The sequence below is a fragment of the Fictibacillus barbaricus genome, assembly GCF_031457135.1.
Classification (GTDB): domain Bacteria; phylum Bacillota; class Bacilli; order Bacillales; family Fictibacillaceae; genus Fictibacillus; species Fictibacillus barbaricus_A.
This window is the reverse complement of record NZ_JAVDWA010000001.1, coordinates 57,672-173,014: the sequence shown is the minus strand read 5'-3', so window position 1 is coordinate 173,014 and position 115,343 is coordinate 57,672. Positions and strand designations below refer to the sequence as shown.

The window sequence follows — 115,343 nt, the reverse complement described above, 5'->3', positions numbered from 1 at the left end:
TTTTCTTTTTTGCGGGCTGGAGGAACATGAATCGCTTTACCGCTCATGCTTTCAACCGCTTCCAGCCATGCTTCGTTTATAGCTGGATGTGCATATACCGGGTAAGCAAGATCCTCTTCCCTTGCGACCATCTCTAAAGCAATAGTGCCCGCTTGAATCATTTCAACTGCACCTGCACCCATCATGTGGATTCCGAGTACAACTTCTGTTTTCGCATCCACAACCATTTTTGCAAGACCTTCTTTTTGTCCAAGGATGGATGCAAAGCCGTTACCATTCATGGAAAACTGACCAGTTTTCACTTCATATCCTTCACTGATAGCTTGTTCTTCTGTCAATCCAACTGCAGTGATCGGCGGATTCGTATGAACAACGAAAGGAATTAAGCTTAAAGAATAAGCAGAGGGCTGTCCTGCCATGTGCTCTGCAGCCGTCTTTCCTTGTTTGATCGCTTTTGATGCAAGCTTCATACCAATTGCGCAGTCACCTGCTGCATAAATGTTGGAGGTACTCGTCTGGCTATGTTCATTAACCATGATAAAGCCATTTTCATCACGTTCGAGTTCAATCGCTTCAAGACCAAGTCCATCCACATTCGGTGCATAGCCATCAATAAACAGAACATGGCTGGCATCAACAGAGATTTTTTCTTCTGTCCCTTTTGCTAACGTAACAGTAACGGTTTCTCCAGATTCTTCCGCACTTATCCATTGATGGTTTTTAAAGACTTTCACCTTATTTTTCTTTAAAACCCGCTGCAGCTCCTTTTCGATGCCCGCGTCCAGTCCAAATCCTTCGCCAGGAATCACAAGGGTTACTTCGCTGCCAAGCTGTCTGTACGCCATCGCCGCTTCAAGCGCAAAGTAATCCGATCCATAAACAACCAAGCTTTCTGGACATTCTTTAAGCGACCATAATGTATGAGGTGTCATTAAACGGTTTGATAGACTTGCCTGATCCGGAAGCTTTGGCGTTGAGCCCGTTGCGATCAGTGCATATTCAAATTCATACATCTCAAAATGGTGACCTGAGTCAATCCCGATTCTCTCACCTGACATGAAAGAGGCAGAACCCGTTAAATGCTCGATTTTATTCGCTTTAATTAACGCCTCCACTCCCTTTTGGAGACCTTCAACTACATTTGTATAGTAGTTTGAGAACGTTTCATAATCAAAGCTGGCATCAGGAACTGTGATTCCCATTTGCTTAAACTGAGACAATCCTGAAAAATTTGCCGCCGTTTGCGTTAAGCTCTTAGAGGGGATGCATCCTTTATGAAGGCATACCCCGCCAAGTTTCTCTTTTTCAATCAATGTCACTTCCAGTCCAAGCTGTGCTGCACGTATTGCCGCATGATAGCCGCCTGGTCCGCCGCCGATAATCACCAGCTGGCGTTTTGTTGCAAAATCACCTACAACCATTTATATCAACTCCAGTGTCATGAAGTAAGGGTTCTCGATGAGTTCTTTTACCCGGTTTGTGAACATTACGGCGGTAGCCCCATCTGCCACACGATGGTCAAACGACATCGAAACGTTCATCATCGAACGGATCACGATTTCATTGCCAATCACGACAGGTGTTTTCTTTGTTTTATGAAAAGCCATAAGTGCCACTTCAGGATGATTGATGATCGGTGTTGCGGCAATCGATCCAAGCGGTCCAACATTTGAAATCGTAAATGTTCCGCCTGTCATATCTGAACCTTTTAACTTGTTTGTTTTGGCACGTGTGATCTTATCCTTCATATCAACTGCGATATCTCTTACATTCCGCTGTTCCACATGTGAGATAACCGGTACAATCAATCCTTCATCAGAATCTGTTGCGATCCCAATATTTACGTTTTTCTCAAGCTTGATCACTTCTTTTTCCTCATCTAGCTTCGCATTGAAAATCGGGAAGTCTTTTAGTGCGATCTGAATCGCTTTTACAAAGAATGCTGCTACAGACACATTCATGCCGCGCTTGTTATCAGGATCCATCGCCTTCAGCTCTTTCTTCAAATCCATCACAGCCGTCACATCGATTTCTTCAAAATGGGTAACGTGAGGAATCGTTGCAAGTGATTGAACCATCTTCTTCGCGATCTGCTTTCTGCGTCCTTTAAATGGGATCTCTTCCGCATCTTTGGAAGCAGTGGCTGTGGCTGCTGCACTTGTTGTAATCTGCGGTTCAACAGTCTCAGGCGTTTCTTCCCTTTTAGGCGCAGAGCCATTTTCAATAAAACGATAAACATCTTGATCCGTTACTCTTCCGCCAGGACCGGTGCCTTCGATTTTTTCAATATCCACACCATTCTCACGTGCAATCTTTCTTGTAAAAGGTGCAGCAAGTATGCGTTTATTGAGCGTCGAAATTCCGCCTGTAAAAACGGTGTTTTTCGGTGTTGCTATTATTCTATCAACTACGGGCTGTTCCTGTGCTGGCTCCGGTTCAGACTTGCTTTTAGAAGGTGGTGCGGAAACAGCTTCAATGGTCAGGATAACGGATCCTACTGTTACCACGTCGCCTTCTTTTACTTTAATGTCTTTGATCGTTCCGGCAGCAGGGGAAGGCAGTTCAGCTGTCACTTTATCTGTTTGGACTTCTACAAGCGGCTGATCAATTTTTACTGTATCTCCCGTTTTCACAAAAAAGTGAATCACTTCTCCTTCATGCATACCTTCTCCGATATCATGCAGTTTTACTTCAACCATGTTTCCACCTCCTAAAATTGGGCTGCTTTTTCGATCGCTTTTACAACACGCTCTGCACTTGGCAAATAGTGATCTTCTAAAGCGAACATTGGAACAGGTGTATCAAAACCAGTTACACGTTCAACGGGTGCTTTCATATATAAAAACGAAGTATCATTGATGAGTGAAACGATCGTTTCTCCAAGTCCGCCTGTTCCTGGAGCTTCGTGAACGATAACAGCACGGCCCGTTTTTTGAACGCTTTCTGCAATCATGTCCCGATCAAGCGGATAAAGTGTACGAAGGTCGATCACATCACATTTGATGCCTTTTTCTTCTGCCACTTTTGCCGCTTTCGTTACAACATCAATCATTGCCCCATAAGCAAAAATACTGACATCATTCCCTTCTTGCAAACGAGCCGCTTTTCCGAGTGGAACATTGTATTTTCCATCAGGCACATCCATCTTTGTACTTCTATAGCAGCGCATCGGCTCTAAGAAAAGGACCGGATCTGGATCTTCAATTGCTGAGATCAGCAACCCTTTTGCGTCATAGGGGTTTGACGGTACTACGACTTTCATACCTGGCATTTGCGTAAAAAGAGCTTCAACAGAATCAGAATGAATTTCAGGAGCACGTACACCTGCTCCGAATGGTGCCCGTATGACCATTGGTACGGTAAAAGCTCCTAGTGTTCTTGCACGAATACGGGAAGCATGTGTCATGATTTGATTGAACGCCGGGTAGATGAAACCGAGAAACTGCATCTCAGCGATTGGTTTAAAACCGTTCATCGCAAGACCAATTGAAGTTCCAATAATTCCAGATTCAGCTAGCGGGGTATCAATTACTCGTTTGTCCCCAAATTCTGCAACCAATCCGTCTGTCGCACGGAAAACACCGCCGTTTTGCCCAACGTCCTCACCAAGAACGATGACATTCTCTTGTTCCTGCATCATGACGCGCATTCCGTCCGTTACAGCTTGAACCATCGTTAATTTTTTCGTATCAACTGCCGTTGTCATTAGCGATCACCTCTCGACTGAGCATATGCTTCTTTTTGGCTATCAATCGGCCAAGGATTTTCAGCAAATACATGATCAAACATATCGTTCACGTGGGCTGCAGGCATTTCTTCCATTTCTTTTACCGCTTCTTCAATTTCAGCTGTAATGGATTCTGCTAAATCAGCTGCCCACTTTTCATCCCACATGTTTTCATTTTTCATAAAACGTTCTAAACGTAAAATCGGATCAGTTGTTTCACGGCGTGAAGCTGACTCATTTTGATCTCTGTACTTCGACGGATCATCTGCCGTTGTATGTGCACCATAGCGCCATGTTACTGCTTCAATCAATGTTGGTCCTTCGCCTTTTCTCGCACGTTCAACTGCTGTACGCGTATGAAAATAAACGGCAAACACATCATTTCCGTCTAAACGGACACCTTCCATCTCATAAGCTACAGCCTTTTGCGCAATCGTTTTACTCTTCATCTGTTTTTCAATGGGTACCGAAATCGCGAAACCGTTATTTTGATTAAAAAACACAACCGGCGCATTAAACACACTCGCAAAGTTCAATCCTTCATGAAAGTCTCCTTCAGAAGTTGCACCGTCTCCAAAATAAACAATTGATGCCCGGTCTGTTCCTTTTAACTTTTCTGCCCACGCTGCTCCTGTAGCATGCAAAAGCTGTGAAGCAATTGGCACTGCAGGAGGAAAAATATTCTTACCTTCTGGGGGAATACAGCCTTCTTGGCGCCCCTTCCAATAAAGAAAAAGCGTCTTTAAAGAATGACCAAAAGTCATCGTAGCAGCATGATCTCGATAAGTCGGGAACATCCAGTCGCCCTCGCCCATTGCCTTGGAGCTCCCGATTTGAGAAGCTTCCTGGCCTTCAAATGGCACATACGTGCCGATTCTTCCTTGGCGCTGCAAGTTAACACCTTTGCGGTCAAACAGACGGGCACGCAGCATCTTCGTATACAATTCTTTTGTCAGCTCTTCGGTTATCTCACTGCGATACGTTTCATCCGTCCATTCACCATTCTCATTAATGATTTGCATTTTCGGAAATAGCTTCTCCATGAATGAATCCCTCCTTAGTTTCGAACCTGCCATTTTGGCCGTTTATTATGAGCAAAAAAGCTGTTGCGTTTTGTACGTGAAGCCATCTTTTCTTCACAAAAACGGTTTGCTGCTTCCATCGTGGAAATATTGTTTAGCGTGCTCTCACGATAAATTTGCATCAAGCTGTCATAAATTGCGCGTGTTTTTGTCAGGACCCGTGCTTTGTTCGGGCTATAAAGCTCATCAGCAACCTGAATTAATCCGCCCGCGTTTACGATATAATCTGGTCCATACAAAATCCCTTTTTGCTGCAGATACAAACCATGTTTATCTTCCAGCAGCTGGTTGTTCGCACTTCCAACGATCGCTTTAACTTTTAGCTGATCAATCGTTTCGTCATGAATGATTCCACCCAATGCACAAGGAATAAAAACGTCAGCATCCACACCATAAATTTCACTGCCATCCACGACTTCCACATTTCCAGGAAGCAATTCAGCACGCTCTTGAATCTGTTTCAGCGCTTTTTCATTAATATCCGTCACATAAATATGTGCTCCTGCCGCCAATAGCTGTTCAGCAACCTTAAAGCCTACTTTTCCTAATCCTTGAATGGTATAAGATTTACCGCCTAGCTCATCAGTTCCCTCTAGTGTTTGAATCGTTGCTTGAAGTCCGTAGATGACACCTTGAGCAGTCGGTATTGATGAATCGCCGCTGCCGCCGTATTCTTCTGGTACACCTACGATGCAGTTTGTTTCTTTTAACGCGTGAACAAAATCATCTGGCGTTGTTCCCATATCAGTCCCCGTATAAAAACGCCCATTCAATGAATCTACGAATTGTCCGAAAGCCCTGAATAACTCGGGTGACTTATCAGTTGTCGGATCTCCGATAATTACCGATTTTCCGCCGCCGAAATCAACGTCTGCTCCTGCACATTTATAGGTCATTCCTTTTGATAAACGCAATACATCCTCCAACGCCTCATCAACAGATGCATATGGTCTCATTCGGCATCCGCCTAATGCTGGGCCAAGCGTTGTGTTATGTATCGCAATAATGGCCTGTAAACCAGTGGATGGGTCATTGCAAAATACGACTTGCTCATGCTGTGATATTTTTTCAAACATGTTGAATCCCCCTAGTATTTCTCTAGTACTCTTTGATTCTGCTTTACTTTGCTGCTTTAAAGTGAAAGCGCTTACATTTTTACTCAAAAAAATCACACTTTCATCTCTTCTATTTTTTGAGCAATGGCTGCTCGAGGTAAAATATACTGCGTTACTTCCCCTTCACCTACAACGGCTTTTCCGTTATGAACGACTACATCACAAATAACAGCTTTGCCTTTTAGCTCACGCAATGTTGCAGTGATTGTAAGGTTAGCGCCTTCTGGTGTTGGTGCCACATGCTTCGCGGCTACTCCTCCACCGATTCCTTCTTCATGATCTTCAAGATACGGAAGAATAATCTGACGGGCTGCCCATTCCATATGGTATACCATACTTACAGTGGAATACGCGGGATGAACGAGGTTCCCTTCAAATTGTGCAAACATATCGGGTGTTACTGTAGCTGATATAGTAGCGATCTGACCTACTTCCATACCTGGTTTCATGCATACACCTCATATCTTTCAAGAAATTTATATAACGTTTTCTTAACGTAATCATATCATTTTGTGTGATAAGCGGTCAATGAATCGCCCGAATTGTTCCATTTGTTTGAAAACATTTACAATATAAAAAAAGGAGGGTACGAGATGAAAGAATGCTTGTTTTGCAACCCGATGAGTTTTCCTGAACAAAAAATAGTATTAGAGAATGACAGCTGTTATTATCTTCAAAGTCCTCAGGCACAAGATATTTTGGAAGGTGCGGGATTGATCATCCCAAAAGCACATAAGGAAACGGTATTTGATCTCAGTGAAAAAGAATGGATGGATACATATGAATTGATGCAGCAGGCAAAAACTCTGCTAGAAAATGAGTATGCACCAGATGGCTTCAGCACCGGCTGGAATGTAAAACCTGTGGGCGGCCAAAGTATTCCTCATGCTCATTTTCATATCATCCCCCGCTTTGCGGATGAACCCTTTTCCGGCAAAGGCATTCGTGCGTGGATCAAGTCTGAGGCTAACCGGAGACCTGGCAAGGTGACTGGGACTGGTGTAAAGTAACATTTTTGATTGAGGGAGAAAGAGTGTGCTTGCGCTAAATTTATCGTTTGATGACAGTTCGTGGTTATATCAAAATGAATGTGGAATTATTGAAATGAACGTGGATATATTTCGATATATCGTGAAATGAATTAGATCACAGCACCTTATATTAATTGAAATACCCTTATTTCAGTGTGTTTCTCTCCTTTAAAAATGTTTTAAAACGATTTAAAAAAATCCCGCTCATTTGAACGGGATTTCACTTTTTGTCAGCTTGAAAGTCTCTTTTTATACGTTTGGATATTCCTGCGAAAGCGGGTGAAGCATGATTTCGTCCACGACCATATGCTTAGGTGCACTTGCCATGTAAGCAACTGCTTCTGCTATGTCATTCACCTTCAGCCAGTCTTCTTTAAAATCCAGTCCTGGTTCGCTGTCAGCAAAATACGTGTCGATTGCACCAGGATTTATTGTACCCACTCGTACGCCAAACTCACGAAGTTCTTGCGCTAATGATCCTGAGAAACCTTGTACTGCATATTTTGTAGCCGTGTAAACTGATCCGTTCGCAATTGTTCGGCGTCCTACATCAGATGAAATCGTAATGATTGTTCCTTCTTTTCTCTCTTTCATATGAGGAACAACCGCTGTACTGCACAAGAAAACACCTTGCACGTTTACTTCAAACATTCGTCTGAAATCTTCCAAAGAATGTTCTTCAGCTAGCTTAAATTGGCCAACACCAGCATTGTTCACTAAAAGATCTACTTGTCCGAATTGATCAAACGTTTGATTAAAAAGTTCAGCAACATCTTCTTCAATTGAAACATCAGCTTTAACAGCTAAAACTTCGTATCCCTTTTCTTTTAGTTCTTCAGCTGTTTTAAAAATACGATCAGACGAACCAACTACCGTTAATTTCGCCCCTAATGCACCTAATTTTTCAGCAATGGCTTTTCCGCATCCACGTGAAGCGCCAGTAATTACAGCTACTTTATTTTGAAGCATTACTAATCATCCTTTCAGATTACACATTCTGCATCATTATAATGCAAAAAAGACGCAGAACCAAATGGAACTGCGTCACTCTCAATTAACCTGTTATTATTTTAAATAAACCTAGAGTGTTCAGAAACACGATAAAAATGATGACAGGCACAACATATCTAATCAGCATAAGCCATAAAGCAAAACCTTTAACCGTCACAGTTGATCCAGCTCTAAACTCTTGGAGCAGCATGTCTTTTGGATATCGATAACCTACAAATATCGATATCAGCAATGCTCCTAAAGGCAGCAGAATATTACTTACTAAGTAATCCAACTGATCAAAGATGATTTTATCGAACAATGTGACATGTGACAGCACACCATAAGAAAGTGTTGAAGGAACACCGAATGCAAAAATCAGCAGCCCAATGATCCATGACCATTTTGTACGGTTTGTTAATTCACCTTTTGTTATGGATGCAACGATAATCTCAAGCATCGAAAACGCTGACGTTAATGTTGCAAACAAGAACAACGCTAGGAAGACGATAAAGAATACTTGTCCGAATACGATTTGATCAAACACGGCTGGAAGAACGACAAACAATAGCCCAGGACCTTCTGTCGGCTTAAGACCTAGCGAGAATACGCCTGGGAAAATTGCCAATCCAGCCAATAGTGAAATCAAAACGTTCAGCAGCACAATAGTCGTTGCCGATTTCGTCAAACTCTCATTTTTTCCTAAATAAGAACTATACGTAACCATAACGGAAATACCGACACTTAGTGAAAAGAACGATTGACCGAGTGCGAAGAGCACATCGTCTCCCCCGATTTTTGAAAAATCAGGGTACAAAAAGAACTTCACACCTTCCATCGCACCATCTAGTGTTAATGAGCGAACAATGAGGACTGCAAAAAGTACAAATAATGCAGGCATCATAATTTGGTTCGCTTTTTCAATACCATTCTTAATTCCGCGGCTCACAACAAAAATCGTTATGACCATAAAAAGAAATTGCGAAATGACAGCCGGCCACGTACTCGAGATGGATTGACCAAACAGTTGATTAAAATCATGATTAAAAAAGCCAGAAGAAAAGCTTTTACCAAGATATAGAACGATCCAGCCGCCGATTACACTGTAAAAAGATAAAAGAATAAAAGCAGTAACAACACCCATTCTGCCTAGCCATGGCCATGCTGACCCAGGTGCGAGTGTACGGTAAGCTGAAATCGCTTCTTTCTGGGCACCCCGCCCAATTACAAATTCAGCCATTAAAAGCGGAAAACCTACTAAAAATGTAAACAACAAAAAGATAAGAAAAAACGCACCGCCGCCGCTTGTTCCAACTACATAAGGAAATTTCCATATGGCTCCGAGCCCGATTGCAGACCCTGCTGCTGCTAAAATGAACGCGAGCTTCGACGTCCATTGATCTTGCTGATTCATACTTATGTTTCCTCCTCAAATTCATTCACAACTCGCTTACATTAAACGTTTGTTTAATAAACTAACCGTTTCTTTTGCTTCTTTCATCATTCCTTCGAGCAATTCCTTAACTGAAGGAACATCATTTATTGCTCCAGCAATCTGTCCGCTGTTAATAAATCCATTCTCCAAATCACCTTTTACAGCACCTAAAATATGGTGATCCTCTGTTGTAAGCTGATGAAATTCTTCTGAAGTGACGCCGTTTTTCTCACGTTGAATCAAATGCTGAGCATAAGGTGTATCATACACTCTTCTGATCTTTCCGATCGAGCGGCCGACAATCAAGGTTTTCGTATCATCTGCTTGTACGAGGGACGTTTTGTACGATTCATGAAAAGGCGCTTCCTTTGTGGCAATAAAACGAGTACCCATCTGTACACCTTGTGCTCCAAGTGCAAATGCAGCAGCTAACCCGCTTCCATCTGCTATTCCACCGGCCGCAATAACCGGAACGGAAACACTGCGGCAAACTTGCGGGAGCAGCGTCATCGTTGTTGTTTCGTACGGAGAGTTTAACCCTGCAGCTTCATAGCCTTCTGCAACAATTAAATCTGTTCCAGCTGCTTCTGCTTTTTTCGCATGATATACCGTAGCAATAACAGTGATCACTTTTATTCCATGTTCCTTTAGCTTCGGAATAAAAGGAGCGGGATTTCCTGCAGATAATGACACAACTTCAACTTCATGCTTAATAACTAGCTTCAAAATTTCCTTCACATTTGATGAAACGGATAAAGGTACATTAACAGCAAATGGCCGCTCTGTCATCCCCTTAGTTGCAATTATCAACTTTTCCACTTCTTGGGGTGACATCGTTCCGGCACCTATCGTACCTAATCCGCCGGCATTGGAGATTGCCGCTGCCAATTCTGCATTACTAACATTCCCCATTCCACCTTGAATAATTGGATAGGTAATGTTTAATTTTTCACAAATCGAATTCAATAACTCCACCTCCTAATTTTTTCTTTGTTATACTGAATTTAATTACATAGTCGAGGAGGCATACACTTATGAAATACCCATTTAACGGAAAGAAGCCGAACGTTCATGAAAGCGCTTTTATCGCTCCTGGAGCACATATTATTGGTGATGTGGAGATTGGTGAAGGCTCAAGCATCTGGTTTAACAGTGTTCTGCGAGGCGATGAAGGTCCTATCACAATCGGTAAAAAAACAAACGTTCAAGACAATTGTACACTTCACCTTTACGAAGGATTTCCGCTCGTGCTGGAAGACGAGGTCTCGATTGGACATAACGTTATTCTGCACGGTTGCACGATAAAAAAAGGAGCTCTTGTCGGCATGGGTTCCACGATTCTCGATGGCGCTGAAATTGGTGAGCAGTCCTTTATCGGTGCCAATACACTCATTCCTCCGGGAAAAAAAATACCTCCCCGCGTAATGGTTATGGGTTCACCAGGAAAAGTCGTGCGTGAACTGAATGATGAAGATCTGAAACTCATTCAACTCACAATTGATACGTATTATGAAAAAGGAAAACAATTTGCCGCTGAATTAAAAAAGTAGGCTGTTTGTGTAAACTTTGTTGCTTTTGAATGCGTTAATTTCCGCTGCTGGACTCGCTTTCCTTAGTGTGTGCGGTGAGCCCATTCGTCGCCTTGCGACATTGATTGGTCTCACCTGTCCCACTCATCCTGCAGGAGTCTCGCCCATCCGCTCCAATTAACTTTTCAATGAAGAATTTTCCAAAGACACCTCTCTAGCAACAATCTTTTAGAAAAGAGGCTGCCTAAAATTAAATTCAGATAAACAGAAAGCACTTTCGTCAATATCGAGCGAAAGTGCTTTTTCATGTTACCGGTTTTCTTGGATTAAAGGATGATTCAGCACATCGTATTTTGAGTTTTTAGTGAGTTCGTTTCCGTCAGAATAGATGCTCTCAAAAAAGCGGCTTGCCGGCCCTGCCAAGGCTCGGTAGTAATCACTGAACAAGGACGCAGCATGGTCCCCTAGCCACTCTGATGGCAGTAATTCTTGCGGAAGACCTGGATCAATGAATAGAAACTTGCGATACTCGTGAACAAGCTTCGTACGTTCAACAAAGCATTCCCCATCAGTCATTTCGCCTTTTTCTATCTTATTCTTATCAATGACATATTTTTGCGAATACGCTACGATGAACGAATTGTATTTTTCATTGATGTCATTTAAATCCCAGCACTCTGAAACTAGCTTTTCATTTTCGTTCGGTCCGTTGTAAACCGCTGTAAACGAATGAACATAATCTTCAATCGCATATTTATCGATCATTAATTTAATCTGTTCATCTGCTTGATTAGGAGAAATCCAAAAGCTGTTCGCTAAAAGACCAAACCCGCTCCACACCAGTTCTTTTCTTAGTTCGTCCCGAATGCTTCTTTTATCTTCTGGAATGGTATAAGTGAACATGAGCCATTCACCGTTCCATGGTTCCTGCTGCACTTTAAAAATTCTTTTAGCAGCTTCTTCAATCCGCTTTTTTCCGCGATCAGTCAAATAATAATAGCTTTTGTTTCCTTGCTTTCTGGCGGCAATCCACCCTTGTTTGTTCATTCTTGATATGGCGGCTCTAACGGCTTGTTCATTATGACCAAACTCTTCTAATAGACGAATTAAACTGCCGATCCATATTTCACTTCCATAATGCCGTATATAATCCCCATAAAGGGTAAAAATCATGGAGCGTGTGTTCAAACTGTTTTGCATGTTCATAACCTCATTTGTACCTGTATTGTCTGTACAATCCTATCAGAATCATATTAAGAAGAACAAGCTACTCTCCCTTAAATACAGGTGCTCTTTTTTCCCCGAACGCTACAAGCGCTTCTACTCGGTCTTTTGTCGGTATTGTAACTTCATACGCTTTTGCTTCGATCGCGAGACCTGTCTGAAGATCCACTTCAGTGCCGTGCTTGATCGCATACTTTGCTTGCTGCACTGCAACGGGTCCATTCTTCATGATTGCCGCAGCATAATTCTCGCATACTGCCATCAATTCTTCTCTTGAAGTCACTTGGTTCAAGATGCCGTAAGAAAAGGCTTCTTCAGCCATTAATTTTTTCGCCGTTAAAATGAGCTCCATCGCTTTCGCTTGACCGATGATTCTAGGCAGGCGCTGCGTTCCTCCAGCACCTGGGATAATCGCCCAGCTTACTTCAGTTAATCCCATTGATGCTTCTCTAACAGAAACACGAAGGTCGCAGGCGAGAGCAAGCTCAAATCCGCCGCCAAACGCGTGACCATTGATTGCACAGATCGTCGGCTGCGGCAATGCTTCAACAGCCGAAAACACGTCTCTGATTTTACGAACGTTCCGTCTTACTTCTGCTTCAGAAAGATTACGCCGTTCTTTTAAATCAGCACCTGCACTAAATGCTTTTTCTCCTGCTCCAGTAAATATAACAACACGCACATCTGCGTTGTGATGTATGTCTTCGATGACTTCTTCCAGTTCCTTTAACGTAGCAAAGTTAAAACAGTTTAATACTTCAGGACGATTCAGTGTTACGTATGCAACATGGTCTTTAACTTCATATAAAATAGCAGCCATCTCTATAACTTCCCCCTTATTAATCTTGGATTGATTCAACAACAGAAGCAATTCCTTGCCCAACACCGATGCACATCGTTGCAAGTCCGTATCGCAAGCCTTGTTTTTTCATTTCATGTACAAGCGTTGTTAATATTCTGGCACCGCTCGCACCAAGAGGATGACCAAAGGCAATGGCTCCACCGTTCACGTTTACTTTTTCAGCATCTAATCCTAATTCATTTATACATGCTAGTGACTGAGAAGCAAATGCCTCGTTTAATTCAATGAGATCCAACTCTTCAACAGAAAGTCCCGCTCGTTTTAATGCCTTTCGTGATGCTTCGATAGGTCCTACTCCCATAATGGACGGCTCAAGACCGGCAACACCAGATGACACATAACGAGCTAGCGGTTTTAACCCGAGTTCATCCGCTTTTTCCCGGCTCATCAATAATAATGCAGATGCCCCGTCATTTACTCCAGAAGCATTCCCGGCCGTAACGGTTCCATCCTTAAACAAAGGTTTAAGTGCACCTAGCTTTTCAAATGTTGTATCAGGACGTGGATGCTCATCTTCTGTCACCCACGTTTCGTTTCCTTTTCTATCTACTAATCTTACAGGAACGATTTCTTCTTTAAAACGGTTTTCACTCATCGCTTTTTTCGCTCTTTGCTGGCTGTTGAAAGCGAATTGATCTTGCTCTTCACGTGAAACCCCAAATTTCTTCGCTACATTTTCCGCCGTTTCAGGCATTGAATCCGTACCGAACTTTTCGTGCATAAGCGGGTTAATAAATCGCCAGCCGATTGTCGTATCAAACATCTTCATATCGCCACGCGGATATTCCACTTCAGGTTTTCCCATAACGAGCGGTGCACGTGTCATACTTTCCGTTCCGCCAGCGATAAACACATCGCCTTCTCCTGCCATAATCGCACGTGCGGCGTATATAACAGCATCCATTCCTGATCCGCATAGGCGATTAATCGTTGTACCGCCTACTTCTACAGGCAGACCTGCTAAAAGTGCAGACATTCTGGCTACGTTCCGGTTATCTTCTCCTGCACCGTTTGCATTTCCAAAAATGACTTCTTCAATATCATGAGCAGGCAGCGCACTGTTTCTTTCTAATAGTGCTGAGATGACAACCGCTCCAAGATCATCAGGACGTACCGTTTTTAATGCTCCTTTATAGCGGCCGATCGGTGTTCTGACCGCATCAACGATTACTACTTCTTTCATTTACTTCTTCACCTCGCTTTTATCCTTCGTGTAGTCGTAAACTCCTTTACCTGATTTGCGGCCAAGGCGTCCTGCTTTCACATACTTCACCAAAAGAGGAGCTGGGCGATATTTTTCACCTAACGTTTTATGAAGATAATTCAAATTGTTTAAACGAGTATCAAGTCCGACTAAATCTCCCAATTCAAATGGTCCCATTGGAAAGTTTAGCCCAAGCTTGATTGCTTTATCGATGTCTTCAGGCGTTCCGACCCCCTCTTGCAGCATGTAAAACGCTTCGTTTCCAATCATTGCTGAAATCCGGCTTGTTACGAAACCAGGAAACTCGTTAACGGTTACCGTTTCTTTCCCCATTTTCTCAGCCGCTTGTTTTGCAAGTTCAACAGTTTCGTCATCTGTTTCGTGTCCGCGAACAATCTCAACTAGCGGCATACGGTGGACAGGGTTAAAGAAATGCATCGCGATCACTTTTTCAGGACGGCTTGTAAATGAACCTATTTCCGTAGGGCTCATCGTTGACGTGTTTGTCGCTAGCACACAATGACTTGGTGCTGACCGGTCTAATTCTTCAAAAACAGCACGCTTAATCTCTATGTTTTCAGGAACAGCTTCAATCACAAGATCAGCTGCACTAACCGCCGCTGATAGGTTCGCTGAGTAGTTTAGTCTTCCTTGTGCATTTTGTGCGATTTCTGGAGAAAGCTTTCCGCGCGATACGGCTTTTGAAAAAATAGAATCGATTTCCTTTTTAGCATTATTCAACTGTTCTTCCTTCACATCAACGAGCTGAACATCAAAACCGCCTACTGCGCAGACGTATGCGATCCCTCTTCCCATTACACCAGATCCGATGACTACTGCATTTTGTAACATGGTTTCTCCTGCCTTTCTTTTAAACAAGTGTTTAAATTATCTTAGTAAAAAGCGAGCGCACTGGCTCGCTTTTTTGAATGCTATTTAGGGTAGTTGATTTCCGCTGCAGGATGCTCGCTTTCCGCGGGGCGGGCGGTGAGCCCCTTTATCGCATTGCGATATTAAATGGTCTCACCTGTCCCACTCGTCCCGCAGGAGTCTCGCATCTTCCGCTCCTATCAACTTAGCAAGATAGTCTCATTCAAGCATTACCCAAAAGCAGCACACTTATTGAAAAACATACCCTATAGATTAAAAGGATTTAGCGGTCGGGATCCTGTGTAGGAAACGACGCTCTTTGTTTCTGTATAAAGATCAAGTGTTTCGATACAAAGCTCCCGGCCGAATCCGGATTGCTTATACCCGCCGAACGGGGTTCCTGGGAAAGCAGAGAACGGTGAGTTGATCATGATTGTACCCGCTTGAATCATACCTGCAACGCGTGTAGCTTTCGCATGATCCTTCGTCCAGATCGCTGCAGCCAGACCGAAATCGGTGTTGTTTGCTAATTTAACCGCTTCTTTTTCATCCTTAAATGTAGACACAACTACAACCGGTCCGAAGATCTCTTCTTTAACCACTTTCATATCTTCGTTTACGTCTGTAATGATCGTCGGCAAGTACCAGTGACCATTTTCAAAGCCATCCACCTTCGCACGTCCGCCGCCTAAAGCTATCGTTGCGCCTTCAGCTTCAGCAGACTTCACGTAGCTATCGATCACTTCAAGCTGACGTTCTGAGATAATGGCTCCAACATGTGTACCTGAATCAAGCGGATTGCCCAGAACAAGTCTCTTCGCTTTCTCAACGAATTTTTCCATGAATGCTTCATATACGCTTTCTTGAACGTACAAACGAGAGCGCGCTTCACAAGACTGGCCTGTGTTATAAAAGATTCCGAATAGAGATCCATCAACAGCAGCATCGATATCACTGTCATCAAATACAAGGTTAGGAGATTTACCGCCTAGTTCAAGCGTAACACGCTTAAGCGTTTGTGAAGCTTTAGCCATGATGTCTTTACCAGTTCCTGTTTCACCTGTAAACGCGACTTTATCCACCCCTTCATGTTCAGCAAGGTATGAACCAACAGTAGCGCCGTCACCTGTAATGATATTTACAACACCTTCAGGAACACCCGCCTCATGACAGATCTCCGTCATTACGATTGCTGTTAAAGGAGTTAAACTCGCTGGTTTCAAAATTACAGAACACCCAACAGCGATAGCTGGAGCAATCTTCCAAGCAGCCATCATCATCGGATAATTCCAAGGAATGATTTGCGCACATACTCCAAGCGGCTCTTTCAGCGTGTAGTTCATGAAAGGTCCTGGCATCGGGTTCACTGCACCCCGATGGCTTACAATCGCACCTGCATAGAACTCAAAGTCTTCGATCGCCTGCATCACTTGTCCTTGTGCAGCGCTTAATGATTTACCGCTGTTTAAAATTTCAAGCTCAACAAGCTCGTTGAAACGAGAACGCATGATGCTCGCAATCTTGTTCATCGTACGGGAGCGCTTATTTACAGGAGAACGCTTCCATTTTCCCGTTTCAAAAGCGATTCTTGCCGCTTCAACTGCACGATCAGCATCGGCTTTTGTCGCTTTTGCTACTTTTGCTAAAGGTTCACCAGTTGCAGGGTTGTACGCTACGAAGTACTCACCCTCTGAACCTCCAACGCTTTGTCCGCCAATAATCATGTCATATAAATCGCGTTTTACTGCTTTTATCTCTGTCTTAGATGTACTCATTGAACGCCACTCCCCTTTTTCTTAGCTGTCTATTTGCCTGTGAATGCAGGTTTTCTCTTTTCTAAAAAGGCATGTAATCCTTCTTGATGATCATCTGATTCTCCAGCGATCTTTTGAGCTTGTGCTTCATATTCAAGCACTTCATTTAAATCGCTTTCCCAGCTTTTATTCATATAGCGTTTTATTAGCCCGATTGCTTTTGTCGGCATGTTAGATAGCTTTTCAGCAAACGTTTCCACTTCCAGCAAGAAATCCTCTTCGCTCACTGTCTTTGTAACAAGTCCAAATTCTTTCGCTTGAGCGGCTGTAATTTTCTCTCCTAATACAGCCAGTTCCATCGCTTTTGCGTGTCCTACAAGTCTTGGCAAGAAATAAAGGTTGCCTGAATCTGGTACTAATCCAACATGAATGAACGCTTCTATAAAACTCGCTTTTTCGCTTGCGATACGGAAATCACACGCAAGAGCTAAACTCATGCCGGCACCTGCCGCAACACCATTAACTGCAGCGATAACTGGTTTTTCCATGGCTACAAGTGCTTGCACCATCGGGTTGTATCCTTTACGAAGCACTTCACCGTAATCTGTATCTGTTGAGCCTGATAGATCTTGCCCAGAACAGAATGCACGTCCTGCACCTGTAATGACTACCGCTCTTACATTGCTGTCTTTGTTCGCTTCTTTAATCGCCGACACCATTTCTTTATGCATAAGGGATGTAAAAGCATTTAGCTTATCTGGACGGTTTAATGTAATCCAAGCTGTTTTCCCTCTTGTTTCATAGCTTATCGTTTCAAACATCGTTATCCCCCTACTTCCCTTTAAACTCTGCAGGACGTTTTTCAACAAAAGCTTTCATGCCTTCTTTTTGATCCTGTGAAGAGAATAAGAGATAAAAGTTTTTTCGTTCAAACTGCATGCCTTCGTACGTTGAATAGTCGATCGATTTATATACGGTTTCTTTAATTAAACGAACGGATAACGGTGCTCTGGATGCCACTTGCTTTGCATATTTTTTCGCCTCTTCCAGCACGAGTTCTGGAGCAATCACACGGTTAATCACACCGTATTGAAGAGCCTCACCAGCTGTCATAGGATCACCCAGCCATAGCCATTCCAGTGCTTTTTTCTGACCCATCAATTTTGTAAGCTTGACCGTTCCTCCTGCACCAGGCATAACACCCAGCTTGATTTCAGGAAATCCGAACTGTGCGTTTTCAGCAGCAAACAAAATGTCAGCACACAGCGCTAATTCAAAACCCCCGCCAAAACAGTAGCCATTAACAGCACCGATAATGGGCTTCTTGATTGTTGCAAGACGATCCCACTCTTTAAACTGGTTTAATAGTTCAAGAGATACACTGTCATCTTCTTTCATTTCATCAATATCGGCTCCAGCAGCAAATGCACGCTCGTTGCCTGTTAAAACAATCGCTTTTACCTCGTCATTACGGTCAAATCCTTCAAAAGCATCTAAAAGTTCCGTAACCATCGGCCTGTTAATCGCATTGAGTACACGAGGCCGGTTTAATTGAATTAAGGCAATCCCATCTTCAACTGAGGTTATGATTGTCTCGTAATTACTCATTGACTTCCTCACCGATCATGAGCGTTACAAGTTCAGCTGCAAAGCTCATCAAGTCTTTTCCAGAAGCTTTTCCTTCATCAGACTTCATAGCCGCTTTTAACGCATCATGGTCGTCATAGTACATTTCACAAAGAATGTGGTAATCACTTTTCCCCATCGGAGAACCTACGATTTTTGTTACTTCCATTTTACGAAGTCCAGGAATCTGTTTCGTGATTTCTGTATGATGTCCATAATAGTGCTCGTCGAATTTTTCGATATCCTCAGGTGTTTTGTAAAGTGCGATCAGTTTTACCATGTTTGTTTCCTCCCTATTTTTACATTCATTTTTTTATCCCATATTGGCAACAGGTTTCATTGCCTCAAATGGGTTCTTGCACGATTTGCAGTAAAGGATGCTTCTGCATGCTGTCGGCCCAAAGATGTTTTCCATTGTTACGTATGTTGAACCGCAGTATGGACAGTCGATTTCCCAAGGCTCACCCATCACATGGTTTGCCGGCGGCGGTGAGATGCCAAACTCTTTTAATCTCTCGCGTCCTTCTGTTGTAATCCGATCCGTTGTCCATGGCGGCGTATATACAAATTTCACTTCTACTGATGTAATTCCTTCTACTTTTTCGACAGCATTTTTAATATCTCTTTCAATGATGTGCAGAGCAGGACACCCCGAAAAAGTAGGAAGTACAGATACTTTCACGGTTCCATCTGTTACTTCCACTTCATGAACCATTCCGAGGTCAAGAATATTGACGGAAGCAATTTCAGGATCTTTAACATGCCCAAGCACATCCATAACGGTCAGTTTCATGCTGTTTATTGATTCGGACACGTGGTTCATCTCCTTTCTTCTCGTCTTAATTACCAGCCTGTTGCAGGATTTGTGGCATAAACTTCTGATAAAGTTGCAAGCGCATCTTTCAAGTCATCCGTATGAACACCGTTACGGCCGTTCCCTCTTTCCATGCGAGGTTCGCCAGTAACAGCCGCTCCTGTCTCATTTAAAACAGCTTCAATCTTATTCATAAAACGCTTCTTCATGACCGCTTCATCATCGACCAGGTTCGCTTTTACGATTTCAGCGTACGATGGTCCGAGCGTAAGCACACCTCCAAAGTCTTTCCAGACCTTTTCAACAGCTGCTGTCATTCGTTTCTTCGCTTCATCTGTACTCGTCATAAGCTGCTTAAACCAGATTTCCCAGTGCATCAAATGATAGTACTGTTCGATCATAATCTTGCGTGCAGCTTCAGCCAATGGTTCATAATCTGAGTGTCTGAGGGATTCTAGACGAATTTGCTTGTGCACGGCATAAAAGTAATTTCTTACAACTGCAAAAGCCCAATCATAATCAGGCTCTTTCAAATATGTCCCAGGTCCGTTCACTTCTTCTAAAAGAATGGCATTTCTGAATTTATCTGCAGGACGGAGATGAGCGATTTTGTCCGCTTCCCCTTCCCCTAAATCTTCAAGAAGGCGATAGTAAAGGTTCGCGTGCCCCATCATGTCCTGGCTGATTGATGAAAAAGCAACGTCCTCTTCAATATGCGGTGCAAGTCCGAGCCATTCTGACCCGCGGAAGGCTAATATGAAATCATCATCTGCTAGTTGATAGAGGAGCTCGATTAACGCTGCTTTCTCTTGTGGCTTCAATGTTTCCTGTGTCATTAATTGTCTCCCCTTCCGCCAAGAATGTGCTTCTCGGTAAATTGCTCTTGATTGTAGTCACGCCATTTTTTCTTCAAATAACCGTACCCTTTCGTTTCTCGATACTCCTTATCCAATCGTTTGAGCATTTCTTTTTCATCTTGGCTCAAACCTCGGATGCTCTCTCTTTTCACGACCCAGATATCTGCGACTGTCTCTCTTCTGAAAAAGTTCTCTTTTGCCATGATGAGCGCCATATCCGCATTAGGAGCCAGCAGACTGAAGCTGTGCTGAAACGGAGATTTGTCTGTTTTTTTGCTGAATACTTCATAAACGTTATAAAACTCATTATTCTGCGCGTTCACGTAGATTTTCCCTCCCCTGTTAGATCGCTTTTTTAGCAGCGAGTGCTTCGCGCACCCATTCATTGTTTTGATACGAACGGCGTCGGAGATCCAATCGGTTTTGTGATTGTGGTCCGTGACCCGTAACGATTTGCTTAAACTTGCTCCAATCAGCATCCTTATAGATCCACATTTGTGATTCTTCATCAAAACGGATCGTATCATCCGGAATTGTCAGTCCAAGAGACTGGATTCGAGGAATGTATTTTGTGAAAAATTCCTGACGAAGATCTTCGTTCGTTTTTGCACGGATTTTATACATGATGTTTTTATCTGCATTTGTATTTCCTGTTTCTTGTGCTGACTTTGGTCCAAAGAACATAATCAATGCTTCCCACCAGCGGTTTAATGCATCTTGAAGCATCTCTCGCTGTTCAGGAGAACCTTCAGCCATCGCTAAAATAATACTTTCACCGTGCTGGGCATGGAACACTTCTTCTGCACAAATACGTTTCAATGCACGGGCGTATGGTCCATAAGAAGAATCCAGCATCATACTTTGCGAAATAATCGCTGCTCCATCAACGAGCCATGCAATGATACCTGCATCTCCCCAAGTGGGTGCGTCCATATGGAATACGTTATGAAACTTCAGCTTTCCGGAAAAAAGATCTTCCATAATGTCATGACGGGTTTTACCGAGCGGCGCCATCAAATCTTCTGCTACGCGAAGCAATAGTTGTCCGTGGCCCATCTCATCCTGTACCTTTGCCATGATCGCTAGCTTTCTGTGAAGTGAAGGGGCTTTCGGTACCCATTCCTTTTCTGGAAGCGCCCCCATAATTTCAGAAATGCCGTGCATGGAAATCAAACGAATGAGCTGCAATCGATAGTCATCCGGCATCCAATCATCTGGTTCAATTTTTTCTCCTGCATTAATCCGATCAAGAAAATGCTGCATTTTTTCTTCTTCACTAAGTTGATTGAAGCTTATGCCAACTGTCATGTTATTTCCCTCCTGTAATATTACGTTTTAATTCCGTAATTAAAAAATCTCGTTATATATTAAACTTCTAATTTGTCATGTTCATGCCTTACAACCCGAATTGCTTTTCCTTCTGAACGTGGAATACTTTTCGGTGCATGTACTTTAATATCCATCGAAACGAGACAAGTATCTTTTATTTTTTTCTTAATCGTCTGCTTCAGCAGATTAGCATCAGCTTGCGATTCATCCACAATGGTTAATGCATAAAGCTTTTCGCTCATCTCCACATGAAGCTCTATTCTCTCTTTCAATCCGTCTTTGAAAATATGAACCTGATAATGCGGCACAATATCTTCTACAGAAAGAAGACAGTTTTCAATCTCAGACGGGAATACATTCACTCCCTTGACGATAAGCATATCATCAATTCTTCCTTTAACACGGCTCATTCTTACAGATGTTCTTCCGCAGCTGCATGGTGTCCGGTCAATAGATGCAATGTCTCCCGTTCGATAGCGGATGATCGGAAAAGCTTCCTTCGTAAGACTTGTAAAAACCAGCTCACCATATTCACCATCCGGAACAGGATCCAGTGTTTCAGGGTCAATAATTTCTGCGATAAAGTGATCATCCATGATATGCAGTCCGCTCTGAGCTTCATGACATTCCATAGCAACACCGGGACCCATCACTTCACTCAGTCCATAAATGTCCATTGCTTTAATGTTGAACTTTTCTTCTAATGTGGACCTCATCTCCTCCGACCATGGTTCAGCACCGAAGATTCCATATTTTAAAGAAGTGGCACGCGGATCTTTTCCGAGCTGCTCCATCTTTTCAGCAATCGTCAATATATAGGAAGGTGTTCCGCAAATGACTTGCGGTTCAAAATCTTCTATTAGTAAAATCTGACGTTCAGTATTTCCGCCAGACACAGGAACAGTGATCATTCCAAGCCGCTCTGATCCGAAATGAAGTCCTAAACCGCCTGTAAATAAACCATATCCATAAGCATTGTGAAGAACATTTCCAGGTTCACCGCCAGCGATCGCGATTGACCTTGCTACCATATCACTCCAGCCTTCGATGTCACCTTGTGTATATCCAACTACTGTAGGTTTCCCGCTCGTTCCAGAAGATGCATGCAGGCGAACAAGTTCTTTTTGCGGAACTGCAAACAAGCCAAACGGGTAATGGCTGCGTAAATCTTTTTTTACGGTAAACGGAAGCTTTTGAAGATCATCCAGTGACTTTATATCATCAGGGTGAACTCCCTTTTCATTAAACGCTTGTTTAAAAAAAGGTACTTTTTCATATACCGTTTCTGCCGTTTTCTTTAAACGCTGAAGCTGAAGCTCCCTTTTTTCACTATCATTCAAGCACTCTACATTAGGATGAAGAATCATTCTTTCTCATCTCCCTATACAATATGTAAGCGGTTTCATTAATGACTAAAAAAATATGACGTTTTTATACCGTTAATAAATAATAGTGTAATGTGATTTGAATTTAGCTTACCATTTTGGCAGATTTTCTGTCAAATGAAAATAGGCTCATGAGAATAGAAATGCAAAAACGAAATATCAGAAAAACGGTTTGATCGATTAGACAGCTCCTTCCTTTTTCATTATGAATGTTAGCAGAGTTCTTTTTACGGTACGTGTTATTTTAGCTGTTACACATTTGCTCATAAAAATTTGGTTTTTGCTCTTAGATTTTCATTTTTGCTCTTAGAATTCAGTTTTTGCTCATAGAATTCGTTATTTGCTCATAGAAACCCACTTTACGCTCACAACTGGTCTAAAAAAATAAACGAGCAGGTTTCCAATCAAGGAAAACCTGCTCTTTAAGCAATATTTTTTAAAATTATCTTATGTGTTGTCATTTTGAATAATAAAATGACCAAAATTAGTTAGCAAGCACCTTTTTCAGCTCTGTTGTTGGATATGACGTATTGCTTCTAAGAGACTTTCAAGAATTTCTTCAATGTAAAGTTAATTGGAGTGGATGGGTGAGACCCCTGTCGGTGCAAAGCTCCAGGAGGGCTCATCGCACGCCACGCGGAAAGCGAGCCACTGCAACATAAATTAACCTCATTCAAAAGCAACAAAGTTTGTGAAAACAGCCTAAAAAAAACCGCCTAAAAAATAGGCGGTTTCACAATTTATATTAATATAGCAGGTCCAAAAATTCCTGACGTGATACATTGCCAAAATAATGGTTCATATCAACATCTTCCAGCGCTTTTTCGATCTCTTCACGGTCATAGCGTATTCCGGTTAATTTTTTCTCGATATCCGATACATCACCTACTCCAAAGAAATCTCCGAAAATTTTATTTTCTTGAATGACTCCTTTTACAATATGAAGCCGAATATCAACAGAACCCGCTGCAAAACGGTTAGATAGCTCAACATTAAATTTAGGAGATTTCCCGTAGTTCCAATCCCAGTTCGCATAGCGCTCTCTTGAAATTTTACGGATGACTTCCCAATCCTTTGCTGTTAATTCGTATTTTGGAACAGCATCAAACTCTTCAAAAAGATAAGTAAGAAGTGTTTGTTTAAATTCTTCCATCGTTGTTTTTTCCGGCAGGTGTTCAGAAATATTCGTTACACGGCTTCGGATGGATTTAATCCCTTTTGATTCGATTTTATCCATGCGGACATTCAATGCAGAAACAACATTCTCGATTTCTGAATCAAACAACAGCGTTCCGTGGCTAAACATTCTTCCTTTAGTAGAGAACTGTGCGTTTCCGGAAATCTTTCTGCCATCTACTAAAATATCATTTCTTCCGCTTAATTCTGCGTTTACTCCGAGTTTTTTAAGTGCTTTTACTACAGGATCGGTAAACTTCTTAAAATCATGAAAAGAATTTCCGTCATCTTTTGTAATAAAACTAAAATTCAGATTGCCTAGATCGTGATAGACTGCCCCGCCGCCAGATAATCGGCGAACTACATGAATCCCTTCTTCACGAACATATTCTGAGTTGATCTCTTCTATCGTATTCTGGTTCTTTCCAATGATAATAGAAGGTTCATTTATATAAAATAGCAAATACGTTTCATTGATGTCTAAATGTTTTAAAGCAAACTCTTCTATTGCCAGATTCACTCGTGGATCTGTAATGTTCTCATTATCAATAAAAAGCATACTCTTCCCTCTTTCAACCCCTATACTTTAAGCTCCCCATGTCCATCCAGACGATGCAAGCTCCACTTTATTGTTATACACCTCTTTTGCCTCTGTGACAAGCTGTGATAACTCTCCAAAATGAGGAAGGTGGGTCAATAGAAGATGATTCACTTCAGCTTGTGCAGCAAGTTTTCCGCAGTCCTCAGATGTCATGTGTCCCGGACCGCTTCCGTCCATTCCTTTATAAAAATTACACTCTGCTATTAACAAATCCGCATTGCGGCTAAATGGAATCAATTCAGGTATCAATGCCGTGTCAGCCGTATAAACAATTGTTTCCTTTCCATCTGTTATCCGCATCGCGTAACAAACAGCTGCATGCTTTGTCAGCTGAAACGTAATTGTAAATGGTCCAATCTTTAGTTCTCGGGAAGGATCATAAGACATACCTTTCGTATGATGAAGATGTGTGAGAGATAGAAGTCCTGCTTCATCCTCGTTATGACCATAAATTGGCAATGTTTGCATCCCTTCCTGCAAAAAAGATTGAATAAGTCTGCTGTATTGCAGAACACCGATATCCGCTACATGATCTGCGTGATAATGAGAAACTACGACTGCATCGAGTTCTTCTGGTTTTATGTATTTTTGAAGCTGCGCAAGAACCCCGCTTCCGCAATCAATAAGCAAATTAAATCCTTCACTTTGCAAAAGATAGCCTGATGTCGCTTCTCCCGCACCAGGGTAGCCTCCCCAAAAACCTAAGACTGTTAATTTCATTTGTTCTTCCTCCTTTTCCAATTAAACGGTTTGTCTTTCAATCAGCTTCACTTCAACTTCCTCATGAAATATGCTGTCATGCTTCATCGCTTGATTAAACAATTTCCTGCCGACCTCGAACAGTGGTATATCCAGAGTTGTGATGTTCATTACCTTTGCGATCGGTTCATTGTCAAAACCCAATATCGCAAGCTCGTCTGGAATCTTAATCTGTTTTTCCTTGCAGCACGCCAAAATACCAGCAGCCACTTGATCGCTTGTTACAAGTAATGCAGATGGAGGTTGCTTCATATTCAATAGTTTGTTTACTACCCTTTCACCATCTTCAAGCTGATAACAATCATAAAATATGTAATCTTTATGAAACGGTTGTTTCACTTTTTCTATAAAATCCAAATATGCTTGATGTCTTTGATGACTGTTCGTCCCAGTTTTTCTTCCAATGCAATATCCGATGTTTCTGTAGCCTTTTTGATATAAGTAATCTAAAGCAGCATTAAAGCTTTTGTAATGATCGATAAATGTTGAAGATACCTGCTTCTTCCTCGCATCTTCACATAAAACAATCGGTCCAAAGGAAATATAATCTTTGATCGTTTCCCATGAACAATTCCTGGAACAAATGATCAATGCATCAATTTGTTTTAATTTTAACATCGTTAAAGCTTCTAGTTCTCTCTCTTCATTATAATTCGTCTGAAACAGAACAAGCTTGTAGTTATGCTTCAACGCTTCTGCAGCAATCCCCTCTATTAAGTACCCAAAGTACGGATGGTTGGAGAACGGAACAACAACACCTACTAAAAAGGTTTTTCCTTTACTTAAATGGATGGCATTGATGTTAGGCTTATAGTTGCTTTGTTTGATTGCGTTCAAAACAGCATCCTTTTTGGCCTCACTCACATATGGATGATGATTGAGTACCCTTGACACCGTTGTGACGGAGACACCTGCCATTTTAGCGATATCTTTTATGTTGGCCATTTGCTCACCTTTTTTCACGAAAACTTTTTCTTGCTCTGAAACGCGTTCCATACTTTACTCTGAGTTTACGAAAGGGAGGAATGCGATATGGATATTATAATAGGTTTCATTTATTTACTTCTTTTATGCTTAACGATATTACTTTCATTCTCACTTACTTTATCATTACCCTATAAAAAAAGAAGGAACACGAACAAAAACCAAGACCCTTTCAACTACTTATTTGATGTGTATGGTGAATAAATATGGAATCTTTCCCTTCTATTTTCCCACTTAAAAAAACCGATCACAATGGCTGATCGGTTTTTTCGTGTTTCTGCAAAATTCAATACACCACTCCATAAAAAAACTCTGCAGTTAATAAAATACACAGTTTTGTTTAAGAAATTGGTTCTTTTGTGTTTTTTAAAGCATTAAGAACTTGTTCTATAATCGGGCTGTTTTTTTGTTCAGCTTTATAAGCAGCATAGATGGTATTCTCTGCGTATCGTTCTGGGAAAAGAACTTTAACTCGTTGCAAATTTAGTGATTCCTCAATTAAGTACGTGGGCAGTACACTTATTCCCATCCCCATTTCGATCCCCTCTAAAATGGATTTCAGATCAGGAATAATATGATAGGCTTGAAAATCAGGTCTTTTTCTAAAGTGCTGCTGCCAATATCTCCTTATAATAGGAAGCTCCAAGCCGTAGCTAAGCCACTTTTGACTGGCAAGCCACTTCTCATTTTCCATCGTTTCTTCAACCTGAAACTTATAATCAAATGGTGTAACGACTACAAATTTTTCATCTTCAATTTTCGTATATTCTATACCCGAAAAATTCGTCTTTTGAGTGGTGAGAATAAGATCAACTTCATCTTTTTCCAGTTTTTCTAATAACGTGTTAGCAATACCGAACTGCGTTAAAAAACGAATATTTAATGAGCTGATGTTTGGCAGCGCGCGTTTGGTAAAATATTCGGCAGGAGAACCTAACCTCACTAATGGGTCTAACGTAGATGCAGAAGAATCATGAATCATCTGCAGTGTGGTGTTTTCTAAGTTTTCAATGAGAGGCACGATTTTTGTATAAAGATCTTTCCCTTTATCTGTCGGAATCATTTTTCTTGGTGCTCGTATAAATAATGGTTCGCCGATCTCTGCCTCTAATGCTGCCAGATGCTGGCTCATCGCAGGCTGAGTCATAATTCGCGCTTTTGCTGCAGCTGAAACAGAACGATTTTTATAGATACTTATAAAACTGCGATACCACTCAAAATCAATCACAATATAGAGCCCCCTCCATACATGCTTTACTTCATCATAAACTTAAATGAAAGCACTGCTCAAAAAGATGAACAGTGCGTAAGAAATAGTTTATGAATCAATCATTTTTAAGCGATATACTTCTCGTTGTTCGATTAGTGTTTCTGTGTTTTGACGATATTGCTTGTAATGTTTTGTTTCTATATGGCGCTTAACTGATTCTTCATCTTTCCAAGTTTCGTAAAACACAAAAGTGTTATTATTTTCTGTCGATTCATGCAATGAATAGTTTAAACATCCTTCTTCTGCACGGGACGGACCGATTACCTTTAACAACTCCGAACGAAGCAACTCTTCTTTACCCGGTTTAGCTTTCAGTATGGCATTGATAGTGATCGACATTACTATGCACCTCATTTTTATTTTAGGCTTCTTTCACATACATTGTTGCTCTTGTAGTGGTTGATTTCCGCTACAGGAAGCTCACTTTCCGCCGGGCATGCGGAGAGCCCACTCGTCGCCTTGCGACATTGAGTGGTCTCTCCTGTCACACTGATCCCGCAGGACAAGGAATGCTGCGGCAGCGTACATCGCACGAAGAAAATGTGATTTTCATTTTCGAGGAGTCTCGCACCCTGCACTCCTATCAACTTGTCATGATAAGAAAGAACATTACGAGCCAACAGCAACAATCTTTTAAAATAGAGCCTTATGTTAAAAACCTGCAAACTTTTTCTCTTATAAAAGGTCTGCAGATTTTAATCTTTTTATGCTAATTGCTTAATGACTTCTTTTGCAACACTAATAGTTGATTGAGGATTTTGCCCAGTGATTAAGTGACCATCTACTTGAAGGTGGTCTGCCCAGTTTGCAGCAGCTTCAAAATGTGCACCAAGCTCACGCATACGCGTTTCTAATAAGAAAGGCATGTATTGATCAAGTGTTGTTGCAGCTTCTTCTGCATCAGTAAATGCGGTAACGGCTTTTCTAGCAACTAAAGGTGTACCATCTGATAATGTAACCCCTACTAAACCTGCTGGGCCATGACATACAGCAGCCACTATTTTGTTTTCTTCATACAAATCACGGATTATTGCTTGAAGTTTTGCATTGTCTGGCAGATCAAACATTGTTCCGTGGCCGCCTGGTAAGAAGATAGCATCGTATTTTGACGTGTCAATTATTGTATCAAGCTTCACAGTGTTCTCCAAATATTTTGCTGTATCTAGTATGTCTTGAGGCACTTCTCCTTCAAGACTTCGGTCGTCAACTGGCGCTTTTCCTCCAAGTGGACTTGCAACCGAAATTTCATAACCTGCTGCGGCAAATTCAACATAAGCTTCACCAAACTCAGATAACCATAACCCTGTGGCATGATCATTGTTCATTTTGTCAGCCGTTGTTACGACCATTAATATATGTTTAGACATTCTTATTTCCTCCTTGAAATTAAATATAATTATTAATCTGACAATACCTATTGTAAAACCCTCTTTTGTATAAAACAAATTAGAAAATAATACTTTATCTATAAAAAAAATTATAGTTAAAAAACTAAAAAACCTTGCTGAAAACGGCAAGGTTTTTTAACAATTATTCTTTTACAGCACCAGATGTTAATCCGGATACGATTCTGCGCTGGAATGCCAGTACCATAATAACAAGCGGTACCGTAACGATGATTGTTGCAGCCGTTATCTCACCCCAAGGGATAGTAAACTGACCTTCAAACATCGCAATCCCAACTGGAACCGTTTTATAAGCATCATCTGTATTGATGGTTAATGCAAACAAGAACTCGTTCCATGCTGAGATGAACACGAGGATTGCCGTTGTAAAAATCCCTGGAACTGCAAGCGGCAAAATAACACGCCAGTATGTTTGCATCATAGAAGCACCATCGATTTTTGCTGCTTCCTCTAAATCAAATGGTATCTTTCTAAAAAATGTTACAAGCAGCCAAATGGACAAAGGCAAAGTAAATGTCGTATAAGGTATGATCAAACCTAAATAACTGTTTGTCAGTCCGATGTTCTTTAAAAAGATATAGATTGGAGAAATCGTCGCGATTTGCGGAAACATGGAAACCGACAGTACCAAACCTAAGATAAAGGTTTTTCCTTTAAACTTTAACCGTGCAATCGCGTATGCTGCGAAACTTGCAACAAATACCACGTATAGAGTTGTAATAGTAGAAACGACTAAGCTGTTCCATAAATATTTTACAAAAGGATAATTTACAAAAACAGACTTATAATTAGCTAAAGTCATATTATCCGTAAATGGTTTAAATGCCCGTTCACCAAACAGCTCTGCAACTGGTTTAACCGAACTTGTCAGTACCCATAAAAACGGAAACATGACAAGGAAGACAAACAACGCTAAAAAGACATAAAATAACGGACCTGCTTTTTTGTTCATTTCCTATTCACTCCTTTATTTCCGTTTTTATTTATCATTTAAGAGATCACGGCCTAAAACTTTAATAAAGATCATTGAAATGATAGCTACACACACAAACACAATGACGGACAACGCCGAGCCTTCACCGAAATTGGTCTGGTTAAACATCACTTTGTAAGCTAATATCGAGATGGTTTCTGTTGAATTCGCAGGGCCACCACCTGTTAATACGTAAACTAAGTCAAACACTCGGAACGCATCCAGTGTTCTGAACAGCAGTGCAACGAGTATGCTGGATTTTAATAATGGCAATGTAATCGTTATAAATTGCTTCCACTTTCCTGCTCCATCGATTGAAGCAGCTTCATACAATGATGTAGGAATCGTTTGTAAACCTGCTAAAAGCAAGAGAGCCATATAAGGTGTCGTTTTCCAAACATCGGCGAAAATTACAGAAAACATTGCGCCATTGCTGTTTGTTAAAAGGGTTGTCATATGATCAACAATCCCTATTTTTTCAAACACTTTGGCTACAATTCCGTTCTGACCGTCGTATAGGTACTTCCACATAAATGCAGAGACAGCCGTTGGAATCGCCCATGGAATAAGAATTGTTGCACGAACAAGGCCACGTCCAATAAATGCTTTATTAATTAATATAGCAATCGCTAAACCAATTACAAGCTCTGCAAAAACAGAGATTATTGTAAAAACCGTTGTATTTTGAAGTGCTTTCCACATACGGTTGTCGCTTAAGTTTTCTTTATAATGCTGAAAACCAATAAAGTTCGGTGTAATAACTGCATCCTCTAATGATTCAGATAATCCGATCACACTATTGGAATCTTTTAATTCATCCTTCATTTCTTTTAAACGCTCGGTTGAATCATTTGTTACTTTTTCAAGCTCCAGAACAATATCTTTGTCTGCTTTCGTTTTCGCAAGATCTTCACTGACAGGCTTCATTACCATCAGTTTCTCGTCCACTTGATCATAGCGGTCTTTCACTTTACTATCTGCTTTTAACTCTGAATCTACTTTTTCTAGGTGAGCTTTAATTTCCTCAAGCTCCTGTTTTGTTTTTCCCGTCGTTTTTTCTGTTTCATCTTCTAATGAACTTATCAAAAAGGGATAGTTATCCAAGTAAGTGTGCAAATCCACTTTATAGGATGTAAAAGCTTCTGACTTAGATGGTTTGCTCAATCTAAGATCAAACATACTGAAATAAAACGATTGAATAACCGGCCAGATAGCAATGACAAGTATCAAGATCAGTGCTGGTGCAACAAGTAAGTAGCCCAGTTTACTCTCAGACATTTTCTTCTTCGTCTTGCGTTTCGTATCCATCTTAATGGTTTTCGGATCATTCGGCATTAAATTTGGTTTCAACAGATTCAGCTCCTTGCTATTCGAATGCAATCGACGGACGGGCGTTGAGACGTCCATCCATTTCACTCTATGAAATCGATACCAGTTATAGTAAAAGAGGGAGCCTCCAATAGTGAAGGCCTGCCCCTATTCACATTTGTAAAATTATTTTTCTAGCTTTGCAGAAATTTCTTTTTGCATATTTTTTGCTGCTTCTTCAGGAGTGATTTCCTTAGCGATCGCTTTAGACATCTGAACTTGGATGATGTCAGAGATCTCAGGATAGTTCGGTGCTACCGGACGAGATACTGCTGCTTTAAGTGCATTTACAAATCCTTCTTCTTTGAAGTATGGGTTAGCATCTAAAATTTCTTTGTCTTCATATAGAGAAAGAATTGTTGGTGCATGTCCGCCTTTGATTGCGTCAATCTTTTGTCCTTCTTTACCAGCCATGAAGCTTAAGAACTTCCAAGCTTCTTCAGGATGTTTCGTATTTTTGTTAATACCAGCCATCCAGCCGCCTAATGCTGCTGCAGATCCTGCATCACCAGCTGGAAGTGGAGCTACCCCAACTTTACCTGCGATTTTAGATTGAGACTTATCGTTTGCTAGAGCGAATTGGTATGGCCAGTTACGGATTAGAGCAGCTTGACCGTTAATGAATGCTGTATGAGACTCTGGCTCAGAGAATGTTGTAACGTTTTGTGGTACAACATCAGAGTTTACGATCTCAACCATTTTGCTGATCCCTTTGATTGCTTCAGGAGAGTCAACTTTAACTTCACCATTCTCATCGATGATCTTACCGCCGTAAGATGCAATAAATTCAACTGCGTTACACACAAGTCCTTCGTATTGCTTCGCTTGCATTAAGTAGCCGAATTGTGTTCCGCCTTTGCCCTTTGTTTCTTTTGCTTTAGCCAATAGTTCATCCCATGTTTTAGGAACAGAGCCTTGGTCAACTAAATCAGTACGGTAGAAAAGCATACCTGCATCAATGAACTTTGGAAGCGCCCATTGCTTACCTTTAAACTTTGAAGCACTGATTGCACCTTGGTTGTAGTCTTCTGCTTTAACACCATCTTTTTCCATGAAACGATCAAGTGACATTAAGTATCCTGCTTGAGCAAACTCTGCCGGCCAAATAACATCTAGATCGATTACATCAATCTCATCTGAGTTAGCATTGAATGCAGTTACATAAGCATCATGCTGTTTACCCGTATCAGCTGGCATCTCTTTGAATTCTACTTCAATGTTAGGGTATTTCTTTTCAAAAGCTTCCACCATTGATTTTGTCCCTTGTGTATCATCCTTACCACGTGCGTAAACGAGTTTAACTTTTTCGTCTTTGCTGCCTCCGGAATTTTTGCTGCTGCTGTCATCTTTGTCTGAACAAGCTGCAAGCACAAGTGAAAGTGCTAGTGAAGTCGAAATCACTTTGGAAATCTTTTTAAGCTTTTTCATTTGTTTTCCCCCTACTCTCCTGTTTTGTAAACGGTTTCATTTTTTCGAGTAATTTAAGTGGATGACCTTTTGATTAATTGAAACGGCAAAATGATTTCTTTCCTATTGAGAGGCTTCTTCACTTTAATCGCTTCAACCATTAACTCCATCGCATGACGGGCAATACGTTCAATCGGCTGTTCCACTGTTGTTAAATCCATAAGTTCAGCTAGAGGCTGATTATCAAATCCAATGATGGCAATGTCTTCAGGAACTTTCCATCCTGCGTCTTTTGCAGCTTTTGCAATTCCAGCAGCGACTTCATCACTTCCTGTAAAAATGGCTTCTGGCGGGTTGTCCATTTTAATTACTGCTTCAAACACTTCAAATCCATCTTGTACACTATACGCCTTATTGAAAAACCACTCGTTTTTCATCTCGATCCCAGCATCTTCAAGTGCTTTTAAAAAGCCGATTTTCCGGTCTTTCGAGATTCTGGAGCTCTTATGATTCCCCGCACAATATCCAAGCTTCGTATACCCTCGATCAATTAGATGCTTTGTTCCTAAGTAGCTTCCTTCGATCTGGTTTAAGAAGACGGAAGGCACTTGAGCTTCATCCGAATATTCATTACAAACAACAATCGGACCAAAGGTTAAGTAAGGTTCGAACTGACTCCAGTCATTTTCGATGGAAGTTAGGATTAAACCGTCTACTTGCTTTGTTTTTAATAGCTCTAAAAAGTTACGCTCCTGCTCTTTTTTGTACTGAGTTTGACACAAGATAAGCTGATACCCTTTTTTTGCTGCTTCTTTTTCCATCACCTCAACCAAATGGCTGAAAAATGGATTCGTAATGCGCGGAACATAAACAGCTATGGTTTCAGTCTGTTGTCTTCGCAGCCTGCGTGCTGATGAATTTGGTACATAATTCAATTCTTGCATCGCTTTTGTAACGAGCTTTTTTTTCTCTTCTGTTACATAAGGATGACGATTGATTACCCTTGAAACAGTCGTACGGGACAAGCCTGCCAGTTTTGCCACATCTTGAATAGTTGCCATCAAATTCTCCTCTTGAAACCTTCTGGAATCGAATTCATGAAATCGTTTTCATAAATCGAGTATATTTCAACTTTTTATCACGGTCAATGACTTTTCAGAAAGTTTTTATATTTAAACAAAAGTTTGTCCGCAAAAGCAGGATATAGTAAGGAACAGCCGAAAATATGATAAAATACTTAAACAATTGTTTAATCGAACCACGAAAGGAGCCAGACAATGATTAAAGTAAAAAATCTAAAAAAGTCCTTCGGTGATCTAGAGGTTCTTAAGGATATAAATGCAGAAATAAAACCACAGGAAGTTGTCTGTGTGATTGGTCCATCTGGCTCAGGGAAAAGCACTTTTCTCCGCTGCATTAATAAGCTTGAAGAGATTACTGGCGGTCAAGTGATCGTCAATGGAACAGATATTACGGATCCAAAAACAAATATCAATAAAATTCGTGAAGATGTGGGAATGGTGTTTCAGCAATTTAACCTCTTCCCTCATAAAACCGTTTTAGAAAACGTAACGCTTGCACCGCTCAAAGTAAAAAATACAAACAAACAGCAAGCTGAGCAAAAAGCAATGGCACTTTTGGAGAAGGTCGGCCTGAAAGAAAAAGCCAACGCTTATCCATCACAGCTAAGCGGCGGACAAAAACAGCGTGTCGCAATCGCACGTGCATTAGCGATGGACCCGAAGATCATGCTGTTTGACGAACCAACCTCTGCCCTGGATCCAGAAATGGTCGGCGAAGTTTTGGAAGTTATGAAAGATCTTGCTCGGGAAGGAATGACAATGGTCGTCGTTACACACGAAATGGGCTTTGCCCGTGAAGTTGGCGATCGTGTTATTTTTATGGACGGCGGATATATCGTTGAAGAGAACGTACCTTCAGAACTATTTGGAAACACCCAGCACGAGCGAACAAAATCGTTTTTAAGCAAAGTATTATAATTGTTTTGTACGGAAGCTGGCTCACGATTGTGGGCTAGCTTTTTTTATTTTTCGGTGCCCGACCCATCCACTCAGCTACTACCCTCTAAATTACCCGTAACCAAAAGAAAAAAGTGTGGTTTCCCACACTTTTCTCAACTTACTGTATTATTTTTTGATCAAGCCTTTACTTTTTAAAAATTGTTGAGCCACTTCACGCGGATCTTTCTTATCCAAGTCGACTTTTGCGTTCATTTCTGCCATATCTTTTTCTGAAATTTTTCCTGCTAGCTCATTTACGGTTTTCTCAAGCTTCGGATATTTTTTCAGCGTGTCTTCCCTTATAACTGGTGCGGCAAAATAAGGCGGGAAGAACTTCTTGTTGTCTTTTAGCGTTTTTAAGTTGAAACGAACGATTCTTCCATCTGTCGTGTAAGCTGGAATTGCGTCCACTTTTCCTTCTTTAACAGCTGAATACATCAAGTTCGGATCTAAGCTCTTCTTGTCTTTAAAATTTAAGTTATATGTTTTCACAAATGGCGTGTAGCCATCCTCACGCTCAAAAAATTCTGTAGGACCACCAAATGTAAGCTGATTTGATTTTGGTGCGAGCTGTGAAATGGTGTCCACGTTCACTCGCTTTGCAACTGCCGGGTTCAATGCCAGTGCGTACGTGTTCTCAAATCCCAGGGGCTTCGTCCACTTTAAATTGTATTTATCTGAATAACCCTTTTTAACGCTATTATAAATTTCTTCAGGAGTCATACTTGGATCATACTTTTCTTTTAGTATCGTTAAATATCCTGTTCCGGTGTATTCAACGTACATATCGATGTCACCTTTTTTAATCGCTTGGGTTAAGATCGGAGTTTCACCGATAGCATCTTTTACAATTACAGGATAGTCGGTCTTGTCTTTGATATATTCAGAAATAATGTATGGAAGGATATATTGCTCCGTCCATTTCTTCCCTGTAATCACGATTGCATCCTCATCTGTCCCGCCTCGAAGTGCTAAGAATAGAATCAGAGCTGCTACAGGCACAGCAATTAGAACAGGCAGTTTCCATGAACCTCTGCGTTTGTTTGCTCTAGGCTCTGATGCGATTTCAATTCGGCGCAAAATAAAATCAAAAATAATCGCCAATAATGCTGCTGGAATTGCTCCAGCTAAAACAAGTTCATTTCGTGTAGTAGATAAACCGCGATAAATCAGATCACCAAGCCCTCCAGCACCGATAAAAGCAGCGAGGGTCGCTACACCAATCGTTAAAACAGTCGCTGTTCGGAGTCCTGCCATAATAATAGGCAGGGCAAGCGGAAGTTCGATCATTCTCAGTATTTGGGAATTGGTCATCCCCATCCCTTTTCCAGCTTCAACAGCTGATTTGTCTACACCCGTAATCCCAGTATACGTGTTTCGTAAAATCGGTAATAAGGCATAGACAGTCAGGGCGATGATCGCTGTCGTGCTCCCGATTCCGAATACGGGAAGCAAGAAACCAAACAAAGCTAAACTTGGAATCGTTTGAAAAATAGCCGTGATTCCGATTACAGGTTCTGCAACACGTTTTCTTCTCGAAATAAAGATTCCAAGAGGTACGGCAATAATGGCAGCGATTAAAATCGAGACAAATGATAAAAATAAATGCTGCTGCAGTCCAGTTAAGATTTCTGGCCAGCGATTAACAAAAGTATCCTTCATCGTAACAAAGAAATTATTCAATGCCCGCACCTCCTTCTAGAGGCTTTTGGGAAGCAATGTTCAATCCAGCTAGTCCTCTCATCATCGTCGCTCTCGTAATCAGCCCGACAAGCTTCTCGTCTTCAAGAACAGGAATCATGCTGACTTGATTTGTAGCGAAGATTTCAGCAACATCTGTATAGGTCGTATTCTTATCGACCGTTAGGATGTTGGTATTCATAAGATCGCCAACCGTTTTATCTTCTTCTGAGAAGTGTTTTTCTATTGATTCAAGCGTTGTTATACCAAGCAATTTATTTTGCTGATCCGTTACGAGAAGACTGTCTACCCCATAACGTTTCATCATCTTCAAGGCTTCGGCTAATCCTCTTGTATATCTTGAAGTAACCGGGTTCGGTCTCATAAGATCAATCGCTTCAGGCATATCAGTTTCTCCAGAAGCAAGTCTGTTCTCACCAAGAAAGCCTTTAACAAAGTCATTTGCAGGATGACGCAGAATTCTTTCAGGTGTATCAAATTGTACAATTTCACCTTTGTTCAAGATGGCAATACGGTCTGCAATCTTGATCGCTTCGTCCATGTCATGTGTTACAAATACAATCGTTTTCTTGATCGTTTCCTGAAGTTTAACAAGCTCGTCCTGAAGCTGCTCACGGCTGATAGGATCCAGTGCCGAGAATGGTTCATCCATTAGGATGATTGGAGGTTCTGCAGCAAGAGCTCGGATAACTCCAATCCGCTGCTGCTGACCGCCGCTTAGCTCAGAAGGATATCTTTTTCTGAAAGTAGCAGGATCCAATCCTACTAAATCAAGCAATTCGTCTACTTTGCCTTCGTACTCTTCCTTTTTCCACCCTTTTAAGCGTGGGACAAGAGAAATGTTGTCTTCAATCGTCATGTGCGGCAGTAAACCAATCTGCTGAATAACGTATCCAATATTCCTTCTCAGCTCAACGGGGTTTTTTGTTGAAATATCCTCTCCATCAATTAAAATGCTTCCTCTTGTTGGTTCTATCAAACGGTTTATCATCCTCATGGTCGTTGTTTTCCCACAACCACTAGGCCCGATCAACGCGACTAACTCCCCTTGTTTAATATGAAAGTCAATGTTTTTTAAGGCCTCAAAACCGTCAGGAAACTTTTTTCCTACGTTTTTGAAAGTAATCAAGTATGGTTCTCTCCTTTACGTAAATTAAGCTACATCCATTAGAATGTCCAAATAATATATTTCCCTTGCTCGCTAACTTGCAAACATATTTTTGTTTTTTGCTGTTTCTGCAAGCCTTATTGCTCTAAGAAGTTTTTGATTTCCGTTTCGGATTCTCGCTTTCCGGGTGGCGTGCAGTGAGCCACCTCGTGCTTTGCACCTGAAGTGTCTCACCTGTCTAGCTGCATCGGTTAACCCCTCGAGGTCAAAAGTTTAATGGTCCTGAAGGCAAAAAGCGCCTTCTTAGCCCATTCCCCTTTTGCTTGTCGGGGCTGACCAAACCGCCTCCGCCTTTCGTCTGTCCCACTATTCCCCCAGGAGTCTCGCAAATTACACTCCAATCAACTTGTCAGGGATTTCTTTGAATCAGGCTCAAAAGCAACAATATATTAGAAAAGAGCCATAAAAAAACACCCGGAGTTAACGTATCCGGATGCTTTGATTTCCTTATTATTCTGCTGTTTTCTTCATTTTGCTGAACAGTTGTACAAAGAAAATGATCGATCCAATCATAAATACAACCATGAATCCGATCAGTGCCCACACATTTGAAGTAAAGGCATCCGTGTTTCCGCTTGAAATTACAGTCCGGAAGCCAGACACTGAATAGGTCATTGGAAGCCATGAGTTAAACACTTGCAGTTTGTGCGGAATCATTTCTAACGGGAATGTACCCGCACTTGTTGTGAGCTGAAGGACTAAAATGATAACCGCAATAAATCGTCCTGGATCTCCCAGCATCGTTACGAGAAGCTGAACAAGTGCCATAAAGGTTAGACTTGTTAATATAGTAAAACCGAAGAACGCTGGTGTACTGCTAACCTTAATATCTAATCCGTATAACAGGATAGAGTCAGCAATGGCTGCCTGTAAAATACCTACTGCCGCAAGAAAAGAAAACTTGCTTGCAAACCAGCTGAATCCAGATCTTGGTCTTACAGCCCAATCACGCAATGGAAATACGATTGTTGTGAATAGTGCTCCTACAAATAATCCCAGTGATAAAAAGTAAGGAGCAATTCCTGTCCCATAATTCGGAACTTCGGTGTAGCTTTTCGTTTTTAAACTTACTGGATTGGCTATTCGTTCAAATGTTTTATCATCCGGATCGAGTTTATCTGTCTTTTTAGCTGCATCACTAAGCTTTGTTGTAAGTTCACTGCTTCCAGACAAAATTTTCTCTTCCCCGTTATGAATCTCCTGAACATGTCCTGAGACTTCATTCCATCCATTTGCCACTGTCGCTGTTCCGTCCGCGATCTGCTTTGTACCGCTTTGTAATTTTTGAGAGCCCGCAGCGGCTTCATTCAATTTGGACTGAAACGTTTGCGTACCGCTATTCAGTTCAGCTTGGCCTTTAGCCAGCTGATCCGCACCATTGACTAATTTCAACTGGCCATCATGCACTTGCTGTGCGCCGTTTGCTACAGCAGTTTGCGACTCACTGAGTTTTTTAGAACCCGCTGAAAGCTGATCAGCTCCGTCAGCTATTTTTCCACTGGCAGCTGTTAGCCCGTCCATCCCAGTATTCACTTGACTGCTTATTGCAGCAATTTGTTTTAATGAATATGCAATCTCATCATCCGTCATATTCTTCTGATTTTGAATCAAGTTATTCAGTTGCTGTTCTACTTGCTTCGATCCTGCACTTGTTTTTTGTGCTCCTGCATTCCATTGTGAAGCTGAGCTTGAAAGGGTACTTGCTCCGCTTGATAATTTTTGGGCTGCGGACTGCAGTGCCAGACTGCCGTTTTTTAATTTCTCAGTTCCAGCCGTCGCTTCCCCTAATCCTTGCTTAAGAGCAGACGCCCCATCGCTAAGCTTCTGTTGGCCAGCGGAAAGCTGCTTATGACCTGCAGCTAATTGATTTAAACCACTGTTTAACTGACCCATTTTTTCATTTAATTGTACAGCACCGCTGTTTAGCTGTTGAATCTGCGGCTGTTTATCAGCCATTCCTTTTGCAAGGTCACCGCTTCCAGAGGCTGCTTTGTCTAAACCATCCGTAATTTTTTGCGAGCCATCGGCGGCTTTTTTAAGCCCTCCGCCTAGCTCCTCTACTTGTTCAAACATCACCTTTGCGTATGTTTTCGTTAGTTCATGTGAAAGACTTTCCTTCATTTTATTAACAGCCGAGCCGCCAATTTGAGAAGCAAGAAAGTTAAACCCCTGATTTTGTGTGAAAATCAGCTCAGGTTTTTTCACCTTCTCGTCTGACACTTCTGATGCATCTCTTGAAAAATCCTTAGGAATCTCGATCATCATGTAATAATCGTTATTTTTCAATCCGCGCTGGGCTTTTTCTTCATTTACGAATTTCCACTTAAACGCAGGGTTATCTTTCAGTTCTTTTACAAAATCATCACCGGCATGAAGGTTTTCACCATCATGTTTATAGCCCTCATCTTGGTTGACTACCGCAACCGGCAACTCTTCCATCTTGCCGTAAGGATTCCAAAACGCCCATAAATAAGTTCCGCTATACATAACCGGAATAAAAAGAACCGCAAAAACAGGTATAGCAATTTTTTTATTAGTAAATACTGCTTTAAACTGAGCAGCGATACTTTTAAACAATGTATTCACTCCTTACCCTTATAAAGGGACAAAATACTGTATGACTATTTTAGTCAAATAGTCAATCCACTCCAAAAAAAAGAGACTTCATAACGTCCGCTTTTTTAAAACTGACCGGATTTAATTTTTGGTCACAACTAAACTTATCACGTTTTAACCAAGGGTGCAACATTAAGATTTTTTTCTTAAACCATCCATTACAAACATTTCAAGAACTTCCAGCATTTTTTCCTTTTGAATAGCCGGATTGTCCTTTTCCCAATCAAAAATGAGTGCCACATAAAGCTTTACCATCATAAAAGCTACGATATCAGTGGGACAATCCTTAAGTTCTCCTTTTTCAACCGCTTTATCCAATTCATTTTTCACAAAACCTAGAACGGCTTTTTCAATTCTTTGCACCGCATCTTTCACAGGAGAGGTGTTAAGTTCTTTTACTTCTTGTGAAAGCTTCACCGCTAATTGATGTGTTTTTCGAAGTTCAATGACTCGATAAAGTGCATCATGAAGATTTTCATAAAAAGGTCTGTCATCTTTAATCGCTTCAGAAGCAGCATGCTTTGTCTCTATTACGAGACTTGTAACAATTTCTGAGAAAAGTTCTTCTTTATTAGCAAAAAACGTATAAATTGTACCTTTACCTACATTCGCTATTTTTGCAATCTGATCAACCGTACTTGCTTTGTATCCGAACATCGAAAAGGATTTTTCAGCTGCTTCTAAAATGCTCTTTCTGCGATCCATCAAGTCTCCACCTCCTTATTCTGGCTGTAATGTTTTCGAACATAAAGGCAATGTTAAAAGCACTCTTGTACCTATGTTGACTTCGCTTTCGTATCTGATCTTACCGCCCATGTCTTGGATTAGCTTATACGTCACCATCATTCCAAGGCCTGTTCCTTTTGCTTTTGTTGTATAGAACGGAAGTCCGATCTGTTCAAGCTGTTCTTTGGTCATGCCGGCACCATTGTCTTCAATAGCAATCGTGATGCTTTTCTTCGTTGCTTTGTATGTGTATAGATGAATGTTTCCAGATTCATCGATTGCTTCGATGCCATTTTTAATGATATTGATTAAACCTTGCTTCAGCTTTTGTTCGTCAACATTGACCACGTACGGCCCAATTCTGCTTCCCTCAACGTCCACATTATAAATATGGCCATAAGGTGCTGTTAACGAAACGACATCTGACAGCACTTTTTCAAGCTTAATACTTTCCAATTTTGGTTCTTCCGGTTTTACCATAGACAAATAATCGGTAATGATTTTGTTCGTACGATCCAGCTCTTCAATTAACAACGGTGAGTATTCTTTTAGCTTCATATCCGTTGTCGTACTTCCAAGGAATTGGATCATCCCTCTGATCGTCGTCATAGGATTTCTTACTTCATGTGCGATGGCAGCTGCCATTTGGCCTGCCACTGCTAGTTTATCCAAATATACAGCTTCTTTTAACTGCATATTTATTTTCACTAATCTTTCTATTAAAAAAATACATGAAAAAAAGGCAACCAAGAAGCATGAAAAATATACGAGATAAAAATTGAGCGTTAAAAACTTCAAATACGTATGAATAAATAGGATATAAAACAAAGTATAGACAATCGAAATATAAAGAGCCGAAATCCATCTCCGTTTATCCTCATCAAAGAATTTTTGATAAGTCAACGCAACGATAAATGCCAATAATGTAAGAACGATGCCGAGCCAAACAAATTCTCCCCCCATTATCGTGCGAGCAGCGATAACAAATAAGGAACAAATTGCTCCAGGGAGCCATCCAGAATATAACGTAACAATCATGATCGGGACATTACGAAGATCAAAAAACGAATCTCTTAGTGTTTCTATCGGATATAACATACAAACAAGAGCTGCAATTCCGCTAATTACTCCAAATAGAACTTTGTTTCTTATACCAGGAATAACACCAGGGTGAAGAGGATAAATCATATTAATGAGATGCGTAAAAGAGAAAACGATTGCAATATTAACGAATAATGGTTGTATAAATGCTTCCAAAATGCCCTCTCCTTCCCCTTTTTTCCTCCCTACAGTATAGCAGAATGTCACTACAATAAAATATAAAAAACGACAAACTTATCCATTTGTCGTCAATTATTTCAATACCTTATTTATTTTCTCGAGAAAACAATGTGTCGACCGCCATTTTTGCGGAGTTCACACAATCAGGAAGCCCTACTCCGTCATAATAAGCTCCTGCTAATCTTACACCCGGAAGCTTTTCATGAATCGCCGCCTGCAATTTCTCCACATATCCCTTGTGACCGACTTCATATTGAGGCATCGCTTCGACCATACGTGAAACATAATAGTTTTCCGGACGAACGTTCACACCCATCGTAGATTTCAAGTCTTGCAAAACTTTTTCTAAAATCACTTCGTCTGATTCTGAAACGATTTGCTGGTCCTCAGCCCTTCCCACATAGCACCGAAGCAGCACTTTTCCTGCGGGTGTTGTATGCGGCCATTTCCGCGTCGTCCACGTGCATGCAGTGATTACAGTGTCTTCACTTTTTGCTACAACAAAACCAGTACCCTCAAGTACAAAATCAACTTCATCTGCATTGAATTCCATCGCAACCGTTGCAACAGATGTAGGTTTCGTCTCATGAAAGCCTTCTGGGAACAAGTCTTCATCAAATAATTTTTTTGTAATGGAATAAGGTGTCGTCACGATAACCTGGTTCCCCGCAAGAGATGAACCATTCTCTAATTTCACCTCATACGTTCCATCATCAAGCCGATTCACATGTTCTGCTTTTGTACCTTTTATTAAGCACTCTGCCGGAATAGACTTTGCAAGTGCATCCACGAGTGAAGACAGCCCATTTTTCAATGTTAAAAATGCACCTTTTTTCTTTTCAGCCTGTGGCGTCTTTACAGGTTTTGGCTGCGATTTTTTCATCCCAACAATTAAACTTCTATGTTTCTTTTCCGTTTGTACGAACTGCGGAAACGTGGATTCGAGACTTAATCGGTCAATTTTACCAGCATAGATTCCTGATAATAGCGGCTCAATCAGACGATCTACTACTTCGTCTCCAAGGCGTCGTCTAAAAAAATGCCCGACCGAAATATCTTGATCAGTATTTGAGCGCTTAGGAAGAACTAAATCGAAGGACGCTCTTGCTTTTCCAAAAATCGAAAATAGCGGAGTGAACGCAAACGGCATCATCTTTGTCGGAACACCCATCACAGCTCCTTCTGGAATAGGATGCAGCCTCTTATTATGCAAAATATATGCTTGACCCGTTTTATTTGAAACAAGATCTTCCCCGAGCCCTACCTCTTTAATAAGATCGGTCATAATCGTTTTTCGGGCAAGATAAGAATCCGGTCCCCGCTCGATCACAAAGCCATCTTGCACAATCGTTTCTATTTTCCCACCGAGTCTCTCACTGCCTTCAACCAGCGTAAATGTGACTGGGTCTCCCGATTCATTGGTATATTTTTGAACATAAAAGGCAGCGGCTAATCCGGTAATGCCGCCGCCTAAAATGATCACGTGCTTTCGCTCGTTCATAGGATTCACATTCTTTCTTTCTTTAAAGCTTTTTCGACTACTGCTGCCAGACAATCGATAAATTCCTGACTCGCATTCGGCATTTCAGGACGATAATAATTCACGCCAAGTTCATCCGTAACTACTTTACATTCATAATCATTGTCATATAAAACTTCCAAATGATCCGCAACAAAGCCTACAGGACAATACACAAAATGTTTATAGCCATGCTCGTTGTAAAGATCGCGGGTAAGATCTTGAACATCCGGTCCAATCCATGGTTCAGGCGTATTGCCCGCACTTTGCCATCCGATTGTATAATGAGGAACTTCTGCACTTTTTGCGATTAAGTCTGCCGTTTCCTGCAATTGGTTCGGGTAAGGATCGCCCATCTGCAAGATCTTTTCCGGAAGACTATGTGCTGAGAAAATGACAACCGTTTTATCGTGTTCATCAGCAGGTATGTTTTTAAACGTTTGTTTAATTTTATCAGACCAAAATTGAATGTATTTTGGCTCATCATACCAGCTGTCGATTGTCGTAAATGAAGGTCCGCCGATTTTAGCCGACTCTTCCACTGCACGTCCATTATAGGATTTTACACTAAACGTTGAATAGTGAGGTGCCAGCACAAGTGTTACCGCTTCTTCAATTCCTTCATCTTTCATCTGCCCGACAGCATCTTCAATATACGGATCAATATGTTTCAAGCCTAGGAAACTTTTGAATTCCCGGTCAGGATAGCGTCGGTTCATCTCTTCTTCCAGTTTTTGAGCTTGATCTTCTGTAATCTTAGCTAGCGGAGAGATACCACCAATGAGTTCATATCGTTCAGTCAGATCCTTCAGCTGTTCTGGAGAAGGTTTACGTCCGCGTCTAATATGTGTGTAGTACCCTTCTACTTCATCCAAGCTTCTTGGCGTTCCGTAAGCCATAACCAATAAACCTGTTCTTTTTTTACTCATTTATTTATCTCACCCTAGTTTTTTAGACGTATATTCATGAACAAAGGTCGTTAATTTTTTCAGCGTTGCAATGTTAACCTCAGGGAAAATACCTTTACCTACATTGAAAATGAAACCGGGCTCTTCCATTCCTTCATCCAAAATTTCTTTCGTTCTCGCTTCGATAACTTCCCAAGGAGCTAGCAAAATAGAAGGATCTAAGTTTCCTTGAAGTGCTTTCGTTACCCCCATTTGTCTCGCTTCACGCGGTGAAAGTCTCCAATCCAGACCAATTACATCAATCGGAAGTTCATTCCACTCCATCATTAAGTGACGAGCTCCTGTTCCGTAGAGAATCAATGGAATATTCTCTTCACGCAATGCTGAGAAAATGCGAAACATGACTGGTTTAATGTATTTTCTATAGTCAGCAGCATTCAATGCCCCAACCCACGAATCAAAAATTTGAAATGCTTGTGCACCTGCAGCAATTTGAGCTTTTGCATAAGCAATCGTCATGTCTCCAAGCTTATCCATCAGCATGAACCAGCTTTCTGGATCAGAGTACATGAGCTGTTTTGTTTTATGGTAATCTCTTGACGGACCGCCTTCAACCATATAGCTTGCTAGTGTAAAGGGAGCTCCGGCAAACGTGATAAGAGGTACTTCTAATTGCTGGCGCAAAATTTTAATTGTATCTAGAACGTATGGAACATCCTTCTCGGGATTAATCGTCCCAAGGCGCTCTACATCTTCACGCGTCCTAATCGGTGCATCGATTACAGGGCCGATTCCCGATTTAATTTCCACGTTTACGCCAATTGCTGGAACTGGCGACATTATATCTTTGTACAGAATTGCTGCATCAACACCGTGCTGATCAACTGGCAGCTTCGTAACGCCTGCGCAAATCTCCGGTCGATGAGTAATTTCAAACAGCGAATACTTCTCCTTCAATTTACGGTACTCAGGCTGAGAACGGCCCGCCTGTCTCATGTACCATACAGGAATATGTGAATTTTTCTCCTTACGACACGCTTTTAAGAACTCTTCATTCATTGTCAAAACGTACACACCTTTCTATACAAGACCAAAAGCTGCAGCACTTCTATTATTCATCCCTACCGGCTGTAACTGATAACCTTTAACGTCAATATCCATACACATTGTAAGGGAATTCATAATAAAAGTATAGGCATGAAGCTCAAATGTCATCATTTTGGCAAAATGCCGCCGTCACCGGACTGTTATACCCGTATTAATGAGATCTAAATTTATGGATTAAGTCTGTTCTGGTGTTGATTAAGTCTTTTGACAAATCAAACAATTACTAGCAGAAATATTTAACATTAAATAAAAAAAAGACAATCAAAAGCTATCTTATCATCCGGCAGATCAATTATGCTTCTTCTATTTGCTGGCTAGTTACTCCCTCTACTTTCTTACCATATTTGTCAACATCCTATTTCTTTTGTTGTATACACTGCCTATTACTTGAGTCTAATTTTTATCTAAAAAAGACCTATTTTTGATACAATCCATTGACTCTTTTCTAATCAAAATATTTAATAACTGTAATAAAAGTCAGAAAATTCCGTTAAGGAGTGTGTCTAATGTCCCTGAACAAAAAAACAATATCTGGTACAGCCGTCGGTACTGCTTTAATAGTTTCGCAGTTCTTTTCTTGTGCTGGTCTCCCCGTAAATGCTATGTCATCAAATGATCTTACAAAATTACCAGTCGAACATCTGCAAGAAAGCATAGATATACGTAAAAATCTCTCCCCTGTACTTCCCACTGATTCACAAGTAAAAGCTGCAAATCGTTTTATTCAAGAAGCTGGAACAGGCACTAAACTGTCATGGAATACTGCTTTCGGCACTCCTTCTTTTATTTCTAAAAATAAAGGCTATTTAACTCCGCCTTCCAGTTATAACAATGAAACTATTGCTCGAAATTGGATTAAGCAGCACGCTGCGATGTATGGACTTAGTTCCAACCAGGCAGAATCACTCTCAGTGATAAAGAATCATTCTATCCCTGGAAGTGGTTTACAGCCTGTTGTATTTCAGCAAACGTTCTCGGGTATAGAATCGGCTAACGGGGGGCGCATCATTGTTTCTGTTAATAAAGACGGACGTATTCTTTCTGTTGCTTCAAATGTTTCTAGAGCAGCAGCACTCGATGAACCACATAAATTATCAAGCATGGATGCTCTTTTATCAGTCATAAAAAATCAACTTCCTGATTTAAATTACTCTCCTGTACTAAAAAGTACAAAACAAGGGTGGGAAGAATATTCAGGTGGCGATTCACTTCCGACCTTACAGCGTGTAAAAAAATCAGCATTCGTTACTGCTAATGGTGTAAGGCCTGCCTACCGCGTTCTTTTTATTGAAAAGCTAAACGAAGGAAAAGAAATTGTCGTAGACGGAGTAACCGGTAAAACTTTATTTGAACGTTCACTCGTTCAAAATCTTGATCCTAAGGGCTTAATCTTTGAAAACTATCCTGATTCATCAACTGGAGGTACACAGGTTGTGAAATCATTCAAAGGAGACCCCGCTGCATCACCTGAAGGGTGGATTTTACCTGCCAGTGAGGCAGGAGTAACTACACTTGGAAATAATGCCGATACTTACGCCAATTGGAGTAACTTCCTCGTCCCTGAAGGTACCGGGTTAATTAGACCAGTGGATCCGCTTGGTCAGTTTAAATATCCGTTCAAAAATGCATGGAACAAAACGGAAGGACAAACAACACCGCCTTCTTATGCAGAAGATGTTAACAGTGCTGCAACAAATTTGTTCTACCATCATAACCTGTTCCACGATTATTTTTATAACCTTGGCTGGACAGAAGGCGCCGGAAACCTTCAAGCGGTTAACTTCGGAAAAGGCGGTATGGAGGGTGATCCTGCTTTAGGTCTTGTTCAGGCAGGAGCAGCATCCGGAGGGGAACCCACATATACCGGACGAGACAATGCTTATATGCTTACTCTACCCGACGGAATACCAGCATGGAGCGGAATGTTTTTATGGGAGCCAATTAAAGGTGCATTCGAAGGTCAATATACCGATGGTGATTTTGATGCCGGAATCATTTATCACGAATACACACATGCTTTGTCAAACCGCTATGTAGCAGGCGGTGAATCTCTGAACAGCCATCAATCAGGATCCATGGGAGAAGCATGGGGTGACTGGTTCGGCATGCACTACCTTGTTAAGAATGGTCTGCAAAAAGACCCTATAGTAGGAGCTTATGTTACAGGAAATTCGGAACGCGGAATCCGTAGCTGGGCACTTAATAAATCACCTCTTCAATTCGGTGATATCGGATTCGATATTGGCGGTCCAGAAGTACATGCCGACGGTGAGATATGGGCTGCTATTCTTTGGCACGTCAGAGAAAGTTTAATAGAAGTGCTAGGCAAAGAAGAAGGTGAATCTGTCGCAGAACACCTAGTAATGGATGCAATGCCGATTTCAGCTCCAGATCCTTCTATGGATGATATGCGCACAGCTATACTCGCTGCTGACCAAGACCGCTATGACGGGGCACATTATGATTTATTGTGGAAAGCTTTTGCACAGAGAGGTCTCGGTGCTTCTGCTAAATCATTATCAGGTGACGATACAGATCCAAAGCCCGGTTATGACCATCCTGTTTCTGGACAAAATGGCATGCTGGCTGGAAAAATAATTAATTCATCCACAAGAAAGCCTGTAAAAGACGCAAAGATTATTATCGGACAATATGAAGCCCGGACAAGTCCTGTAGCTCTATCCAGTGACAAAGGAGGATTTAGCTTACCGATGGTATCAGGAATGTATGATGTTACCATCCAAGCCCGAGGTTTTGGTTCTGTAACATTTAAGAATGTAGAAATAAACGCCGGTGAAATTGAATCATTAGATATAAATCTGTCACCTAATCTAGCTTCAACTGCAAACGGGGCAGAAATTGTATACAAATCTGATGAAACAGAAACACATCCTGTCAAAAATGCTCTTGATGATACTGAAGCAACAGTGTATGCTTCACAAACAAAAGAAGAGGGCTTTACCGGATCAGAATTTATCGTAGATTTAGCAGGTGACAAACCAGCAACAGTTTCCAGTGTTCAGGTGAGTGCATTTAAGGATATTGCAAAAGCCCGATTCACCGCTTTAAAAGACTTTACAGTGCAAACTTCGCTTGATGGCGAGAATTGGACAACGGTAAAAGACGGCACATTTACAGCAGGCAAACCACGTCCTGCAACTCCTGATCTGCATTATCAAACTTTTGATTTGGCAGAACCCGTAAAAGCAAGTTTTGTGAAATTCATTGCCAATCATGCTCAAGATGATTCTCTTGGCTCTGTCCAAGTTGCTGAAGTTCAGGTGTTTGCAGAACGTTCGTCCAAAGTGAAAACTTTGCCGCCTGTTGTAACAGACCCCTTTTCAATTGAAGGCGTTATTCAATCTGGTAATCCAGCTACAGGTATTGGAAGCCTAGCAGACTTAGAGGCAACAGGAAGTGTGACACAAAACGAATTCGTCACCACTCAGAATCCACAGCCTGCGTCACAAGGGGAAGATGGATATGTAGTGACTCTGCCAGAACAATACCGGGACGGCATGCATCAAATTACAGTTACTGGTCCTGAAGGCGGTTCCTATGATTTTGATGTTTATTTTTATGATTCTTCTTTTAAATTGATCAGCAGCATCGCAACAGCAGGCGCCAACGAGTCAGGTGTTGTTCCTGGAGGCACTTCTTATATCTATGTTGGGCTTTATTCAGGATTAAATGTTCCATTTAAGGTTGAAGTTAAGAGTCCTTTTGCAAATTGATTTTATTTTTAAAAGCTGCATATATGAATTTAGTTTTTTAATTAGTTAAAGATGGGCGATTGCCCATCTTTTTTTGTTCAAATTGAGATAATTAAGATTACTTTGAAGTTAATTAAATCTGTTTGGATGATAATTAAGTTTCATTAAATATCAATTATTTCTCATTGGAACTTAATTAAGTCTTTTGGCAAAATCCGACACGATTTTTGAACAAATTACTTAGCCTCACATACAAAAAAGAAGACAGCCCGAAAGCCATCTTCTCTCATATCATTTAATCATGCTTTTTCTTTTTCTTCTTTCCTTTTTTCTTTCCTTTACCGTGTTCTACTTTCTTTCCGTGCTTGTCTTCATCACCAAAACCGGGGAAGAATGAGATGGAAACGGTATTTGACGGTCTTCCTGCTTCTTTCGTCAGTGGATTATATGGCACCACATAAAAATCAGGCAAGGTAAACAGATTTTTACCTGAAGCTGTATATTCTCCTTTACCTTTTACTGTATCAACAGGTGTTGTTTTTCCTTCATCAACAGAGTAAATTTTGTACTGCAGTCTCTTATCTTTAGAAGGCGTCCAATTGAGTTTGACCGATGGCATACCGAAATCGCCTACTCCGAACGATGCTCTTAAGTCATCGATCGCAACCAATTCAATCGGTGGCTCTAAGTCTTTGACACCATCAGGCTTTTTGAAGGTTAATCCTTGCTGAGAAGGGATTTGGTTAACCACTTGTTTAAATAAAAGAGTGGGCAGAGCACTTCCGCTGTTTAAATAGGATTTCTTTGTTGTCTTATCATAGCCCGTCCAAACTGCACCGACTATTTGTGGTGTGTATCCGACAAACCAAGTATCTTTGTTGCCGTGTTCGACATCAGGATAATTCGTCGTTCCCGTTTTACCCGCAATCTCCATATTTTCAGGGCCATCAGAACCTGTACCGTTCTTCACTACCTGCTGAAGCATACGTGTCATGTACCAGGCGTTCTGTTTCGCCCACACTTTCTTTTCCTCTTTTTTCGCTTTTCCTATCAAGTCGCCATCATGATTATAGATCTTGGTGATTACGTATGGCTTTATGGTCTTGCCTTCATTTAAAAAGCTGGCATATCCTTGAACCATCTGCAGCGGAGTGACACCATCATCGATCCCGCCCAGTGCAATTCCAAGTCCTTTATCCTTAATCGGCATCCCGAGTTTTTCTAAATATGACTTTGAATTTGATACACCTATTTCATTAAGCAGCCATACTGCAGAAGCATTAATAGAATGGGTTATAGCATCCACCATGGAAACTTCGCCTAAATATTTGCCGTTATAGTTTTTCGGTTCATAGCCTTTATAACTTAATTCTTCATCTTTTATCATTGAGTACGGTTTGTACTTTTCGGACTCTAAAGCAGGACCATAAACGGCTACAGGTTTAAAAGTAGAACCTGGCTGCCGGTTTACAACTGCACGGTTGAGACCACCCGTAATAAAATTCCTTCCTCCTTGAACCGCTAGCAGGCCGCCACTTTTGCTGTCCATTAAGACGAGTGCACCTTCAGGCTTTTCCGTCCCCGTTCCGACAAAGTATCTTCCATCTTGAAAGGCTTTATAGGCATTCGTTTGGGTGCTAGGATCCATCGGAACGACGATTTTGTAACCGCCCTGTCTTAGTTCTTCTCTTGAAATGTGATATTTCTCTCTCGCTTCTCTAATTACCATATCGATATACGAAGTGTAAGCAGGGTTGCGTTGTTCTTCATAAACGTTTAAAGCAATCGTTTTTCCTTGTGCCCGTACTGTTTCAGTAGGTGTTAAATAATTTTGTTTTTCCATAAGTGACAGCACGAGATCTCTGCGCTTTTTTGACGCTTCCGGATGCTGAATCGGAGAATAATAGCTAGGAGCCTTTGGCAGCCCCGCCAGTAATGCTCCTTCTTCAACGGTTAATTCACTTACATCTTTGTTGAAGTACGTTTTCGCTGCTGCTTGAATACCATATGCTCCATGGCCAAAATAGATTTGGTTCAAATACATCTCGAGTATTTTATCTTTTGAATATCGTCTTTCCAGATTAATAGCGATAATGGCTTCTTTCGTTTTTCGCAGCCACGACTTTTCATGAGACAAAAAAACATTTTTAGTGAGCTGCTGAGTGAGTGTACTCCCGCCTTCCACTTTGCTGCCGGCTAAAATATCTTTGTAAATTGCACGGGATATGGCTCTCGGATCGATTCCATGATGCTCATAAAATCGTGTATCTTCAGTTGCAACAAAAGCTTCCTGAACATATTTGGGAATTTCATTTATACTTACAAGCTCTCTGTTTTTATCATAAATCTTTGTGATTTTTTCGCCTTTTTCATTGACTAATATTGTTGCCGAATCCATTACAAGATCTTTTTCATCAATGACATAGTCACCTGCCATAATGATAAATAGATAGGCAAAAAAGCCGATGATTAAAGAACCCACTAAGATTCCTAATGCGATAAGACTTTTCTTTACCATAAATTAACCTCATTTCATTCTAGGTCGAAAAGTACATTTTATATAATTTTCCCTCAGATGGAAAGTCTTATTACCGCTATCCATCTTCTGCCTCGGTTTAATTGCGGATAGGGTTGGGTAAAACAAAGATAAATCAATATAAAGGCAGGGATAAACCTATGAACATTTATATCACATACGGCACTTCAGATTATTTATCACCTTATCATGAAAAATATGAACCATCTCTCCTGCTTGAAGGTAATTCGAATTCATCTTTAGTATACGAAACAGAGGGAGATAACCCTTTTTCAGAAAAACACGAATACGAAATTATCAATCAGCGCGGCACACTTTCTGGGGCCGGTTACGTTGTTATGAATCATATTCCTGTAACCGACGAAGGAAGAAGTTTATTTGAAGAACGCTTTCAAAATCGAGCAGGACTCGTCGAACAAGAACCAGGATTCGTAGGTATACGTGTATTACGTCCATTGCATCAAGACCCTTATATCGTGATGACGCTGTGGGAATCCCAAGGCGACTTCGCAAATTGGCAGCAATCAAAAGCATATGAGGAAGCGCACAAGACCCGCGGTACGTCAAAAGGGCTTCCGGAAAATCTTTTCTCAGGAAAATCATTTGTTAAAGAATATATGGTAGTAAAATGAGTATGCCATCCTTCTTAAACAAAGCAGCCATCATTTTAAATCCAAACGCTGGCCAGGGGCGACTTCAAAAGCAGTGGGATCAAGTCCTAGAAGGGCTTAACAACGGATTTACAGATGTTAAAGTTTATGAAACCAATGAACCTGGTGACGGAGCTGTTTTTGTAAAAAAACTGCAGCATGAGGCAGATGTTATCATCGCAGCCGGCGGTGACGGCACTGTGCATGAAGTCGCTGAAGCCATAGCAGCCATGGAAGGTCAAATACCGGCGTTCGGAATTCTGCCTGGCGGGACATGCAACGACTTTTCACGTGCCCTCGGTATGAATCAGGATCCTGTACTCGCCGCTCAGCAGCTGAGCCAAAAGCAAATGAGACAGATTGATATTGGTGAATTCGGTGGCGAATATTTTACAAACTTCTGGGGGATCGGTCTCATCACTCACGTTTCAGAATCCATTGACCCTACTACAAAAGATAAATTCGGAAGGCTCTCGTACTATCTATCAGCCGCAAAATCACTTCAGACTTGGGAGCCATTCGATTTGAAGGTGCAATCGGAGGAATTCTCATTCGAGGGTGAAGCGGCGATGTTTTTAGCAGTTAACGGACCTTTTACAGGAGGTATTAAACCTTTTTTCCCAAACACAGACCTGCAGGATGGAAAACTGGATTGCCTGGTAATTGAAAAACCTTCCGTTTCATTTGTATGGGATGTGCTTCAAAACCGATTAACCGATACTTCCGTGGAAGGTGAGGGCTATCATTACTTTCAAAGCTCGGAAATCGAAATACAAACCACTCCCCCTCAGCTAATTGATTGCGATGGAGAGCGGAAAGACCGGACACCTTCTATTATAAAATGCATGAAACAAAAACTTCATACGCTCACTGGGGATGTTTCCTTTTAAAAAAGGGGAGCGTCCTCTTTTTATAAGCCAATATCGATTCACGTGCTCCAATACAGAGCAAGAGCCAAACGGTACCAGCTGAAAATCCGGCTAAAACATCTGAAGGATAATGGACACCTAAATAAATCCGGCTAAATCCGATCAGGAGAATGAGAAGAATAAATGCAGCACTAAGGAATATCTTGCTGCCTCTGCCCCTTTGGCTTCGAACAACAAGATAGCCTAAAAATCCATAATAAATTAAACTTCCCATTGAATGACCACTTGGATAACTGAAACTTTTCTCCACAATGAGGCCGTCTTCTGGACGCACTCTACCAAACCAATGCTTCAATCCATTATTTATTAAGCCTCCTCCGGCTACAGCAATAACATAAATAAATGCTCCCCAATGATCTTTCCTTTTAATAAAGAGCCATAATAGACTAGTGATCAAAAGAAGTGTAAGGAAAGTTATAGAACCCAAAAAGGTAATCATTTTCATTACCTTCGTTAAGGTATCGGTTCTTAAATTCGTAACATAATGAATAATGACTTGATCAAATTTGATTCTTTCTTCCTCTAATACTTCTTCTGACAACTCAAAAAAAACTTTCAAGGAGACAAAAGAAAGCAATAATCCACTAAGTATGTAAATAACGGGGAGGATCGGAAAAGGTATTTTTTTAGCAAGTTCGCGCAGCATGGAATCTCCTCAACTTTGTGAAATGGTATTGAATATAAGTTTCACGTTTTCTTAAATGATTAAACGGATTATACATAAATTGATAAAAAAAGAAAAGGCTGCTGAAACATGCAGCAGCCTTTCGTTAATTTATTTTACAAGTCTCACTAGCATATGTGCCAGCTTGTGGCGCTCTTCTTGCTCTCCTACTTTCCATAACTCTTTTAATAGGTTTTCTTCAGCGTTCCGAGGATCTTCGTGGGCAGCTAGATAATCAGCTACTTTTTCAGCTGTTTTTGCAAGCGTTTCTTCACTCATACCCATTTTTTCTCCAATTTGAACCTTGCTGTGAAGGTAGCTTTTAAACTCTTCGAAGCTAGCTAAGATTTCATCCTTTTTGCCTTCATCCATTCTGCTTACTGTGTCTTCCACCTTATTCATATCTACATCTCTTTCTTTGTCCACCATGTGTTTACTTTCCATTTTTGTATTCCTCCTCGTTTTTTGTGTATACCTTTTGTTTAACGAATGTGTTATACATGTTATCTTTTTACCGTTATTGGCAATCTCTAAACACATTTTTACAGTTTTAAATTACCCTCTTTTAAACGGATTGATACGGTTTATGTTTTTTATAAAAAGGGAAGGATACAACAGAGAACAAGATCAGGAGGTAATACAATGGACAAAGATTTACAAGCACTAATTGACGGACTAAACGAGGATCTTGCGAATGAATATTCGGCAGTCATCATGTACAACCATAATGCAGCAACAGTTTCCGGATTGTATCGTCAAATTTTAAAACCTTTCTTTCAAAGTGAAATTACGGATGAACAAGGACATGCCCTTTATTTAGCTGAAAAAATCAAAACACTCGGCGGAACTCCAACAACTCAGCCTAAACCTGTAAAACAAGTTGAAAGCGTAAGAGAAATGCTGGAAGAAGCACGCAATGCTGAAGAAGCTACAATTCAGCGTTACGAAGAACGTAAAGAGCAAGCTTCCAAGCTAAAATTAACTGAATTAGTTGTACAGCTTGAAGATATGATTGCTGATGAAACAAAACATAAAGAAGAAATGGATCGCTTGCTTAGTGATAACCGCTTCTAAATAAATTGAGAAAGCCCCGTCATCGACGGGGCTTTCTTTGATAACTATTCATGGTTTTGTTCCATAAGAACCCGCCATCTAAAGCAATTTTGCGCCACTTCTCCCAAGTCTTCTAAGAAATGGTAATTCGCATATACCCCAATTAGCGCTCCAAGCCCTGGCACCATCTGCAGCATCTTAATTAAATCGATATGATCTCTGTAATCTTGCTGGAGTTCCTGCCAATTGATTTGATTAATCGCCCCCGGATGTGCTGGAAATTCATCTATTGTTTCTTTCCAAAATACAACCTTTTCAAAAGCTTCTTTTCTTTTATGTGGGTCTGAGAAAGCAAGACGAAACACATGCAAAATAAAAATCCGCTCTCTGTAGTCTTTTACATCCAGCCCGTATATACTGGCTGCTTCAAATAGAAACTTCATTTTTATTCCTAAAAGCAGCGGAAAATCTGCCAGACCTAAAAGAAATCCGCCTGCTCCAGTTCCTGCACCCTCAAAAGCTGCTGTTTTTTTATAAAAGGCAAGACGTTCCTTTAATTTTTCATCTTGTTCCTGGAGACTTCCTTGAAACTGTGATGTTTTACGTGTCGTATACTCAGAGCCCAGCAATGTAGCTTTAATCATTTGTTTAATACTAGCCGTCACTACATCATGTACTTTTTGCGGTATCTTTTCATTTATCTTCGTCTGAACGGTTTTAGTCGCTTTATTCCATAGCGTCGGACGTTTTGTCATTTCTATTTCCCATTTTTTTAATTCATCAAATACGTGCTGATCATATGTGCTCATCTTACTCCTCCTCCCCTTTCACTACGACATGCAAAGCTCTAAAGTTTCACCACTCAAAAATTCCTTGAACAGGTATACCTAATGGAAAGCAAAATAAATTTTCAGGATCATATTTTGTTTTTACCCTGATTAATCTGCTCAAATTGCTTCCATAGCATTGTTCTAGCCAATTTGGAATACAGTTATCATGAAAATTTACATAAGCACCATCTGCAAAGGGAAGAAGGGCATCTCTCATATTTTCTACCCACTTTGTATTGGTTTTCGCTTCGCGGTCTTGACCCTCTTCCCACTTCGTTATATAAAGCAAACTAAACAACGCCTTTCTATGAACAAATGCCGTCTCATTCGGCTGAATTTCACGGACTCTTCCTGCCAGTGCTTGAAGCTGGACTTTGTTTTCAGAACTCGGAGCATTCGCCAAATAATGTTTCAAAATTTTTATCCCTTCAGATGGTAAAAGATTTTTCGCAAAAGCTCCTGTGTTTTTGAAAGGATGTGCATCAGGATCGCCATGACTTACAGCGTATTCCTCCATACCCGGCATTCTTCCCCCAAAAATCTCAACAGCATGGATGTAAGAAACCTTTTTCACTTCTACTATTTTAGGTGGATAGGCTTCAATTAACGGAGTAAGGAGTCTCCTTAATTCAGATGGAGAACCAATAAATTCTCCAAGCGCCCGCAATTCTCCTTTTTCTTTCGTTAGCAGATCTATGATTGCTGTTAATCTTATGTCCGTAAATGGCGCCCATTTTTGCCAGGCTTTAACGACGGGTTCGAACCCTTTCCAATCCCAGGTGATATTGAAAACAGCAACATTTTTAATCGGTACTAAATTAAATACAAAAGAAGTAACAACACCAAAGTTGCCCCCGCCTCCACCCTGTGATGCCCAAAATAAATCTGAGTTCTTTTTCTTATTTGCGACGTCTATATTGCCTTTTGCATCTACCATTTCCAGCTCCAGCAGCTGATCGCTCAACAATCCAAATGGTCTAGTCAGCATACCCCAGCCCCCTCCAAGGGTCAGCCCTGAAAGTCCGACTGATGGACAAGTACCGCCTGGAATTGTATAGCCTTTTTCATATAATTCTTGATAAAGAGGAAAAAGCAAAGATCCCGCGCCAAGCCGTGCCGTATTTTTCTTATGGTCTACTTTCACATAATTGATTTCACTGATATCAATTACTAACCCGTTGTCTAATGAAGAATAAGCTTCATAGCTATGCCTGCCAGTGCGGATTCTAAATTTAATCTTCCGTTTTCTTGCCCAGCAAATTGCATTTGAAACATCTTTTGCATTTTGACAAAAATTAATGATGCACGGAAAAAGATTATAACGTGTATTGAACTCTTCCCTTGCCAGTTCATATTCAGGGTTGCCCGGTGTAACGATTCTTCCGGTTAATCTGCATTCAGCCATGTATGATGGACTCCTCTCTTATACCACTTAACGTAATAGAGTATGAGGAACGCCCTCGGCAGGTTCAGCAGCGAGAATAGGTTGCTCGGAAGCCTCGAGCTACGACAAGGTTGCTTTTGAAAGTATTGATTTCCGTTACAGGTTGCTCGCTTTCCGAGGGGCAGGCGGTGAGCCACATTCGTACGTTTCACGTATAAGTGTCTCACCTGCCCGCCTGTCCCGCAGGAGTCTCGCACCTTGCACTCCAATCAACTTGCCACTGATGAGAATGAACAATACGAGCCAAAAGCAACAATCTTTAAGAAAAGAGCTTTTCAAGTTAATTAAGTCTTATTAAAATAATTTAGTCTTTCTGCAAATTCCGATATCATCGCCACATAAAGAAAACTTGGCTGATGCCAAGCCCGCTGCCTTGAACATCTGCCTTTTAACAAGTTATAGCATCTGTTCGTGCAAAAAAAACTCCTTGATCAAAAGATCAAGAAGTTTTTAATAAATCCGTTTTTTATTGTTTAAAAGAGTCGCCGATATCAATCAACAGTGCTTTTTCGCCAATGCTGGCAAACGAACCAAACTAAATAGAACTGCAGCAGCGGGCATCAGCACCGCAATGAGCCAATCACTTGTCAGTATTCCGTAAAAAATGCCATAGACTGCTCCTTGTACAATTAAAATTTGTCTCAGCCAATTCGTAAAAGCATTCATTTTCACACTCGGTTTTATCGGATAAATGGTAAAACTCACATTCCACTTATACTGAGTAAAGAGTGTAAAGAGCTGAAGTGCAAGCAATTGAAAAAATAATAGAACAACAGCTAATTGCCACCAGCCTTTAGGTATGAGATACAGAAACAAAAATCCAATCAAGGTCAGTCTCACAAACAGCCCTAAATAATCGCCAAGTCTAATAAAGGTTTTCATGTATAAGGCAGACATCGCATTCCCTTTTTTGAACGAAAAAGTCCCGATGCTGTTCAGCCAAGGTCTCTTATTAACCATTTGTTTAAGAGCAGGAACATCTGTAAAAAGGTTTACAAGACGGTAGCTCTTCATTTTTAACGTCTGTTCCTCAGCAAGCAGCAGCTCCCACTGATAACCATGCATTTTCTTAAAGATACCAAACACAAAATTCTTCAGAACGTACATAATGGCAAACATGGCAATTAAGAATAGATACGCTTCTTCAAACAACAGGAATACATACACAAAATTAACGATAAACCGTATGATTCGGTAGTTTAATTGGTGACTTTTATATGGCAGTCTTCTTTCTTCCCAAGAAACGTATAAATTAAATACCTTCGAAACGATTAAAAAGAAGCCGAAAACCACATACATCATCCAGCCATCCGTAATAAAAACCTGAACGATCGGCCACATTAGCGTGAACAAGAAGAGGGTTGAGAAACTGCCGCTTGCCATAGCTGATGATAAACTTTTGGAAAAATAGTATTTCATGCCCGACTCAACAGGCAGCAAAAAAACCAAGTCCCCTTCTTTTAATAACGTCCGGATTGGACTTCTTGTCAGCCAAAAAGAGAACACAATCGTTAAAATCAATACCGCCGGAAAGTGTTCCGGAAGTACCTTTAACAGTTTTGCATAATAGACGCTTCCAATAATAATTAGCAAAAAGGATGAAACGATGAGTCCGCTGTTTGCCATCAAGCTGAAGTACTTTAATTTTTCGGTCATGTGAGCACTCTGGCGTTTACTCCATAGTTTCTTTACATCAATCATGTTACATTTCCTCGTGCAACATAAAGATAGATTTCATCAAGCGTGGCATCTGCTAGACCGCTCTTTGTTCTAAGCTCCTGCAATGTCCCCCCGAGAACCAATCTGCCTTCATGCATGATTAAGAACCGATCACAATATCTTTCTGCCGTAGAAAGAATATGAGTGGACATCAGCACACCTGCACCGCTGTTTTTAAATGTGACCATATATTCTAAAAAAGATTGAATGCCAAGGGGATCGAGTCCAACAAATGGCTCATCTACAATGTACAGCTTAGGTTCAACAAGCAGTGCGCATAAAATCATGACCTTTTGTTTCATACCTTTTGAGAATTGACTAGGGAACCACTTGATTTTATTATCCATCCGAAACTCTTCTAAAAGCGGTCTTACTCTCGTTAAAAATGTTTGTTCTTCCATTCCATAAGCCATGGCTGTCAGCTCCAGATGCTCCCACAATGTGAGTTCATCATAGAGGATAGGCATTTCTGGTATGTATGTAAATTGAGACCGATATTCCTCTGGTTCTTCTCTAAATGTTTGTCCATTTATTTTTGAACTGCCTGACATCGGTTCCATCAGTCCAAGAACGTGTTTAATCGTCGTACTCTTACCTGCCCCGTTCAAACCGATCAAACCTACAATCTCGCTTTCATTCACAGTAAAATTGAGTTCATGAATAACAGGCTGATTAGGCATATAACCGCCTGTAAGTTCAGTAACTTCAAGGATAGGCTTCATTTTGTTCCCTTCCTTTTCTCATAATATCTCCATTAACCTATTATTTGCCAAATTTCTAATTTTAGCCTTAAGAAGCCGGCAATGGTGTTGGAGTTGGCTTTGCATAGCCTTCTTTATATTTCTCATCAATCGTTTTCCGAATTTCTAGTGTGCTTTTGCCTTCCTCCGCTTGCTGCATGCTATAAGCTGCAATTTCAAGGCAAGTTCCGCATTTCGTTCCATGGTCATCCCAGACAATCTTGCCGTCCTCTTTGTTATCTGCAATAAAGCAGTCGTAATTATTTTTATGCCCTGCTGATTCGCCGCAACCGCAATAGCATGGCATAGACTCGAGAACATTTTTATAATGAGGAACTGCAGCATAAACCGATGCAATTTCTTTTGGCTGCTTTTCCAAAAAGGCAGGTAAATGATCCATAGAGGACGTTAATTCTTGAATATCTCCATTCGCTGTATGCTGTGTATGTTTATTATGGCTGCTTTTTTCTTGTGATTGCTGAGTGTGTTCTTCATGTTTTTGGTGTTCATTATCATTCTGGTTACCACATCCAGAGATAAGGAAACCAGCCGTAAGGGTCATCGTTAAAATTATTTTTTTCTTTTTCACGAAGATACCTCCTTCTGATGTTCTTTTCTAATCATAGCTCAAACTTTCATCGTTTTTCCAATTTTAAATGTATAACTTCTAACACATTATGGACAAAATATAGACGAAGAAGGTATCCCCCCTTCTTCAAGGAGAAAGATACAACGGTATAGATTTTGTTATGTCACTTTTAAGGAGATGGTTCTCTTGGACTATTCAGTGCTTGAGCAATTTCAAATTCTTAATAATGAGGTGCATGGCTAAAAAATCTCATTGTTTTGTTTTCATGTTCTCCTTTCTTCTCTAACCTCTATAAGAAGGAGAGTTCTATTAGATAATAGGACTCTTCTTCTTTATTTTTAACTGTTTTAGCATCCCATGTTGTTTTTTGAAGTGGTTGTTTTCCGTTCCAGGTGCTCGCTTTCCGCGGGGCAGGCGGTGAGCCACATTCGTACGTTTCACTTTTAAGTGTCTCACCTGCCCACCAGTCCCGCAGGAGTCTCGCACCCTCCCCTTCAATCAACTCTTCGATGAGGATTACTAACTCACAAATTCAAAAACAAAAAGCATTTAGAAACAATATTTGTTCAGATGTCATTGTGTGATATGATAAGAAAAAAAATTGAGGTGAGCCACTTGTCCCACGATTCAAATTGCATTTTCTGTAAAATTGTTGCAGGTGATATTCCTGCCTACAAAGTGTATGAAGACGAGAATGTTCTAGCTTTTCTCGACATCAGTCAAGTGACAAAAGGACATACTCTTATCGTTCCAAAAGATCACGCTAAAGATATTTATGAACTGCCCGAAGAAACAGCAGCTAAACTTTTCTCGGTTGTTCCAAAAATCGCATCAGGTATTAAACAAACGTTTAACCCAATCGGTTTAAATTTGCTGAACAACAACGGCGAAGCAGCCGGTCAATCAGTCTTTCACTACCACATGCACTTCATTCCGCGCTATGGAACTGGGGATGGTTTTGGAGCTGTTTGGAAAACACAAGATTTGCCTGCAGAACAAATGAAAGAAATCGCTCAAAACATCAAAGAAAAAATCGCTGAATAAGCGTACATAGTGAAACTGCCTCAATAATCAGGCAGTTTTTTTCATAGGTTGTTTTCTAATAAATAATTGTTTGGTAAGAAGGCTACTTACTCGAAGAAAGCTGATTGGATCGAAAGGTGCGAGACTCCTGCGGGAGAAGCGGGACAGGTGAGACCCCACAGGCGCAAGGCGCCGAGGAGGCTCACCGCACGCCCCGCGGAAAGCGAGCACCTGGAGAGGAAATCAACATTCCTTTTTTGGGGGAGTAAAGTTACGATAACAGCCTTTTAATATCAATTACTTTTCTAGGAGGAGAAGAATGGAACGCATCTTTTTTCAACCAGGACCAACCACATTGCCAAAAGAGGTACTTAGCCGTGCAAAGGCAGAATGGGATGACTTTGAAGAAACAGGTTTGAACATCATGGAACACAGCCATAGAGGAAAGTCTTATGAAACGGTTCATGACCAAGCAAAAGAACGTTTAAAACGGTTAATGGATATACCAGAAACCCACGATGTCCTATTCCTTCAAGGCGGTGCAAGTCTTCAATTTGCTATGGTACCGATGAATCTGCTCGAATCAGGTAAAAAGGCAAAATATGCACTAACCGGATCTTGGTCAGAAAAAGCTTACAAAGAAGCCTCTAAAATCGGGCAATGTGAAATCGCAATCTCAGGAAAAGACACACAATACCGCACGATGCCTAGTATGGATTATCAAGCAAGTGATGAAGATGCTTACTTGCATATCACATCTAACAATACGATTTATGGAACACAATGGCCTGATCTGAATATTTTCTCCCACCCTAATCTAGTTGCAGATATGTCGAGTGACATTTTAAGCAGAGCTATAAATGTATCGGATTATGCCCTTATCTATGCCGGTGCCCAAAAAAATCTAGGCCCTTCTGGTGTAACGGCAGTAATTATCCGCAAAGATCTTTTACATGAAAATGAAAAACTCCCGAATATATTGTCCTATCACATCCATGCCAAAAACAATTCTCTTTATAACACACCGCCCGTTTATTCGATTTATCTGCTAAATTTAGTTCTTCAATGGGTTGAAGAACAAGGCGGAGTTGCTGAAATGGAAGAACGCAGCACGAAAAAAGCAAAAACAATCTATGATGTCATCGATGCGAGCTCAGGCTTTTATAAAGGCTACGCTTCACTAGAATCCCGCTCTCTTATGAACATTACATTCACATTAGAAAACAGTGAATTAGAACAACAGTTTATAAATGAATGTGAAATCAGCGGTATTTTCGGATTAAAAGGACACCGTTCTGTCGGTGGGTTTAGAGCATCCATTTACAACAGTGTTCCTCTAGAATCTTGTGAAAAACTCGCTAAATTCATGGTCCAGTTTCAGGAAAAATACGGGAAATAAGTAATTTGTCTTTTCATAACAGCTAATTTTTGTTAAGATAAAGGGGCTTTCGCAATAGGCCAACAGGGCACTATTGGAAAGAAAATTAGGCTTTAGAACAGCTGAGGAGAGATGAGAAATGAATACAAAAACATTAGCTTTAACATCAGTGCTTATCGCATTAGGATATGTTCTTCATACGGTGGTTCCGCCGTTATTTTTCGGGATGAAACCTGACTTGCTGCTCGTAATGATGTTTTTAGCAATTATCATAACACCAACAAAGAAAAACGTTCTAGTTGCTAGTATGGCAGCAGGAGTGATCTCCGCATTAACAACAGGAATGCCAGGCGGACAGATCGCAAACATAGTTGAAAAACCGATTACAGCCTTTATTTTTCTAGGGATGTTCCTGCTCGTAAAAAAAGTAAAAGTCAATGCTTTGAGCACAGTATTATTAACGGTTGTTGGAACAATCATCAGTGGAACAGTATTCCTGATCGTAGCCATGCTCGTTGCTGGCCTGCCAGGATCACTTTTAAGTTTCATCGGAATGATCGTACTTCCTACAAGTGCTGTCAGCGGATTGATCATGTTCTTTATTTATCCGGTAGCAACCCGGTTCTCAAAGCGTACAAGTGCAGCAGCATAATAAAAGACAAAAGCCAGTTCCATTTAAGGAGCTGGCTTTATATATGAATCTTCTTCTGTTTTCTCCCACGTTTGGAATGCTGCAATCTCACTCGATAGGGTCTTGAAAAGAAATGCAAGAACCGTAGCATCATCTAATAAACCCACACCGATTAGAAAATCGGGAACAGCATCAATCGGACTTACAAAATACAAAAGACTTGCCACAATAAGCACCATCGACTTTTTTGAGATATTTCGATAGTCTCCTCTCTTATAAGATTTCACCAATCTTACAAGAGCTTTAACTTGTTCACCTAATTCCCTTAAACCTTGTTTATCTGTTTGAGACGTTTTATTTTCTGCATTCGTCACAAGTTCGCCAGTCTTTGAAGAACTTTCTAATACATCATTGGCTTTTTCTTTCATCTTATTAAAGTAATTGCCGATCGTATTCTTTTTCATAATTAGAATTTCCTCCAGTCGGGTTTTAATTATGTATACCCTCTTTTTATATTCTTCGTCAAATCATAAAACTCTTTTTTCCTTCTTTTTATTTAACCACAAATACAGTCATAACTATTTAAATTACAACAAATTTAGACATGTGTGGAAGGATATGAATTTAGCTTTCTTCGTATTTTCCATCTTCTTAAGCGCATGTAATATCAAGAAATTTATCGAAATATAACAAATGGACGTGTTTTTTGCTTTTGTCCGAACATGCCGAAATCTATCGGGAAATATTTTTATATTCGTCATTTTTCTTCATAGGATTATAAGGGATATTCACGAATTTATTAGATATTAAAAGAATGAGGAGGAATTTTAAGATGTCAAAATCAAAATCTATTGCTGTAGGTTTCGCCCTCGGATCTGTTGTGACTGCTGCGGCCACTCTGCTTTCAACACCAAAGGCTGGAAAAGAAGTTCGAAAAGATCTAAAAGTAAACATGGATAAGGTGAAGTCTACCTTTACTACAATTAAGCGTGACGGCATTCAGCTTAAAGAAAAGATGAAAATTGCTAAAAAACAAAAAAGAGAAGCATTACAGGAAACTGCAGCTTCTACGCTTGATACGATAGAAGAAGATGGATCATTAGAAACGAAATAACCATCAAAAAATTCTCCTTTTAGGAGAATTTTTTTCTTTAACTATAAAATTATGCAGGCCCTGACTTTCATACTACGGGAATTTATTTGGGTATATCTATTTTCCTAAAAAATAAGCAAAAATTGAAAAATTTTACTTTCTTATTATAGGGAATACTGGCATAATGAGGAATAGGATGTGTTTTATAAGATGGAGGGGCAATATAAAGATGAACAAAGATCAGTTATATAGTTTTAAAGAAGCTATGATCTATAGCCACAAACTTGCACAAATCAGTAAAGCATTATGGAAAAGCGTTGAAAAAGACTGGCAAAACTGGGTCAAAGATTATGGTTTGAACATCAATGAACATCACATTCTTTGGATCGCTCATCATTTGGAAGGTGCTTCTATTTCCGATATAGCGAAATTCGGTGTGATGCATGTTTCTACTGCGTTTAACTTTTCAAAGAAACTTGAGGAGCAAGGTTACCTTACTTTTTCGAAAAAAGAAAACGATAAGAGAAATACATATATATGTTTAACACAAAAAGGTGAAGAGTTATTGCTTCAAACATTAAGCACTTACGATCCGGCAAAGTTCGGAGTATTCAGTGCTTCTATGCCAATTAAAGATCTTTTCGGTAATTTCCCTGAGTTTCCAGAATTGATGTCGATCATCCGTAATCTATACGGCGATGATTTTATGTCTATTTTCAGCAAACTTGAAGATAAAATCGAAACAACCATGAATGAACAGCAAAAGTCTGCCCCTATAATGGCAGTAGAAGAAATCGCATCTTCTCATTCGTAACGCATAGATAACTCGTACAATTTATTCATTAATGTATTGTATTTATCTTGCTGCAATAAAGCTGAAATTGTCTCCCTGGGATTAAGTTTTGGTGTTAACATGCCGGCAAAATGGATTAAGAGCGGTGTGTAATGAACAAAACCCTCTTCTGACTGCATAAAAAAAATCTTCTCCAGCTCATCGCAAAGAAGGATGATATCATCTACTTCTTTTTCGATGAGCTTTTTCTCCATTACAAGCCTAAAAAATGGATACAGAGAAAGATCGACACTCTCAATGGTTAATTTATTATAAAATTCAAGCCGTTCCAGCCGTTCTTCAACCGTCTCCATACTTACCCTGCTTTCTAGTCATTCAATGTCTATATTATAATTCAATTCCACATATTTGGATATGGCTATTTGATGAATACCTGGTGTCACTCCTCAATGAAGACCCTGTTTATTGAATTGTCGAATTCATTTGTTGAATCCCCACTTTCGTTTGTTGGATTAAGTTGTTTGTTTGTTGGATCACTGCCTTCATTTGTTGAATTACACTTTGCCATTGTTTGATTATGCCCCCCTGCATCAACATAGCTCACTATTTCCTATTTCAAACAAAAAAATGGGACAAGCTGTGTAGTTTCTACACAGCTTGTCCCAGCTTTGTTATTTATCAGTCGTATATACGCCAAATTGAATGGAGTTCTTCTTCAGATCGAATTCTTCGGTTTTTACTGCATATCCTTTTTTCGCTTTCATATCCGTTACCCTCATAAGTATACTTTCATCTGCAGGATACACGTCGACCCATTCTGGAAAATCAATCGTTTTTTGCAGCAATGCAAAGACTTCATCACCCGGAAGCGGGAATCGTCCTACCTGCAAATCTTTTTCCTTCAGAAGCAAATCACCATTATCCATTACTTCTGGTTCAAAATTAATTTGATAAGGGAGTTCTTGTTTGAAAACAACGAAAGATCCTTTCAACACAATATCATCCCGAAAGTTGACATAAGCATTTACGTTCGGTGCTTTTTTCCTCAGCTCTTTATTAATCAGATCCTCTACTTGTTCCTTTTCGGTATGTACACTTAATAGTTTCTTATTCTTTAAGTCGTCAGCATTCAATTGATCCCGATCAAGACGTCCTCCTGCTGGATCTGCAAAAAGTAAATAAAGTATTGTTGCAGGTATCGCAAGTGTTATGAGTAACAGTATAAAAAAGGCTGCTTTCCATTTCCTCATATTCTCTCCCCTTTGAAAAGTTATTTTTCTATTCATATTCCACATATTTTGGTAAAGTTAAACAAGTAGTTACTGTTGGAGGTTATAATATGGCTGGCCCTATATTTGTATTTTTAGCACCTGTCTTTTTATTCGTATTTAACACCTTAACACACAAACTTTTGACTGACAAAAATCTGTCCAAAACCCAGCAAGATTCGGTTTACCGCACCATTAATGTATGTATTACCATTCTTCTCATTTCTTCCTATCTTTCAAACGTTCTTTAATTAAAAATTTACATAGTAAAAGGGGGAATTCGACTTCATTCCCCCTTGTGTTTCCTTAACCAACATACGCTGCACCTATCATAATGAGAAATAAAAAGAACACTACGATTAGCGCGAAACCGCCGACTTAAGCCTTGGCTATCATTCTCTTCCCAGCTTTAAGAGCAGGATGCTGCAAGACTTGCTAACTTATATTAGCAGCACCAAGCAGCTCCTACGATAATCAAAAGAATAAACAACACTACAATCAACGCGAAACCTCTACCATGTCCGCCCACTTAAGCCACCTCCTTATCTTTCTGTACACTATCCTATGCACCTCGAGTTAGACACGCATAGGCCGTTGCCCTGTTTCTGCTGATTTTTTCATACTTTCATCATTTAGCAATACAGAATAGCGCCTATAATGATGAGAAGGATAAATAAAACTACAATTAATGCAAAGCCTCCCCCATAACCGTAACCCATCATCATACCCTCCTTTTTTCTTTCTCCATATCATATAGTGATGCGCCCTGTTTTGATTAGACGAATGCCCGGTTTTTTAAAAATTTTATTTAATCTTTTTTTAAAAAGTCTGTTTTCGCATACTTTGTTGCTCTTGAAAGTGGTTGATTTGCGTGTCCAAAAGCAAAAAACTTTTAGTAAAGAGCTTCTAAAATAAGCATATTTACACGATTACTCATATGTTAATGTGTAAATTTTCTCATATTTCGTGACATGAATAGGAATACATACAAAGTTTATGCTATAGTAAAAGATGTTAAATTATTACTTCACAGTAGGAGTGTTTGCCAAATGAAAAAATGGATGTTAGCAGCAGGGTTAACAGCAGGATTAATCTCTTTATCTGCTTGTAATAATTCAGGAGCTGATTCAGAAAAAATCGTTGAATCAAAAGCTGGGGATATTACTAAGGAAGAGTTCTACAATAAAATGAAAGAACAATACGGAGATCAGGTGCTTAACTCAATGATCGACGAGAAAGTACTTGAAGATAAATACAAAGTTACGGACAAAGAAATCGATAAAGAAATCGACAAAATCAAGAAAGAGCTTGGCGGAGAAGATGCGTTCAAACAAGCACTTCAGCAAAATGGATTAACGGATGAAAAGCAGTTGAAAGAACGCGTTAAATCTATGATTCTTAATGAAAAAGCGTCAACTGCCGGTGTTAAAGTTTCTGATAGTGAAATGAAGAAAGCATTCAATGAGAAGTACAAAACAGAAGTAAGAGCTAGCCACATCCTTGTTGATGATGAGAAAACTGCTAAAGAAGTTCAAAAGAAATTGAACGAAGGCGGAGATTTCGCTAAGCTTGCAAAAGAATACTCTAAAGATCCTGGCTCTAAATCTAAAGGCGGAGATCTTGGTTACTTCGGCAAAGGTGCAATGGTACCTGAATTCGAGAAAGTAGCATTTACTCTTGATAAAGGCGAAGTAAGTGATTTAGTTAAATCTGATTACGGTGTTCACATCATTAAAGTAACGGACAAGCGTGAAAACAAGTTTGAAGATAAAAAAGCTCAAATCGAAAAAGAATTAAAACAACAAAAAGCGAAACCGATCACTGAAATTCTTGAAAAACTTCGTAAAAATGCAGATGTTAAGATCAAAGATAAAGATCTAAAGAAAAAGATTGAAGAAAAAGCAAAACAACCACAACAACAGCCACAAATGCCTCAACAATAATGATTGATAGGAAACCAGCCCACTTCATAGGGCTGGTTTTTTAAAACTGTTCTTGTACATTTCCCTCCATGTCTTGTTTCGATGAATCCGGAAAAATATATGCTAATCGCGGAAAAATGTGTGGTAATCCTGGAAAACCTGTTGATAATCCTGGAAAAATCCCTATAAATCCTGGAAAAGTGTTTAATCAGTCAAAACCTGTCTATCTTCACCTATGTTCGTTCTATATGGAGGCGCTTTTTATATCAAAAAAGACCTGCTAAACTTTAAGCAGGTCTCTCTTTATTTCTATTTTATTCACCAGAAGCTCTTGGTCCGGCATCACGATCTTCATCTATTGCAAGTTCCAGCTGCTGTTCTACTTCCTTTGCTCTTTCAATTCGCTTCATGTATACTTTACCTTCTTCTTCAATCAATCTTAATTCTCTTTCTCGATCTTCTTGAAAGGAAATAACAGATCGATAACCGCTATAAATAATGCCGCAAAGTACAAAATACATCCACCACGGAGTCGTTACAAATACCGCCCCTACCCCTGTTGCATATTCTTTTAAAACAAATGCAGCAATGAGTATGGCACCAAAAAACAAAGCAGCGTATCCTTTCATCGAAAACTCCCCCTTAAAGTTAGACAAGCTTTTAACACATTCTATGAGGGAGCTGCTAGAGTTATGTCATGAAACAACAGGTTTACTATCAGTTTTCGTGTTAGATGCTGGTTGACCTTTTTTCTCAAAAGCTCTGAACATGATGAAATAAATTCCAGCACTTATCAAAGCTAATAAAAACAGTAAATAAAAGGTGTTATGAAAACCGATCCACATCGTTAAAGGGATAGTGATAGGTGCAATTGTACGCCCGATTGAAAAGCGAAGGCCTGCAGCCGCGAAATATTGCCCCCTCATATTCTCAGGTGCTAGCTTTGAAATAAAACTTTCTTGAATACCCACCACCATAAGTTCAGCGGTCGTAAAGATTACCATTGCACCAAACAGCACCCACATGATTGTTGTGCCGCCAAATACAAGCATCGATACGCCGTACAACATAGTAGATAAAATGAATACTCTTCCCTCATTGAAACGGTTCATCCATTTTGCGATCCAAACCGTACATAAAGCTACAAGCAATCCATTTAATGAAATCAGGTAACCGAATACTTTTTCACCTGTTAAAGAAAAATCCCAGTTTCCTAATGCAATCAACGTTTGCTCAGGTACTTTTTCAGTTGTATAGACGGCTAGCAATAAATCCATTTGCATAAATGTTTGTGCAACTAGAATCCCAGCTAATACAAAAAGCAAGAATAACTTATCACTTGCTATGACACGATAATCCTTAAGCTGTGCCCATACTGCTTCATTCCATTTCTTTTCGGTCCCCACCTGTTCAAGTATCTCTTTTTTCACTGGTACCGTTTCTCGAATATATTTTGCCAATACAAATGCAAGGACTATGCTTACGAGTAAACAAGCTAATAGCAGTTCAAAGCGGTAAGAGAAGAAGAAAATACTTCCCAAAATAGGACCAAATACAACAGAAATGTTAATAGAGGTATAAAACACCGCAAACACTTCACTTCTATTCTTCTCTTCTACTACGTCAGCAATCATCGCATGACTAGCAGGCCAGTAGAGAGAACCGAACAATCCTAATGCAGAAAAGGCTATAAAAGTTAATACCGGTGAATCGAGCCAGGGAGAATTTGCGGCAACAAAGAACACGAACGTTACAGCCTGCCCCCATGCTGAAATGACCATCATCTTTTTACGTCCATACCGATCGGCGCAATATCCGCCAACAAGGTTCGTAATGACTCCTACAATTTGCGAAAGAACCAGCAATATACCTGCCGTTTCTTTTCCAAGCTCATCTGAAAAATAGATGGCCATAAACGGAAAAAACATCCAAAATAATAAATTTACAAAAAACTCGCCTATCAAGCGGACTTTAATATTTGTATCCCAGTCTTTCCATTTCATGATGTTCACTCTTTTCTCTAGTTTTAATATGGCTGTATTTACTTTGTTGCTCTTGAAAGTAGTTGATTTCCGTTCCAGGATGCTTGCTTTCCGGGGGTGTGCGGTGAGCCTCCTAAGCGCTTTGCACTTTCAGGAGTCTCACCTGTCCCACTAATCCCCCAGGAGTCTCGCACCTTGCACTCCAATCAACTTGATCTTGAAGAAAATAAACTAAATGGCAAAAACAACATTTTCTTTCGATGAGAGCCATTTATAAAAAAGCGTTTCCAAGCATCTTCTTATTGAGCCTTTGAGTGAATAATGGGATTTCACAACCAAAAAAAGCCCATAGGTACACACTCTAAACCATGTGCATACTACAGGCTTCTTAATAAAAAGGCTGAGATGACACAAGGAAGATTGCTCAAAAGAAGGTAGAACGCATAACAAAACAAACCTATCCTAAAAAGGATGTGGTAGTTATTTCGCTAGGTTGCCTGCCTTAATTTGAACAATGATTTCCATGAGTCACTGCCTCCTGAATTGTTTTTCTACATTTCCAAATTTACCACAATTTCAAATATTTCACAATTGTTTTACCAGATTAATTTTTGGCAAATTCCGCATGAAAAAGGGGTTTATATAATGATCTATTTTCAAGTGCGAACTGCTTGTCAGTAAACTCACCAGGCTGCACTTTATCCAGAGCACGGTCCATCATATTCATTCGAGCATCAAAATTATCAATCATATGAAGGATTTCTGCTTCTCTGATCAACGGCTGTTTCGGGCTTCCCCATTCCGGTTTACTATGATGGCTCAAAACGAGATGCTGAAGAACCGTAACTTCTTCCCCTGCTATTTCCAGTTCCTTTGCTGCCATTCCGATTTCATTGACCATAATCGTAATATGACCAAGCAGCTTGCCTTCCAATGTATATGACGCAGCCACAGGTCCTGATAACTCAATCACTTTACCAAGATCATGCAGAATAATCCCTGAATACAGCAAGTCAGTATCTAAAGAAGGATAGAGCTGACTGAAGGATCTGGCCATGTTCAGCATGGACACGACATGAAAGGCTAACCCTGATACAAATTCGTGATGATTTTTAACAGCTGCCGGGTATTCCAGAAATTCGTTTTGATACTTTTTTAAAAGATGCCTCGTAATTCGCTGGATATTTGGATTTTTCATCTCAAATATGTACTGTGTAATCGTCTCGACCATTTCCTCTTGTGTAAGAGGAGCAGTCTCAAGAAAATCACTGATCTTTACACCATCAAGTTCCGTTGCAGGGCGGATCGCTTTAAGCTTCAGCTGCATTTTCCCTCTGTAATTGCCCATCTCACCAGATAGTTTTACGATGGCTTGAGCCGCATACAGCTCCTCATCTTCAGGTGAACTGTCCCATAATTTAGCCTCAACATCTCCTGTTTGATCTTGCAAGATCAAAGTCAGAAATGGTTTGCCATTACTTGCCGTTCCCTTTACAGATGATTTGACTAAAAAGAATCCGTCTACCATCTCTCCTACTTTATAAAAAGCAAGTCCTTTTTTCATTGTTCCACCCCGCCTTTCTTTGTTTCAGTATATCATACTGTTTTAATGATTCATGCACGAGAACACCCTCTTGTACACAAATGATGAGCAGCGGGGAAATAGGCCCCGAACCGCTCTTAGCATCAAATCTTTTAATCTTCTGTTTGACTGTTTTTCAATGGAAGCTTTATCTGAAAGGCAACTCCATTATTTATATTCACTGCAGTGACTTTTCCTTCGTGAAGTTCAGCAATTCTTTTTACAATTGCAAGCCCAAGGCCAAACTGTCCCTTATTTCCTTTTCTGAATGGCTGGAAAATCTCGTCACCTTTCACCTCTGTAAGCTGTTCGCCATCATTGAACACCTCAATGATGAATGAATTTCCTTTATGATAAGCAGAAAGGCGGATCGTCTTTTGGGCATACCGCAATGCATTCTGAACAAGATTATCCAGTAAGATGCTCCATTGTTCTTCATCACCGTGAATCATATAATGGCCACCGGTAACTTCAAAGTGAATATCTTCCCGCTGATACATAAATCGCTCTACATTTTCTTCTGCCAGATCACCAAATCTAAAGTCTTCTTTCGTAACGATATCAAGTTTCATAGCATCAAGCTTCGTATAATACAGCATGTTCTGCACGCGTTTTTCCATACGGCGGGTTTCGTTTAAGATCACGTCCATCATATCTTCCGTTGTTTCTTTTGGCATAATGCCGTCTTTTACAGACTGGGCATAGCTTTTTATAGTCATGATCGGTGTCTTAAGCTCGTGTGAAGCATGCTGAATAAATGTCTTTTGCGCATAATCATGTCTTAAAAGATTTTGCCGCATATCCTCAAATTGCTTAGAAAGAACAAAGAACTCATCATCACCGTTCCAATAAAAAGGTTCTTGCCAATTCCGTTTAGCAATTTGCTCAAACCGTTTGCCCAAAATAGCTAGAGGTGAACGAAGATACCTTGCAAGCCAAATGGCAGGTATGATAGAAAAAATACCTGTTATGATCAAAATAATAACAAGTCTGATCCAAAGTCTGTTCACCATCTGGTCACGATAAGTGTCCCACATATATGAAATTAAAAATCCGCCTCGCCCTTGTTCGTCTTTCACTTTTGAAATCTCATAAAAGAGTGTCGCATCCTCATAGCTCAGCTCGTATCTAGCTTGAACCTTTTTTTGCTTAAATGCATTCTCTGCCATCTCATCTAAGACATTATCTTCCGGAACAGCCCCTCGTAGATCTGGATATTGATTAGAAATCAAAAAATGTCCTACTGAACGGGCGGCGTTTCTCCTTGCAATAAACTCGCTAGGTGACTCCTTTTTTTTAGGTATCTCCCTTTCGTCAAAAATGATTTTCTCTTGTTCATTTTCTATGATGCGATACGTTTCTTCTGTTAGTGTGTCTTTGATCGAAAGAGGATAGATAATGGCAGTCGTAACTCCAATCGTAAACAGCAGCAAAACAAAAGATAACCAAATTCGCTGTGTAAGATTCAGGCGGATCATGAGGGAATGATCCTGTAGCCTGAACCGTATACGGTTTCCAGATTAAGCCGTGGCATCTTTTTGCGCACGCGGCGGATGACATCATCAACAGCACGCTCTGAACCGAAGTAATCTGTTCCCCATACCGCCTCTAAGATCTCTTCCCTTTTCCTTGCCTTCCCTTTGTTTTCGATTAAATAAAGAAGGACATCCAGCTCTTTTCCAGTAAGATTAATCAGTTCATCGTCCCGTGTGATCTTTCTGGAAATTGGATCAAGTGTATAACCTGTAATTTCAATGATCTGAGGAATCCGGTTACCTGTCTCATATATTCTTGTCAGAAGTTTTTTTACCCGTATTACAAGCTCCCGGGGCATAAATGGTTTTGCTAAATAATCGTCACTTCCAAGCTCAAGACCTACAATACGGTCAAGGTCTTGATCTCTGGCCGATATGAAAATGACAGGCGTATCTGATTTTTGTTTGATTTTCTTAATAATTTCATAACCGTCCATCCCAGGCAGCATAATGTCTAAAATCCAAAGATGGGGAGGTGAAGTCTCAAGATTTAATAGAGCTTCTTCTCCATTATGAAAAACCTCAACATTCCAGCCTTCTTTTTTCATATAGGCTTGTAATACTTGAGCAAGATCTTTTTCATCTTCTACTAAATAAATGGAATATTCATTTGACATAAGCTTATCTGCACTCTCCTTTGTTACTTTTCAGCAAGTATCGAATGGCTTGGCCAATGAATAAGCGGAACAGATGGAACGATGGAATGAAGATGAGAATGACAGGTAAAGAACAAAATTTGCCGATCGTGCGCAGCCTCTCCGATGAGAGCCATGGTTCTTTTCGTTCTTTTCTCGTCAAAGTTCACCGCAATATCATCCATAAAAATAGGAAATCCAGCCGGTCCTGCATTCTTGACAACTGCCAGTCTGATGGCTAAATAGACTTGCTCTGCCGTTCCCCTGCTTAATTCGCTCGGTGAGAATCGGGTTCCATCAGCTTTAACCAGCAGCATTTCATTTGATGCTGTAAAGATAATGGATTTGTACTCCCCTTCTGTAATCTTATTGAAGTAAAGGCTTGAAGACTCCAAAACTGCCGGCAGCTTCGTTTTTTGATAGTGCTCTTTTACAACTTGCAGAGCATGCTGTGCCAAACGGTATCCTGCCCATTTCTTTACAAGCTGGTTCCATTCTTCCTTCATCAGTTCGTATCTATGAAGATGCTCTGAATAGCTGCCGTCTTCTAAAAGCTTTTTCATTTCCCAATCTAGTTTAGCCCGTTCTTCTGTAGCAGATTGATAAGCAGTTATCCATTCCTCTACTTTTGCTTCACAAGATTTCATTAATTGAAGGGTTTCCTCATATTGATCCGTAATCTGTTCAGCCATCGACTCTATTCCATTATCTGATATTCCTAAAGATCGTAGTTGATTATGTGTCATTTCCCATTCTTTAGTGGATTCTGTGTATGCTTTTACTTTTTCTCCCTTTAGATAAAAGTCCTTTTCGTTATTTACCCTGGCTTCTTTCCATAATAGACCCATTTGATTGTATACATGCTCACTCTTCTTTTCAAAAGCTTCTTTCCGTTGAAAAAGCTCAATTCGGTTCTTATCCAGAAGTTCTTTTTCCGCCATTTTTCTCAGCTGTTCCTGCAATGCATGATTCGATTCAGCAACTGCTTCTTTTAAGTCTTCCCCTGCCTTGATTTGCAAGATGGATAATAAATGAATGGCTGCATCCTCAAATAGAGAAGAATTTTTAGCAGCTTCTTTTACCTGCTGTCTGACATTTTCTTTTTGTTTATTCAGCTCTTTCAATTTATATAAATGATCGAGATACCCACTTAATAAAAGCTTATCCATATCTCCTGTATAGCCATGTTTCTCAGCCCATAATACAGTTTCATCATAGATGCGTGCTTCTTCGAGTTCGAGAAAATCCAACTGCTTTGCAAGCTGCATGTACACATTATTAACGTGCTTAAGCTCGGCTGATAACTGAATCCATTGTTTCCGGTTTACTTCGTCAGCAAGGTATTTCTGATTGGCTTGGAGAGTGTCCCCTGAAACTGATTTCTCTTTTTTAAACAGAAATAAAGTGATACCTATGGACAGGATTAAAAGGACAACTCCGCACGAAAGCACAAACGTATTGGGTGACGTCCAGCCAGACCATATTAATAATACCGCTGAAATAATAGGAAGCAGTGCTGCATATAGTGGGAAAACCATTCTTTGAGTCTTATTCTTTTCTTGTTCAAAACGTGCAAACTCTTCTTCCGGTAAAAGAGTTTGTTTGAGTTCCGCTTCCTCTTTTTCCAAATCTTCCAGCTTTACTCTTGAATCCTCTAAGTCTTCTTCTAACCTTCTCTTTTTCTCCTTAACATTGAGCATTTGCTTCAACATTTGCTCATGTTCATTTATAGAAGTTAATGTTAATTCCAATTCCTGCAGCTCATTTGGACGCCATGTTTCACCTATCGCTTCAGTAATTCCGCTTTCTTCATTTTCTATATGTGACACCGTTCGTTCAAACTCCATTAATTGCTTTTGTAAATGCTCATATTCTGGGAGTTTATTTAACAACTGTTTAATTTCTTTCTGGTTTTCAATCCATCTTTCCTCAATATTTAAGGCAGTCTGCTCTTCTTCAATGGACAACAGCCGCTCACTTAAATAGTTCAGCTCTCCCTCTACTATTGATAATTCTTTTTGCCATTGCTCATAGCGATGTATTCCATTTTCAGGAAATACCATCTGCTCCGCATCAAAGGTATCTATTTGAAGCTTTAATTGCTTATATTTTTCCAGAACAGGCTGCAATTCAAACAAGCGTTTCATTGATCCAAGTTCCTTTTGAAACCCCTTTAATTCAACCGCTTTTTGTTCCATTTCCTTTTCTAACTGTTCCTTCTTTTCATTAAGAAGCTGGTAGTTTTCATTCCGTATCCGATAGTCATGCAGCGTTTGCTCCATCTCTTTTAATTTTTCCATTTTTTCATTAATAACTGGTTTTTTCCCGGCTTTTTTAAATAACTCACCTTGTTTTTTTTCAAACGTCTGTTCAATTTCAAGTAAATCACGGTCCCCTGAAATTGCGGTGCTCATCAAAAAATTACCCAGTTCATCAGACGTTAGTTTATCCAGCTTTTGCAAACCGTCGAGCCCGAAACAATAAGCCCCTTCAAACAATGATTGATCCATTCCATCTAAAAGATCTGTCAAAAAAGCTGCTTCTTTCTGCTGACCTGTTTCATCATAAATCGAAATATCACCGGACACTTTTGTGCCTTCTACTCTTTCAATCGTCCATCTTCCTAAACGAGGATGTTCAACAGTCATTTTCCCGCCTATACGGTTTCCGTTCTTCGGTTCATAGCGCCGTTTTGACTGATTTTTTGCTGGAAAACCAAAAAGCATACATTTCATAAAATCCATCAGTGTTGTTTTGCCTGCTTCGTTTTCACCAAACAAAAGCTGTAAATGAGAAGGTTCGAGGGTAAGCTTGCAATCTTGCAAAACACCAAAATGATAAATATGTACGGATAATACTTTCATTCATCTCACCTTCCTTTGTATAATTCCGATAAAATAAGCTGTTCTGCCTGTTTCCGGACCATTTCCCAATCTTCTTCTTCAAATGAAACAAAGCGTCTGGCCGTCTTATGTGATGTTAGTTCAGACAGCGCTTTTTCAAGTTCCGTTTCATCCTCTAATACGTCCATTAAATCATGGTAAAATCCTGATTGTTTAATTGATTCTTCTCCTGTTACGGATGGAATTGTTTCATTTTTAACAGAAACCACATACACAAAAGAAGACTGAGCATCTTCTTCCCTTAATATTTCTTCAAGATCCTCTAAAAAAGAACCATCTAAAAGCTGTTCATATAGAGGTGCTGCTCCCGCAAGTTTTAAATTTAGAAAGACACCTTTGTTTGCTTTTCGGAAGCTTTCTTTTAAGTTTTCACAATGAATGATTAAATCTTGATGCCGTTCGAATTCTTGCACGTCAACGATTTCCTCGTGCCATTCAATATCTGAAGCTGCAATGAAACGGCTCTCTGTTTCATTTCCGTTCAATGTAACGATGTATCCGCCCTTTTCACCCGTCTCACCGCTATGTCTTCCTTGTATGTTTCCTGAATAACGGATAGGGGGCTCATGATACAGATCCATTTTTTTATGTATGTGTCCTAGCGCCCAATAGTTATATCCTTTTTTCACAAGCTCAGATATTAAAAAAGGAGCGTAACGGCTATGCCCGCTATATCCGTCTGCTTGTCCGTGCAGAACACCAATATGATACAATTCATCCTTCTTTTCTGGATACAAAGTTGTCCGGTTATCTGTTATCGCTGCCGTTTCATAACTAAATCCATGAATACACGCTAATTTTTTTCCCTCTTTTTCATAGAAATAGCTTTCAATCTTGTTCCCGCCAAAAAAGTGAACATTTTCTGGCCAGTCAAGTGAAACCCACTGGCCGTCCAGTGGATCATGGTTACCGTGGCAAATGTACACTTGGATTCCATGTGACTGCAATCTTTGAAAACAATTCTTTAGGAAGGATTGCGCTTTTAAGCTTCGCTGCCCGCTATCATAAAGATCTCCTGCGATCACGACAAAATCTACTTTTTCAGAAATCGCAATATCAACTAATCTTTTAAAAGATAAAAATGTGCTTTCAAACAACCGTTTAAAAAATTCTTCCGGCAAGGCAGATAATCCTTTGAAAGGACTGTCCAAATGCAAGTCTGCACAGTGTAAAAATTTAATCATTTTCACTCATCCTCTTTTTCTAGCATTCTTCCCTTTATTTTATCATATATACGAAAGCACGTTCGTAAAAAGAAAATCATCCCATAAAGGTCTTTTTTAAAGTGACGCATTCAGAAAACCTTTTAAATAAAATCAATCTTTGTTGCTCTTGTATGTTCTTGACCTCCGTTACAGGATGCTCAATATTCTTCTAGTAAAGAGCGTTAAAAAAAGAGACAAAAAAAAGAGGACCTAAATGTCCCCTTTTACTTATTTGGCTATATTCTTTTTCTCCTGTTTTGACAATAAAACGGCTTGTTTAAATAGTTTTAAAGACGGTGCATTTCCATACATCAGGACACCCCCGCGATAAACGCGTGCACCAATTATAGCAAAAAGAACAATTGCTCCGGCTAATACCCCTATTCCAAGAGCAACTTCCCAAATCGGAAGTGAGAGCATCCCCACACGCAATAACATGAGCATTGGCGTAAATAATGGGAAAAAGGATGCTGCTGCAACAAAGCCGGATTCAGGATTTTCTCTTCCGTACATCGCAATCATAAAGGCTGCTACGATAAAGATCACAACTGGTGTCATAAAACTATTCACTTCTTCTACTCTGCTAATCAACGAACCAATCATGGCAAATAAAGTCGCATATAAGAAAAATCCTAATAGAAAGAAGATTAATGCATATACGATTAAAGAAACCGGCATATCGTTAAGCTTTAGCTCTTTTATAATACTGTCATTGCCGCTCAGTCGTCCGTTCAATTTTACTGCTGCAAAACCAGATGCCACAAATAAAGCTAATTGTGTAAGGGCAAGAAGGACAATACCAAAAATCTTTCCAAACATCTGTTTAACTGGCGAGATGCTCGAAATCAATATTTCCATCACACGTGATGACTTTTCAGTAGCAACTTCGACCGCAATCATACTGCCGTACATCATGACCGACATGTACATGAAGAAAAGCACTACATATACAAGAACATATACTTGAGCCGCTTCTTCTTCACTTTTGGCTGTTGTAGACAATGATTCTTTATCAAAACCTACAGGCAAATAAATGGCTGCAAGCTGCTCTTGGTTCAAGCCGATCGATTCCGCTGCCATTTTTGTCTTAATTTGCTGCAAAGCCGTTTGAATGTCTGTAATCAGATCCTGCTTCGTTACATCTTCTGCTTTATATTTTGCTGATATCATCCCATTCGCATCTTGTTCGAGAATCAGTAATCCGTCTAGTTTGCCATCTTGGACTCGTTTTTCGGCCACTTTCTCAGATTGCTTAAATTCCTCAAGTTTAAATTCATCGTCATACTGTTTTACTTGGGATTGAAGCGGCGCAAAAGCGTTACCCATTTTATCAATAACGGCGACTCTTGATACATCATCACCGCTAAATACTTTCACGATTTCGTTCATGTTGCTTACAACAAACATCAATGCAATTGTTATAATTGTGGAGATTAGAAAAGGTTTAGATTTAATTTTTGAACGGTATGTATGCATCATGACGGTTATAAATTTACTCATGTACAACACCTACCTTTTCAATAAAAATATCATTTAATGAAGGTTCTTCAAGTTCAAATTTCCGAACAAACCCTTTTGATTGAATCGCTTGAAACAATTCAGCCGCAACTTCCTCACGCTCAATTTGAAGTGTAATTCCATCTGCAGTTAAACGATGCTTAACCACCCCCGGTATAGCACTTAAGTAGCTAAGATCAAAATCGGCACGAACGGAAACATTTTTCTTTCCAAATGACCTTTTAATTTCTCTTAACTTGCCTTGTTCAACGGATTCTCCTTTATGCATAATGCATAAATGCTCACACAGTTCTTCAACATGCTCCATTCTGTGGCTGGAAAACACAATGGTAGTACCTTGATTTTTAAGCTCTAGTACAGCACCTTTTAGCAGTTCAACATTCACCGGATCCAGTCCGCTGAAAGGTTCGTCTAGAATGAGCAGCTCTGGTTTATGCAGTACGGCTGCAATGAATTGAATTTTTTGCTGATTTCCTTTTGATAAAGACTCCACTTTTTTATTCAAGTATTCTTCCGCATTAAAACGTTTTAACCAATTTAATGTCTGCTCTTGTATAAAAGAGCGATTCATTCCACGTAACTGTCCTAAATAAATGAGCTGTTCCCTCACTGTCAGCTTAGGATACAAGCCTCTTTCCTCAGGTAAATATCCAACAAGATTGCTCGTTTCATAAGTAATTTCTTTGTCTTTCCAAGCAATATCTCCATGAGACGGTGTTAATAATCCAAGTATCATTCGGAATGTTGTCGTTTTACCAGCACCATTTGCACCTAATAATCCAAAAATTTCACCAGTTGGAATATTTAAATTCAAATCGTTTACTGCCGTAAAGGATCCAAACCTCTTTTTAACATTATTTATGGTTAACATTGAATTCCCCTCCCGCTGTAAAATATACCATATTATTCCTATATACGTACCTTTTTTATTGAAGTTTCATAATAATTCTGTTCTTTTGCAGGAGTTATTCAACCAAACGTTGAAGAAACGTTGTACAGACGAAAGGGGTTTAGACGATCATGAATACATACGCACTAACTGCTTACGAAAAGAACGGTGAAAAAATATTGGATGAGGTCATTACAGCTACAAACGACTCAGAAGCAAAACAGCAAGGAGAGGCACGTTTGGCAGAATTGAACTTTCAAGAAAAAACACATCGCCTGACTTCACCAAAAGGACAACTGCTTCTTTTCCATCGCTAATGAAACCTATGGAAACGAGGGAAAAAACAATGAGTGAAGTGATCATTCGAGAAGCTAGATATGAAGACAGTTATGAACTTTCATACTTAATGGGGGAACTCGGATATCCAACTGCTCCTGAAGAAATGACGGAACGATTAGAAACTCTTCTCCCAAACCAAGATTACGCCTGTTTTGTTTCCTGTATTAATGATCAAGTCATCGGAATGATTGGTTTAACTAAAGGAATCTATTTCGAAAAAAATGGCTGCTATGCGAGAATTTCCGCTCTTGTTGTGAGTGAAGAATTTCGCGGGAACGGAATCGGCAAACAGCTCGTCCGGCACGGAGAAGATTGGGCTAAAGAACAAGGCTGTACAGCGATCCTATTAAACAGCGGAAAACAGCGTACAGACACTCATGAATTTTACCGGAGCCTAGACTACGATGATACAGGATTGCGTTTTATAAAAGTGATGCTGTAAAACAAGACCACCTAGAAGACAATGCATCTGCACTTACTCGGTGGCACTCATAGTATTCGTGCAAGTATTCCTCGTCACTGACGAAGAGATTTGCTGCTCATCAATTAACAATCAATAGTTGTAGATTTAGAAGCAAGAAGGTCGAGGAAATAAAGGTTCGAGGAATGGAGCGTATTCCAATACGTGAATACCGGAGAATCAAAATTGACGAAGAGATTCGAAGTTTATCAATTAACAAACATTGTTAATTTAGAAACAAGAAGGTCAAGGAAGTGAAGGGTTCGAGGCGCGGAGTGTAGTCCTCCTACATGAGCACTTAGAATACAATGCACCTGCGCTTACTCGGTGCAACTCGAAGTATTCGTGCAAGTATTCCTCGTCACTGACGTTGAGATTCGAAGTTTATCAATTAACAATCAATAGTTGTAGATTTAGAAGCAAGAAGGTCGAGGAAATAAAGGTTCGAGGAATGGAGCGTATTCCAATACGTGAATACTGGAGAATCAAAATTGACGAAGAGATTCGAAGCTTATCAATCTACAACAAAAGAACCGGATGCTGGATCATAGCACCCGGTTCTTTTTATTTTTCCCGTTCAATTGTTGACCCCGTTAAAGCAAGATGTTTATTTAAGATTTACCCACACACTCTTCACTTCTGTGTAGTTGTTTAGTGCATATGAGCCCATCTCACGGCCGATACCTGATTGCTTGTATCCGCCAAATGGTGATGCAGCATCGAATGCATTGTAGCAGTTCACCCATACAGTACCAGCACGTAATTTGCTAGATACGTAGTGAGCTGTTTTTAAGTTTTCAGTCCATAATCCAGCAGCAAGACCATACTCAGAGTCATTTGCACGAGCAATTACATCGTCAAGATCGTCAAATGGCATTGCAGCTACAACTGGTCCGAAAATTTCTTCTTTTGCGATGGTCATCTTGTCATCAACATCAGCAAAAATTGTAGGCTCTACGAAATATCCTTTATCAAATGGTACAGATCCTCCAGACAGAAGTTCTGCCCCTTCGTCTTTACCTTTTTGGATATAGCTAAGAACACGGTTATGCTGTTCTTGTGATACGAGAGGTCCCATATTCGTTTCCGGATCTAATCCAGGACCTTGTTTGATTTTTTTAGCATGAGACACGAGGTCTGCTACTACATTATCAAACGATTTTTTCTGGATATATAGACGCGATCCAGCACAGCAAACTTGTCCTTGGTTGAACATGATTCCGCTAAGTGCACCAGGTACTGCGCGGCTCATATCAGCATCAGGAAGAATGATGTTCGGAGATTTACCGCCAAGCTCAAGCGTAACACGCTTTAATGAATTAGAAGCGTTGCGCATGATTAGCTTACCTACTTCAGTTGAACCCGTAAATGCAATTTTATCTACATTTGGATGATCAACTAAAGCAGCTCCTGTATCCCCAGCACCCGTTACAACGTTTAGCACACCCTCAGGGAATCCTGCTTCATGTGCCAATTGCGCTAAGTAAAGTGCAGAAAGTGGAGTTTGCTCTGCAGGCTTCAACACTACTGTACATCCAGTAGCAAGTGCTGCTCCCAGCTTCCATGCTGCCATTAATAGCGGGAAGTTCCAAGGAATGATTTGTCCAACTACACCAAGAGCTTCATGACGTGTATAGTTGAAGAAGCTTCCTGCAACAGGAATCGTTTGTCCAACAATTTTTGTTGACCAACCTGCATAATAACGGAAGTGTTCGATTGCTAACGGAACGTCGGCATTCGTTGTTTCACCGATCGGCTTTCCATTATCAAGCGTATCCAATTGTGCTAGTTCTTCTTTATTTTGTTCCATTAAATCAGCTAGTTTGTAAATTAAGTAACTGCGCTTTGATGCAGGCATCTTTGACCAATAGCCTGTGTCGAATGCTTGTCTAGCAGCTTTAACTGCTTTATCGATGTCCTCTTTTCCACCTTCTGATACAACCGCAAGTACTTCTCCAGTTGCAGGGTTTACTGTTTCAAATGTTTTTCCGCTTGCTGAGCTGACCCATTCTCCATTGATAAAATGTTTTTTCGTTCCGTTCAGGAACTCTGCCACCTTTGGTTTTAATTGTAGGTCTAATGTTTTTTCCATTTGAATCCTCCCTTTACAAAGTGAATCTTACATAAATATAATTCGTCACGATTCATGAAAACCCTTTCATATTCTACATTTGTAATAAAATTGAAACCTTTTTGACAAATTCCCACAAAAATATGTCGAACATCTAAGAAATTGGTACCTTTGTGATTGCCGTCTAGCGCGCTTATTTCTCTTACCGCGCGCATAAATTCCGTACGGCACGCTTATTCCAGCTTAATTCGCCTATAAACCTCATCGGGCTGTACAAATACTCCATTTAAATAGAAAAATACTCTTCCCGGACTTAATCGTCCAAGAAGAGCACTTATATTTTATAAAAGCACTATCTTTTTAATGTTTGGAAGCGCATCTGCTTTCGGAATACTTCTTTTATCATGTATGGAACGCCAAGCTGATCGTTGGTTCGTGTAATCCATTTAGCTTTTCCCTTTACCTCTTCCGGCGCATTTGCCATGGCAACGCCAAGGCCAGCAAATTCAATCATATCCATATCATTATAAGAATCCCCGATAGCTACCATTTCATTTGGAGCGATTCCTAATTTTTCTCCCAGGAAACGTAAAGCATTCCCTTTTGTCACTTTTTTTGCCGTAATTTCTAAATTACTTTTTGTAGACGCCGAATACTCAAACTCTGGCATTTGTTCTTTTAAGTATTTTTGAGCAGATTCACATTCTTTTTCATCAAAAAACTGTACATCGATTTTAGGTGGAGAAATTTCTTGTGATAATACGTGATCACCAAGATTTTCAGTAAATGAAACAGGATAGAATAAAGGATCGCCTGTACTTAAGGTTAACTTAGCAACGAGCTGGCTTTTTTGCTTTAGCTGATTACCAACTGAATACCGTTCATGAACAACACGCATGTGACATTCATAATTCTCTAATATGTCTACAATTCTAAACGTATCCTCTACAGATAACCGGTTTTCATATATCGGCTCATCAAGAGAAGATGCAATAAAACCGCCATTATGACTTATAAGGTAATTATTAATCTTTAAAGCTTTTGCGATTTTCTGTGTGGATGGAAAGCTCCTTCCTGAAGCAAGTGTTACATACACACCCTTTTTCTGTACATAATCGATGGCTTCTCTCGTTTCCCTGTCCATACGGAAATTGCTTCGCAGTAGGGTTCCGTCGATGTCAATCGCCAGTAATCGGTATACCATGATGCTCCCCCCTTTTAATGCGAAAAAGTATAAAGACTCGAAGTCATTCTATGAGCCTCAAACATGCTTTAGAACGCTGACAAGCCTAAAACTTATAGGATAAGCTTGAAAAATAGCCAACAAAAAAAGCCTCTGTTTCCAAAGAAACAGAGACTTGAAAATCATTTACTGCTGTGGTTCGTTTTCTTCTGCCATTGGACCATAAAGCTCTTCTAATGGCTTTGTGATGATTTTATTGATTTCATTGATGATCATGCTCATACGTTGTTCTGCTGCCATCAACTTTGAGATCGTTTCATTTTGCTGAACTTCTGCGAATAAGTTCTGCGCTTCTTCAACTTCCTCTTGAGTCACTTCTTGGCCAGCCATTTGTTTTTGCTGAAGAGCGACTTGAATGTCACGGAATTTATCAAAAAGCACTTTCGTTTCCGGGCTATTGTTTACTTCATCATAATTTTTTTTCAAAGCTTGGAAGTCATCACTGTTTCTCAAAGCTTTTTCTAAATCGTAAGCAACATCATATACGTTTGCCATTGTTATATAACCTCCCATGAATTAAACTACGGTAACCACTATAACAGACTCTACAAAAATAGTACAAGAATACCCTGGAACAAACCGATAATTCCGCCGAGAAGTGCTCCAAGCCATGTGATCATCTTAAGTTCGGTATTTGCGATCGAGATAATGATTTCTTCTAAACGCTCCAGTGAAAAAGTCTCCACTTGTTCTTCTACAATTTTAGCGAGATGCATTTTTTCAAGCAATACATCTAATCTTTCCACAAAAATATTCATGCCTGCAGAAACAGCTTTAGGGGTTAAGTCTTCCACTACCCAGCATTCAATCGCATCTGCCCACGTACTCAATGGTGTGTTTAAATATTCTTCTACCGGCAGCTGCAGTGTGATTTCTTTGGCTAATCCCGCTGTCAGATCCGGAACATTCATCAGGCTTATTGCCTCGTTCATCCTTTTTTCCATGAATACCTTGTATTCTTGCTCCAGTACATTGATTAATGTATCTCTTGTATTCTCGTGTCTTAAAAACTTCAGAAGTTCTGGCTGCACTTTTTCAGCAAGACTAACATTCCCGAAAAACATCGAGACCATATTAACAAGCATACCTTTGTCCATTAAGAAGGCATCAATGCCGGTTGTTAAAGCTTTCTTGCCTTCAGCACTCTCTAAATAAATCATCCCTTTTTTAATTAACCAGTCTGCTGCTTCAGGAATCTTCTTTTCGCCTGCTAAAATAAACTTTTCAGGTAAAACATCCTTTATTCCTTTTTCATTGTTTGCATCCAGCAGCTGTTTCATTCGGTTTTCGATCCATTTTTCTGTTGTAGTCTGGATCCGTCCTTGAACATCATCAATACCGAAGTCTTTTTTCAGCAGTTCATTGATTGTGATCTCACTTCGTAAAAAGCGCTTCACTTCACTTTGAACCCAGTCCACAATCTCCTCACGAAAAGCAGAATCATTGATTTTGCCCTGTACACCTTCAGCTGTTAAGAGATGCTTCGTAACCGTTTCACCCAATTGAACGGCGAGCTGGTGCCGGCGTTTCGGAATGAGTCCTGGTGTAAAAGGCACTCTGAATTTCCCTATATATAAGGTATTAAACGGACGAAACAGCATCTTGATTGCAATTAGGTTAGTCAGTCCGCCAATAAAAGCTCCTACTACGACCATGATCGTCAATGTAAGCCAAATATTCATCTATTTTCTCTCCATTACTTCATATTCTATTTACCTAGTATACGTCATAAAGAAAGTGACAAGCAATTTCGGTCCTTTATATCTTCTTATGATCTTGGATGATGTCTACAAAATAAAAACGATCTTCACCAGTAAACATATCCTTCGCCATCCTGTGTTCACCTAGTTCGTAATGAATCGGGAAAGAAAAGGCTGGCCCGTCAAATACAAACGTATGAAATTCACCATTCTCTCCGCATATGTCATGCTCCCTCGGGTATTCTTGAATAAAAGGTTGATCTATCACTCTGCCAACGAAAGACTGATCAATCTTATGCGTATCCACACAGCATAATACGGTTTTGTACCCTTCTTGCAGAAACTCATCTATCAATTCGGCCGAATCCTCTTTCCATAAAGGAAACACAGGTGTCAAACCAGTACCTTCCAGCATTTTTTCTCTATACTTTTTTACGTCCTCTAAAAAGATATCTCCGAACATAATATACGTGATGCCGTCTTCTTTTATTTGGTTTATAGCTTCTTCCATTCTCTCTTGATACGTTTCATTCGGACAATCCTGCGGGATCCACACTCTTCTTAACGGAATACCAAGAGACGCTCCTTGTAATTCTAATAGTTCATTCCGGACACCATGCATCGTAGTACGGTCATAGTTCTCCGTCAAAGTCGTTAATAAAGAATCGACTTCCCATTCCCCGGAATTCTGAATTCTATGTAAAGCTAACACTGAATCTTTTCCGCCACTGAATGAAACAACTATCTTTTTCTTCATATGTCCCTCCAATTCCCCTTCACTTATCACTAGTATAATGGGGGGTCTGACCCCAAACAATTTATTTCCCTCACCGGTTTTAAGTAATTTCTCTCGTATTTTGCTCACTTTTATATATGCTAGATTGCTGATATCAGGTTAGCCTCTTTGTTATCCCGATTATTTCCTAGACGTTTTTACAAATTAATAGGGATGAAAGAAAGCTCGCTTTCTTTCATCCCTTGCCTTGCCGTCTATTGTCAACTCGTAGGAGGCAATACAAATGAATATCCTTCTTCTTTTAATTCACATATTAGATCATCCAAGATAGCTGCAGTCTGTTTAAGCTCATGTAATAATATGATAGACCCATCATTCACGTAGTTGATGATGTTATGAATAATGTGATCCGGATAATCTTTATGTTCCCAGTCAAGGCCTGCTACTTCCCACAAAAAAGGAACCAGATTCAACGATTTTAAAACTTGAAGTGTGTCTTCATTGAATTGGCCAAACGGCGGCCTGAAATATTTCACAAGCTGTCCTGTCAATTGTTCGATTTGCCTCTTGTTTTTATTAATATCACGAAACTGCTCATCCATATTTAGCTTCGTTAAATCACGATGTCTTAATGAATGGCCTCCAATCATATGTCCTTCATCGATTACTCGTTTCCATGGCCGCTCTTTATAAAGCAAACGGGACTGCCAAAAAAACATTGCCTTCACATCATGTTTATTTAAAATATCTAATACCTTGCTCAATACCGATGAAGGTCCATCGTCGAATGTCAGGATGATAGACTTGGAAGATGGGTGCGTCTCCCAATTTTTTCTGTTCGTCCATATATCACTATTTTTCCAGTCGTACACGACCGTTCCTGTAGTTACTCATGGGCATTTTTTCAAAGACCTCACGCCCCCTCATTTCATTCGTTTAGTATATTCCACAATTATTGCTATAATAATAACAAGCTTTTCCTGGAAAGGACACGAAACAGATGCTGAACAAATTAAAGAAACATTATAAAGATTCCATAACGACAAACTTCTCTCACCAAACTGATTATATTTGGTTTATTACACATACCGGGGAACCATTTGGCATTAAGAAATCGATCTTATCTGATTCAGAGCTGAAATTATTATCTACAATGTTTGAGAACTATAAAATGCATACATCTTTTTCATACACTTCAGTGCAGCAAAAGTGGAAAGAGATTCTTTCTGGGGAAGGAACAGATGATTCCATCGAATTTTACCGGTTTATCCACTTTTTCAGTAAGCAGCCCGTTGCTGATTATTCTGCTTTTTCAGAAGCTGTCAATGGCCTCTTTCCTGATGATGCTGTTCTTTTATTAAATGAAGATTATTTAAGCGGCGTCATAATTGAAACATCTAAGCAAGACGTTAACGATACACCTTACGAAGCATTGAAAGATATGCTTTCTACCGATTTCTACATCGACTTAACCATTTATATAGGTTCCTATAATAAGGGCCAGAATAATGCCAAACAAATCTATGAACGTGAGCGGGAACAATTTTTATCCATAAAAAACAACCTACCGCCTAAATCCGTTTACACAGCAGCTGACTCCATTCCGTTATTACTGCTTAAAGATTCTAGTTCCCCGCTTATAGATGCGTTAACAGGCTTGCTCGCAGAATGGATAGATGAAGATCAAGAAACATTGAATAGCATCAAGGTATTTGTAGAATGCAATATGAATATCTCGCTTGCAGCAAAAAAATTATACATCCATCGAAACAGTCTTCAATATCGGGTAGAGAAATTTTTTGATAAAACCGGAATCGATGTTAAACAATTCAAAAACGCTTTAATCTTCTATATGGCGATTCTTGCTCTCGAGAAAAATTCAAACAAATAACACCCCTTTGTGCAACATGCATAAAGAGGGTGTTTTATTTTAGGCATGTCGTCCATTTACGTCCAGACTATGAAATCGTAAACTTAAATCATTAAGAAAACGTTTTCATCACGGAAGGGGAATATATAATGGCAGGCATTAAGTTAAATAACATCGTTAAACGATATGATAACAAAGTAACAGCAGTACATGACTTCAACCTTGATATTTCTGATAAGGAATTTATCGTATTCGTAGGTCCATCCGGTTGTGGTAAGTCCACTACACTCCGTATGATCGCAGGACTTGAAGAAATTTCTGAAGGAGAACTTGTAATCGACGAGCGTGTCGTAAACGATGTTGCACCGAAAGACCGTGACATCGCGATGGTTTTCCAAAACTATGCCCTTTATCCTCATATGAACGTTTATGACAACATGGCGTTCGGTTTAAAGCTTCGTAAATTCAGCAAGGACGAAATCGACAAGCGTGTAAAAGAAGCTGCTCGTATCCTTGGTCTGGAGCAGTACTTAGATCGTAAGCCAAAAGCCTTATCAGGCGGACAGCGTCAGCGTGTTGCACTTGGACGTGCAATCGTTCGTGATGCAAAAGTATTCTTGATGGATGAGCCTTTATCTAACCTTGATGCGAAACTTCGTGTACAAATGCGTGCTGAGATCACAAAACTTCACCAGCGTCTGCAAACAACAACGATCTATGTAACACATGACCAAACTGAAGCAATGACAATGGCTACACGTATCGTTGTTATGAAAGACGGCCGCATCCAGCAAGTAGGCTCGCCAAAAGAAGTTTATGACACACCTGAAAATATCTTCGTTGGCGGATTTATCGGAAGCCCTGCAATGAACTTCCTTAACGGGACCCTTGGAGATGGATTCTTTAAGATTGGTGATACACAAATCGCGATCCCAGAAGGAAAAATGAAAGTATTACGCGACAAAGGATATGCAAACAAAGACATCGTTCTTGGAATTCGCCCAGAAGACATTCATGATGAGCCGGTATTCCTTGAGTCTTCTTCTAATACAAGAATCGAAGCAAAAATTGATGTAGCAGAATTAATGGGTGCCGAAACGTTCCTTTACTCGACAGTAAGCGGTCAAGATTTTATCGCTCGTGTTGACTCACGTACAGATATCCGCAACGGACAAAACATCGCACTTGCTTTTGATATGAACAAAGCACATTTCTTCGATAAAGAAACTGAAATCCGCATTCGTTAATTAAAGTGTAATAAGTCCAATTACGAAAGTCCCTGAGTACCTTCAGGGGCTTTTTTTTTATGTAATCAGGTACAATTTCTTATTTTATTTTTTACTGTTATTTTTCTCTAACTAGGGGAAAATGTTTAATGATTGACTAAATGCTCCAACCTTAATACAATAAAACAGATAAAATTTGTCGGATTAAATCCGATAAGGAGGAACTTCATTTGAAACACACCATTAAATCACTAATCGCACTTGCCTTAACAGCTGTACTCTTATCAGCTTGCGGTACATCAGATCAGTCTAAAAACACGGGTAGTGATAAAGATAAAAACGTCTTAACGATCGGTACTGAGGCTACCTATCCACCATTTACATACCGTGATAAAAAGACAAATGACATTACGGGCTATGATGTAGATGTAGCAAAAGAAGTAGCAAAACGTCTTGATATGAAACCAAAGTTTGTTGCAACAGAATGGAAGAACATGTTCACTTCCCTGGACTCAAAACGCTTTGATATGGTTGCAAACCAAGTAACGGTTACAGACGAGCGAAAGCAAAAATATGATTTTTCAACACCTTATACGGTTTCTGGCGGACAGGTGATCGTCAACAAAGACAATAAAGACATTAAAGGAATCGACGATATCAAAGGAAAAACCGTTGGTACAACACAAGGAAGCAACTATGCAAAAGTAGCTGAGGAAGCAGGAGCAAAAACAAAATACTACAAAGGTATTGCTCAAGTTCTTGCTGACTTAGACGTAAATCGTGTTGATGCAGCCATGAACGACCAGCTTTTCATCTTATCAGAATTAAAGAAAACAGATTATAACGTAAAAGCAGTTGGAAAACCTTTTAATAAAAATAAAATGGCATTCACATTCCGTAAAGATGATAAAGAACTTGTTAAGAAAGTAAATAAAGCACTTGAAGATATGAAAAAAGACGGCACTTTAGCAAAAATCTCTAAAAAATATTTTGGAGAAGATGTAAGTGAATAAGCTTGCTGATATCTTGAGCAACTCCCTCCCCTATTTGCTGGAGGGAGCTGTTTTTACTATTGTTATCAGTTTGGTTTCGATTTTAGGAGCTTTGATTTTCGGACTGGTTATTGCTTTATGCCGTATGTCTTCAAATCGATTTCTTTCTGGACTCGCAAAGTGGTATATATCATTTTTTAGGGGAACGCCATTATTAATACAATTGCTTATTTTATATAACGGATTTACATTTTTATATGTACCTGAAGGATGGCAAGCTGCACTTGCTGGTTTAATCTTGCATTTCAGTGCCTATATTGCTGAATCTTACAGAGGGGCTATTCAATCGATTGAAAAAGGGCAGTGGGAAGCTGCTTATTCACTTGGAATGAACCGGTTTCTTACTTATAAAGAAGTTATTTTGCCGCAAGCATGGAGAATTTCCATTCCATCTGTGTGGAATTCGTTGATTGACATCGTTAAAGCTTCATCATTAGCTTCCGTAATCACTGTACCTGAATTAACATTAATGGCTGACCAGATCAGTGCTTCCCAATTAATTGTACTTCCAGTATTACTAGAAGCTGCCGTTATCTACTGGATATTAACTTCTCTTTTGGATTTATTACGCATATTCCTTGAAAAACGCATAAAAATAAGCCAATAAAACTTCACGTCCTCCAAATTCAGGATGTGAAGTTTTTTTACCATTCACCAATAAAGAACATCACTTCTTGATGACAGGAATCACAATAAAAAATATGCGGGCATTGGCTGTCTTTAAAATCATGTTTGTAACCATCCTCTAGTTTCAGTTCATCCACTTCCATGTAAGCACTATAATCATCAAAGAAATCACTGACCTTTCCTCGATCCGTTATCGACCGTCCGCATTCAGGACACCGGACATTGATGGTATGAAAGTTATTACAAACCGGACACATCCCCATGAACTTTCCCTCCTTATCGTCAGCAATGCTAATTTTTCAAAAAAGGAGTGGATTACTCCACCCCTTTTACAGCCATGTCTATAGAGTTAGCGAGATCCGCCTAATTGTTGTTGTGCCATTGCTACTAAACGTTTCGTCATTTCCCCGCCGACAGATCCGTTAGCACGTGCAGTTGTGTCTGGTCCAAGTGTTACACCGAACTCAGATGCGATTTCATATTTCATTTGATCGATAGCCTGCTGTGCACCTGGTACTGCTAATTTATTACGTCTTGCCATTGTGTTTCACCTCCTTGTATATATTGTGTATACTTCACAAAACCTGTATGCGTAGAGATTCCTGGCAATTTATAGAGCACTTGCCACACAATTTCGCACTGTTAAAAAAATGTACGAATGGTTTATACTGATTTATAGTAAGAATAGATAAAATGAATGGCTTAGAAGTTGGTGAAAATGATGTCAAATGACTTTGCGGTAAATATGTTCAGAAAAACAATACCTTTATTTCAAGCTTTAGGAGATCCCGTCAGACAGGATCTTGTTTTGCTGTTGGCTGAAACCGAAAAATTGAATGTTACCGATATAGCAAATGCTTCTCCCATGTCCCGCCCTACAGTGTCCCACCATTTAAAAATATTAAGAGAAGCAGGAATCGTTGGCACAGAAAAAAAAGGCAAAGAAATCTTTTACTTTTTAACTCTCGATCAAACCGTTTTGCAGCTTAAACAATTGATTAACATCATTGAAGATGAATGTATTTTGTAGATAAAGGCTCTTATCGTTACCTTTTTAGCAATTCAAAAAAAGGAGTAGTTGATTTACATTACAGGATGCTCACTTTCCGCAGGAGTCTCGCACCTTACACTCCAATAAACCTGTCATTTTCCTTGATGCAACAACCTTTTAAAAAAGGAACCTAAGAAAAAAGCGATTCAGCTAATTAGCTGAACCGCTTTTATTTTTGCCTAAATTTTTTATAAGCTGAACGAACAAGTGAAATCATTTCTTTTTTATTCGAATAATAAGCTTGGATGAGAAATTTAACTTTATCGTACTTGTTTTTGTACGGGTACCAATTGATTTCTTTCTGTTTATATCCAGGGTCTTTCATAACAGACATTTGTCTGCTGAATGTGAGTAAGCCTTCATCACCATGGTAATTTCCAATTCCGCTGTTTTTCACACCTCCAAAGGGTAAATGCGGGTTTGCTACAGTTATGAGCACGTCATTAATTACAGCGTTTCCTGTTATCAGTTTGGAAACTACACGGTCTGCACGTTCACTATCTTTCGTCCAAACACTTGCGTTTAAGCCAAAGTTTGTATTATTTGCTTGATTGATCGCTTCCTCCTCTGTTGAAAAAGAGATAACCGGCATGACAGGACCAAATGTTTCTTCAGTAAGGATTTTCATCTTTTCCGAAACGTTTGTTAAGATCATCGGTTCTAAATACATACTGTCTCCCCATTTATCAGGATGTTTTCCAGTAAGTAATAACGCCCCTTTATCTATAGCATCTAGAACATGATCTTTAATGACTTCTTTTTGACCTTCGAAGGTCAATGAGCCGATATCTTCACCCATTTTTAATTTTTTCGTTTCTTCAACAAGCCGGTCAATAAATTCTCCATAAATCGAGTGCTGTACATAGACTCTTTCAATGGACATACAGACTTGCCCTGCATTTGTGAAAGCTCCCCACACTGCACCATGGACAGCTCTTTTTAAAGAAGCATCCTCAAAAATGATCATTGGATCTTTGCCGCCAAGCTCCAAGGTGCTTGGAATTAAACGTCTGCTTGCTTCAACACCAATTTTCCGGCCTGTCTCTACTGACCCAGTAAAGAAAATATGATTAGGCGCACCTGCAACTAATGCCTGCCCAAGCTCTTTGCCGCCGTGTGCCACTTGCAGCACATTTTTAGGGAGGTTAATTTCTCTTGCGATTTTTTCAATCAAAAGTCCAATGGTTGGTGTTACTTCCGACGGCTTTAAAATTACAGAATTCCCTGCGATTAAAGCTGAAATAACCGGTGTCATTGAAAGCTGAAATGGAAAGTTCCACGGTGAGATGACTAAAACAGTTCCTAAAGGAAAATAATCCACATAAGAGGATTTCCCTACAAATAACAATGGGGTTGGCACTTTTTTTCTTCTTAATACTTTTGGTGCGCGTTTTTCATAGTGCTGCAAAATATCAATTACAGGCATTATGTCTGAAGTTAAAGCTTCCGTTTTTACCTTTCCGGTCGCAGAACAGATTTCCTCAGCGATTTCATCCAAATTGGAAAGCATGTAATGCTTCATTTTTGTTATATACGTCAGTCTAGTTTCCAGGCTGCGTGAAGACCAAAACGTAAAAGCAGATCCTGCCTTCTCATATAATTCAGGAACCTGTTTAACATCTGTTTCAAGCCACTGATCAATGGTTTCCCCTGTAGCAGGATGTTTTGCAATCATAACGTTTTTCATATAAAGCGCACCTCCTTTATCTATCTTTACATTTCTTCCATCATACCTTTTTTTATTTCAATTGTTTATTAAATTTTAAAAATATGATAACATGTTGATATACTTAAACATATAAACACAAATGAAGGGATGACATCTTATGAATAATAAAACTGTCCTAATCACTGGAGCTTCGAGCGGTATTGGTTTAGAATTTGCAAAGCTCTTTGCTAAAGATCATTACCATCTCGTTTTGAATGCCCGAAACGAAGCAAAGCTTCAAGAAATTGCAGACGAACTAACAGCTAAGCATGGCATACAAGCAACTGTAGTCGCAAAAGATTTGAGTATGCCTGAAAGTGCCGAAGAATTAACAGCAGAATTAATGGCGAAAAACATTGAGATTGACGTCCTTGTAAATAATGCAGGTTTTGCCGCTTATGGTCCATTTGATGAAACATCTTGGAAAGAAGAAAAAGATATGCTGCAAGTAAATATCATGGCCTTAACTACCTTAACCAAACAACTTCTCCCCGGCATGATTAAACGCAACAGCGGAAAAATTTTAAATGTAGCTTCTACAGCTGCATTTCAGCCAGGTCCATTAATGGCTGTTTATTACGCAACAAAAGCTTATGTTCTTTCTTTTTCGGAGGCAATCAGCTATGAATTAAGAAATACAAATGTTACCGTAACTGCTTTATGTCCCGGTGCAACATCAACTAATTTTGAAAAGCGGGCTAGCCTTGAGCAGTCACGGCTTTTTCAATCGGGTGCCATGGATGCAGATCAAGTCGCATTAACAGGATATAAAGCACTAATGAATGACAAACGTATTTCTGTACCAGGTTTTAAAAATAAAGCATTGGCACAGCTTGTTCGATTCCTGCCCCGTAAAGCGATTTTAAACATTGTACATTATGTGCAAGATAAAAAATAAGACTGATTTCTAAAAGATTATTGCTCCTGGTGTATTTTTGTAACTCCCAATGACAGGTTGATTGCCGTGTAAGGTGCGAGACTCCTGCGGGACAGGCGGGCAGGTGAGACACTTAAAAGTGAAACGTCCGAATGTGGCTCACCGCCTGCCCCGCGGAAAGCGAGCATCCTGAAACAGAGATCAACAACTTCCAAAGCAACAACCATAAATAAAGATAAAAAGAGTCGATTCACAAGGAATCAGCTCTTTTTTTGTAGAAATCTATACATTGATTAAGAAAAATCGTTAGTGTAATATTACACTTAAAGAGAATGTTTATTATTGCATATGAGTTTGTATTTTCAAACATATACATAAGATGAGGGGGGAAATTATGAATCAAAAATGGATGAAAAGTGAAGGACAAAAATGGGTGGATGAAAAGATCATTTCATCTGAACAGCTCGACTTGCTTGTTGCCCGGTATCCAAGCTCAAATGAACAAAATAAACCAAGCCGTGTGCTTCCTATTTTGGCAAGTATTCTAATTGGAATCGGTATATTATCATTTATTGCATCAAATTGGAGTGAAATACCTCCGCTTGCAAGACTTGCCCTCTTGCTTGTAATCATGACAGGTTTTTATACCGCTGGAGATGTGTTTACTAAAAGAGGCAATGATTCACTTGGTACATCCTTTAATTTTCTTGGCATCATTTCATTTGGAGCGAGCATTATTTTGTTAGGGCAAACCTTTCATCTTTCAGCAGTTGACGCACGCCTTTTCGTTTTTTGGAGTTTACCGGCAATTTATTATTTGTTTCGAGACCGAAAAAAACTCTTTTTCCTCCTTGTTGCTGTTATAACAGTTGGGGGTCAATTGTATAGCTTAAGTGACTACGATCAATTCAGCTACTTATTATTTTTTGTATTTATCGTAAGCATCGGCGGCTACGTATTTTTATATCCCCAAAGACTGCAAACCAATCTTTTTACGATTGGATTAAGCGCTCAAGTTCTCATGTTTTTATTAACAGAAGAGATCAATTTACTTTGGTTCTTCCTTTTCGGGTTATCTTTATATACAGAAGGACTATGGGCAGAAAAATCAGTATTTAAACAAGCGTTTAATCGATTTGGAACTCTCATTGGTTTTGCATTCGCATATGGCTTATATTTTTGGATGACAAATGAGTTTTTATCTGATTTTGATTTACCAAAAACAGCTCTTTATCTTCCGGTTTTTCTTATTCTATTCGCAGCAGCTCTTTATGCAAAACGTCATGAAAATCTGATTATGCATGTTTGTGAATTGCTGATCTTTGTTCCTTTCTTTTATTTAATAAAGGTTTCTGATCCTCTTATCGTAGGGATTCTTTACCTAATTGTCATGTTTACGTATTCCGGACTTATGCTTGCGAAAGGATTTAAGAATGAAAATCGGCCACAGATTAATCTAGGGATCGTTCTCTTCCTGCTCGTATGTTTAATGGGATATTTCAATTTGGCATGGGCATTTATGCCGAAATCAATATTCTTCTTGCTCGGTGGGATTCTGCTTTTTATTTTGAATGCCTTTTTACAACGAAAGAAAAAACAAATATTAAAAAATGGAGGGCCGCACAATGAGTAAAAAAAGAGGCTGGATGATTGCTGCTGCCCTGCAGGTATTGTTTTTGCTCTTTATAGCCGGAAGCTATTACAGCATTGATTATTTTGGAAAGGAAATAAAAATCAAGACCGAACCTGTTGATCCGACTGACATCCTATACGGCGATTATGTAACACTTCATTTTAATATCAGCACCGTTCCCCTCTCAAAATGGAAGGGTGAAGAAGAGTTATCAAATCGAGGACAGAGTCGTGTTTATGTTTTATTAGAAAAAAACAAAGATGGCTATTACGGCGTTTCCGGTGTCTATCCAGAAAAACCCGCATTATCCCGTAATCAAGTGCTATTAAATGCACGGGCTGACAGAGTCTGGGGAGGTAATGGATCGGCAGATCAATTACAGCTGACATACGGCTTCGAACGCTATTATGTTCAGGAAAATACCGGAAAGAAACTTGAAGAAAAAGCCCGTGATATGGATGTCATAATCAGCATTGCACCATGGGGAGCGAGCAAGATCGTTGCTCTTCAACCATAAAAGGATGAAAAGCCTCTTACACAAGGGGCTTTTTTTAATCGGTTTAAGTTTACCGATTTCGGGAAAATTGATAGTGAGGTGAAAACGATGTCTGATACAAAAATAATCGAACTCAAAGATATAATTAACGGTTGGTCTGGCCGACAGATCGCCATTCGAAAAGAAGAGACTGGAGATATTGACGAAATTCGAATTTCTCTAAATGAAGCAACATTCGAACAACGAGATGCAGAAGACGACTATTTAGGTGACAACATCTTGTTTTTACACGGAACCGCTTATGCGAGAGAAGAAGGGTCAGAAATAGAGTTGCCGGCTGTTCTTTATGAAATTCCGATCGATGGAATCACTGATATTCGACTAGATGAAGATATCGTGTCATTTGAAACAAGCCGCGCTCAATATGTGATTCACAATAACGAAAAGAGCTGAATCATTGCAGCTCTTTTCGTTTTTATATACGGTGTGCAGTATCTGTCAGGTTGTCAGCAGAAACAGCAATCTGACCTACGGCGTTCGTTAATTCTTCAATAACCTCTGCCATGACTTCCACTTCTTTTTCCAATGCAATACTCTTCTTATTACTATCATCCATCGTGCTTAGAATTGACTGAAAAAAGTCCGATATTTCAACTGATTCAGATACACTTTCATTTACAAAATGGTGAATGCTATTTACCGAATCCAAAACAGCTTTTATGCTGGTTTCTGTATTCTTTACAAGCTCCGACACACCTGAGACAGAAGTTTTTGTTTGATCCGCCAGTTTGCGTACTTCTTGTGCTACAACAGAAAATCCGCGGCCCGTTTCACCTGCCCGAGCAGCTTCTATCGCTGCATTAAGCGAAAGCAGATTGGTTTGTTCAGCGATTGCTGTAACGATGCCAACAACATCATTAATTTTATGAGTAGCTTCTTCTAACTTTGATAAGTCAGAAGTGATGGTTTCTGATTGCTTTTTAATTTCATAAATCATTTTCTGATGGTCGTCCAGTTTGCTTTTACCTGCAATGGATTGATGTGTCACTTCATTAGCAGACTCAGCGCTGTTTTTCGCAAAATCAACAACTTCATCAGCTTTTGAAGATAGTTCCTGAAGGGCTGCACTCGTCTCTTCCGATATACTTGCTAATTCATCCACGGAGTTCCCAACAGATTGAATAATCAATTGTTTTTGTTCCTCATGTCTCTCCCGCTCTTTAATTTGTTCAGCCTCGAATGCTTCCAATACCAGCTGCTGTTCAAAATTGAGTATTTTTGTCACCGCTTTTACAGCTTTTTGATATTCTGCCTTATCTTCTATTCTGTCATCCAAAATGGCTAACATGGATAAAAGCATGTCTTGAAACGAACAAATATACCATTTAGGCTGCAAACCAATTCTAAAATGGATATGCGCAATCACTCTTCTTTGTTCAATGAAACTCATATCAATAACACCGCTGAACATTTCTTGAATATGCCTCATTAAAGTTACTTTCAAACGATCCACAGAACTATGCGCTTTAATGATTTCCAATAAACCTGGCACATATTCTATATTTTTATAAAACTGAGAAACGATATGTTCGATATTTTCTTTAATCAAAGGCTGCAGCGACTTAATAATGACTAGATCTTCCTTTGTCATTGAAATCATTTTTAATTGCTTTTGCCAGTCACTTGATGCAGGCAAGTTAATTTTTACATTCTTTTGAAAGTCTGTTTGAACAAAAAACAATTCTTTTTCTTCGCTTCTTATAAATAAGTTTAACAATGACCCCATTTGATTGCCTTCTTTCTAATTAAATACTTCTTTAAAACTATCCTAATATTTGTAACAATGATGTGACTTTTATCACTATTTGTCGTTTTCTGGTTTTACCGGACACAACCTGGGTATCTTTAAGTATGCAAAATCAACAATCAAAAAATGAAGGAGTGGTTCACATGTGGAAAAAGAAATGGGCTGCAGGTACATTGGCAGCTATGATGACATTGGGTGGATTAACTGCTTGTGGTGATGGTGTTGATCAGGATAACGGAGTAGATGACGGGAAGAAAAATGATGAAATGGATAAGAAGCATAAAGAAGAAGGATAAACCAAGAGAGAATTCGCCGTTTATCAATCAATAAATAAACAGGAGCCCCTATCAGGCTCCTGTTTTTTAATCCCTATTAACTCACTGCGCGTTTTTTTTCTGTTTTGCCTTGCTGCAGCTGATACATTTGGTAGTAGCGGCCTTTTTGCTCCATTAAATCGTTATGATCTCCGCGCTCTACGATCATACCGCGATCTAAAACGAGAATTTGGTCTGCGCTCTTAATGGTTGAAAGTCTGTGAGCGATGATGAATGTCGTACGCCCGCGTTTCAAGACATCAAGTGCATCCTGGATAACCGCTTCTGTTTCTGTATCAATACTCGCTGTTGCTTCATCCAGAATGAGAATAGCAGGGTTATATGCAAGTGCTCTTGCAAATGAGATCAACTGTCGCTGACCTGACGATAGCGTACTTCCCTTTTCAATTACCGGTTCATCTAAACCTTTTGGAAGATTATTAATAAACGGCATCGCCCCAACATCTGTTAAAGCTTTTTCGACCTGCTCTCTTGTAATCTCCGGATTATCCAGACTTACATTTGAAGCAATCGTTCCAGTGAACAAGAACGGATCTTGAAGAACGATCCCCATATGCTGGCGCAGTTCTTGTTTGGATAAATCCATGATGTCTTTTCCATCAATCAAAATCTTTCCTTGTTTAATATCATAAAAACGGAACAATAAATTCATAATTGAACTTTTTCCTGAACCTGTGTGACCTACCAATGCCACCGTTTCACCTTGGTTTGCATGAAAAGCAATATTTTTTAGGACAGGCTCTCCCTCTACATAGCTGAAAGTAATATCCCTAAATTCCACATTACCTTTATAACGGTCGATCTCGTTTTCCGTAACTGTCTGACCTGGCTCATCCATCAGTACAAACACTCTCTCTGCCGAAACAAGTGCCTGCTCAAGCTGTGCAAGCTGATTGACCATCCCTGTCACCGGGTGGAACATACGGTTCAAATAGTCAACGAACGCATAAAGAACACCGATGGAAATAACGGAACCTACTCCAAGCGACTGACCTCCAAAGTGCCATATAAACGCCATGAAAGCAAGGTTTTTCAACAAAAGCACTAGGTTGTGGCCTGTTAATCCGTTCAAGCTCAGGAGCTTATTTTGGAATGTGAAATATTCTTTATTCATCGTTTCAAATTCTTCAGTTGTCTCTCTTTGTCTTTTAAAGGCTTGAATAATCGGCATCCCATTAATGGATTCATTAATCATCCCATTAATATCACTGAGCGTCGAACGAATCTTGTGATTGTAATGTGATGCGAATTTTCGATAAACCACGATCCAAACAACTAATATTGGTAAAAGAACTAAACAAATAGCTGCAAGCTTCACGTCTAACAGGAACAATGCTGTGAAGATACCTGTTAAATAAATGATTCCTGTGAAAAAGTTTGCTAGTACGTTTATAAAAAGTTCTTTAATCGCCTCTGTATCATTCGTAATTCTTGAAACGATTTTCCCAGCTGGCTGATTATCAAAATATGTGATCGCTACACGCTGCACATGTGCGAACACATCCTGCCGAATCTTCTTAATCACGAGATTCGATGAGCGCTGCAGCGTATACCGCTGTCCGTATTGGAAGAAAGCAGCTAAGATTAATAACCCTAAATAGAGCATCATCAGTTTCAACATCCCTGAGACCTCTGGCTTATAAAATCCGAACGTCTCACTTACACTTAATTTATCAGCTTGATAGGCTTTCGTTTTTCCTTTATAAGAAATCACGACTTTCCCGCTTTTAATGGATCGGTCACCATCAAATGCAATCGACTGATTAATAACATAAAAATCACGCTTCACTTGAATAACTCGAATTGGTTTCCCTTTAACTTCTCCTGGATCAAAATGATCACTTCTTTTGTACCAGTTTCCTTCGTACTTCGCTGCTGATTTTTCTTCACCATCTACCTTATACCATGTTTTTTCGATACCAAGTATATGTTTATCGATCATGGTTTTGGCGATAAAAGGTCCTGTTAACTCTGCTGTTATTGCCACTGTAAGCATGAGCAAACCTAAGATGAAATGCTTCTTATATTGAAGTGCGTATTGAAACAGGCGTTTTCCAACGTTCATGGCTACACCGCCTTATTATCATTTAAATTTTGTTCAATCTGCTGGCGTTCATGCTGCTCTTTATACCAGCCTTCTTTTGCAATCAAGTCTTCATGTCTGCCTTGGTCAGCAATCTTCCCATCATCAATTACGATGATCCAGTCTGCATGTTCAACTGCAGATAGTCTGTGTGTCGTGATAAAAGTTGTTTTTCCGGCACGCTCTTTTCGAATATTTGAAATGATCGCTGTTTCTGTTTTTGCATCAACTGCAGAAAGTGCATCATCAAGAATTAAAATTTCAGGATCCACGCACAGTGCACGTGCAATCGAAACACGCTGTTTCTGACCGCCTGAAAGCGCCACACCTTTTTCACCCACAAGAGTGCCTAAACCTTCTGGCAAGTACTGTACATCGTTTTTAAAAGCAGCCATTTCTAAAACGTGGTTCAGCTTATCTTCATCTGCTCCGCTGTTGCCGAATAGAATGTTTTCCTTAACTGTTTTTGAGAACAGAATGGCATCTTGAGGTACATAACCTATCCATCCTTGTAGATCTGTTAATGCGATGTCTTCAATATCCACACCTGAAAAGCTGATTTTCCCTTCATCTCCTGCGGGATATTCTCTTAATAATTGCTTGAGAAGCGTCGTCTTTCCGCTTCCTGTACGCCCAACGATTCCTAATGTTTCTCCTTTTTTAACCGTTACATCAATATTTTTTAAGTTATCTAACTCAGATGAAGGATAACGGAAAGAAACATCTTCGAATTTAATGGTTCCGGGATCAGACAATGGAACAAGGTCTTCTCTGTCTTTCACATCCGGCTCATAAGCTAAAGTCTCATTTACACGGTCTAGAGAAGCACTTCCACGCTCCATAACGTTAATCAATTCACCTACTGCAATCATCGGCCAGATTAGCATACCGAGATAAACGTTAAAGGTTACAAGTTCTCCAAGTGTGATCGCATTGTGGAAAACCATGTAAGCCCCATAACCCAACCCAATCAAATAGCTTAACCCTACAAGAATCTTAATCGTCGGTTCGAAAAGTGCATCGATTCTTGAAACGGCGAGGTTTTTTTCATATACATCTTCTGTTACTTGGTTAAACCGTTCTACATCTGCCTCTTCCTGAACATAAGCGCGAATTACACGAACACCTTGAATACTTTCCAGCACAGAATCGTTCATATCACCGAACGCGTCTTGTGCAACGGTAAAGCGCTCATGTACCTTTTTTCCGTACTTTTTAATGATATACGCAATAATCGGCAGTGGAATAAGTGCTGCAAATGTTAACTTCCAGCTGATCATGAATCCCATCACAAAAATGATTGTAAGCATAAAAAGACTTGAATCTACAAGTGTTAAAATCCCAAACCCTGCTGTCATGGCAATCGCTTTTAAATCGTTTGTTGCACGAGCCATTAAGTCACCGGTTCTATTTTTTTCAAAAAAGGTCGGTGTCATTTTCAGCAGGTGTCTCATGAATCTCGAGCGCATCGTCCGTTCAAGAATTTGAGCTCCTCCAAACAGCTGAAACAGCCAGATATACATCGAAATGTACATCCCGATCAGCACAGCTGCGAAAATCCCCAGCTTCTGCATCATTTCTTTTTTCGTAAACGTACCCATATGAATGGAATCAATTGCATTACCTACTAGTTTTGGAGGAATCACTTCAAGAATTCCAACAAAGGTAAGCAGGACGACCGCTACCGTATAACGCTTCCAATGTTCTTTAAAGAACCATGAAAGCTTTCCTAAAACTGAAAACATATAATTCTCTCCTCTCGATCTCTCTGTTGATTTTTAAACGCTTGTTTAAACGAGCTACCCAAAAAGTGTATGATCCTTGCGTTCTAACCACACCATTAACCTGTCTTTTTTCATTTTGTTTCCTCCTCAAATTTTGTATCTATTGAAAAAGAGAATTTGTTTTCTCTTTTAACAATCTTCCTAAAAAAATAAAAAAGCATACCACTCGAAGGCGATATGCTTTAAAAGACAATAAAAAACACACGTCACGATTGGATGTGACCTGCGTGAATGTATGTATAGAGAAAAAGGCAAAAAAATGAGAAAGGTATCCTAATACATTTTTTCCGGCAGGCCATGATATTCAGTTGTATTGTGAACTACCATTACAATAGAGCGTGTAATATGAGTTTTGACTGATGCTCTTTCCATGACACAACCATCCTTTCCATAATCTTGTAGTTTTGTAACTTTGTAAATCTTAACACTTTTCTAATAACTATGTCAATTCATTTTTAATATGCAATAAAAGTGTGATGCAACTTCAATATATGACCAAAGTTACAGTATGGTGTGTCCATTTTTTAGCTGCGTATTTTTTCCTATAGATTGGTTTCTGCTTCTTGTTACTGGCTTTATCCCGCGGATTTAGCTCATAATCTCGCGGTCGACCACATCCAGGAAGTTCCGACATTCTCAGTACACTGCCTCCCTGCATCAACAAAAGAAAAACCCCGTCATCACCATGACGGGGCTCACCCAAAAGGGTTATTTTATTTATTAAACTGACGAGATAAGTTCGCCATCTCAATGGCAGATACAGCTGCTTCCCAACCTTTGTTTCCTGCTTTAGTTCCAGCTCGTTCAATTGCCTGCTCAATGGAATCAACAGTCAACACGCCAAAGATAACTGGTACGCCGCTAGTCATTGCCGCTTGAGCAACCCCTTTTGCTGCTTCATTACAAACATAATCAAAGTGTGGAGTTGATCCACGAATAACTGCACCTAATGTAATAACCGCATCGTAATTTCCGCTGTCAGCCATTTTTTTTGCAATCAATGGGATTTCAAATGCACCTGGCACCCACGCGATATCTACGTCATCTTCAGAAATACCATGTCGTTTAAATGCATCTTCAGCACCTGAAACGAGTTTATCTGATATAAAGTCATTGAATCTTCCTGCTACGATCCCAACTTTTAGTCCTGTACCAATTAAATGTCCTTCAAACAATTTTGCCATCAATAGTTCCTCCTGTTTTTAAAAGTGAAGCATATGCCCCAATTTACTTTTTTTTGTTTTCAAGTAATTCTCGTTGTTTTCGTTGTGAGGCATTTGAAGAGCGATTCGGTCTGTCACTTCTAAGTCATAGCCTTTTAAGCCTGCAATTTTTCTAGGATTATTCGTTAATAGTTTCATCTTGCTGATGCCGAGTTCTTTTAAAATTTGAGCACCGATTCCATAATCTCTTAAATCCGGCGCAAACCCCAGCTGTTCGTTCGCTTCAACTGTATCCAATCCTTGTTCCTGAAGCTTATACGCTCTCATTTTATTGATAAGGCCAATTCCCCTGCCCTCTTGTCTCATATACAACAGAACACCAGAACCCGCTTGTTCAATTTGACTGAGAGCCGCATGAAGCTGTGGACCGCAATCACAGCGATGTGAACCAAATACATCACCTGTCAGACACTCAGAATGTACCCTCACCAAAACGGGTTCATCTCCTGAAATATCTCCTTTGACGAGAGCAACGTGCTCTTTGTCATCAAGTACATTAGAAAATCCAATCGCTTTAAATTCACCAAATTCTGTAGGGAGTGTAATTTCTACTTCTCTTTTAACCATCTGTTCTGTTTTGTTTCGGTAAGTAATTAAATCTTTTATCGTAATCAGCTTCATTTCATGCTTTTTCGCAAGCTCAATCAGCTCCGGCACACGAGCCATCGTGCCATCTTCTTTCATGATTTCACAGATGACACCTGCCGATTTGCTTCCTGCCATATCGGCCAGATCAATAGCTGCTTCAGTATGACCCGCTCTGCGCAGCACACCGCCTTTTTTGCCGATAAGCGGAAAAACATGACCAGGACGCTTAAAATCGGCTGGAACAGATTCATTATTAACAAGTTCACGAACCGTTGCAGCTCTTTCCTGTGCTGATATTCCGGTAGTAGTCGAAATGTGATCCACACTAATCGTAAACGCAGTACCATGCGAGTCAGTATTCGCCGCTACCATCGGTGTCAAATCCAGTCTTGATGCAATTTCTTCTGATATTGGCGTACATACGAGCCCACGTCCGTGGGTAACCATGAAGTTGATGGATTCAGGGGTAATCCCTTCTGCTAATGCAATAAAGTCCCCTTCATTTTCACGATCTTCATCATCGACAACAATGATTATCTTTCCTGCTTTTAAATCTGCAACTGCTTCTTCTATGGAGTGAAACATTTACTCTCCTCCTAAAATCCGTTCTCTTGTAAAAATGCAAGAGACAGCTTTGACTTTTGTTTAGTATCTTCTTTCTCTGGGTTCAACATTCTGTACACATACTTAGCAAGCATGTCACATTCAATATTCACGAGATCTCCAGGACCCTTTTTTCCGAGTACCGTATGTTCTGCTGTAAGCGGAATTAACGAAACCATAATGGTGTCTTTCGTAACCTCAAATACGGTCAAGCTTGTCCCATCTATACAAACCGAACCTTTTAGTATAAAATACTGCATTAAATGCGAAGGTAATTTCACCACATAATAGATCGCATTTTTCTCAGGACGCTTTTCAATAATTTCTCCTGTTCCATCAACATGACCAGAAACAAAATGTCCGCCAAAGCGCCCGCCTGCAGCCATTGCACGTTCCAGATTCACAGTTGAACGATTGTTTAACTGTTTCAAAGTTGAAGATCGATACGTTTCAGGCATGACATCCACGGTAAATTGAATCGAGTTAAATGAAGTAACTGTTAAACAAACACCATTGACCGCTATACTGTCACCAAGATGTACATCCTTCAGCACTTTTGAAGCAGATATCGTCAAAACAATCGTTTCATTGCCTTTATCGATCGACTTAATTGTTCCCAATTCCTCAATGATTCCTGTAAACAAAATAACCGCCCCCCTTTAACAAATTTTTTCCTATAAACATAATATCCAATTTCGGGAGGTATTTTACTGAATAAAAAAAACCCCATAAGAACAATCAGTTCCCGGGGTTGTTAATGAATTCATACCTAAAAAGACCTTTAAAATCACTGTGTTAACAAGTGTTTAAAAGTTTTCGTAATCCTTCTCCCATCCAGACTATACTGTCGGCTTCGGAATTTCACCGAATCCACCGTTTTTGCAAAACAAAACCGGGTCACGGACTAAGAAACAAATGTCTCATCACCGCCGGTTGGGAATTTCACCCGACCCCGAAGGACGCCGTCAAAGTAACGGCATTCAATATTAGATTTGTTTTTAATGTATCTGATTTATTTTATTTATGCAACTATTCCTGCTTTATATGCAGCAAAAAGCCCCGGCTAAAAATGCCGAGGGCAAGAATTATTGACCAATAATTAGCTTCTCTTTAGGATAATGAATGTGTTCTGTCACCACATTCCCTCGCAGGATAAAGAGGAATGAAAGAACACCGATTCGTCCGATAAACATCAAAATCATTAAAATAACTTTACCCGTTGAGCTTAATATTCCTGTTATTCCTGTCGTGAGGCCCGTTGTACCAAAGGCAGAACACACCTCAAAAAACAATTTCTCTACCGGCATCGGATCTGTGATCGATAGTATGACTGTCGAAGTTGTGCATAGCACCACCGATACAATGATAACGATAAACGATTTTTGTATGTCTTCAGGGTAAATTTCACGATTGAAAATTTTAATCGTATTCCTTCCTTTTGCATAAAACAATATGGTCAATAGAGCCACAGCAAATGTAGTTGTCCGAATCCCTCCGCCGACACTGCTCGGTGAAGCACCAATAAACATCATAACCCCCAAAAATAGGATCGTTGGCTGTGAGAACTCGCTAATATTCATTGTAGCAAGGCCACCGCTTCTTGTTGTCACAGATTGAAAGAGCGAATAAAAGATGCTCTCATGCCACGACTTACCTTTAAAAAATAAATTCATCTCTAATAAAAAGATACCGATAGCCCCTACAATGACAAGCAAAAGAAATGTTGAAGTTGTAACCTTAGTGAAAAGAGTAAATGTGTACCGTTCCAAATATTTTCTTTCTTTTATGAAATTATTCACCTCTACTAAAACCGGAAATCCAATCGCTCCTGAAGTAATTAAACACATGATGACAATCTGCACGAGATAATCGTCTTTAAATGGCAGCAGCGAATTTCCTGTAATATCAAATCCTGCATTTGTTGTAGCCGTTACGGAAGCGAAGAAGGCATGGTAAAGTGTTTCAAGCGGCGAATGATAATACGGCTGGAACAAAATAAAGAGGAGCACTGTCCCCACAATTTCAATACCAATGATCAAAACAAGTATTTGTTTCATCAATTGGACAAGACCTGCAAGTGTCGATTGATTTTGATCGGTCATAATTAACTGGCGCTCTCTCATTCCGATCCTCTTACCGATTAAAAGCCAAATCGCTGTTCCTAATGTCATAACACCAATTCCGCCAATTTGAACAACAAGGGCGAGAATAATAACTCCAGTATGATTGAACGTTTCTGAGATGCTGACTGACGTTAATCCTGTAACACTAACTGCACTAACAGCAGTAAATAAGGCATCGACAAAGGCCAAGTGAACTCCTGCCTTATGCCCAATAGGCAGACTTAAAAGAACAGTAGCCACAATGACGGATAATAAATAAAATATGACAATGATCTGGACCGACGTAAGATGATTCTTTTTTTGCTGAGTTGCTGTATTTTTAAACATTTAATTTCACCCGTCAAAGGAATTTTTCTATAACTTTATGAAAGCTTAACAATAGGATTTCCATTTAACAAGTGAAAATGAACATTTGTTAAATATGGCTATTCCATTTTCTCGATAGAATTACGGTGCTCATACATTCTCTCCTCAATCAGTTTGTACAAAGCTGGCGAATCGTCTACCTTTATAACAACCCTCGAAACTTTCTTTTTAAACCCATAAATTAAATCCACTGTTAATTCGTCAATTAAAATAAGGTCAATGTATGGCTTCTCAGGAGTAAAATCACTTACAAGTGCTTCAAACGTATTTTTCTTTTCACTGTGTGGAATTGTTTCTGGACCCTCGTATCTTCGTAATTCTTTTATATTGCAGTAGGGCACGATAATTCCTTTATAAAAGCCTACATTTATAATCAATGACTGTTTTCCCGCTATCAAAGGCACTTTCCTTACTGCTTGCATATGGCCAAGAAGGAAAAGGACAGAATAAGCATTTAAGAAGAGAAGTATCAGCGATAAAATGTGATCGATTTGAATGAAGAAAAAATGAAGTCCAATCGACTCAATGAGAAGAGCATGAATCAGCATGAGGTTTAACGCAATAAAACTCGTTTTTTTATGATAGGTGAAAATATCACCTGAAAGCATCGGAGGCTTCTTCCAGGAGAATAATGCGTAATAAATCATAGTGATCTCACTCACCGCTGAATCCATCATTCGTGTTCGTGAAAAATGTCTGTTAAACGCTTGTTTAATTTTAATCAAAAAAGGTAATTCTGCAGGGAGTTCGCGGAAAGTTGCTTTCACCCTGCTAATTCTGCGCAGAACGGTTATGAGCAAATAAAGTTCGACAACGAAAAATCCTGCTTCTAATAAAAGCAACACCTGAGATAGAAAAGAAACTTTTTTCAGCAGGGAATCAGGAATGATAAACGCAGCAAGTCCATAACTGACTAGTGCCGCTAAAACAGTAAGCTTCCAAGAATATCTTTTGCGGATAATATAATAGTACGTCAGAATTGGTACAACAATTAGAAAATCAAACATTGAACCGATTAAAACAGGTGAAGGTACGGGATGAAAAATAGGAGCCTTGTATAAGAGTGCATTGCTTCCAATCACAATTGACAACAGCAGCAAGTAAGGCTTCCATTTAATAGGCTGAATAACAGTCGAATTCATATTTATTCCCCCTCTCTTCCATTATACTAAATATTACCAACACTGCACGCGGCATCCATATTTTGTCACTAAAGATACATATAAAGCTCGTTACACTTTTTATATTGAGAGGTCTGGATTTAAGGGGTTCGTCTTCTTTTCTTTTATTGTTAGAAACATTATTCCGCCTAGCCCTAAAGCAACTAATTCTAAAACTGGGATATACCAAGGATACGGACCAAGATAATCAATAAGAGATGCTTGTTCAGGTTTACTTCTTAAAAACATATAATTCGAATTTAAAAAGAGATTTGCTAAATAAACGAAACCCGCAAACATATTAAGCAGAATAAAAGAAGAGATAAAAGTACTCCACGAAATTTTAAAGCCCCTAACGATCGCATAATACATCGCCGTCCAAACGATAAACCCATGAACTAAAAAGAATTGGATATAACGAAAGTGCCATGCTGGCTGAAAAAGTTCAGGTGTAAGGATTGCTTGAAAAGCACCAGAAACACCAAAAAGATAGACAAAAGCAAAAAGTCTTTTGTTCTCCCATAATAGTAATAGGATACACAGCAAGACACTTAAACTGCACAGCTGCAAAGGCAAATACATCTTCACAATCCACATGTCATTATAAATTGCCCAAACATGAAATGACGTTTCAGAAATAAATAAACCTGACAATAAAACCTTTTTTGCGCCGCCACTTTTTCGCAAAGCTTTCCGAAACACATACATAAGAACGGGAATAAAAACGATAAGAAAAATACACAATAGGTGATCCCAATGATAAGGACTAAACCCCGCCTGTCCGATACCAAACCAATTTCTCATGATTCATCCCCTTTCTTTGTATTCATGATATTCCCAACTTCCATACAAAAATCCTTTTTCATAGCCTGTTTTCGTATTCTAAGCTGCTTTTGAAAGGGGTCGATTTCCGTTACGAAAATGGCCTAAAAGCAACAATTTTTCAAAGAAGATCGATTTTAAAAGAGCCTTTTCATAAAATGGAAATTTTTGTTGCGTAACGTAACAGTGTTATGTTACATTGTGTTTAAGGAGGTTGCATATGGAAAATCTCATCTCGAAAAAAGATTTACTTGAAACAGCCAATATATCATATGGACAATTATATCGATGGAAAAGGAAGAATCTCATTCCGGAAAATTGGTTTATACGTAAATCAACATTTACAGGTCAAGAAACATTTTTTCCGAAAGAAGATATTTTACAGCGAATTGAAAAGATTAAATCCATGAAAGACGATTTATCTCTTGATGAACTGGCTGATATGTTCTCTCCTTCCCCTTCTGTCACATCATTATCAGCTGATGAATTAACAAAACGTAACATTGTTTCTACTACTTCATTTGAAATGTACACCAATCATCTTGGTACTCAACTCCAATATTCATTTGAAAATTTATTATCTCTTTATCTATTAGATCGTTTATTGCAGACAGGCGAAATGAATCGTTCGGAAGGTATAGATCTGTTAAATGTTCTTCACGAGCATTTATCCAAACTGAAAAGTAATGAAGGTGAATTGATTTTTATTAGGAAGATGGGTGTTTCGCTCTTTATTTTGACACTTGATCCAACTAATCTTTTCATCGATTCACAAGCCAAAATTATCGCTCAATATAAAATGAATTCTTGCATTGAAGAGTTAAAACTAAAACTTTCTTAAACATATGAGGAGGATATATCAATGGAAAAAACAGTTCAAAATAACATTAAAATTTCTGGTTCAAGTTCAGTCGGCGGCGGTGTTTTCAATCAAGTCAAAATAAACGGATCCGGTAAAATCATTAGTGATATTGAATGTGAAGTGTTTTCATGTAACGGTAGTTCAATAATAGAAGGTAATTTAAAGGCTGAAACGATAAAAGTTAGTGGTTCTGCTGATATTGAAGGCAATGTGACTGCAGAAGAAATTACGGTAAGCGGAAATTCAGAGATTGATGGAAATTTAGATTGTGAAGTGATTAAAGTAAACGGTTCAGCTTCAATAAAAGGAAATGTAAAAGGAAAGGAAATACTCATTAATGGAACTTCCAATATTGAAGGAAATGTTTCATCTGAAGAAGTTGAAGTAAGAGGACAGGCGAAGATTAAAGGTGACTGTGAAGCAGAAGTCTTTATTTCTCGCGGAAATTTTAAAATAAACGGACTCTTGAATGCAGGTAATATCGATCTTGAACTGCTTCGTCATTGTGAAGCAAAAGAAATTGGCGGTGAAAACATAATTGTTCGTAAAAATATAGAAAATGCTGGAGTTAAAAAACTTATCAAATTCCTAGTTAACCAAAGCAACGATTATCTCACTGCCGATGTAATTGAAGGTGACAAAATCTATCTGGAGTATACTCAAGCAAAGGTAGTACGTGGAAACACAATCGAAATTGGTCCGGGCTGCAGTATTGAAAGCATTGAGTATAAAGAAACACTTGAGATCGATGAAAACGCCAAAGTTGGCAAACAAAATAAAATATAAACAAAAAACAGGCTCAAAAGTGAAATTTACTCCTTTTGAGTCTGTTTTTATATTGCACCCTTACTGTCCCCCTGCTGTTATCTTCAAACCAATAATTCCAGTCAAAATAAAAGCTAGAAACACAAACCTAAGAATACTTTTGGGCTCTCCAAACAGAATAATTCCTAATATTACTGCGCCTGCCGCACCTATTCCTGTCCATATCGTATAAGACGTTCCGATTGGCAGTACTTTTGTAGCCAATGATAAAAAATAAAAGCTGATAATCATACCCGCAACTGTAACAACAGATGGTCCTAATTTAGTAAATCCATTCGTATACTTCAATCCGATCGCCCACACAATTTCAAACATCCCCGCAATAAATAAGTAAACCCAAGCCATTTTTCACCACTCCTTGATAAGAGAATAGAAAAAAGGCCCAGAAAGATATAATTTCTATATCCTCCCAGGCTTTTGTCCCTCCGTGTACACGATGTATCCATGCGTGCGCTTTCTCTCGGACCAGTCTAGCACGATAGCTACGGAACCCTAGAAAGCTTTCATTATATTATTTTACACAACATAGATGAGTGTCAAGTACTTCATACAGGCTCTAAATCATGGTAAATAATGTATAGACTTCTTCATTCCATCAAACATTAAGGGAGATAAAGGCAGGTGACAAACAAGTGAGTACAGCAAAAGCAAACTTTTGTTGTTCATATTAGATCAAGCTATCTCAAAACTTTTTAAAATTAAAGCATTACAGTTAATATACCTAGTGGGCATCATCTTTGCTCTGTCATTAACGATGTACAAAAATGAGATTGAGCTTGGAGAATCAGGCTCAATCATGCAGCCGATTGTAACCTTGATCTTAGGGTTCATTCCACTTGTGATTGTAGTAATCACAGCTAAGTGGAAAAAAGAAAATCAAAGCAGGCTACCAAACAAAGTGGCTAATGCAACGGACTGGAATATTTTTATGCCTTTTAAAAAAACACTTTCTTCTAACTGATAGTCCTGTATAATATAGGAAAAATCAAAGGAGGAAAAATATGGATTCTATTATCGAATACTACACTGGTTTTGGTGAGAGAGAATGGACGCGCCTTGACAGAGAACCACTGGAATACATAATTAACTTTCACTACATAAATCATTATCTTCCTAAAAAAGGACACATTCTTGATAATGGCGCGGGACCAGGAAAATACTCCATTGCATTGGCACAAAAAGGCTACCAAGTTACATTAACTGACTTAACACCTAAACTTGTTTCAATCGCTGAAGAAAAAGCAATAGAGCATGGTGTGATCGATTTATTTGAGGGATTTTTTGTGGAAAATGCCCAAGATTTATCTCGGTTTAACGATGAAGTATTTGATGCTTCACTTATGCTCGGACCACTCTATCATTTGCAAAATGAGGACGAAAGAGTAAATGCTGTAAGCGAATTATTTCGAGTAACAAAAAAAGAAGGACTTGTATTTGTAGCATTTCGTTCACGCTCCAATCATAGTATGCTGTCTTTATTTAATCCGCAGCATTGGAAACCAAACGATAATATGGATGCGATTAATGTTTTTAATAGCACAGGAACATTCAATCATAGTGATGAAGGCCGATTTACAGGTGCCTACTTCTTCAACATTGATGATATTAAACCATTTATGGAGTCACATGGTTTTGAAACTGTAGATTTAATTGGTTCAACAAATATAGGAACACTACTAAATCAAGAGCAGCTGAACTACTGGATTGATAAAGGTGAACAAGAATACTCGAAGTTGATTGATTTTTTTATCAAGATGGCGAAAGACCCTTATCTATTAGGAGTATCTTCTCATTTACTCTACATTGGGCGAAGAAAGTAACGAAGAGATGAGGTTCGCTCCTCATCTCTTCGTTTTAGGCTTTTTTCTAAAAGATTGTTGGTTTTAATACGCTCTTTACTAAAGATTGTTGCTTTTAGGACATTTTCGTAAAGTGCCTTCATTGAAGTGATTGCACAGCGCTTAGGAGGCTCACCCCACACCTCCCGGAAAGCGAGTATCCTGGAGCGGAAATCAACTACTTTTAAGAGCAACAAAGTTTGCGATAACAGCCTTTTTTATTTTACTAAACAGCAACTATTATTTTTCACTTCATCTTTAAACGCATCAATAAACGTTTGTAATGACGGGGAAATGTCTGTTTCGCGTTTAAACTGAACTAATGCACTCTCTCGGTATATTTGAGGAAATCCATTCACGTTTAATTTTACAAGTGTACCATCAGCTATATCTTGGGCAACCATCGTCTCCGTCAATAGTGCTGCACCCATTCCATTTTTCAGCATGTCATATGCAGTTGGGGGCGGAACCTCGAATTCTGCTCTTTTTTGTGAGATTAACTCCAATTGATACCGTTTTGCCTCCATACTCCAATCTACTAATAAAAAAGGGTCAGCCAATTCTCTAATATCCTTAATATCAATTTCAGCTTTTCTCGCCAACTGGTGCTTGCAATGAGAGACGAACATTAGCGGTTCCTTGATATGCAGTAAACTTTTAAGTTCTGTATTAAAGAACGGATAGGTCATAATACCAAGTTTTATCAACCCGTTATGCAGCATTTCTAATATTTCCTGATTATGCCCTGTATGAACGATGACTTCTAGATTCGGGTTTGCTTTATGC

Annotated in this window: 113 protein-coding genes, 1 pseudogene and 2 riboswitches (2 of these 116 cut by a window edge); of the genes and pseudogenes, 31 read left to right on the top strand and 83 right to left on the bottom strand. The window is 39.7% G+C overall.

From position 1 onward, the window contains the following. The 6 genes from lpdA to J2X07_RS00875 all read right to left on the bottom strand — a co-directional run. Nucleotides 1-1,421, bottom strand: the 5' portion of a protein-coding gene (gene lpdA / locus J2X07_RS00900) for a dihydrolipoyl dehydrogenase (RefSeq protein ID WP_310255644.1). The gene continues 13 nt to the left of window position 1, outside the view; 1,421 of the gene's 1,434 nt are visible here — the first part of the coding sequence; its start codon is at nt 1,419-1,421; its stop codon lies beyond the left edge, outside the window. Next, nucleotides 1,422-2,699, bottom strand: a complete 1,278-nt coding sequence (locus J2X07_RS00895) for a dihydrolipoamide acetyltransferase family protein (protein WP_310255643.1) — start codon at nt 2,697-2,699, stop codon at nt 1,422-1,424. An 11-nt stretch (nt 2,700-2,710) separates the two neighbouring features. Beyond that, nucleotides 2,711-3,706, bottom strand: coding sequence for an alpha-ketoacid dehydrogenase subunit beta (locus J2X07_RS00890; protein WP_310255641.1), 996 nt, complete (start codon nt 3,704-3,706; stop codon nt 2,711-2,713). Further along, nucleotides 3,706-4,770 (bottom strand): pyruvate dehydrogenase (acetyl-transferring) E1 component subunit alpha, encoded by a 1,065-nt coding sequence (gene pdhA / locus J2X07_RS00885; RefSeq protein ID WP_310255639.1) that lies wholly within the window; start codon nt 4,768-4,770, stop codon nt 3,706-3,708. The genes J2X07_RS00890 and pdhA overlap by 1 nt, the downstream gene beginning before the upstream one ends. 14 nt (nt 4,771-4,784) lie before the next feature. Then, nucleotides 4,785-5,885, bottom strand: a complete 1,101-nt coding sequence (locus tag J2X07_RS00880; RefSeq protein ID WP_310255637.1) for a Leu/Phe/Val dehydrogenase — start codon at nt 5,883-5,885, stop codon at nt 4,785-4,787. Nucleotides 5,886-5,977: 92 nt separating this feature from the next. Then, nucleotides 5,978-6,373, bottom strand: a complete 396-nt coding sequence (locus J2X07_RS00875) for a thioesterase family protein (RefSeq protein ID WP_310255635.1) — start codon at nt 6,371-6,373, stop codon at nt 5,978-5,980. A gap of 144 nt (nt 6,374-6,517) precedes the next feature. Between J2X07_RS00875 and J2X07_RS00870 the strand changes: the two genes are divergently transcribed. Then, complete coding sequence (locus J2X07_RS00870) at nt 6,518-6,934, top strand: HIT family protein (RefSeq protein ID WP_310255633.1); 417 nt, start codon at nt 6,518-6,520, stop codon at nt 6,932-6,934. A 270-nt stretch (nt 6,935-7,204) separates the two neighbouring features. Here J2X07_RS00870 and J2X07_RS00865 read toward each other — a convergent pair whose 3' ends face one another. From J2X07_RS00865 to J2X07_RS00855, 3 genes are all read right to left on the bottom strand, one after another. After that, entirely contained in the window at nt 7,205-7,924 is a 720-nt protein-coding gene (locus J2X07_RS00865; RefSeq protein WP_310255631.1) for an SDR family oxidoreductase, read from the bottom strand. 85 nt (nt 7,925-8,009) lie between these two features. Then, a complete protein-coding gene (locus J2X07_RS00860; RefSeq protein WP_310255629.1) occupies nt 8,010-9,359 on the bottom strand; it encodes a sodium-dependent transporter in 1,350 nt (449 codons plus the stop codon). A gap of 36 nt (nt 9,360-9,395) precedes the next feature. After that, nucleotides 9,396-10,346 (bottom strand): NAD(P)H-dependent flavin oxidoreductase, encoded by a 951-nt coding sequence (locus tag J2X07_RS00855; protein WP_310255627.1) that lies wholly within the window; start codon nt 10,344-10,346, stop codon nt 9,396-9,398. Between the two features lie 68 nt (nt 10,347-10,414). Between J2X07_RS00855 and J2X07_RS00850 the strand changes: the two genes are divergently transcribed. Next, a complete protein-coding gene (locus J2X07_RS00850; RefSeq protein WP_310255625.1) occupies nt 10,415-10,930 on the top strand; it encodes a gamma carbonic anhydrase family protein in 516 nt (171 codons plus the stop codon). 288 nt (nt 10,931-11,218) lie between these two features. Here J2X07_RS00850 and paaX read toward each other — a convergent pair whose 3' ends face one another. The 16 genes from paaX to J2X07_RS00770 all read right to left on the bottom strand — a co-directional run bounded on the left by paaX (nt 11,219) and on the right by J2X07_RS00770 (nt 26,315). Next, on the bottom strand, nt 11,219-12,109 hold the full coding sequence (gene paaX, locus J2X07_RS00845) for a phenylacetic acid degradation operon negative regulatory protein PaaX (protein ID WP_310255623.1): 891 nt from the start codon (nt 12,107-12,109) through the stop codon (nt 11,219-11,221). 67 nt (nt 12,110-12,176) lie between these two features. Continuing rightward, the gene (locus tag J2X07_RS00840) at nt 12,177-12,953 is read right to left on the bottom strand and encodes an enoyl-CoA hydratase-related protein (RefSeq protein ID WP_310255621.1); all 777 of its coding nucleotides are present in this window, start codon (nt 12,951-12,953) and stop codon (nt 12,177-12,179) included. Between the two features lie 19 nt (nt 12,954-12,972). Beyond that, nucleotides 12,973-14,178, bottom strand: coding sequence for a thiolase family protein (locus J2X07_RS00835; RefSeq protein WP_310255619.1), 1,206 nt, complete (start codon nt 14,176-14,178; stop codon nt 12,973-12,975). Beyond that, a complete protein-coding gene (locus tag J2X07_RS00830; RefSeq protein WP_310255617.1) occupies nt 14,179-15,051 on the bottom strand; it encodes a 3-hydroxyacyl-CoA dehydrogenase in 873 nt (290 codons plus the stop codon). A 284-nt stretch (nt 15,052-15,335) separates the two neighbouring features. Next, nucleotides 15,336-16,844: an aldehyde dehydrogenase family protein gene (locus J2X07_RS00825; RefSeq protein ID WP_310255614.1), complete on the bottom strand. Its 1,509-nt coding sequence runs from the start codon at nt 16,842-16,844 to the stop codon at nt 15,336-15,338. A 29-nt stretch (nt 16,845-16,873) separates the two neighbouring features. After that, nucleotides 16,874-17,644, bottom strand: a complete 771-nt coding sequence (locus J2X07_RS00820; RefSeq protein ID WP_310255613.1) for an enoyl-CoA hydratase-related protein — start codon at nt 17,642-17,644, stop codon at nt 16,874-16,876. A gap of 10 nt (nt 17,645-17,654) precedes the next feature. Next, on the bottom strand, nt 17,655-18,431 hold the full coding sequence (locus tag J2X07_RS00815; protein WP_310255611.1) for an enoyl-CoA hydratase/isomerase family protein: 777 nt from the start codon (nt 18,429-18,431) through the stop codon (nt 17,655-17,657). Then, entirely contained in the window at nt 18,424-18,729 is a 306-nt protein-coding gene (locus J2X07_RS00810; RefSeq protein WP_310255608.1) for an EthD family reductase, read from the bottom strand. The genes J2X07_RS00815 and J2X07_RS00810 overlap by 8 nt, the downstream gene beginning before the upstream one ends. Before the next feature lie 33 nt (nt 18,730-18,762). Further along, on the bottom strand, nt 18,763-19,272 hold the full coding sequence (gene paaD, locus J2X07_RS00805; RefSeq protein ID WP_396193551.1) for a 1,2-phenylacetyl-CoA epoxidase subunit PaaD: 510 nt from the start codon (nt 19,270-19,272) through the stop codon (nt 18,763-18,765). Nucleotides 19,273-19,292: 20 nt separating this feature from the next. Further along, on the bottom strand, nt 19,293-20,099 hold the full coding sequence (gene paaC / locus J2X07_RS00800; RefSeq protein WP_310255606.1) for a 1,2-phenylacetyl-CoA epoxidase subunit PaaC: 807 nt from the start codon (nt 20,097-20,099) through the stop codon (nt 19,293-19,295). Further along, entirely contained in the window at nt 20,099-20,443 is a 345-nt protein-coding gene (paaB, locus tag J2X07_RS00795) for a 1,2-phenylacetyl-CoA epoxidase subunit PaaB (protein WP_310255605.1), read from the bottom strand. Before paaB ends, paaC begins: the two co-directional genes overlap by 1 nt. 19 nt (nt 20,444-20,462) lie before the next feature. Beyond that, nucleotides 20,463-21,428, bottom strand: coding sequence for a 1,2-phenylacetyl-CoA epoxidase subunit PaaA (gene paaA, locus J2X07_RS00790; protein WP_310255603.1), 966 nt, complete (start codon nt 21,426-21,428; stop codon nt 20,463-20,465). A 59-nt stretch (nt 21,429-21,487) separates the two neighbouring features. Continuing rightward, nucleotides 21,488-22,816 (bottom strand): phenylacetate--CoA ligase family protein, encoded by a 1,329-nt coding sequence (locus J2X07_RS00785; protein WP_310255602.1) that lies wholly within the window; start codon nt 22,814-22,816, stop codon nt 21,488-21,490. A gap of 763 nt (nt 22,817-23,579) precedes the next feature. Next, entirely contained in the window at nt 23,580-24,569 is a 990-nt protein-coding gene (locus J2X07_RS00780) for a lipoate--protein ligase (protein ID WP_310255601.1), read from the bottom strand. A 27-nt stretch (nt 24,570-24,596) separates the two neighbouring features. After that, complete coding sequence (locus J2X07_RS00775; protein WP_310255599.1) at nt 24,597-25,331, bottom strand: MBL fold metallo-hydrolase; 735 nt, start codon at nt 25,329-25,331, stop codon at nt 24,597-24,599. Between the two features lie 21 nt (nt 25,332-25,352). Continuing rightward, nucleotides 25,353-26,315 (bottom strand): LacI family DNA-binding transcriptional regulator, encoded by a 963-nt coding sequence (locus J2X07_RS00770; protein WP_310257345.1) that lies wholly within the window; start codon nt 26,313-26,315, stop codon nt 25,353-25,355. 87 nt (nt 26,316-26,402) lie between these two features. Here J2X07_RS00770 and J2X07_RS00765 point away from each other — a divergent pair, with 87 nt between their 5' ends. Then, on the top strand, nt 26,403-26,558 hold the full coding sequence (locus tag J2X07_RS00765) for a hypothetical protein (RefSeq protein WP_310255597.1): 156 nt from the start codon (nt 26,403-26,405) through the stop codon (nt 26,556-26,558). Between the two features lie 136 nt (nt 26,559-26,694). Here the strand turns inward: J2X07_RS00765 and J2X07_RS00760 are convergent, their stop codons facing one another. The 7 genes from J2X07_RS00760 to J2X07_RS00730 all read right to left on the bottom strand — a co-directional run bounded on the left by J2X07_RS00760 (nt 26,695) and on the right by J2X07_RS00730 (nt 33,839). Continuing rightward, on the bottom strand, nt 26,695-27,582 hold the full coding sequence (locus J2X07_RS00760; protein WP_310255596.1) for a LysR family transcriptional regulator: 888 nt from the start codon (nt 27,580-27,582) through the stop codon (nt 26,695-26,697). A 90-nt stretch (nt 27,583-27,672) separates the two neighbouring features. Continuing rightward, nucleotides 27,673-27,963: a putative quinol monooxygenase gene (locus J2X07_RS00755; RefSeq protein ID WP_310255594.1), complete on the bottom strand. Its 291-nt coding sequence runs from the start codon at nt 27,961-27,963 to the stop codon at nt 27,673-27,675. Between the two features lie 365 nt (nt 27,964-28,328). Continuing rightward, nucleotides 28,329-28,991 carry a type 1 glutamine amidotransferase domain-containing protein gene (locus J2X07_RS00750; protein ID WP_310255591.1) on the bottom strand — a complete coding sequence of 221 codons (663 nt, stop codon included), beginning with the start codon at nt 28,989-28,991 and terminating at the stop codon, nt 28,329-28,331. Nucleotides 28,992-29,154: 163 nt separating this feature from the next. Next, on the bottom strand, nt 29,155-29,982 hold the full coding sequence (locus J2X07_RS00745; protein WP_310255589.1) for a carbohydrate ABC transporter permease: 828 nt from the start codon (nt 29,980-29,982) through the stop codon (nt 29,155-29,157). Between the two features lie 27 nt (nt 29,983-30,009). Continuing rightward, nucleotides 30,010-31,311 carry a carbohydrate ABC transporter permease gene (locus J2X07_RS00740; RefSeq protein ID WP_310257343.1) on the bottom strand — a complete coding sequence of 434 codons (1,302 nt, stop codon included), beginning with the start codon at nt 31,309-31,311 and terminating at the stop codon, nt 30,010-30,012. Nucleotides 31,312-31,497: 186 nt separating this feature from the next. After that, complete coding sequence (locus J2X07_RS00735) at nt 31,498-32,799, bottom strand: ABC transporter substrate-binding protein (RefSeq protein ID WP_310255587.1); 1,302 nt, start codon at nt 32,797-32,799, stop codon at nt 31,498-31,500. 53 nt (nt 32,800-32,852) lie between these two features. Continuing rightward, nucleotides 32,853-33,839 carry a LacI family DNA-binding transcriptional regulator gene (locus tag J2X07_RS00730; RefSeq protein WP_310255585.1) on the bottom strand — a complete coding sequence of 329 codons (987 nt, stop codon included), beginning with the start codon at nt 33,837-33,839 and terminating at the stop codon, nt 32,853-32,855. A gap of 216 nt (nt 33,840-34,055) precedes the next feature. Here J2X07_RS00730 and J2X07_RS00725 point away from each other — a divergent pair, with 216 nt between their 5' ends. Next, on the top strand, nt 34,056-34,778 hold the full coding sequence (locus J2X07_RS00725) for an amino acid ABC transporter ATP-binding protein (protein WP_310255583.1): 723 nt from the start codon (nt 34,056-34,058) through the stop codon (nt 34,776-34,778). A 147-nt stretch (nt 34,779-34,925) separates the two neighbouring features. On the opposite strand, the gene J2X07_RS00720 is transcribed toward J2X07_RS00725, so the two are convergent. The 8 genes from J2X07_RS00720 to hemE form a co-directional block, all read right to left on the bottom strand. Then, complete coding sequence (locus J2X07_RS00720) at nt 34,926-36,491, bottom strand: glycine betaine ABC transporter substrate-binding protein (RefSeq protein WP_396193550.1); 1,566 nt, start codon at nt 36,489-36,491, stop codon at nt 34,926-34,928. After that, nucleotides 36,475-37,629 (bottom strand): ABC transporter ATP-binding protein, encoded by a 1,155-nt coding sequence (locus J2X07_RS00715; protein WP_310255579.1) that lies wholly within the window; start codon nt 37,627-37,629, stop codon nt 36,475-36,477. The genes J2X07_RS00720 and J2X07_RS00715 overlap by 17 nt, the downstream gene beginning before the upstream one ends. 489 nt (nt 37,630-38,118) lie before the next feature. Then, on the bottom strand, nt 38,119-40,245 hold the full coding sequence (locus tag J2X07_RS00710) for a YhgE/Pip domain-containing protein (RefSeq protein ID WP_310255578.1): 2,127 nt from the start codon (nt 40,243-40,245) through the stop codon (nt 38,119-38,121). A gap of 171 nt (nt 40,246-40,416) precedes the next feature. Further along, nucleotides 40,417-40,989, bottom strand: coding sequence for a TetR/AcrR family transcriptional regulator (locus J2X07_RS00705; protein WP_310255577.1), 573 nt, complete (start codon nt 40,987-40,989; stop codon nt 40,417-40,419). Nucleotides 40,990-41,004: 15 nt separating this feature from the next. Continuing rightward, nucleotides 41,005-42,267 carry an ATP-binding protein gene (locus J2X07_RS00700; RefSeq protein ID WP_310255576.1) on the bottom strand — a complete coding sequence of 421 codons (1,263 nt, stop codon included), beginning with the start codon at nt 42,265-42,267 and terminating at the stop codon, nt 41,005-41,007. A 109-nt stretch (nt 42,268-42,376) separates the two neighbouring features. Next, nucleotides 42,377-43,792 (bottom strand): protoporphyrinogen oxidase, encoded by a 1,416-nt coding sequence (gene hemY / locus J2X07_RS00695; RefSeq protein WP_310255575.1) that lies wholly within the window; start codon nt 43,790-43,792, stop codon nt 42,377-42,379. Nucleotides 43,793-43,797: 5 nt separating this feature from the next. Next, the gene (gene hemH / locus J2X07_RS00690) at nt 43,798-44,739 is read right to left on the bottom strand and encodes a ferrochelatase (RefSeq protein ID WP_310255572.1); all 942 of its coding nucleotides are present in this window, start codon (nt 44,737-44,739) and stop codon (nt 43,798-43,800) included. A 9-nt stretch (nt 44,740-44,748) separates the two neighbouring features. After that, nucleotides 44,749-45,777, bottom strand: coding sequence for a uroporphyrinogen decarboxylase (hemE, locus tag J2X07_RS00685; RefSeq protein WP_310257342.1), 1,029 nt, complete (start codon nt 45,775-45,777; stop codon nt 44,749-44,751). Nucleotides 45,778-46,331: 554 nt separating this feature from the next. Here hemE and J2X07_RS00680 point away from each other — a divergent pair. Next, entirely contained in the window at nt 46,332-49,559 is a 3,228-nt protein-coding gene (locus J2X07_RS00680; protein WP_310255571.1) for a M36 family metallopeptidase, read from the top strand. Nucleotides 49,560-49,833: 274 nt separating this feature from the next. Here the strand turns inward: J2X07_RS00680 and J2X07_RS00675 are convergent, their stop codons facing one another. Continuing rightward, nucleotides 49,834-52,056, bottom strand: a complete 2,223-nt coding sequence (locus tag J2X07_RS00675; RefSeq protein WP_310255569.1) for a transglycosylase domain-containing protein — start codon at nt 52,054-52,056, stop codon at nt 49,834-49,836. Between the two features lie 158 nt (nt 52,057-52,214). On the opposite strand from J2X07_RS00675, the gene J2X07_RS00670 reads away from it, so the two are divergent. Next, on the top strand, nt 52,215-52,706 hold the full coding sequence (locus J2X07_RS00670) for an antibiotic biosynthesis monooxygenase family protein (RefSeq protein ID WP_310255567.1): 492 nt from the start codon (nt 52,215-52,217) through the stop codon (nt 52,704-52,706). After that, on the top strand, nt 52,703-53,614 hold the full coding sequence (locus J2X07_RS00665) for a diacylglycerol/lipid kinase family protein (RefSeq protein WP_310255566.1): 912 nt from the start codon (nt 52,703-52,705) through the stop codon (nt 53,612-53,614). The genes J2X07_RS00670 and J2X07_RS00665 overlap by 4 nt, the downstream gene beginning before the upstream one ends. Here the strand turns inward: J2X07_RS00665 and J2X07_RS00660 are convergent. Both J2X07_RS00660 and J2X07_RS00655 read right to left on the bottom strand, forming a co-directional pair. Further along, on the bottom strand, nt 53,592-54,299 hold the full coding sequence (locus J2X07_RS00660; RefSeq protein WP_310255565.1) for a phosphatase PAP2 family protein: 708 nt from the start codon (nt 54,297-54,299) through the stop codon (nt 53,592-53,594). The two genes, J2X07_RS00665 and J2X07_RS00660, sit on opposite strands and share 23 nt — an antisense overlap. Nucleotides 54,300-54,428: 129 nt before the next feature. After that, nucleotides 54,429-54,746, bottom strand: coding sequence for a DUF3243 domain-containing protein (locus J2X07_RS00655; protein ID WP_396193569.1), 318 nt, complete (start codon nt 54,744-54,746; stop codon nt 54,429-54,431). 213 nt (nt 54,747-54,959) lie between these two features. Here J2X07_RS00655 and J2X07_RS00650 point away from each other — a divergent pair, with 213 nt between their 5' ends. Then, a complete protein-coding gene (locus J2X07_RS00650; RefSeq protein WP_310255563.1) occupies nt 54,960-55,391 on the top strand; it encodes a ferritin-like domain-containing protein in 432 nt (143 codons plus the stop codon). Between the two features lie 44 nt (nt 55,392-55,435). Here J2X07_RS00650 and J2X07_RS00645 read toward each other — a convergent pair whose 3' ends face one another. From J2X07_RS00645 to J2X07_RS00625, 5 genes are all read right to left on the bottom strand, one after another. Continuing rightward, a complete protein-coding gene (locus J2X07_RS00645; RefSeq protein WP_310255561.1) occupies nt 55,436-56,179 on the bottom strand; it encodes an EcsC family protein in 744 nt (247 codons plus the stop codon). Between the two features lie 46 nt (nt 56,180-56,225). Further along, complete coding sequence (locus J2X07_RS00640) at nt 56,226-57,605, bottom strand: FAD-binding oxidoreductase (protein ID WP_310255560.1); 1,380 nt, start codon at nt 57,603-57,605, stop codon at nt 56,226-56,228. Nucleotides 57,606-58,139: 534 nt separating this feature from the next. Next, complete coding sequence (locus J2X07_RS00635) at nt 58,140-59,345, bottom strand: ABC transporter permease (RefSeq protein ID WP_310255559.1); 1,206 nt, start codon at nt 59,343-59,345, stop codon at nt 58,140-58,142. Continuing rightward, nucleotides 59,342-60,085 (bottom strand): ABC transporter ATP-binding protein, encoded by a 744-nt coding sequence (locus J2X07_RS00630; RefSeq protein WP_310255558.1) that lies wholly within the window; start codon nt 60,083-60,085, stop codon nt 59,342-59,344. The genes J2X07_RS00635 and J2X07_RS00630 overlap by 4 nt, the downstream gene beginning before the upstream one ends. A 67-nt stretch (nt 60,086-60,152) precedes the next feature. Continuing rightward, nucleotides 60,153-60,692 carry a PCYCGC motif-containing (lipo)protein gene (locus J2X07_RS00625; RefSeq protein WP_310255557.1) on the bottom strand — a complete coding sequence of 180 codons (540 nt, stop codon included), beginning with the start codon at nt 60,690-60,692 and terminating at the stop codon, nt 60,153-60,155. Between the two features lie 615 nt (nt 60,693-61,307). Here J2X07_RS00625 and J2X07_RS00620 point away from each other — a divergent pair. From J2X07_RS00620 to J2X07_RS00610, 3 genes are all read left to right on the top strand, one after another. Further along, nucleotides 61,308-61,736, top strand: a complete 429-nt coding sequence (locus J2X07_RS00620) for an HIT family protein (RefSeq protein ID WP_396193549.1) — start codon at nt 61,308-61,310, stop codon at nt 61,734-61,736. A 298-nt stretch (nt 61,737-62,034) separates the two neighbouring features. Beyond that, nucleotides 62,035-63,114: a phosphoserine transaminase gene (gene serC, locus J2X07_RS00615; protein ID WP_310255553.1), complete on the top strand. Its 1,080-nt coding sequence runs from the start codon at nt 62,035-62,037 to the stop codon at nt 63,112-63,114. A gap of 118 nt (nt 63,115-63,232) precedes the next feature. Then, nucleotides 63,233-63,745 carry a tryptophan transporter gene (locus J2X07_RS00610; RefSeq protein ID WP_310255551.1) on the top strand — a complete coding sequence of 171 codons (513 nt, stop codon included), beginning with the start codon at nt 63,233-63,235 and terminating at the stop codon, nt 63,743-63,745. Nucleotides 63,746-63,768: 23 nt separating this feature from the next. Here the strand turns inward: J2X07_RS00610 and J2X07_RS00605 are convergent, their stop codons facing one another. Next, nucleotides 63,769-64,188, bottom strand: coding sequence for a YkvA family protein (locus J2X07_RS00605; protein WP_310255549.1), 420 nt, complete (start codon nt 64,186-64,188; stop codon nt 63,769-63,771). 368 nt (nt 64,189-64,556) lie between these two features. On the opposite strand from J2X07_RS00605, the gene J2X07_RS00600 reads away from it, so the two are divergent. Then, nucleotides 64,557-64,838 (top strand): YtxH domain-containing protein, encoded by a 282-nt coding sequence (locus tag J2X07_RS00600; protein ID WP_310255547.1) that lies wholly within the window; start codon nt 64,557-64,559, stop codon nt 64,836-64,838. A gap of 208 nt (nt 64,839-65,046) precedes the next feature. Then, nucleotides 65,047-65,631: an HTH-type transcriptional regulator Hpr gene (locus tag J2X07_RS00595; RefSeq protein ID WP_310255546.1), complete on the top strand. Its 585-nt coding sequence runs from the start codon at nt 65,047-65,049 to the stop codon at nt 65,629-65,631. Here the strand turns inward: J2X07_RS00595 and J2X07_RS00590 are convergent. Both J2X07_RS00590 and J2X07_RS00585 read right to left on the bottom strand, forming a co-directional pair. After that, nucleotides 65,622-65,963 carry a DUF1878 family protein gene (locus tag J2X07_RS00590; RefSeq protein WP_310255544.1) on the bottom strand — a complete coding sequence of 114 codons (342 nt, stop codon included), beginning with the start codon at nt 65,961-65,963 and terminating at the stop codon, nt 65,622-65,624. The genes J2X07_RS00595 and J2X07_RS00590 overlap by 10 nt on opposite strands. Nucleotides 65,964-66,281: 318 nt before the next feature. Then, nucleotides 66,282-66,860, bottom strand: coding sequence for a YpmS family protein (locus J2X07_RS00585; RefSeq protein WP_310255543.1), 579 nt, complete (start codon nt 66,858-66,860; stop codon nt 66,282-66,284). 89 nt (nt 66,861-66,949) lie between these two features. On the opposite strand from J2X07_RS00585, the gene J2X07_RS00580 reads away from it, so the two are divergent. Then, nucleotides 66,950-67,129 carry a hypothetical protein gene (locus tag J2X07_RS00580; RefSeq protein WP_310255541.1) on the top strand — a complete coding sequence of 60 codons (180 nt, stop codon included), beginning with the start codon at nt 66,950-66,952 and terminating at the stop codon, nt 67,127-67,129. A 55-nt stretch (nt 67,130-67,184) separates the two neighbouring features. On the opposite strand, the pseudogene J2X07_RS00575 reads toward J2X07_RS00580, so the two are convergent. From J2X07_RS00575 to J2X07_RS00565, 3 genes and pseudogenes are all read right to left on the bottom strand, one after another. Then, nucleotides 67,185-67,250 (bottom strand): annotated as a pseudogene (locus J2X07_RS00575) (YjcZ family sporulation protein); the annotation flags it as partial. 73 nt (nt 67,251-67,323) lie between these two features. Further along, entirely contained in the window at nt 67,324-67,407 is an 84-nt protein-coding gene (locus J2X07_RS00570) for a YjcZ family sporulation protein (RefSeq protein WP_310257340.1), read from the bottom strand. Nucleotides 67,408-67,510: 103 nt separating this feature from the next. Next, complete coding sequence (locus J2X07_RS00565; RefSeq protein ID WP_310255539.1) at nt 67,511-67,603, bottom strand: YjcZ family sporulation protein; 93 nt, start codon at nt 67,601-67,603, stop codon at nt 67,511-67,513. A 324-nt stretch (nt 67,604-67,927) separates the two neighbouring features. On the opposite strand from J2X07_RS00565, the gene J2X07_RS00560 reads away from it, so the two are divergent. Further along, nucleotides 67,928-68,821 (top strand): peptidylprolyl isomerase, encoded by an 894-nt coding sequence (locus J2X07_RS00560; RefSeq protein WP_310255537.1) that lies wholly within the window; start codon nt 67,928-67,930, stop codon nt 68,819-68,821. 293 nt (nt 68,822-69,114) lie between these two features. Here J2X07_RS00560 and J2X07_RS00555 read toward each other — a convergent pair whose 3' ends face one another. The 9 genes from J2X07_RS00555 to J2X07_RS00515 all read right to left on the bottom strand — a co-directional run bounded on the left by J2X07_RS00555 (nt 69,115) and on the right by J2X07_RS00515 (nt 81,031). Continuing rightward, nucleotides 69,115-69,429, bottom strand: coding sequence for a sporulation YhaL family protein (locus tag J2X07_RS00555; RefSeq protein ID WP_310255535.1), 315 nt, complete (start codon nt 69,427-69,429; stop codon nt 69,115-69,117). Between the two features lie 66 nt (nt 69,430-69,495). Then, complete coding sequence (locus J2X07_RS00550) at nt 69,496-70,803, bottom strand: MDR family MFS transporter (protein ID WP_310255533.1); 1,308 nt, start codon at nt 70,801-70,803, stop codon at nt 69,496-69,498. A 583-nt stretch (nt 70,804-71,386) separates the two neighbouring features. Then, nucleotides 71,387-72,346 (bottom strand): 3'-5' exoribonuclease YhaM, encoded by a 960-nt coding sequence (gene yhaM, locus J2X07_RS00545; RefSeq protein ID WP_310255531.1) that lies wholly within the window; start codon nt 72,344-72,346, stop codon nt 71,387-71,389. A gap of 131 nt (nt 72,347-72,477) precedes the next feature. Further along, complete coding sequence (locus tag J2X07_RS00540) at nt 72,478-73,842, bottom strand: HAMP domain-containing sensor histidine kinase (protein WP_310255529.1); 1,365 nt, start codon at nt 73,840-73,842, stop codon at nt 72,478-72,480. Next, the gene (locus J2X07_RS00535) at nt 73,839-74,516 is read right to left on the bottom strand and encodes a response regulator transcription factor (RefSeq protein ID WP_310255525.1); all 678 of its coding nucleotides are present in this window, start codon (nt 74,514-74,516) and stop codon (nt 73,839-73,841) included. The genes J2X07_RS00540 and J2X07_RS00535 overlap by 4 nt, the downstream gene beginning before the upstream one ends. 23 nt (nt 74,517-74,539) lie before the next feature. Next, nucleotides 74,540-77,398, bottom strand: coding sequence for an ATP-binding protein (locus J2X07_RS00530; RefSeq protein WP_310255523.1), 2,859 nt, complete (start codon nt 77,396-77,398; stop codon nt 74,540-74,542). A 5-nt stretch (nt 77,399-77,403) separates the two neighbouring features. Next, on the bottom strand, nt 77,404-78,621 hold the full coding sequence (locus J2X07_RS00525) for a metallophosphoesterase family protein (RefSeq protein WP_310255521.1): 1,218 nt from the start codon (nt 78,619-78,621) through the stop codon (nt 77,404-77,406). Between the two features lie 249 nt (nt 78,622-78,870). Continuing rightward, nucleotides 78,871-80,142 (bottom strand): ABC transporter permease, encoded by a 1,272-nt coding sequence (locus J2X07_RS00520; protein ID WP_310255519.1) that lies wholly within the window; start codon nt 80,140-80,142, stop codon nt 78,871-78,873. Beyond that, nucleotides 80,135-81,031 (bottom strand): ABC transporter ATP-binding protein, encoded by an 897-nt coding sequence (locus J2X07_RS00515; RefSeq protein ID WP_310255517.1) that lies wholly within the window; start codon nt 81,029-81,031, stop codon nt 80,135-80,137. The genes J2X07_RS00520 and J2X07_RS00515 overlap by 8 nt, the downstream gene beginning before the upstream one ends. Nucleotides 81,032-81,180: 149 nt before the next feature. On the opposite strand from J2X07_RS00515, the gene J2X07_RS00510 reads away from it, so the two are divergent. Both J2X07_RS00510 and J2X07_RS00505 read left to right on the top strand, forming a co-directional pair. Next, on the top strand, nt 81,181-81,366 hold the full coding sequence (locus J2X07_RS00510; protein WP_310255515.1) for a YhzD family protein: 186 nt from the start codon (nt 81,181-81,183) through the stop codon (nt 81,364-81,366). 29 nt (nt 81,367-81,395) lie between these two features. Next, complete coding sequence (locus J2X07_RS00505; RefSeq protein ID WP_310255512.1) at nt 81,396-81,830, top strand: GNAT family N-acetyltransferase; 435 nt, start codon at nt 81,396-81,398, stop codon at nt 81,828-81,830. Between the two features lie 625 nt (nt 81,831-82,455). Here J2X07_RS00505 and J2X07_RS00500 read toward each other — a convergent pair. The 6 genes from J2X07_RS00500 to J2X07_RS00475 form a co-directional block, all read right to left on the bottom strand. Continuing rightward, on the bottom strand, nt 82,456-83,940 hold the full coding sequence (locus tag J2X07_RS00500; RefSeq protein ID WP_310255510.1) for an aldehyde dehydrogenase family protein: 1,485 nt from the start codon (nt 83,938-83,940) through the stop codon (nt 82,456-82,458). Between the two features lie 331 nt (nt 83,941-84,271). Further along, on the bottom strand, nt 84,272-85,123 hold the full coding sequence (locus tag J2X07_RS00495) for a Cof-type HAD-IIB family hydrolase (protein ID WP_310255509.1): 852 nt from the start codon (nt 85,121-85,123) through the stop codon (nt 84,272-84,274). A 165-nt stretch (nt 85,124-85,288) separates the two neighbouring features. After that, nucleotides 85,289-85,657, bottom strand: coding sequence for a YlbF family regulator (locus J2X07_RS00490; protein ID WP_310255507.1), 369 nt, complete (start codon nt 85,655-85,657; stop codon nt 85,289-85,291). Between the two features lie 50 nt (nt 85,658-85,707). Beyond that, nucleotides 85,708-86,844 carry a DUF445 domain-containing protein gene (locus tag J2X07_RS00485; protein ID WP_310255505.1) on the bottom strand — a complete coding sequence of 379 codons (1,137 nt, stop codon included), beginning with the start codon at nt 86,842-86,844 and terminating at the stop codon, nt 85,708-85,710. 76 nt (nt 86,845-86,920) lie between these two features. Continuing rightward, nucleotides 86,921-87,619: a diphthine--ammonia ligase gene (locus J2X07_RS00480; protein ID WP_310255503.1), complete on the bottom strand. Its 699-nt coding sequence runs from the start codon at nt 87,617-87,619 to the stop codon at nt 86,921-86,923. Between the two features lie 239 nt (nt 87,620-87,858). Continuing rightward, nucleotides 87,859-88,470, bottom strand: a complete 612-nt coding sequence (locus J2X07_RS00475; protein ID WP_310255501.1) for a polysaccharide deacetylase family protein — start codon at nt 88,468-88,470, stop codon at nt 87,859-87,861. A 128-nt stretch (nt 88,471-88,598) separates the two neighbouring features. Between J2X07_RS00475 and J2X07_RS00470 the strand changes: the two genes are divergently transcribed. The 4 genes from J2X07_RS00470 to J2X07_RS00455 all read left to right on the top strand — a co-directional run bounded on the left by J2X07_RS00470 (nt 88,599) and on the right by J2X07_RS00455 (nt 92,353). Further along, the gene (locus J2X07_RS00470) at nt 88,599-89,489 is read left to right on the top strand and encodes a PucR family transcriptional regulator (RefSeq protein ID WP_310255498.1); all 891 of its coding nucleotides are present in this window, start codon (nt 88,599-88,601) and stop codon (nt 89,487-89,489) included. A 128-nt stretch (nt 89,490-89,617) separates the two neighbouring features. After that, nucleotides 89,618-90,715 (top strand): ABC transporter ATP-binding protein, encoded by a 1,098-nt coding sequence (locus J2X07_RS00465; protein WP_310255496.1) that lies wholly within the window; start codon nt 89,618-89,620, stop codon nt 90,713-90,715. Nucleotides 90,716-90,924: 209 nt separating this feature from the next. Then, a complete protein-coding gene (locus J2X07_RS00460; RefSeq protein ID WP_310255494.1) occupies nt 90,925-91,707 on the top strand; it encodes a transporter substrate-binding domain-containing protein in 783 nt (260 codons plus the stop codon). Next, a complete protein-coding gene (locus J2X07_RS00455; protein ID WP_310255492.1) occupies nt 91,700-92,353 on the top strand; it encodes an amino acid ABC transporter permease in 654 nt (217 codons plus the stop codon). The genes J2X07_RS00460 and J2X07_RS00455 overlap by 8 nt, the downstream gene beginning before the upstream one ends. 37 nt (nt 92,354-92,390) lie before the next feature. On the opposite strand, the gene J2X07_RS00450 is transcribed toward J2X07_RS00455, so the two are convergent. Together J2X07_RS00450 and J2X07_RS00445 are read right to left on the bottom strand one after the other, a co-directional pair. Beyond that, complete coding sequence (locus J2X07_RS00450) at nt 92,391-92,636, bottom strand: hypothetical protein (protein WP_310255490.1); 246 nt, start codon at nt 92,634-92,636, stop codon at nt 92,391-92,393. An 86-nt stretch (nt 92,637-92,722) separates the two neighbouring features. Continuing rightward, the gene (locus tag J2X07_RS00445) at nt 92,723-92,914 is read right to left on the bottom strand and encodes an alpha/beta-type small acid-soluble spore protein (RefSeq protein ID WP_310255488.1); all 192 of its coding nucleotides are present in this window, start codon (nt 92,912-92,914) and stop codon (nt 92,723-92,725) included. Nucleotides 92,915-93,091: 177 nt separating this feature from the next. Between J2X07_RS00445 and J2X07_RS00440 the strand changes: the two genes are divergently transcribed. After that, entirely contained in the window at nt 93,092-93,403 is a 312-nt protein-coding gene (locus tag J2X07_RS00440) for an ArsR/SmtB family transcription factor (RefSeq protein WP_310255485.1), read from the top strand. A gap of 190 nt (nt 93,404-93,593) precedes the next feature. On the opposite strand, the gene J2X07_RS00435 is transcribed toward J2X07_RS00440, so the two are convergent. Further along, on the bottom strand, nt 93,594-95,111 hold the full coding sequence (locus J2X07_RS00435; protein WP_310255484.1) for an aldehyde dehydrogenase family protein: 1,518 nt from the start codon (nt 95,109-95,111) through the stop codon (nt 93,594-93,596). A gap of 139 nt (nt 95,112-95,250) precedes the next feature. On the opposite strand from J2X07_RS00435, the gene J2X07_RS00430 reads away from it, so the two are divergent. The 4 genes from J2X07_RS00430 to J2X07_RS00415 all read left to right on the top strand — a co-directional run bounded on the left by J2X07_RS00430 (nt 95,251) and on the right by J2X07_RS00415 (nt 98,591). Next, nucleotides 95,251-96,030 (top strand): SDR family NAD(P)-dependent oxidoreductase, encoded by a 780-nt coding sequence (locus J2X07_RS00430; protein WP_310255483.1) that lies wholly within the window; start codon nt 95,251-95,253, stop codon nt 96,028-96,030. A gap of 373 nt (nt 96,031-96,403) precedes the next feature. Next, nucleotides 96,404-97,642, top strand: coding sequence for a DUF2157 domain-containing protein (locus tag J2X07_RS00425; RefSeq protein ID WP_310255481.1), 1,239 nt, complete (start codon nt 96,404-96,406; stop codon nt 97,640-97,642). Next, on the top strand, nt 97,635-98,159 hold the full coding sequence (locus J2X07_RS00420; protein ID WP_310255480.1) for a GDYXXLXY domain-containing protein: 525 nt from the start codon (nt 97,635-97,637) through the stop codon (nt 98,157-98,159). Before J2X07_RS00425 ends, J2X07_RS00420 begins: the two co-directional genes overlap by 8 nt. A gap of 87 nt (nt 98,160-98,246) precedes the next feature. After that, on the top strand, nt 98,247-98,591 hold the full coding sequence (locus tag J2X07_RS00415; protein ID WP_310255478.1) for a hypothetical protein: 345 nt from the start codon (nt 98,247-98,249) through the stop codon (nt 98,589-98,591). Between the two features lie 22 nt (nt 98,592-98,613). On the opposite strand, the gene J2X07_RS00410 is transcribed toward J2X07_RS00415, so the two are convergent. Next, nucleotides 98,614-99,924 (bottom strand): globin-coupled sensor protein, encoded by a 1,311-nt coding sequence (locus J2X07_RS00410; RefSeq protein ID WP_310255476.1) that lies wholly within the window; start codon nt 99,922-99,924, stop codon nt 98,614-98,616. Between the two features lie 164 nt (nt 99,925-100,088). On the opposite strand from J2X07_RS00410, the gene J2X07_RS00405 reads away from it, so the two are divergent. After that, nucleotides 100,089-100,241, top strand: coding sequence for a hypothetical protein (locus J2X07_RS00405; protein ID WP_310255473.1), 153 nt, complete (start codon nt 100,089-100,091; stop codon nt 100,239-100,241). A 76-nt stretch (nt 100,242-100,317) separates the two neighbouring features. Here the strand turns inward: J2X07_RS00405 and J2X07_RS00400 are convergent, their stop codons facing one another. The 8 genes from J2X07_RS00400 to J2X07_RS00365 all read right to left on the bottom strand — a co-directional run bounded on the left by J2X07_RS00400 (nt 100,318) and on the right by J2X07_RS00365 (nt 111,014). After that, nucleotides 100,318-102,345 (bottom strand): ABC transporter ATP-binding protein, encoded by a 2,028-nt coding sequence (locus J2X07_RS00400; protein ID WP_310255468.1) that lies wholly within the window; start codon nt 102,343-102,345, stop codon nt 100,318-100,320. A gap of 2 nt (nt 102,346-102,347) precedes the next feature. Beyond that, entirely contained in the window at nt 102,348-104,108 is a 1,761-nt protein-coding gene (locus tag J2X07_RS00395; RefSeq protein ID WP_310255466.1) for an ABC transporter ATP-binding protein, read from the bottom strand. Nucleotides 104,109-104,860: 752 nt separating this feature from the next. Next, the gene (ribH, locus tag J2X07_RS00390) at nt 104,861-105,331 is read right to left on the bottom strand and encodes a 6,7-dimethyl-8-ribityllumazine synthase (protein WP_310255464.1); all 471 of its coding nucleotides are present in this window, start codon (nt 105,329-105,331) and stop codon (nt 104,861-104,863) included. An 18-nt stretch (nt 105,332-105,349) separates the two neighbouring features. Beyond that, nucleotides 105,350-106,543, bottom strand: coding sequence for a bifunctional 3,4-dihydroxy-2-butanone-4-phosphate synthase/GTP cyclohydrolase II (locus J2X07_RS00385; RefSeq protein ID WP_310255463.1), 1,194 nt, complete (start codon nt 106,541-106,543; stop codon nt 105,350-105,352). Between the two features lie 11 nt (nt 106,544-106,554). Next, on the bottom strand, nt 106,555-107,205 hold the full coding sequence (gene ribE / locus J2X07_RS00380; protein WP_310255462.1) for a riboflavin synthase: 651 nt from the start codon (nt 107,203-107,205) through the stop codon (nt 106,555-106,557). 174 nt (nt 107,206-107,379) lie between these two features. Further along, nucleotides 107,380-107,525, bottom strand: a riboswitch (FMN riboswitch). Between the two features lie 121 nt (nt 107,526-107,646). Then, complete coding sequence (locus J2X07_RS00375) at nt 107,647-109,011, bottom strand: TrkH family potassium uptake protein (protein ID WP_310255461.1); 1,365 nt, start codon at nt 109,009-109,011, stop codon at nt 107,647-107,649. Between the two features lie 98 nt (nt 109,012-109,109). Beyond that, nucleotides 109,110-110,192 (bottom strand): hypothetical protein, encoded by a 1,083-nt coding sequence (locus tag J2X07_RS00370; RefSeq protein WP_310255460.1) that lies wholly within the window; start codon nt 110,190-110,192, stop codon nt 109,110-109,112. Nucleotides 110,193-110,291: 99 nt separating this feature from the next. After that, nucleotides 110,292-111,014: a TIGR02206 family membrane protein gene (locus J2X07_RS00365; RefSeq protein ID WP_310255458.1), complete on the bottom strand. Its 723-nt coding sequence runs from the start codon at nt 111,012-111,014 to the stop codon at nt 110,292-110,294. Nucleotides 111,015-111,252: 238 nt separating this feature from the next. Between J2X07_RS00365 and J2X07_RS00360 the strand changes: the two genes are divergently transcribed. Both J2X07_RS00360 and J2X07_RS00355 read left to right on the top strand, forming a co-directional pair. Then, nucleotides 111,253-111,873: a YhbD family protein gene (locus tag J2X07_RS00360; protein WP_310255456.1), complete on the top strand. Its 621-nt coding sequence runs from the start codon at nt 111,253-111,255 to the stop codon at nt 111,871-111,873. Nucleotides 111,874-111,894: 21 nt separating this feature from the next. Next, complete coding sequence (locus J2X07_RS00355) at nt 111,895-112,680, top strand: bactofilin family protein (protein WP_310255455.1); 786 nt, start codon at nt 111,895-111,897, stop codon at nt 112,678-112,680. A gap of 60 nt (nt 112,681-112,740) precedes the next feature. Here the strand turns inward: J2X07_RS00355 and sugE are convergent, their stop codons facing one another. Then, nucleotides 112,741-113,064 carry a quaternary ammonium compound efflux SMR transporter SugE gene (gene sugE, locus J2X07_RS00350; RefSeq protein ID WP_310255454.1) on the bottom strand — a complete coding sequence of 108 codons (324 nt, stop codon included), beginning with the start codon at nt 113,062-113,064 and terminating at the stop codon, nt 112,741-112,743. Nucleotides 113,065-113,123: 59 nt separating this feature from the next. After that, a riboswitch (guanidine-I (ykkC/yxkD leader) is annotated at nt 113,124-113,226 on the bottom strand. 148 nt (nt 113,227-113,374) lie between these two features. Between sugE and J2X07_RS00345 the strand changes: the two genes are divergently transcribed. Together J2X07_RS00345 and J2X07_RS00340 are read left to right on the top strand one after the other, a co-directional pair. After that, the gene (locus J2X07_RS00345; protein ID WP_310255453.1) at nt 113,375-113,680 is read left to right on the top strand and encodes a hypothetical protein; all 306 of its coding nucleotides are present in this window, start codon (nt 113,375-113,377) and stop codon (nt 113,678-113,680) included. A gap of 40 nt (nt 113,681-113,720) precedes the next feature. Continuing rightward, a complete protein-coding gene (locus J2X07_RS00340) occupies nt 113,721-114,539 on the top strand; it encodes a class I SAM-dependent methyltransferase (RefSeq protein ID WP_310255452.1) in 819 nt (272 codons plus the stop codon). A 236-nt stretch (nt 114,540-114,775) separates the two neighbouring features. Here the strand turns inward: J2X07_RS00340 and J2X07_RS00335 are convergent, their stop codons facing one another. Next, nucleotides 114,776-115,343, bottom strand: the 3' portion of a protein-coding gene (locus J2X07_RS00335; RefSeq protein WP_310255451.1) for a LysR family transcriptional regulator. Its footprint extends 338 nt past the window's final position; the window shows 568 of its 906 coding nt (coding positions 339-906); its start codon lies beyond the right edge, outside the window; the stop codon is at nt 114,776-114,778.

Bases quoted from the DNA above. Each gene is read 5' to 3' on its own strand.
- J2X07_RS00395 (WP_310255466.1), bottom strand. From the start codon at position 104,108: ATGTTTTCAGTTTTAGGAAAGCTTTCATGGTTCTTTAAAGAACATTGG.
- J2X07_RS00765 (WP_310255597.1), top strand. From the start codon at position 26,403: ATGGATATTATAATAGGTTTCATTTATTTACTTCTTTTATGCTTAACG.
- J2X07_RS00750 (WP_310255591.1), bottom strand. From the start codon at position 28,991: ATGTCTAAACATATATTAATGGTCGTAACAACGGCTGACAAAATGAAC.
- J2X07_RS00510 (WP_310255515.1), top strand. From the start codon at position 81,181: ATGAATACATACGCACTAACTGCTTACGAAAAGAACGGTGAAAAAATA.
- J2X07_RS00630 (WP_310255558.1), bottom strand. From the start codon at position 60,085: ATGAAGCCTATCCTTGAAGTTACTGAACTTACAGGCGGTTATATGCCT.
- J2X07_RS00745 (WP_310255589.1), bottom strand. From the start codon at position 29,982: ATGAACAAAAAAGCAGGTCCGTTATTTTATGTCTTTTTAGCGTTGTTT.
- paaC (WP_310255606.1), bottom strand. From the start codon at position 20,099: ATGACACAGGAAACATTGAAGCCACAAGAGAAAGCAGCGTTAATCGAG.
- J2X07_RS00550 (WP_310255533.1), bottom strand. From the start codon at position 70,803: ATGAAATGGAAAGACTGGGATACAAATATTAAAGTCCGCTTGATAGGC.
- J2X07_RS00705 (WP_310255577.1), bottom strand. From the start codon at position 40,989: ATGGATCGCAGAAAGAGCATTTTAGAAGCAGCTGAAAAATCCTTTTCG.
- J2X07_RS00635 (WP_310255559.1), bottom strand. From the start codon at position 59,345: ATGATTGATGTAAAGAAACTATGGAGTAAACGCCAGAGTGCTCACATG.
- J2X07_RS00365 (WP_310255458.1), bottom strand. From the start codon at position 111,014: ATGAGAAATTGGTTTGGTATCGGACAGGCGGGGTTTAGTCCTTATCAT.
- J2X07_RS00580 (WP_310255541.1), top strand. From the start codon at position 66,950: ATGGCTGGCCCTATATTTGTATTTTTAGCACCTGTCTTTTTATTCGTA.
- J2X07_RS00465 (WP_310255496.1), top strand. From the start codon at position 89,618: ATGGCAGGCATTAAGTTAAATAACATCGTTAAACGATATGATAACAAA.
- J2X07_RS00565 (WP_310255539.1), bottom strand. From the start codon at position 67,603: ATGATGATGGGTTACGGTTATGGGGGAGGCTTTGCATTAATTGTAGTT.
- J2X07_RS00890 (WP_310255641.1), bottom strand. From the start codon at position 3,706: ATGACAACGGCAGTTGATACGAAAAAATTAACGATGGTTCAAGCTGTA.
- J2X07_RS00870 (WP_310255633.1), top strand. From the start codon at position 6,518: ATGAAAGAATGCTTGTTTTGCAACCCGATGAGTTTTCCTGAACAAAAA.
- J2X07_RS00610 (WP_310255551.1), top strand. From the start codon at position 63,233: ATGAATACAAAAACATTAGCTTTAACATCAGTGCTTATCGCATTAGGA.
- J2X07_RS00815 (WP_310255611.1), bottom strand. From the start codon at position 18,431: ATGAGTAATTACGAGACAATCATAACCTCAGTTGAAGATGGGATTGCC.
- J2X07_RS00410 (WP_310255476.1), bottom strand. From the start codon at position 99,924: ATGGGGTCATTGTTAAACTTATTTATAAGAAGCGAAGAAAAAGAATTG.
- J2X07_RS00540 (WP_310255529.1), bottom strand. From the start codon at position 73,842: ATGATCCGCCTGAATCTTACACAGCGAATTTGGTTATCTTTTGTTTTG.
- yhaM (WP_310255531.1), bottom strand. From the start codon at position 72,346: ATGAAAAAAGGACTTGCTTTTTATAAAGTAGGAGAGATGGTAGACGGA.
- J2X07_RS00370 (WP_310255460.1), bottom strand. From the start codon at position 110,192: ATGAATTCGACTGTTATTCAGCCTATTAAATGGAAGCCTTACTTGCTG.
- J2X07_RS00670 (WP_310255567.1), top strand. From the start codon at position 52,215: ATGAACATTTATATCACATACGGCACTTCAGATTATTTATCACCTTAT.
- J2X07_RS00895 (WP_310255643.1), bottom strand. From the start codon at position 2,699: ATGGTTGAAGTAAAACTGCATGATATCGGAGAAGGTATGCATGAAGGA.
- J2X07_RS00880 (WP_310255637.1), bottom strand. From the start codon at position 5,885: ATGTTTGAAAAAATATCACAGCATGAGCAAGTCGTATTTTGCAATGAC.
- paaD (WP_396193551.1), bottom strand. From the start codon at position 19,272: ATGAACCACGTGTCCGAATCAATAAACAGCATGAAACTGACCGTTATG.
- J2X07_RS00810 (WP_310255608.1), bottom strand. From the start codon at position 18,729: ATGGTAAAACTGATCGCACTTTACAAAACACCTGAGGATATCGAAAAA.
- J2X07_RS00375 (WP_310255461.1), bottom strand. From the start codon at position 109,011: ATGTTTAAAAATACAGCAACTCAGCAAAAAAAGAATCATCTTACGTCG.
- J2X07_RS00530 (WP_310255523.1), bottom strand. From the start codon at position 77,398: ATGAAAGTATTATCCGTACATATTTATCATTTTGGTGTTTTGCAAGAT.
- J2X07_RS00405 (WP_310255473.1), top strand. From the start codon at position 100,089: ATGTGGAAAAAGAAATGGGCTGCAGGTACATTGGCAGCTATGATGACA.
- J2X07_RS00650 (WP_310255563.1), top strand. From the start codon at position 54,960: ATGGACAAAGATTTACAAGCACTAATTGACGGACTAAACGAGGATCTT.
- J2X07_RS00725 (WP_310255583.1), top strand. From the start codon at position 34,056: ATGATTAAAGTAAAAAATCTAAAAAAGTCCTTCGGTGATCTAGAGGTT.
- ribH (WP_310255464.1), bottom strand. From the start codon at position 105,331: ATGGCAAAATTGTTTGAAGGACATTTAATTGGTACAGGACTAAAAGTT.
- J2X07_RS00740 (WP_310257343.1), bottom strand. From the start codon at position 31,311: ATGGATACGAAACGCAAGACGAAGAAGAAAATGTCTGAGAGTAAACTG.
- J2X07_RS00645 (WP_310255561.1), bottom strand. From the start codon at position 56,179: ATGAGCACATATGATCAGCACGTATTTGATGAATTAAAAAAATGGGAA.
- J2X07_RS00655 (WP_396193569.1), bottom strand. From the start codon at position 54,746: ATGGTGGACAAAGAAAGAGATGTAGATATGAATAAGGTGGAAGACACA.
- J2X07_RS00480 (WP_310255503.1), bottom strand. From the start codon at position 87,619: ATGAAGAAAAAGATAGTTGTTTCATTCAGTGGCGGAAAAGATTCAGTG.
- J2X07_RS00735 (WP_310255587.1), bottom strand. From the start codon at position 32,799: ATGAAAAAGCTTAAAAAGATTTCCAAAGTGATTTCGACTTCACTAGCA.
- J2X07_RS00535 (WP_310255525.1), bottom strand. From the start codon at position 74,516: ATGTCAAATGAATATTCCATTTATTTAGTAGAAGATGAAAAAGATCTT.
- J2X07_RS00865 (WP_310255631.1), bottom strand. From the start codon at position 7,924: ATGCTTCAAAATAAAGTAGCTGTAATTACTGGCGCTTCACGTGGATGC.
- J2X07_RS00775 (WP_310255599.1), bottom strand. From the start codon at position 25,331: ATGAAATTAACAGTCTTAGGTTTTTGGGGAGGCTACCCTGGTGCGGGA.
- J2X07_RS00555 (WP_310255535.1), bottom strand. From the start codon at position 69,429: ATGAAAGGATACGCTGCTTTGTTTTTTGGTGCCATACTCATTGCTGCA.
- J2X07_RS00660 (WP_310255565.1), bottom strand. From the start codon at position 54,299: ATGCTGCGCGAACTTGCTAAAAAAATACCTTTTCCGATCCTCCCCGTT.
- J2X07_RS00730 (WP_310255585.1), bottom strand. From the start codon at position 33,839: ATGGCAACTATTCAAGATGTGGCAAAACTGGCAGGCTTGTCCCGTACG.
- J2X07_RS00835 (WP_310255619.1), bottom strand. From the start codon at position 14,178: ATGAAAGAAGTAGTAATCGTTGATGCGGTCAGAACACCGATCGGCCGC.
- J2X07_RS00820 (WP_310255613.1), bottom strand. From the start codon at position 17,644: ATGTTTGAAACGATAAGCTATGAAACAAGAGGGAAAACAGCTTGGATT.
- J2X07_RS00785 (WP_310255602.1), bottom strand. From the start codon at position 22,816: ATGATTCTTCATCCTAATGTAGAGTGCTTGAATGATAGTGAAAAAAGG.
- J2X07_RS00415 (WP_310255478.1), top strand. From the start codon at position 98,247: ATGTCTGATACAAAAATAATCGAACTCAAAGATATAATTAACGGTTGG.
- J2X07_RS00585 (WP_310255543.1), bottom strand. From the start codon at position 66,860: ATGAGGAAATGGAAAGCAGCCTTTTTTATACTGTTACTCATAACACTT.
- J2X07_RS00675 (WP_310255569.1), bottom strand. From the start codon at position 52,056: ATGGTAAAGAAAAGTCTTATCGCATTAGGAATCTTAGTGGGTTCTTTA.
- hemH (WP_310255572.1), bottom strand. From the start codon at position 44,739: ATGAGTAAAAAAAGAACAGGTTTATTGGTTATGGCTTACGGAACGCCA.
- J2X07_RS00755 (WP_310255594.1), bottom strand. From the start codon at position 27,963: ATGTCGATCACTATCAATGCCATACTGAAAGCTAAACCGGGTAAAGAA.
- J2X07_RS00420 (WP_310255480.1), top strand. From the start codon at position 97,635: ATGAGTAAAAAAAGAGGCTGGATGATTGCTGCTGCCCTGCAGGTATTG.
- J2X07_RS00560 (WP_310255537.1), top strand. From the start codon at position 67,928: ATGAAAAAATGGATGTTAGCAGCAGGGTTAACAGCAGGATTAATCTCT.
- J2X07_RS00485 (WP_310255505.1), bottom strand. From the start codon at position 86,844: ATGAATATTTGGCTTACATTGACGATCATGGTCGTAGTAGGAGCTTTT.
- J2X07_RS00340 (WP_310255452.1), top strand. From the start codon at position 113,721: ATGGATTCTATTATCGAATACTACACTGGTTTTGGTGAGAGAGAATGG.
- J2X07_RS00400 (WP_310255468.1), bottom strand. From the start codon at position 102,345: ATGAACGTTGGAAAACGCCTGTTTCAATACGCACTTCAATATAAGAAG.
- J2X07_RS00490 (WP_310255507.1), bottom strand. From the start codon at position 85,657: ATGGCAAACGTATATGATGTTGCTTACGATTTAGAAAAAGCTTTGAGA.
- J2X07_RS00605 (WP_310255549.1), bottom strand. From the start codon at position 64,188: ATGAAAAAGAATACGATCGGCAATTACTTTAATAAGATGAAAGAAAAA.
- J2X07_RS00385 (WP_310255463.1), bottom strand. From the start codon at position 106,543: ATGTTTCACTCCATAGAAGAAGCAGTTGCAGATTTAAAAGCAGGAAAG.
- hemY (WP_310255575.1), bottom strand. From the start codon at position 43,792: ATGAACGAGCGAAAGCACGTGATCATTTTAGGCGGCGGCATTACCGGA.
- pdhA (WP_310255639.1), bottom strand. From the start codon at position 4,770: ATGGAGAAGCTATTTCCGAAAATGCAAATCATTAATGAGAATGGTGAA.
- J2X07_RS00640 (WP_310255560.1), bottom strand. From the start codon at position 57,605: ATGGCTGAATGCAGATTAACCGGAAGAATCGTTACACCGGGCAACCCT.
- J2X07_RS00515 (WP_310255517.1), bottom strand. From the start codon at position 81,031: ATGTTAACCATAAATAATGTTAAAAAGAGGTTTGGATCCTTTACGGCA.
- J2X07_RS00505 (WP_310255512.1), top strand. From the start codon at position 81,396: ATGAGTGAAGTGATCATTCGAGAAGCTAGATATGAAGACAGTTATGAA.
- paaA (WP_310255603.1), bottom strand. From the start codon at position 21,428: ATGACAGTTGGCATAAGCTTCAATCAACTTAGTGAAGAAGAAAAAATG.
- J2X07_RS00665 (WP_310255566.1), top strand. From the start codon at position 52,703: ATGAGTATGCCATCCTTCTTAAACAAAGCAGCCATCATTTTAAATCCA.
- J2X07_RS00355 (WP_310255455.1), top strand. From the start codon at position 111,895: ATGGAAAAAACAGTTCAAAATAACATTAAAATTTCTGGTTCAAGTTCA.
- serC (WP_310255553.1), top strand. From the start codon at position 62,035: ATGGAACGCATCTTTTTTCAACCAGGACCAACCACATTGCCAAAAGAG.
- J2X07_RS00825 (WP_310255614.1), bottom strand. From the start codon at position 16,844: ATGAGTACATCTAAGACAGAGATAAAAGCAGTAAAACGCGATTTATAT.
- hemE (WP_310257342.1), bottom strand. From the start codon at position 45,777: ATGAATGAAGAGTTCTTAAAAGCGTGTCGTAAGGAGAAAAATTCACAT.
- J2X07_RS00520 (WP_310255519.1), bottom strand. From the start codon at position 80,142: ATGAGTAAATTTATAACCGTCATGATGCATACATACCGTTCAAAAATT.
- J2X07_RS00875 (WP_310255635.1), bottom strand. From the start codon at position 6,373: ATGAAACCAGGTATGGAAGTAGGTCAGATCGCTACTATATCAGCTACA.
- J2X07_RS00360 (WP_310255456.1), top strand. From the start codon at position 111,253: ATGGAAAATCTCATCTCGAAAAAAGATTTACTTGAAACAGCCAATATA.
- J2X07_RS00445 (WP_310255488.1), bottom strand. From the start codon at position 92,914: ATGGCAAGACGTAATAAATTAGCAGTACCAGGTGCACAGCAGGCTATC.
- J2X07_RS00470 (WP_310255498.1), top strand. From the start codon at position 88,599: ATGCTGAACAAATTAAAGAAACATTATAAAGATTCCATAACGACAAAC.
- sugE (WP_310255454.1), bottom strand. From the start codon at position 113,064: ATGGCTTGGGTTTACTTATTTATTGCGGGGATGTTTGAAATTGTGTGG.
- J2X07_RS00440 (WP_310255485.1), top strand. From the start codon at position 93,092: ATGATGTCAAATGACTTTGCGGTAAATATGTTCAGAAAAACAATACCT.
- J2X07_RS00830 (WP_310255617.1), bottom strand. From the start codon at position 15,051: ATGTTACAAAATGCAGTAGTCATCGGATCTGGTGTAATGGGAAGAGGG.
- J2X07_RS00525 (WP_310255521.1), bottom strand. From the start codon at position 78,621: ATGATTAAATTTTTACACTGTGCAGACTTGCATTTGGACAGTCCTTTC.
- J2X07_RS00495 (WP_310255509.1), bottom strand. From the start codon at position 85,123: ATGGTATACCGATTACTGGCGATTGACATCGACGGAACCCTACTGCGA.
- J2X07_RS00600 (WP_310255547.1), top strand. From the start codon at position 64,557: ATGTCAAAATCAAAATCTATTGCTGTAGGTTTCGCCCTCGGATCTGTT.
- J2X07_RS00435 (WP_310255484.1), bottom strand. From the start codon at position 95,111: ATGAAAAACGTTATGATTGCAAAACATCCTGCTACAGGGGAAACCATT.
- J2X07_RS00850 (WP_310255625.1), top strand. From the start codon at position 10,415: ATGAAATACCCATTTAACGGAAAGAAGCCGAACGTTCATGAAAGCGCT.
- J2X07_RS00595 (WP_310255546.1), top strand. From the start codon at position 65,047: ATGAACAAAGATCAGTTATATAGTTTTAAAGAAGCTATGATCTATAGC.
- paaX (WP_310255623.1), bottom strand. From the start codon at position 12,109: ATGCAAAACAGTTTGAACACACGCTCCATGATTTTTACCCTTTATGGG.
- J2X07_RS00425 (WP_310255481.1), top strand. From the start codon at position 96,404: ATGAATCAAAAATGGATGAAAAGTGAAGGACAAAAATGGGTGGATGAA.
- J2X07_RS00860 (WP_310255629.1), bottom strand. From the start codon at position 9,359: ATGAATCAGCAAGATCAATGGACGTCGAAGCTCGCGTTCATTTTAGCA.
- J2X07_RS00450 (WP_310255490.1), bottom strand. From the start codon at position 92,636: ATGGGGATGTGTCCGGTTTGTAATAACTTTCATACCATCAATGTCCGG.
- J2X07_RS00780 (WP_310255601.1), bottom strand. From the start codon at position 24,569: ATGCTTTTTATTGATAATGAGAACATTACAGATCCACGAGTGAATCTG.
- J2X07_RS00680 (WP_310255571.1), top strand. From the start codon at position 46,332: ATGTCCCTGAACAAAAAAACAATATCTGGTACAGCCGTCGGTACTGCT.
- J2X07_RS00590 (WP_310255544.1), bottom strand. From the start codon at position 65,963: ATGGAGACGGTTGAAGAACGGCTGGAACGGCTTGAATTTTATAATAAA.
- J2X07_RS00840 (WP_310255621.1), bottom strand. From the start codon at position 12,953: ATGGCTGCTATTTTATATGAAGTTAAAGACCATGTTGCATACGTAACA.
- J2X07_RS00770 (WP_310257345.1), bottom strand. From the start codon at position 26,315: ATGGCCAACATAAAAGATATCGCTAAAATGGCAGGTGTCTCCGTCACA.
- J2X07_RS00500 (WP_310255510.1), bottom strand. From the start codon at position 83,940: ATGGAAAAAACATTAGACCTACAATTAAAACCAAAGGTGGCAGAGTTC.
- J2X07_RS00430 (WP_310255483.1), top strand. From the start codon at position 95,251: ATGAATAATAAAACTGTCCTAATCACTGGAGCTTCGAGCGGTATTGGT.